The 115,343-nt window shown below is 58.4% G+C and carries 112 protein-coding genes and 1 pseudogene (1 of these 113 running past the window's edge); 68 read left to right on the top strand and 45 right to left on the bottom strand.

Annotation, left to right across the window (positions count from 1 at the left end; all coding sequences use genetic code 11):
- The 8 genes from Q672_RS33360 to coxB form a co-directional block, all read right to left on the bottom strand.
- Positions 1-907, bottom strand: partial view of a hypothetical protein gene (locus tag Q672_RS33360; RefSeq protein ID WP_152521852.1) — the 5' portion only. 233 nt of this gene lie to the left of the window's left edge; only the first 907 of its 1,140 coding nucleotides appear in the window; the start codon lies at positions 905-907; the stop codon falls past the left edge of the window.
- The gene (locus tag Q672_RS33355) at positions 904-2,892 is read right to left on the bottom strand and encodes a caspase family protein (protein ID WP_022986897.1); all 1,989 of its coding nucleotides are present in this window, start codon (positions 2,890-2,892) and stop codon (positions 904-906) included. Before Q672_RS33355 ends, Q672_RS33360 begins: the two co-directional genes overlap by 4 nt.
- Positions 2,892-4,022, bottom strand: a complete 1,131-nt coding sequence (locus tag Q672_RS33350; RefSeq protein ID WP_152521851.1) for an OmpP1/FadL family transporter — start codon at positions 4,020-4,022, stop codon at positions 2,892-2,894. The genes Q672_RS33355 and Q672_RS33350 overlap by 1 nt, the downstream gene beginning before the upstream one ends.
- 63 nt (positions 4,023-4,085) lie before the next feature.
- Positions 4,086-4,676: a hypothetical protein gene (locus Q672_RS33345; protein WP_022986895.1), complete on the bottom strand. Its 591-nt coding sequence runs from the start codon at positions 4,674-4,676 to the stop codon at positions 4,086-4,088.
- Between the two features lie 222 nt (positions 4,677-4,898).
- On the bottom strand, positions 4,899-5,777 hold the full coding sequence (locus Q672_RS33340; RefSeq protein WP_022986894.1) for a cytochrome c oxidase subunit 3: 879 nt from the start codon (positions 5,775-5,777) through the stop codon (positions 4,899-4,901).
- Positions 5,778-5,802: 25 nt separating this feature from the next.
- A complete protein-coding gene (locus Q672_RS33335; protein WP_022986893.1) occupies positions 5,803-6,384 on the bottom strand; it encodes a cytochrome c oxidase assembly protein in 582 nt (193 codons plus the stop codon).
- A gap of 21 nt (positions 6,385-6,405) precedes the next feature.
- Positions 6,406-8,013 carry a cytochrome c oxidase subunit I gene (gene ctaD / locus Q672_RS33330; RefSeq protein WP_022986892.1) on the bottom strand — a complete coding sequence of 536 codons (1,608 nt, stop codon included), beginning with the start codon at positions 8,011-8,013 and terminating at the stop codon, positions 6,406-6,408.
- A 14-nt stretch (positions 8,014-8,027) separates the two neighbouring features.
- Positions 8,028-9,236: a cytochrome c oxidase subunit II gene (gene coxB, locus Q672_RS33325; protein ID WP_022986891.1), complete on the bottom strand. Its 1,209-nt coding sequence runs from the start codon at positions 9,234-9,236 to the stop codon at positions 8,028-8,030.
- 389 nt (positions 9,237-9,625) lie between these two features.
- Here coxB and Q672_RS33320 point away from each other — a divergent pair, with 389 nt between their 5' ends.
- Positions 9,626-9,952 carry a DUF1820 family protein gene (locus tag Q672_RS33320; protein WP_022986890.1) on the top strand — a complete coding sequence of 109 codons (327 nt, stop codon included), beginning with the start codon at positions 9,626-9,628 and terminating at the stop codon, positions 9,950-9,952.
- Positions 9,953-10,279: 327 nt separating this feature from the next.
- Here Q672_RS33320 and Q672_RS33315 read toward each other — a convergent pair whose 3' ends face one another.
- Positions 10,280-10,576, bottom strand: a complete 297-nt coding sequence (locus tag Q672_RS33315; protein WP_022986888.1) for a twin transmembrane helix small protein — start codon at positions 10,574-10,576, stop codon at positions 10,280-10,282.
- A gap of 151 nt (positions 10,577-10,727) precedes the next feature.
- On the opposite strand from Q672_RS33315, the gene Q672_RS33310 reads away from it, so the two are divergent.
- From Q672_RS33310 to Q672_RS33275, 8 genes are all read left to right on the top strand, one after another.
- A complete protein-coding gene (locus Q672_RS33310; protein WP_022986887.1) occupies positions 10,728-11,489 on the top strand; it encodes an SURF1 family protein in 762 nt (253 codons plus the stop codon).
- A 26-nt stretch (positions 11,490-11,515) separates the two neighbouring features.
- Positions 11,516-12,130 (top strand): SCO family protein, encoded by a 615-nt coding sequence (locus tag Q672_RS33305; RefSeq protein WP_022986886.1) that lies wholly within the window; start codon positions 11,516-11,518, stop codon positions 12,128-12,130.
- Between the two features lie 13 nt (positions 12,131-12,143).
- Positions 12,144-13,202 (top strand): COX15/CtaA family protein, encoded by a 1,059-nt coding sequence (locus Q672_RS33300; protein ID WP_022986885.1) that lies wholly within the window; start codon positions 12,144-12,146, stop codon positions 13,200-13,202.
- Complete coding sequence (gene cyoE / locus Q672_RS33295; protein ID WP_022986884.1) at positions 13,199-14,110, top strand: heme o synthase; 912 nt, start codon at positions 13,199-13,201, stop codon at positions 14,108-14,110. The genes Q672_RS33300 and cyoE overlap by 4 nt, the downstream gene beginning before the upstream one ends.
- 216 nt (positions 14,111-14,326) lie before the next feature.
- The gene (locus Q672_RS33290; protein WP_022986883.1) at positions 14,327-14,782 is read left to right on the top strand and encodes an Mpo1 family 2-hydroxy fatty acid dioxygenase; all 456 of its coding nucleotides are present in this window, start codon (positions 14,327-14,329) and stop codon (positions 14,780-14,782) included.
- Between the two features lie 99 nt (positions 14,783-14,881).
- Positions 14,882-15,469 (top strand): LemA family protein, encoded by a 588-nt coding sequence (locus Q672_RS33285; RefSeq protein WP_022986882.1) that lies wholly within the window; start codon positions 14,882-14,884, stop codon positions 15,467-15,469.
- Between the two features lie 17 nt (positions 15,470-15,486).
- Positions 15,487-17,376, top strand: a complete 1,890-nt coding sequence (locus Q672_RS33280; RefSeq protein WP_022986881.1) for a M48 family metallopeptidase — start codon at positions 15,487-15,489, stop codon at positions 17,374-17,376.
- A gap of 125 nt (positions 17,377-17,501) precedes the next feature.
- Entirely contained in the window at positions 17,502-17,867 is a 366-nt protein-coding gene (locus Q672_RS33275) for a hypothetical protein (RefSeq protein ID WP_022986880.1), read from the top strand.
- On the opposite strand, the gene Q672_RS33270 is transcribed toward Q672_RS33275, so the two are convergent.
- Positions 17,868-18,911: a GNAT family N-acetyltransferase gene (locus Q672_RS33270; protein ID WP_022986879.1), complete on the bottom strand. Its 1,044-nt coding sequence runs from the start codon at positions 18,909-18,911 to the stop codon at positions 17,868-17,870.
- Positions 18,912-19,100: 189 nt separating this feature from the next.
- Here Q672_RS33270 and Q672_RS34435 point away from each other — a divergent pair, with 189 nt between their 5' ends.
- Together Q672_RS34435 and Q672_RS33265 are read left to right on the top strand one after the other, a co-directional pair.
- Positions 19,101-19,703, top strand: a complete 603-nt coding sequence (locus Q672_RS34435; RefSeq protein WP_022986878.1) for a cold shock domain-containing protein — start codon at positions 19,101-19,103, stop codon at positions 19,701-19,703.
- Between the two features lie 72 nt (positions 19,704-19,775).
- On the top strand, positions 19,776-21,311 hold the full coding sequence (locus Q672_RS33265; protein WP_022986877.1) for a sodium:solute symporter: 1,536 nt from the start codon (positions 19,776-19,778) through the stop codon (positions 21,309-21,311).
- Here Q672_RS33265 and Q672_RS33260 read toward each other — a convergent pair.
- Positions 21,257-21,883 carry a hypothetical protein gene (locus Q672_RS33260; protein WP_022986876.1) on the bottom strand — a complete coding sequence of 209 codons (627 nt, stop codon included), beginning with the start codon at positions 21,881-21,883 and terminating at the stop codon, positions 21,257-21,259. The two genes, Q672_RS33265 and Q672_RS33260, sit on opposite strands and share 55 nt — an antisense overlap.
- The gene (locus Q672_RS33255; RefSeq protein WP_022986875.1) at positions 21,880-23,190 is read right to left on the bottom strand and encodes a sialidase family protein; all 1,311 of its coding nucleotides are present in this window, start codon (positions 23,188-23,190) and stop codon (positions 21,880-21,882) included. The genes Q672_RS33260 and Q672_RS33255 overlap by 4 nt, the downstream gene beginning before the upstream one ends.
- A 272-nt stretch (positions 23,191-23,462) precedes the next feature.
- Here Q672_RS33255 and Q672_RS33250 point away from each other — a divergent pair, with 272 nt between their 5' ends.
- The 4 genes from Q672_RS33250 (at position 23,463) to Q672_RS33235 (ending at position 26,617) form a co-directional block, all read left to right on the top strand.
- Entirely contained in the window at positions 23,463-24,200 is a 738-nt protein-coding gene (locus tag Q672_RS33250; protein WP_022986874.1) for an START domain-containing protein, read from the top strand.
- 111 nt (positions 24,201-24,311) lie between these two features.
- Positions 24,312-25,055 (top strand): lysophospholipid acyltransferase family protein, encoded by a 744-nt coding sequence (locus tag Q672_RS33245; protein WP_022986873.1) that lies wholly within the window; start codon positions 24,312-24,314, stop codon positions 25,053-25,055.
- A 132-nt stretch (positions 25,056-25,187) separates the two neighbouring features.
- Positions 25,188-26,027, top strand: coding sequence for an SDR family NAD(P)-dependent oxidoreductase (locus Q672_RS33240; protein WP_022986872.1), 840 nt, complete (start codon positions 25,188-25,190; stop codon positions 26,025-26,027).
- Between the two features lie 2 nt (positions 26,028-26,029).
- On the top strand, positions 26,030-26,617 hold the full coding sequence (locus tag Q672_RS33235; protein WP_022986871.1) for a DUF938 domain-containing protein: 588 nt from the start codon (positions 26,030-26,032) through the stop codon (positions 26,615-26,617).
- On the opposite strand, the gene Q672_RS33230 is transcribed toward Q672_RS33235, so the two are convergent.
- Positions 26,607-26,870, bottom strand: a complete 264-nt coding sequence (locus Q672_RS33230) for a DUF1145 domain-containing protein (RefSeq protein WP_022986870.1) — start codon at positions 26,868-26,870, stop codon at positions 26,607-26,609. The genes Q672_RS33235 and Q672_RS33230 overlap by 11 nt on opposite strands.
- Positions 26,871-27,016: 146 nt before the next feature.
- Between Q672_RS33230 and rhlB the strand changes: the two genes are divergently transcribed.
- Positions 27,017-28,255 (top strand): ATP-dependent RNA helicase RhlB, encoded by a 1,239-nt coding sequence (gene rhlB, locus Q672_RS33225; protein ID WP_022986869.1) that lies wholly within the window; start codon positions 27,017-27,019, stop codon positions 28,253-28,255.
- Complete coding sequence (gene glpE / locus Q672_RS33220) at positions 28,248-28,565, top strand: thiosulfate sulfurtransferase GlpE (protein WP_022986868.1); 318 nt, start codon at positions 28,248-28,250, stop codon at positions 28,563-28,565. The genes rhlB and glpE overlap by 8 nt, the downstream gene beginning before the upstream one ends.
- 95 nt (positions 28,566-28,660) lie before the next feature.
- On the opposite strand, the gene Q672_RS33215 is transcribed toward glpE, so the two are convergent.
- The gene (locus Q672_RS33215) at positions 28,661-29,344 is read right to left on the bottom strand and encodes an OmpW/AlkL family protein (RefSeq protein ID WP_031227169.1); all 684 of its coding nucleotides are present in this window, start codon (positions 29,342-29,344) and stop codon (positions 28,661-28,663) included.
- A gap of 445 nt (positions 29,345-29,789) precedes the next feature.
- Between Q672_RS33215 and Q672_RS33210 the strand changes: the two genes are divergently transcribed.
- Positions 29,790-30,800, top strand: coding sequence for a hypothetical protein (locus Q672_RS33210; RefSeq protein ID WP_022986866.1), 1,011 nt, complete (start codon positions 29,790-29,792; stop codon positions 30,798-30,800).
- Positions 30,801-30,957: 157 nt separating this feature from the next.
- Here the strand turns inward: Q672_RS33210 and Q672_RS33205 are convergent, their stop codons facing one another.
- Entirely contained in the window at positions 30,958-32,424 is a 1,467-nt protein-coding gene (locus Q672_RS33205) for a PhoH family protein (RefSeq protein WP_022986865.1), read from the bottom strand.
- Between the two features lie 349 nt (positions 32,425-32,773).
- On the opposite strand from Q672_RS33205, the gene Q672_RS34060 reads away from it, so the two are divergent.
- The 4 genes from Q672_RS34060 (at position 32,774) to Q672_RS33185 (ending at position 36,899) form a co-directional block, all read left to right on the top strand.
- A complete protein-coding gene (locus Q672_RS34060) occupies positions 32,774-33,211 on the top strand; it encodes a methyltransferase family protein (RefSeq protein WP_233552466.1) in 438 nt (145 codons plus the stop codon).
- Between the two features lie 1,148 nt (positions 33,212-34,359).
- Positions 34,360-35,406, top strand: a complete 1,047-nt coding sequence (locus Q672_RS33195; protein WP_022986863.1) for a M14 family zinc carboxypeptidase — start codon at positions 34,360-34,362, stop codon at positions 35,404-35,406.
- A 105-nt stretch (positions 35,407-35,511) separates the two neighbouring features.
- On the top strand, positions 35,512-35,985 hold the full coding sequence (locus Q672_RS33190) for a hypothetical protein (RefSeq protein WP_022986862.1): 474 nt from the start codon (positions 35,512-35,514) through the stop codon (positions 35,983-35,985).
- Between the two features lie 218 nt (positions 35,986-36,203).
- On the top strand, positions 36,204-36,899 hold the full coding sequence (locus Q672_RS33185; RefSeq protein ID WP_022986861.1) for a TorF family putative porin: 696 nt from the start codon (positions 36,204-36,206) through the stop codon (positions 36,897-36,899).
- A 145-nt stretch (positions 36,900-37,044) separates the two neighbouring features.
- On the opposite strand, the gene Q672_RS33180 is transcribed toward Q672_RS33185, so the two are convergent.
- The 5 genes and pseudogenes from Q672_RS33180 to Q672_RS33160 form a co-directional block, all read right to left on the bottom strand.
- Positions 37,045-37,986, bottom strand: coding sequence for an endonuclease/exonuclease/phosphatase family protein (locus Q672_RS33180; RefSeq protein WP_031227164.1), 942 nt, complete (start codon positions 37,984-37,986; stop codon positions 37,045-37,047).
- Positions 37,987-38,138: 152 nt separating this feature from the next.
- Positions 38,139-38,546: a hypothetical protein gene (locus Q672_RS33175; RefSeq protein WP_022986859.1), complete on the bottom strand. Its 408-nt coding sequence runs from the start codon at positions 38,544-38,546 to the stop codon at positions 38,139-38,141.
- A 12-nt stretch (positions 38,547-38,558) separates the two neighbouring features.
- Positions 38,559-39,788, bottom strand: coding sequence for a hypothetical protein (locus Q672_RS33170; RefSeq protein WP_022986858.1), 1,230 nt, complete (start codon positions 39,786-39,788; stop codon positions 38,559-38,561).
- 144 nt (positions 39,789-39,932) lie between these two features.
- Positions 39,933-40,325 (bottom strand): annotated as a pseudogene (locus tag Q672_RS33165) (copper chaperone PCu(A)C); the annotation flags it as partial.
- A complete protein-coding gene (locus Q672_RS33160; RefSeq protein WP_022986856.1) occupies positions 40,306-40,872 on the bottom strand; it encodes an SCO family protein in 567 nt (188 codons plus the stop codon). The pseudogene Q672_RS33165 and the gene Q672_RS33160, both read right to left, overlap by 20 nt.
- Positions 40,873-40,964: 92 nt before the next feature.
- On the opposite strand from Q672_RS33160, the gene miaB reads away from it, so the two are divergent.
- Positions 40,965-42,302, top strand: coding sequence for a tRNA (N6-isopentenyl adenosine(37)-C2)-methylthiotransferase MiaB (gene miaB / locus Q672_RS33155; RefSeq protein WP_022986855.1), 1,338 nt, complete (start codon positions 40,965-40,967; stop codon positions 42,300-42,302).
- An 8-nt stretch (positions 42,303-42,310) separates the two neighbouring features.
- Here the strand turns inward: miaB and Q672_RS33150 are convergent, their stop codons facing one another.
- The 3 genes from Q672_RS33150 to Q672_RS33140 form a co-directional block, all read right to left on the bottom strand.
- Positions 42,311-42,988 (bottom strand): anti-sigma factor, encoded by a 678-nt coding sequence (locus Q672_RS33150; RefSeq protein WP_022986854.1) that lies wholly within the window; start codon positions 42,986-42,988, stop codon positions 42,311-42,313.
- Positions 42,985-43,539 carry an RNA polymerase sigma factor gene (locus Q672_RS33145; protein ID WP_022986853.1) on the bottom strand — a complete coding sequence of 185 codons (555 nt, stop codon included), beginning with the start codon at positions 43,537-43,539 and terminating at the stop codon, positions 42,985-42,987. The genes Q672_RS33150 and Q672_RS33145 overlap by 4 nt, the downstream gene beginning before the upstream one ends.
- 84 nt (positions 43,540-43,623) lie before the next feature.
- Positions 43,624-45,624, bottom strand: coding sequence for a YncE family protein (locus tag Q672_RS33140; RefSeq protein ID WP_022986852.1), 2,001 nt, complete (start codon positions 45,622-45,624; stop codon positions 43,624-43,626).
- A gap of 297 nt (positions 45,625-45,921) precedes the next feature.
- Between Q672_RS33140 and Q672_RS33135 the strand changes: the two genes are divergently transcribed.
- The 5 genes from Q672_RS33135 to Q672_RS33115 are packed head-to-tail and all read left to right on the top strand — an operon-like array spanning position 45,922 to position 51,065.
- A complete protein-coding gene (locus Q672_RS33135; RefSeq protein WP_031227158.1) occupies positions 45,922-46,911 on the top strand; it encodes a PhoH family protein in 990 nt (329 codons plus the stop codon).
- Entirely contained in the window at positions 46,883-47,389 is a 507-nt protein-coding gene (gene ybeY / locus Q672_RS33130) for an rRNA maturation RNase YbeY (protein ID WP_022986850.1), read from the top strand. The genes Q672_RS33135 and ybeY overlap by 29 nt, the downstream gene beginning before the upstream one ends.
- Positions 47,389-48,273 (top strand): HlyC/CorC family transporter, encoded by an 885-nt coding sequence (locus Q672_RS33125; RefSeq protein WP_022986849.1) that lies wholly within the window; start codon positions 47,389-47,391, stop codon positions 48,271-48,273. The genes ybeY and Q672_RS33125 overlap by 1 nt, the downstream gene beginning before the upstream one ends.
- Complete coding sequence (locus tag Q672_RS33120; protein WP_031227156.1) at positions 48,242-49,624, top strand: rhomboid family intramembrane serine protease; 1,383 nt, start codon at positions 48,242-48,244, stop codon at positions 49,622-49,624. The genes Q672_RS33125 and Q672_RS33120 overlap by 32 nt, the downstream gene beginning before the upstream one ends.
- Before the next feature lie 16 nt (positions 49,625-49,640).
- Positions 49,641-51,065 carry a hypothetical protein gene (locus Q672_RS33115; RefSeq protein WP_022986847.1) on the top strand — a complete coding sequence of 475 codons (1,425 nt, stop codon included), beginning with the start codon at positions 49,641-49,643 and terminating at the stop codon, positions 51,063-51,065.
- A 19-nt stretch (positions 51,066-51,084) separates the two neighbouring features.
- Here the strand turns inward: Q672_RS33115 and Q672_RS33110 are convergent, their stop codons facing one another.
- Positions 51,085-52,467: a B-box zinc finger protein gene (locus Q672_RS33110; RefSeq protein ID WP_152521850.1), complete on the bottom strand. Its 1,383-nt coding sequence runs from the start codon at positions 52,465-52,467 to the stop codon at positions 51,085-51,087.
- 158 nt (positions 52,468-52,625) lie between these two features.
- Here Q672_RS33110 and lnt point away from each other — a divergent pair, with 158 nt between their 5' ends.
- The 4 genes from lnt (at position 52,626) to Q672_RS33090 (ending at position 57,297) form a co-directional block, all read left to right on the top strand.
- Positions 52,626-54,104, top strand: coding sequence for an apolipoprotein N-acyltransferase (lnt, locus tag Q672_RS33105; protein WP_022986844.1), 1,479 nt, complete (start codon positions 52,626-52,628; stop codon positions 54,102-54,104).
- Between the two features lie 101 nt (positions 54,105-54,205).
- The gene (locus Q672_RS33100; protein WP_022986843.1) at positions 54,206-55,084 is read left to right on the top strand and encodes an MBL fold metallo-hydrolase; all 879 of its coding nucleotides are present in this window, start codon (positions 54,206-54,208) and stop codon (positions 55,082-55,084) included.
- Between the two features lie 68 nt (positions 55,085-55,152).
- Positions 55,153-55,581 carry a TIGR01244 family sulfur transferase gene (locus tag Q672_RS33095; protein ID WP_022986842.1) on the top strand — a complete coding sequence of 143 codons (429 nt, stop codon included), beginning with the start codon at positions 55,153-55,155 and terminating at the stop codon, positions 55,579-55,581.
- Between the two features lie 3 nt (positions 55,582-55,584).
- The gene (locus Q672_RS33090) at positions 55,585-57,297 is read left to right on the top strand and encodes a SulP family inorganic anion transporter (RefSeq protein ID WP_022986841.1); all 1,713 of its coding nucleotides are present in this window, start codon (positions 55,585-55,587) and stop codon (positions 57,295-57,297) included.
- 59 nt (positions 57,298-57,356) lie between these two features.
- On the opposite strand, the gene Q672_RS33085 is transcribed toward Q672_RS33090, so the two are convergent.
- Positions 57,357-57,971: a YdcF family protein gene (locus Q672_RS33085; RefSeq protein WP_022986840.1), complete on the bottom strand. Its 615-nt coding sequence runs from the start codon at positions 57,969-57,971 to the stop codon at positions 57,357-57,359.
- A 186-nt stretch (positions 57,972-58,157) separates the two neighbouring features.
- Between Q672_RS33085 and leuS the strand changes: the two genes are divergently transcribed.
- The 5 genes from leuS (at position 58,158) to Q672_RS33060 (ending at position 63,990) form a co-directional block, all read left to right on the top strand.
- The gene (leuS, locus tag Q672_RS33080; RefSeq protein WP_022986839.1) at positions 58,158-60,605 is read left to right on the top strand and encodes a leucine--tRNA ligase; all 2,448 of its coding nucleotides are present in this window, start codon (positions 58,158-58,160) and stop codon (positions 60,603-60,605) included.
- Positions 60,606-60,676: 71 nt separating this feature from the next.
- Positions 60,677-61,171, top strand: coding sequence for an LPS-assembly lipoprotein LptE (locus Q672_RS33075; protein ID WP_022986838.1), 495 nt, complete (start codon positions 60,677-60,679; stop codon positions 61,169-61,171).
- Position 61,172: 1 nt separating this feature from the next.
- Positions 61,173-62,174, top strand: a complete 1,002-nt coding sequence (gene holA, locus Q672_RS33070) for a DNA polymerase III subunit delta (RefSeq protein WP_022986837.1) — start codon at positions 61,173-61,175, stop codon at positions 62,172-62,174.
- 149 nt (positions 62,175-62,323) lie between these two features.
- Complete coding sequence (locus Q672_RS33065) at positions 62,324-62,872, top strand: DJ-1 family glyoxalase III (protein WP_022986836.1); 549 nt, start codon at positions 62,324-62,326, stop codon at positions 62,870-62,872.
- Between the two features lie 266 nt (positions 62,873-63,138).
- On the top strand, positions 63,139-63,990 hold the full coding sequence (locus tag Q672_RS33060) for a class I SAM-dependent methyltransferase (RefSeq protein WP_022986835.1): 852 nt from the start codon (positions 63,139-63,141) through the stop codon (positions 63,988-63,990).
- 152 nt (positions 63,991-64,142) lie between these two features.
- Here the strand turns inward: Q672_RS33060 and Q672_RS33055 are convergent, their stop codons facing one another.
- Positions 64,143-65,432: an alpha/beta fold hydrolase gene (locus Q672_RS33055; RefSeq protein WP_022986834.1), complete on the bottom strand. Its 1,290-nt coding sequence runs from the start codon at positions 65,430-65,432 to the stop codon at positions 64,143-64,145.
- A gap of 225 nt (positions 65,433-65,657) precedes the next feature.
- On the opposite strand from Q672_RS33055, the gene Q672_RS33050 reads away from it, so the two are divergent.
- The 23 genes from Q672_RS33050 (at position 65,658) to Q672_RS32945 (ending at position 84,974) form a co-directional block, all read left to right on the top strand.
- Complete coding sequence (locus Q672_RS33050) at positions 65,658-66,914, top strand: glutamate-5-semialdehyde dehydrogenase (protein ID WP_022986833.1); 1,257 nt, start codon at positions 65,658-65,660, stop codon at positions 66,912-66,914.
- A gap of 57 nt (positions 66,915-66,971) precedes the next feature.
- Positions 66,972-67,637 carry a nicotinate-nucleotide adenylyltransferase gene (gene nadD, locus Q672_RS33045; protein WP_022986832.1) on the top strand — a complete coding sequence of 222 codons (666 nt, stop codon included), beginning with the start codon at positions 66,972-66,974 and terminating at the stop codon, positions 67,635-67,637.
- Positions 67,634-67,996 (top strand): ribosome silencing factor, encoded by a 363-nt coding sequence (gene rsfS, locus Q672_RS33040; protein ID WP_022986831.1) that lies wholly within the window; start codon positions 67,634-67,636, stop codon positions 67,994-67,996. Before nadD ends, rsfS begins: the two co-directional genes overlap by 4 nt.
- A 3-nt stretch (positions 67,997-67,999) precedes the next feature.
- On the top strand, positions 68,000-68,470 hold the full coding sequence (rlmH, locus tag Q672_RS33035; RefSeq protein WP_022986830.1) for a 23S rRNA (pseudouridine(1915)-N(3))-methyltransferase RlmH: 471 nt from the start codon (positions 68,000-68,002) through the stop codon (positions 68,468-68,470).
- A 27-nt stretch (positions 68,471-68,497) separates the two neighbouring features.
- Entirely contained in the window at positions 68,498-70,405 is a 1,908-nt protein-coding gene (gene mrdA, locus Q672_RS33030) for a penicillin-binding protein 2 (protein WP_022986829.1), read from the top strand.
- Positions 70,402-71,547: a rod shape-determining protein RodA gene (gene rodA, locus Q672_RS33025; RefSeq protein ID WP_022986828.1), complete on the top strand. Its 1,146-nt coding sequence runs from the start codon at positions 70,402-70,404 to the stop codon at positions 71,545-71,547. Before mrdA ends, rodA begins: the two co-directional genes overlap by 4 nt.
- A 25-nt stretch (positions 71,548-71,572) precedes the next feature.
- Positions 71,573-72,628 carry a lytic murein transglycosylase B gene (mltB, locus tag Q672_RS33020; RefSeq protein WP_022986827.1) on the top strand — a complete coding sequence of 352 codons (1,056 nt, stop codon included), beginning with the start codon at positions 71,573-71,575 and terminating at the stop codon, positions 72,626-72,628.
- A complete protein-coding gene (locus tag Q672_RS33015; RefSeq protein WP_022986826.1) occupies positions 72,625-73,512 on the top strand; it encodes a septal ring lytic transglycosylase RlpA family protein in 888 nt (295 codons plus the stop codon). Before mltB ends, Q672_RS33015 begins: the two co-directional genes overlap by 4 nt.
- Before the next feature lie 152 nt (positions 73,513-73,664).
- Positions 73,665-74,825 (top strand): D-alanyl-D-alanine carboxypeptidase family protein, encoded by a 1,161-nt coding sequence (locus tag Q672_RS33010; RefSeq protein ID WP_022986825.1) that lies wholly within the window; start codon positions 73,665-73,667, stop codon positions 74,823-74,825.
- 8 nt (positions 74,826-74,833) lie between these two features.
- On the top strand, positions 74,834-75,706 hold the full coding sequence (locus Q672_RS33005; protein ID WP_022986824.1) for a D-amino acid aminotransferase: 873 nt from the start codon (positions 74,834-74,836) through the stop codon (positions 75,704-75,706).
- Positions 75,707-75,710: 4 nt separating this feature from the next.
- Positions 75,711-75,980, top strand: coding sequence for a YbeD family protein (locus Q672_RS33000; RefSeq protein WP_022986823.1), 270 nt, complete (start codon positions 75,711-75,713; stop codon positions 75,978-75,980).
- Between the two features lie 216 nt (positions 75,981-76,196).
- Entirely contained in the window at positions 76,197-76,493 is a 297-nt protein-coding gene (locus tag Q672_RS32995; protein ID WP_022986822.1) for a hypothetical protein, read from the top strand.
- Between the two features lie 209 nt (positions 76,494-76,702).
- Positions 76,703-77,371, top strand: a complete 669-nt coding sequence (gene lipB / locus Q672_RS32990) for a lipoyl(octanoyl) transferase LipB (protein ID WP_031227150.1) — start codon at positions 76,703-76,705, stop codon at positions 77,369-77,371.
- Between the two features lie 32 nt (positions 77,372-77,403).
- Positions 77,404-78,384: a lipoyl synthase gene (gene lipA / locus Q672_RS32985; RefSeq protein ID WP_022986820.1), complete on the top strand. Its 981-nt coding sequence runs from the start codon at positions 77,404-77,406 to the stop codon at positions 78,382-78,384.
- A 122-nt stretch (positions 78,385-78,506) separates the two neighbouring features.
- Positions 78,507-80,000 carry a D-alanyl-D-alanine carboxypeptidase/D-alanyl-D-alanine endopeptidase gene (dacB, locus tag Q672_RS32980; protein WP_022986819.1) on the top strand — a complete coding sequence of 498 codons (1,494 nt, stop codon included), beginning with the start codon at positions 78,507-78,509 and terminating at the stop codon, positions 79,998-80,000.
- 56 nt (positions 80,001-80,056) lie between these two features.
- Positions 80,057-80,725, top strand: a complete 669-nt coding sequence (locus Q672_RS32975; protein WP_022986818.1) for a glutathione S-transferase family protein — start codon at positions 80,057-80,059, stop codon at positions 80,723-80,725.
- 129 nt (positions 80,726-80,854) lie between these two features.
- On the top strand, positions 80,855-81,532 hold the full coding sequence (locus Q672_RS32970; protein WP_022986817.1) for a class I SAM-dependent methyltransferase: 678 nt from the start codon (positions 80,855-80,857) through the stop codon (positions 81,530-81,532).
- 112 nt (positions 81,533-81,644) lie between these two features.
- A complete protein-coding gene (locus Q672_RS34265; protein ID WP_022986816.1) occupies positions 81,645-81,821 on the top strand; it encodes a hypothetical protein in 177 nt (58 codons plus the stop codon).
- 118 nt (positions 81,822-81,939) lie between these two features.
- On the top strand, positions 81,940-82,374 hold the full coding sequence (locus Q672_RS32965; protein ID WP_022986815.1) for a copper resistance protein NlpE: 435 nt from the start codon (positions 81,940-81,942) through the stop codon (positions 82,372-82,374).
- Between the two features lie 372 nt (positions 82,375-82,746).
- Complete coding sequence (locus tag Q672_RS32960; RefSeq protein ID WP_022986814.1) at positions 82,747-83,418, top strand: MotA/TolQ/ExbB proton channel family protein; 672 nt, start codon at positions 82,747-82,749, stop codon at positions 83,416-83,418.
- Positions 83,408-83,788, top strand: a complete 381-nt coding sequence (locus Q672_RS32955) for an ExbD/TolR family protein (RefSeq protein WP_022986813.1) — start codon at positions 83,408-83,410, stop codon at positions 83,786-83,788. Before Q672_RS32960 ends, Q672_RS32955 begins: the two co-directional genes overlap by 11 nt.
- Complete coding sequence (locus Q672_RS32950; RefSeq protein WP_022986812.1) at positions 83,785-84,243, top strand: ExbD/TolR family protein; 459 nt, start codon at positions 83,785-83,787, stop codon at positions 84,241-84,243. The genes Q672_RS32955 and Q672_RS32950 overlap by 4 nt, the downstream gene beginning before the upstream one ends.
- The gene (locus Q672_RS32945; protein ID WP_022986811.1) at positions 84,240-84,974 is read left to right on the top strand and encodes an energy transducer TonB; all 735 of its coding nucleotides are present in this window, start codon (positions 84,240-84,242) and stop codon (positions 84,972-84,974) included. The genes Q672_RS32950 and Q672_RS32945 overlap by 4 nt, the downstream gene beginning before the upstream one ends.
- A gap of 335 nt (positions 84,975-85,309) precedes the next feature.
- Here Q672_RS32945 and Q672_RS32940 read toward each other — a convergent pair whose 3' ends face one another.
- The 4 genes from Q672_RS32940 to Q672_RS32925 form a co-directional block, all read right to left on the bottom strand.
- Positions 85,310-85,912 (bottom strand): flavin prenyltransferase UbiX, encoded by a 603-nt coding sequence (locus Q672_RS32940; protein WP_031227148.1) that lies wholly within the window; start codon positions 85,910-85,912, stop codon positions 85,310-85,312.
- Positions 85,909-86,367, bottom strand: a complete 459-nt coding sequence (locus Q672_RS32935; protein ID WP_022986809.1) for a DUF2214 family protein — start codon at positions 86,365-86,367, stop codon at positions 85,909-85,911. The genes Q672_RS32940 and Q672_RS32935 overlap by 4 nt, the downstream gene beginning before the upstream one ends.
- A gap of 32 nt (positions 86,368-86,399) precedes the next feature.
- Positions 86,400-87,752: a UDP-N-acetylmuramate:L-alanyl-gamma-D-glutamyl-meso-diaminopimelate ligase gene (gene mpl, locus Q672_RS32930; RefSeq protein WP_022986808.1), complete on the bottom strand. Its 1,353-nt coding sequence runs from the start codon at positions 87,750-87,752 to the stop codon at positions 86,400-86,402.
- Positions 87,753-87,831: 79 nt separating this feature from the next.
- Positions 87,832-88,641, bottom strand: coding sequence for an AraC family transcriptional regulator (locus tag Q672_RS32925; RefSeq protein WP_022986807.1), 810 nt, complete (start codon positions 88,639-88,641; stop codon positions 87,832-87,834).
- Positions 88,642-88,806: 165 nt separating this feature from the next.
- Here Q672_RS32925 and Q672_RS32920 point away from each other — a divergent pair, with 165 nt between their 5' ends.
- The gene (locus tag Q672_RS32920; RefSeq protein WP_022986806.1) at positions 88,807-89,763 is read left to right on the top strand and encodes an esterase/lipase family protein; all 957 of its coding nucleotides are present in this window, start codon (positions 88,807-88,809) and stop codon (positions 89,761-89,763) included.
- 45 nt (positions 89,764-89,808) lie between these two features.
- Complete coding sequence (locus Q672_RS32915) at positions 89,809-90,852, top strand: lipase secretion chaperone (protein ID WP_022986805.1); 1,044 nt, start codon at positions 89,809-89,811, stop codon at positions 90,850-90,852.
- Positions 90,853-90,963: 111 nt separating this feature from the next.
- On the opposite strand, the gene Q672_RS32910 is transcribed toward Q672_RS32915, so the two are convergent.
- From Q672_RS32910 to urtA, 9 genes are all read right to left on the bottom strand, one after another.
- A complete protein-coding gene (locus tag Q672_RS32910) occupies positions 90,964-91,293 on the bottom strand; it encodes a zinc ribbon domain-containing protein (protein WP_022986804.1) in 330 nt (109 codons plus the stop codon).
- Positions 91,294-91,314: 21 nt separating this feature from the next.
- Positions 91,315-92,544, bottom strand: a complete 1,230-nt coding sequence (gene fmdA, locus Q672_RS32905; protein WP_022986803.1) for a formamidase — start codon at positions 92,542-92,544, stop codon at positions 91,315-91,317.
- Between the two features lie 517 nt (positions 92,545-93,061).
- The gene (locus Q672_RS32900; protein WP_022986802.1) at positions 93,062-94,087 is read right to left on the bottom strand and encodes an AAA family ATPase; all 1,026 of its coding nucleotides are present in this window, start codon (positions 94,085-94,087) and stop codon (positions 93,062-93,064) included.
- Positions 94,087-95,133: an aliphatic amidase gene (locus Q672_RS32895; protein ID WP_022986801.1), complete on the bottom strand. Its 1,047-nt coding sequence runs from the start codon at positions 95,131-95,133 to the stop codon at positions 94,087-94,089. The genes Q672_RS32900 and Q672_RS32895 overlap by 1 nt, the downstream gene beginning before the upstream one ends.
- Positions 95,134-95,172: 39 nt before the next feature.
- Positions 95,173-95,862: an urea ABC transporter ATP-binding subunit UrtE gene (gene urtE / locus Q672_RS32890; protein ID WP_022986800.1), complete on the bottom strand. Its 690-nt coding sequence runs from the start codon at positions 95,860-95,862 to the stop codon at positions 95,173-95,175.
- Between the two features lie 21 nt (positions 95,863-95,883).
- On the bottom strand, positions 95,884-96,633 hold the full coding sequence (urtD, locus tag Q672_RS32885; RefSeq protein ID WP_022986799.1) for an urea ABC transporter ATP-binding protein UrtD: 750 nt from the start codon (positions 96,631-96,633) through the stop codon (positions 95,884-95,886).
- Complete coding sequence (gene urtC / locus Q672_RS32880; protein WP_022986798.1) at positions 96,630-97,772, bottom strand: urea ABC transporter permease subunit UrtC; 1,143 nt, start codon at positions 97,770-97,772, stop codon at positions 96,630-96,632. The genes urtD and urtC overlap by 4 nt, the downstream gene beginning before the upstream one ends.
- A 9-nt stretch (positions 97,773-97,781) precedes the next feature.
- Positions 97,782-98,708: an urea ABC transporter permease subunit UrtB gene (gene urtB / locus Q672_RS32875; protein WP_022986797.1), complete on the bottom strand. Its 927-nt coding sequence runs from the start codon at positions 98,706-98,708 to the stop codon at positions 97,782-97,784.
- Positions 98,709-98,830: 122 nt separating this feature from the next.
- Positions 98,831-100,087 carry an urea ABC transporter substrate-binding protein gene (gene urtA / locus Q672_RS32870; RefSeq protein WP_031227146.1) on the bottom strand — a complete coding sequence of 419 codons (1,257 nt, stop codon included), beginning with the start codon at positions 100,085-100,087 and terminating at the stop codon, positions 98,831-98,833.
- Positions 100,088-100,394: 307 nt separating this feature from the next.
- Between urtA and Q672_RS32865 the strand changes: the two genes are divergently transcribed.
- Both Q672_RS32865 and Q672_RS32860 read left to right on the top strand, forming a co-directional pair.
- Entirely contained in the window at positions 100,395-103,745 is a 3,351-nt protein-coding gene (locus Q672_RS32865; RefSeq protein WP_031227144.1) for a hybrid sensor histidine kinase/response regulator, read from the top strand.
- Positions 103,742-104,635 carry a response regulator transcription factor gene (locus tag Q672_RS32860; RefSeq protein ID WP_022986793.1) on the top strand — a complete coding sequence of 298 codons (894 nt, stop codon included), beginning with the start codon at positions 103,742-103,744 and terminating at the stop codon, positions 104,633-104,635. Before Q672_RS32865 ends, Q672_RS32860 begins: the two co-directional genes overlap by 4 nt.
- 147 nt (positions 104,636-104,782) lie before the next feature.
- Here Q672_RS32860 and Q672_RS32855 read toward each other — a convergent pair whose 3' ends face one another.
- Positions 104,783-105,307 carry a hypothetical protein gene (locus Q672_RS32855; RefSeq protein WP_022986792.1) on the bottom strand — a complete coding sequence of 175 codons (525 nt, stop codon included), beginning with the start codon at positions 105,305-105,307 and terminating at the stop codon, positions 104,783-104,785.
- A gap of 258 nt (positions 105,308-105,565) precedes the next feature.
- Here Q672_RS32855 and Q672_RS32850 point away from each other — a divergent pair, with 258 nt between their 5' ends.
- Entirely contained in the window at positions 105,566-106,828 is a 1,263-nt protein-coding gene (locus Q672_RS32850) for a 6-phosphofructokinase (RefSeq protein ID WP_022986791.1), read from the top strand.
- A 359-nt stretch (positions 106,829-107,187) separates the two neighbouring features.
- Here the strand turns inward: Q672_RS32850 and murI are convergent, their stop codons facing one another.
- The 3 genes from murI to upp all read right to left on the bottom strand — a co-directional run bounded on the left by murI (position 107,188) and on the right by upp (position 110,046).
- Positions 107,188-107,982: a glutamate racemase gene (murI, locus tag Q672_RS32845; protein ID WP_022986790.1), complete on the bottom strand. Its 795-nt coding sequence runs from the start codon at positions 107,980-107,982 to the stop codon at positions 107,188-107,190.
- A 103-nt stretch (positions 107,983-108,085) separates the two neighbouring features.
- Positions 108,086-109,393 carry a uracil-xanthine permease family protein gene (locus Q672_RS32840; protein WP_022986789.1) on the bottom strand — a complete coding sequence of 436 codons (1,308 nt, stop codon included), beginning with the start codon at positions 109,391-109,393 and terminating at the stop codon, positions 108,086-108,088.
- A 26-nt stretch (positions 109,394-109,419) separates the two neighbouring features.
- Positions 109,420-110,046, bottom strand: a complete 627-nt coding sequence (gene upp, locus Q672_RS32835; protein WP_022986788.1) for a uracil phosphoribosyltransferase — start codon at positions 110,044-110,046, stop codon at positions 109,420-109,422.
- A 142-nt stretch (positions 110,047-110,188) separates the two neighbouring features.
- Here upp and Q672_RS32830 point away from each other — a divergent pair, with 142 nt between their 5' ends.
- The 3 genes from Q672_RS32830 to ppa all read left to right on the top strand — a co-directional run bounded on the left by Q672_RS32830 (position 110,189) and on the right by ppa (position 111,419).
- Positions 110,189-110,374, top strand: coding sequence for a hypothetical protein (locus Q672_RS32830; RefSeq protein ID WP_022986787.1), 186 nt, complete (start codon positions 110,189-110,191; stop codon positions 110,372-110,374).
- The gene (locus tag Q672_RS32825) at positions 110,371-110,736 is read left to right on the top strand and encodes a rhodanese-like domain-containing protein (RefSeq protein ID WP_022986786.1); all 366 of its coding nucleotides are present in this window, start codon (positions 110,371-110,373) and stop codon (positions 110,734-110,736) included. Before Q672_RS32830 ends, Q672_RS32825 begins: the two co-directional genes overlap by 4 nt.
- 149 nt (positions 110,737-110,885) lie before the next feature.
- The gene (gene ppa, locus Q672_RS32820; protein WP_022986785.1) at positions 110,886-111,419 is read left to right on the top strand and encodes an inorganic diphosphatase; all 534 of its coding nucleotides are present in this window, start codon (positions 110,886-110,888) and stop codon (positions 111,417-111,419) included.
- Between the two features lie 215 nt (positions 111,420-111,634).
- On the opposite strand, the gene roxB is transcribed toward ppa, so the two are convergent.
- On the bottom strand, positions 111,635-113,695 hold the full coding sequence (roxB, locus tag Q672_RS32815; protein ID WP_022986784.1) for a rubber dioxygenase RoxB: 2,061 nt from the start codon (positions 113,693-113,695) through the stop codon (positions 111,635-111,637).
- A 342-nt stretch (positions 113,696-114,037) separates the two neighbouring features.
- Positions 114,038-115,066: a helix-turn-helix domain-containing protein gene (locus tag Q672_RS32810; protein WP_022986783.1), complete on the bottom strand. Its 1,029-nt coding sequence runs from the start codon at positions 115,064-115,066 to the stop codon at positions 114,038-114,040.
- Between the last annotated feature and the right edge of the window lie 277 nt (positions 115,067-115,343).

The raw sequence follows: 115,343 nt of genomic DNA, 5'->3' as shown, positions 1-115,343 counted from the left end.
AGGTCAGCTCCTCTTGCGGAACGACCTCTGCCTTGTTTGCCGTCACCAACCCATTGGCAGACAAGACCGACACCCGGCCGTCCGCATAAAGATTGAACAGGGACAGATAACCGCTTTGGGTAGTGTCTACCCGCAGTGCAAAGGCATCCCCTTCCAGCAGCTGGTCGACACTGGCACTGGCCCCGGTCTTTTTGATCAGCGACAACAGCAGTGTCTGGCTGCCGGTAAAATGAATCGCCCGAAGAATATCCTGCGGGGCAAGACGAACCTGGTGTTCTCCGGCAGACAGATACCAGCCGCCATGCAACCGTTTGAGGGCGACCCACACCGTCATGGCGTCTTCTTCACCCTTGCCTGTCAGCCCCGCCCACAATTCATTCACCAACTGCGATTCCAGCAAATACGGGTTTCCGTCCAGCACCACCGGCTGGCCGTGAAACGTCTCATTCAGGGTGGCGGTCAATCGCTGCACCGCACTCCGGCTATCGAACTCGAATACTGCGTGCCACCGATCGCCCTTCACTGAATGGTGCGAGCAAACCTGCACAGCACTGTCGATGCGCAAGGTGGTTTCCAGTGTGGCGGTCGACAGAAAAGACGCGCTGGCGTCCTCACCCGCCATGTGCGTGCTGGACACACTCCGGCCGGTCACCCGAACCTGAATACGCTCGGCAATATCGCGCAGCGCCTCGACCTTGGCTTGCTGAAAATTCTCCCCTTCTCCATAGCCCCGGATCCTGAACGCCGCTTCGGTCGTGCCACTCAATGCGTTCAGCTTGCCGGCACAGGGTTCCACTTCCCGCACAGGTGTCGATTGGCCAAACCAGGCCACGGCCTTGCCGCTGGTCAATAACAGGGCCGTAAACACCATCATTGTGACCATTGAGGATAACGAGAACGGCTTCATGGCTGTTCCCCCGAATAGACCGCCAGCAGTCTGTCCTTGTTGCCCACCAGTTGCGGTGTCTGGTCGCTGGGCTTACGGGTTTCGAGAATATGATCTGCCACATTCCAACCCAGATACTGGTGCAGCTCTCCACTGGTGATACGGTTATCGCCATCATCATCGGCAGCACCACGAAGGCCTTTCAGAAAGAAGTAAGTGAACAGACTGTGGCGCCCTTCGTTGAACCAATAGCTGACCTGATTGGGCGAGGTACTGGTAAAGATGGACGCCTCGCTCATGCTGGCCGGGGTGATGCTTCCGGCACTGCGGAGCAAGGCCGGGCTGATATCCTTCTGCAGCAAACCGTCGTTACTGGCGCCGGAAAAGCAGGCATCAAGTACCACCGTGACATTATTACTGGGCAGGGCCGCAAGGCTGTCGTAAAAGTCCTCCAGGGCATAGCCTTCATACGGGAGATCCCGCAAGGTGGTATCCACCGGCACCAGGTAGGCCTTGCCATCCTCGTCCAGTGAGGGCGCCCCATGCCCGGAATAATAGACAAACACCGGTGGGTTCTCCCTGCGCCGGGCGTTTAGCTCAACCCTGCGATACAGCAAACCGTCACGGAAGCCGCGTTCGCGGGTACCAAACAGGCGACGAAAATCCCGGGTAGTCATGTCTTGCTGGAGCTTCACCCCCTCTTCGGGGTAACCCATTGCCTGCACAACATGGTCCGATATCACTCGGGCATCCTGATGAGCAAACCGCACCGCATCGAGATGACGGTAACGCCCATTGCCAATTACCACCCCCACCGCCAGGGATTCGCTACGCAGCCCTTGAGGTATCGCAAGACTGACATTTTCAATCTCACTGGCGCCCAGGGGTGGGGAGTTGGCCAGCAGCTCCCCACCAGATGAATACGCACCAGCAGGTACCATGAGCGCCAGTGATGTATCCTGTTCCGACGTCGCTTGTGCCTCACGCACCGTCAACCCGATCTCGAGCCCATCACCGGGGGCTCGACTGGTGTAAAGGCCAAATTCGACCGGCAGGCTCTCACCGGGGGAAATCGCCGCGATACGACGATGCCGGTCAGCGTCATCGCGCAGGATGGCATCACTTTTCAGGTTCAGTGTCAGGTCCACGTCTCGGGCAGCGCCTCTCCCTGCATTCACCAGCTCGTAGCCGATAATCAGCAGGTTACCTTCACCACGGCGAATGGATGGCGAGCGAACCAGAATCCGGGCGGGTTGATAGGCACGGGCAACAGACTCCAGAACCGATTCGGGTGCCTCAAAGCCATCACTGTCTTTTGCCGTCAGACGAAGCGACAGGGTACCGCCCGACAGACGTTTTCCCGCCTGGTACGCAATGGCTCGCACCACACTGTCGCCAGCACCGACAGTGCCCAGCGGGATCTGCGACGGCAGCGACAAATCGCTATCACTGCGGCGAATTGTCAGCACCACATTATCTGCTGCAGAGCCCCCGTGATTAGTCAGCGTCACCAGCAGTTTTCCGTTTTCGCCACCGTCAACAATGCGATCATTTCCTGCGTCCAGCAGCTCGACCGCTACCCGCAGAGCAGGCGGGTTGATGAACTTGTCCCGCTTCTGCTGTTGCGAGCGGGCGGCGATTTGTGCCGCTTCCTGCTTGGCCAGCAAGGCGTTCATTCTTTGTGCCGGGAAATACGGTTCTGATCGTGAGGCACTTTCGATTTTCCTGCGCGCCATCCCCCTGGGTGTCTCATACCACTCATAACTGACTTCACCGGGAAAGGTGATTCGGCCATCCCCGTCACGCTCGGCAATGGCCTTGCGATACCACTCAATGGCTTCCTCAAAGGCCCCGCGTGACTCAGCCTGATAGCCACGTTGATAAAAACCCAACGCCTCGGATGCCCCAGACCAACCAGACTGGGCAAACAACACCAACAGAAAGCCAATCAGGTATCGGTACACGGCCACGCGGCCCTGCAGGCCAGCCCCCATCGCGATAATCATCAGAAGGCTCGGGAAATCGACAGGCTATGTAACGTCTCATCCTGGTCCTGAACCGCTGCATAGTCCGATTTCAGGATAGTCCGTTGCTCCATGGCGTAATCCACAATCCAGTCCCCCAGATACACGCCCAGCCCTGCTGTCACCGCCTCTACGCCCGAGGAATAAGGACGAAAACGGTCATTGCTACCGTCAAGCAGGGGCGCCGCATCCCCTTCCGCTTCAGAGTCATACCCCCCGGCACGAATAAAGAAAGATTGGTTGGACGGTGTGATGAACTGGAACTCCGCACCGTAGGCAATGCGCTCATGATCCACCGCAATGCGGTTGTCGGAGCGTTCGATGCCGTCCTGTCCCAGATACAACACCTTGCTGTAGGCGATATCATCAAACTGCACTGAACCGGTCGCCGACACCCCCCACCCCGCACCGAGATCAAACGGCCGCTTCACCGCCAATCCCAGACTCAGGACTTGCGGACGGTTTGGCAGATCCTCGAACTCTCCCAGCAACGCGTCCACATCCGTACCCGATCGCCAGGTTGCCCCGGCACGCAACTCGGTCTTTCCCGCCGCATCCATTTTCCACTTTCCCAGCACCCCAAGGGTGTAGCCAAAACCGGTTTCATCGTTTTCATCACAGCTTTCGCAATCGGAATCCGTGCTCTGACTAATCATGTCGATACTGCCACCGACTGCCACATGATCATTCAGATCCACGCCGAAACCGAACTTCAGCTCACTGTATTCGGTGCGGATACGGGTAATATCGCCCTTGTCATCCTTCCCGTAGGAATGAAAGTCATAGGGACGAAAGTAAGCCATACCGAATCCCTTTCCACTGAAACCGAGATACTTCAACTCGCTTTCCGTGTCATAGAGGGCAATGTCTGATCCGCTCGCTGATCCCACATCTTTGCTGCCAACCACAACGGTGCCGTAGTCCAGAGTGACATCCATCCCCGAGAGAAATCCCAGCCCCCCCGGGTTGTACCAGACCGTACTGCTGTCTTCGGCCACCGCGGTAAATGCCCCGCCCATTGCCATGGCCCGGGCCCCCGGCGCGGTATAGAACTCCTCCATTGCCAGCCCCTGCTGCGCGAGCAATAACGTCCCCAAGGTAGTCAATGCCATCTTGTACATGCTGCACCTGCCTTCTCTCAGTGGATGATCCCGTTGGTTCTTGCGTTGTCGTGGTCAGAGGCTCGCGCCATCCCGGTTACGGGCGGCATCCAGACGTTGGCGAGCCTGAGAAGACAGAAATTGCTGATAGAGGACATTCTCATCACGTGCATCCAGTGTTGCCCCCTGCGCAGACACAAGACTGTCAAACAGCGCTCTGCTGCGATCGCCATTCAGAACCCACATGGTGCACAGCTGGGTGTCACCTTCGATCTTGCCGAAGGCCACCGCATCAAGGATGGCGCCATCCAGGCTTTGTTCGGTCAGCTGCTCAGAAACCGCTGTGAAATCGGAGCCCTCAGCGGCACGGCCGCTGCCCGTACCAGTACGGTTCGCCATGGTTTCAACCAGGCTATCCACCGCAACGGAAATCTGCTGGGCCAGCTCCAACCGTGCGTTGGCAGAGGAAGCCTGCTTGCTGATATTCATGTTGCCGTTGAATGCCGTGCAGTCTGTGCCGACAAACTGTGCGTCATTTGGCGGGTTCAATACCCAGTCAGGTAGCGTGATGTCATCAGGAACCGGTGTGACATCGACATTCTTGTTGGCACAGCCTGTCACCAGAACGGCGCAAAACAGGGCAGAGAGAGAGAATGGGCTCTTCATGATCGCTCCAGCAGAAACCTGGTCGGTGACCGTCACCTGACCTCTTGTTTCAGTAAGAGGGACCGAACACCGGTTCTGAACACGCAATCGCGAAAAACAGTTAGCCGGTATTGGTATGAAGATTGAAGCGACCCCGGCCGGGACATGGTGAATGAGCGAAACAAAAGCCCACAAAAAAACCCGCCGAAGCGGGTTTTTTGCGTGAGCCTGTCGTACTGGAAATTACAACCAGTAGACCGTCACGAACAGGAACAGCCATACCACGTCCACAAAGTGCCAGTACCAGGCACCCGCTTCCCAGGCAAAGCAATTATCTTCACTGAAATGCCCCTTGAGTACGCGGATCAGGGTGATGAACAGGAAGATGGTGCCAATGGTCACGTGGGCACCGTGGAAACCGGTCAGCAGGAAGAACAGGCTGCCGTAGATACCAGCGTCCAGAGTCAGGCCCATGTCATAGGCGTGAACGTATTCCAGCGCCTGCAGGCCCAGGAAGATCACCCCCAGGACAACCGTGGCCGCCTGGAACAGAATCAGGGTACCGCGCTTGCCTTCCAGCAGAGCATGGTGGGCGATGGTCAGGGTGACAGAGGACACTAACAGGATCGCCGTATTGATGGCGGGCAGGCCCCAGGCACCCATCGGGGTGGTGGTAGTGCCGTCCGGGGTTTCCGTCAGCGGCCACATGGCCTGGAAGTTCGGCCACAGCAGTTCGTGGGTCATGGCGCCGGAACCTTCACCGGACAACCACGGGATGATCAGCCAACGGGTGTAGAACATGGCGCCAAAGAAGGCGGCAAAGAACATCACCTCGGAGAAGATGAACCACAGCATGCCCTGACGGTAGGAACCGCCCAGCTGATTGCTGTGCAGACCACCAACAGATTCCTTGATGGTATCGCGCCACCACAGGGCCAGAACCACCAGCAGCCAGGCCAGGCCCAGGAAGAACAGGGGCTTGCCACTAAAGCTCGGCGCCATATCTGCCATGGTGCTTTGCTGGATGAAATGTGCGCCGCCCACCGCGGTCATGCACAGACCGATGGACGCAGTCAGCGGCCAGGGGCTGCTTTCCGGTACGTAATACTTGTCAGTAGCCATCAAAATTCTCCTCTACAACCGGCTGTTATCGGTTCACAGCCACGCTGTTGTTTTTACCGGCGACCCGCTCTGTCACGTCAAAGATCGTGTACGACAGAGTGAATTGATTGATGTGACGCGGAATTTCAGGGTCCAGATAGAAGATCATCGGCATGTCCTTGCGCTCGCCTGCCGCCAGAGTCTGCTGATCGAAGCAGAAGCACTGGGTCTTGTGCAGGTACCGCGCAGCCTCCCCCGGGGTTACCGACGGGATGCTCTGGGTCACCATGTCCGAGCCTGTGGGGTTAGTGGCGTAAAAATGCACCAGGGTGATTTCACCCGGGTGGACTTTTACCCGTTTGGTCTCAGAGGTGAATTCACCGCTGATGCCATCCCCTCTCTGGGTAATGAACTCCACTGTCACGGTACGATCAGCTACCACCTTTTCCGGGGCTTGCGTAGCTGCCGTACTGGATGTCTTTCCGTTCAGTCCGGTGATGTCACAGATCACGTTATAAAAAGGCACCATGAGAAAGGCAAAGCCAAACATGGCCACCGCCCAGATCACCAGCTTTTTCAGCGTACGCTTGTTGCGTTCTTCCACGCTGAGAGGCTGATTGTCGCTCATAGTGCCCTCGTTCCGTGTCCGTTACTTGATAACCGGCGGAGTGTCGAAAGTGTGGAACGGCGCCGGCGACGGCACTTCCCATTCCAGACCTTCTGCACCTTCCCAAGGCTTGGCCGGGGCCGGCTCACCCTTCTTCATGGCACAACGAATGGCCACGATCAGGAAGATCACCTGGGACAGACCGAACCAGAAACCACCGATGGAAATCCAGAAGTTGTAGTCCGCAAACTGCAGCGCGTAGTCAGCGTAGCGACGCGGCATACCGGCCAGACCCACGAAGTGCATCGGGAAGAACAGCAGGTTGGCGGAAATCAGGGAGTTCCAGAAATGCAGCTCACCCAGCAGCTTGCTCGGCATCACACCGGACCACTTGGGCAACCAGTAGTAGGCCGCAGCAAAGATGGAGAAGATGGCACCGGTCACCAGTACATAGTGGAAGTGAGCCACAACGAAGTAGGTATCGTGATACTGGAAGTCCACCGGCGTGATCGCCAGCATCAGACCAGAGAGGCCACCACAGGTGAACAGGATCACGAACGCGATCGCCCACTTCATCGGCAGTTCAAAGGTCAGGGAACCGCGCCACATGGTGGCGACCCAGTTGAACACCTTCACACCGGTGGGTACGGAGATCAGCATGGTCATGTACATGAAGAACAGGGTACCGGCCAGCGGCATGCCCACGGTGAACATGTGGTGAGCCCATACCACGAAGGACAGCAGTGCAATGGACGCGGTCGCGTACACCATGGAGGCGTAACCGAACAGCGGCTTGCGGGCAAAGGCCGGAATGATCGCTGACACGATGCCGAAGCTCGGCAGGATCATGATGTACACCTCAGGGTGCCCGAAGAACCAGAACACGTGCTGGAACAGTACCGGGTCACCACCACCAGCAGCATCAAAGAAGCTGGTGCCGAAGTGACGGTCTGTCAGCATCATGGTCACCGCACCGGCCAATACCGGGATAACGGCAATCAGCAGGAAGGCGGTAATCAGCCAGGTCCACACGAACAGCGGCATCTTCATCAGGGTCATGCCCGGGGCACGCATGTTGAAGACAGTTACTACCACGTTGATCGCACCCATGATGGAGGAGATACCCATCATGTGAACGGACAGAATGAACAGGTCGGTAGATGCCGGACCGTACTTGGTCGACAGCGGCGCGTAGAAAGTCCAGCCGAAGTTCGGCGCGCTGGGGTTACCGGCACCAAAGGCGCTCATCAGCACGGCGAAGATCAGGATGCCAAAGGCGAACGGCAGGATCCAGAAGGACCAGTTGTTCATCCGCGGCAGCGCCATATCCGGCGCACCGATCATCAGCGGGATCATCCAGTTGGCCAGGCCAACCGTGGCGGGCATTACCGCACCAAACACCATGACCAGACCGTGCACGGTGGTCATCTGGTTGAAGAATTCCGGATCCACGAACTGCATGCCAGGCTCGAGAAGCTCGGCACGAATAACCATGGCCATGAAACCGCCAACCAGGAACATGGCAAAGCTGAACCACAGGTACAGGGTACCGATATCTTTGTGGTTGGTGCTGAATAGCCAGCGTTTCAGGCCGGTCGGGGCGTGGTGATGATCGTGATGATCATCATGGGTTGCAGCTGCAGTAGACATTGCTATCCCCTCCCTTATTCGTGGTCGTTAACATCGGCGGGCTGAATCAGATCGCCGGTGTCGTTGCCGAAAGCGTTACGCTCATAGGTAACTACCGCCGCTATCTGGCGCGGAGTCAGCTGAGCCTTGAATGCGGGCATGGCAGCACGGCCATTTACCAGCACATCGATATGTTCGTTCAGATATTCGCTCTTGGTGGCGAAATCCGTGCCCGCGAACGGCAGACCAATACCGCCTTCACCGTTGGCACCGTGACACAGGGCACAGGCAGAGGCGTAAACCTGCTCACCTTCTTCCATGGCCTGGTCAAGACCGGAGAACGGCGTCAGGTCAGGGCCGGATGCGGCTTTTTCTTTCTCTTCGGCAATCCAGTCACGGAATTCCGCCTGGGTCACCACTTCCACGGCAATTGGCATGAAGGCGTGGTTCTTGCCACACAATTCAGCACACTGACCGTAGTAGGTGCCTTCCTTGCCTTCCGGCACCAATGCCCAGGTTTCGTTGACGAAGCCGGGGATTGCATCTTTCTTGCCACCGAAGTCCGGCACCCAGAAGGAGTGGATCACGTCGTCAGAAGTCACCAGGAAACGTACTTTCTGACCAGAGGGGATGACCAGCTTATTGTCTACTTCCAGCTGATAGTTGTGGTCCTTCTCGGGAGCTTCCTGACCGACCCGATCCTTGGCCGTGCCATAGGGGAACAGGCCACCGGCGAGAACCGGGTTGTTGTACTGTTCCGGCGGGGTCGCCAGGTTGGAGAAGAAGGACACACCAATATCGTTGTCGTCTTCGTAAGTCAGGTACTCATAGCTCCACTTCCAGCGGTAGCCGGTCACCTTCACCGTCAGCTCGGATTCTGCTGTGTCATCCAGTTTGACCAGCACGCGTGTGGCCGGTACGGCCATGGCGATCAGAATCACGAAGGGAATCACGGTCCACAGGACTTCCAGGAGCACATGCTCGTGAAACGTGGCGGGATTGGGGTTCTTGGCGCGGCGATGGCGGATCATGGAGAACACGATCAGGCCGAACACCAGCAGACCGATAACGGTCACGATCCAGAGAACGGTGGTATGAAGGTCTTGAATTTCCTGGCTGACCGCGGTGACACCGGGTCGCAGATCAAGATTGGAACGTTCGGTCCAGTCGCTGGCGAAGGTCATGCCACTGATCATCAGTGACGTAAGACCGACCGCCGCGCGGTGGAACAGAGTTGACTGCATGCGTTTGCTCCCTGTTTTCCCCAGCGTTGCCTCTATATGGGCACGCTTGTTCTTTGCCGTCACCGGCACCTGGAAAGCGAAGTTTCAGGATTGATACAGCGAGACCCGCCCCACACCAGTCTCCGGACAGCAACAACCAAGGGGGTGGTCGTTTATTGCTATCGCACAGAGCACAAACGTCAGTGAAATCAAAGAGCTAGTACCCAGCCACCCTGATCACACCGACTTGCCATGGGTGCGGCAAAATGTCCCATTGCATTTATGGGCGCCAACTGTAGTCATTCAGGTTATTAAAGTCCAGCCAAATGGTAGGGATTTCAGGCATATGCGCGGTCACTCCCTGTGCTAGACTCCGCGGCCATTTTCCATTAGCGGGTGAGCAGACGATCATGTCGGAAGAGCGGCAAGTGTATCGGGTGATATTCCATAACAACGGCGAAGTTATGGAGGTTTATGCCTCACAGATATATCAAAGTGAGCTGTATGGCTTTATCGAAGTGGAAGCGTTCATGTTCGGGGAGCGTTCAGGCGTCGTTGTGGACCCCGCCCAGGAAAAACTGCAAAGCCTGTTCGCGGATGTGACCCGTTCCTTTATTCCCCTGCATGCCGTGATTCGCATTGATGAAGTGAACACGCCAGGAACAGGAAAGATTACTGACAGCAAGGCCTCAAACATCACCCCTTTTCCCTACCCCCCTGCACCGACAAAAAAATAGGGCGCCGATTGACTCGTACGCCCGAGGGTTGCCTGATATTTCTTGGAGGAGAAAACGTATCGCTTTCAAGTAATAAGAACACGGTTACGGCAACAAGTTCCCCGGCAAGACAAAATTCTTTTGCCGGGAAGTTTTTACGGGCAGCGTCCCTGCCGACTCCGGGTTCGCTACCACTGGGCCTTGCTCCGCACGGGCCACGAGCCGAATAAACACCATCAGAATCAAACGCATCACGAACATGACTGGGCTCCCCAGCTACTGGACTCCATGTTTTTGAGCCTGTTCACCGCGGCGGGTTCACAGCCAAATCCGCTTTTTACGGGGCTTTTACGGTTGCTCGCCAGGAGCCTGGCCAACAGGAGAGGTTGGCGACGGCGCAGCAGACGACTCGATAGGCTGCCCATAGCGAAGCGTCGGATTAACATCGTGTGGTGCAATCCAGCCCATCACCATGCTCAGCAGGATAAACAGGAAAATCACCACCGAAAATCCCACCCGCCACGCCAACGCACGCATGGTCTTGCCGGATTTGCTGTCACCCTGCACCAGCCCCATCAGGGCTCGTCCCAGGGAAAACACCGCCGCCAGCAGCAGTACGATTACAATCAGCTTTACCCACCACATGGAATGACTTGCTCCTTGGGGAACGACACACCTGTACTCCTGTGTCGTCCTATGTAGAATGTGCCGCCATTGTACTGACCGGTCGCGGTGCTGCCCACTAAATATGGTGTAGTCAGCGACATCACTGGCCCTGACTACGGAGCCTCTGATCATGGCAAGCCATCGCAACGGTTCACGCTGGATGACCCTGATTGCCTTCACGTCACTGTTCATGGTGGTCGGGGTATGCTTGCGCCTGAGTTGGTGGCAACTGGAACGGGCGGAAGAAAAACGCCTCTGGTTGGCGCAACAGGCAGAACGATCTGCAATGACGCCGGCGGGCCTCGACGCGCTGTTGAACGATGCCAGCCCTCTCCACCGATCTGCCCGCCTTGAGGGCGTGGTAGATAATGCACATCCGGTATTACTGGATAACCGCACCTTAAACGGCATAGCGGGATACCACCTGCTAAGCCCGATGCAGACCCACTCCGGGCTGTGGGTGCTGATTAACCGGGGCTGGTTACCCAGAGGAGCCAGCCGACAAATTCTGCCAGACATTCCCTCTGTCGAGGGCAACCTGGTGGTTACAGGTACGGTCTACCACACCTCTGGCTCCCCCTTTGTTCTGCAGGAGGAGGAATTGCCGGACAATCAGTGGCCATTACGGGTGCAAAAAGTGGATTTTGGCGCCATTGGCGAAAAACTTGGGGTAGAATTGGCGCCCTTTGAAATCCGGGTCACCCCGGAATTGGCGCTGGGCGGCCTGCCCCCCCTGCCCCGCCACTGGCAAGACGTCACGCCGATGGGCCCCGAACGGCACAAGGCGTATGCCTTGCAGTGGCTCTGCCTGGCCATCGCGGCGCTGGTGATTTTCCTGTTTGCCGCCAGCCGGGCACAACGCAAGCGCCTCACTCAGCAACAGGGCCGTTAAACGCGACCCGGGAAGCAGATCAGACCATGTCACCAAAAACGAAGAACATCGTTACCCTGGTTGCCATCATCAGCCCCTTTATCCTGTTTGCCCTTGCGGGCCGCTACTTGATCGACTTGCGCGAGATGCCAAGGACCAACAAAGGTCAGCTGCTAATTCCCCATATCGATATCGCCGACCTGCAAGTGCGTGATGACCAGGGCAACGACTACACCGGCGATGACATGACCGGTCTGTGGACCATCCTTTACGTCGCAGACGCGAATTGTGATACCCGCTGCAAGAACGCGCTCTATTATCAGGTTCGTCAGGTCAGGCTGACGCTGGGTGAGGATATTGACCGGGTTCGCCGGGTTATCCTGCACACCGCACCAGCGCAGGAAAGCCTGAGCCAATTTATGAATGACAATGTGGAAGGCATGATCTCTGTGCATGCCTCCCCGGACACCGTACGGCAAGCGCTAGCGCCGGTGTATGCACCGGCCGAAAGCCAGCCGGTGGGCGATGTCTTTCTGGTCAGCCCGGACGGCCAGATCTTCATGCGTTACCCCACGCACGAGAACATGGATGCCACCCTGGAAGAGGCGGAGAACATCCGCGTCGATCTCAAACGCACCCTCAAAGGGTCCCTGATCGGTTAATTAGGCTGCAGGTATGCAAACACCGACTTCTTCACAGCGCTGGCTGCGCGGCTTCTGCGTTCTCGCGGTCATTCTGGCCGCGGGCGTAATCACCCTTGGCGCCTGGACCCGGCTGGCAGATGCCGGCCTTGGTTGCCCTGACTGGCCAGGCTGTTACGGCCACCTGGACGTACGTAAGGCCATCGACCACGTCAACACCACCAATGAAGCAGTGCCAGGCAGCCTCCGCGAAGCCCACAAAACGGTACCTGAGATGGTACACCGTTACTTCGCCTCGACCCTGGGACTCATCATCATCATCATTGCGGTGCTCTCCTTCATAAACCGCAAGCGGGAAAAACAACCGCTCAAGCTGCCCCTGTTCCTGGTCGCCCTGGTGATTTTCCAGGGTATTCTGGGCATGTGGACCGTCACCATGGGGCTACAGCCCACCATTGTGATGTTGCACCTGCTGGGAGGCTTTACCACCTTTACCCTGCTGGTGCTGCTGACCGCAAGGGTATTCCGCTGGCCAAACTTCCTGAACGATTGCGATGTGCGGATGCTCAAACCGCTGGCCTCCATCACACTGGCCGCCGTCATTCTGCAAATTGCCTTGGGTGGCTGGACTGCCAGCAACTATGCCGCTGTGGCCTGTACCGAACTGCCGGTGTGCGAAGCAGGCTGGCAAGAGCGTCTGGACTTCGAGGAAGCCTTTATCTTCTGGGGCCATGAGCATGATCAACCGGATTTTGAATACGGCGTCCTCGATAATCACGCGCGTACCACCATTCACGTCATGCACCGCTTTGGCGCTTTACTGGTGACCCTGCTGGTACTGGCGCTGGTTGCCAAAATCCTGCTGCGCGCCCGCAGCACCTTCTTCCGTAACTTCGCCCTGACCATCCTGTCCTTGCTGGTCGTACAGCTCGCCCTCGGCATCAGTAATGTGGTGTTTGCGGTCCCTCTGGACGTGGCCGTTGCCCATAATTTTGTAGCCGTTATTCTGCTCGCATCACTGGTGCTGTTTATCCGCGCCATCAATGTGAAATGCGGCATACGCAATCCGCGACAGGGAGAAGCAAAATCATGAGTGATACCACAACCTGGCGCGACTACCTTGCCCTCACCAAGCCGGGCGTGGTGATGCTGTTGATGGTCACCGCCGTGGCAGGCATGTTCCTGGCGACCGATCCCCCGGGGATGGTGCCGCTGGATATTTTTATTCCGTCCTTTATTGGTCTCACGCTGGCCATGATGTCTTCTGCGGCCATCAACCAGATCATGGACCAGAAAATCGATGCGATCATGACTCGCACCGAAAAGCGGCCTCTGGTCGCCGGCAAGCTCAGTCCGAAAGCCGCCATTACTTTTGCCGTTCTGCTGGCGGCGGCGTCCATGGTCATGTTGTATTTCCTGGTCAATCCACTGACCGCCTGGCTGACCCTGTTTGGTTTCGTCGGTTATGCGTTCATTTACACCTTGTATCTGAAACGGGCGACCCCGCAGAACATCGTGATCGGCGGTATTGCCGGCGCCATCCCGCCGCTGCTGGGGTGGGCTGCCGTGACTGGTGACGTTCACCCTTATGCCTGGCTGTTGGTGCTGATCATCTTCGTGTGGACCCCTCCCCATTTCTGGGCGCTGGCCATCCACCGCAAGGACGAATACGCCAAGGCAGACATCCCCATGTTGCCTGTCACCCACGGCATCCCCTTTACCCGGGAATCCGTTCTGTACTACACCATCCTGCTGTTCATCTGCACCTTGCTGCCCTACCTGACCGGCATGAGTGACCTGATCTACCTGCTTGCCGCGCTGATTCTGGGCCTGGTATTCCTTTACCACGCTGTGCGGCTGCGCTTTTCAGATGACCCGAAACTTCCCATGAAGACGTTCGGCTATTCCATCACCTACCTCTTTGCCCTGTTCACGGCTCTGCTGGTGGATCATTACCTTCCCGTAAAGCCCACTGACGTGGCCATCTGGCTGGGGGCGTAAAAACCAATTGGTAATGGATAATTGATAACTGGCGCGAGCCAGGTTTGAGGTTTTCAGACGCGAGAGGCCGCGTCCAGACTTTGGGCGCGGTCTCATTGCTTTCAGATTCCTGGCCGGCCCTTCCGCGCCATTATCAATTCTCAATTGCCCCCTCTCGTATCCTGGCCACCACATCGCGCTATACTGTCAGCATCGAAAAATTACCGGGAGGCAACCATGGCAACCCGCAGCATGGATGACTGGCTCGACGCCTATGGCGAGAGCCACCAGAACCCCACCAACAAGAAAGTGCATTTTGTCTGCGTGCCGGTGATTTTTTTCACCATCGTCGGTTTTCTCTGGGCGATTCCCGCCCCCCTTTTCACCGGCTTCTGGGCCTGCCTGGCGCTGGTGTTCGTTACCGCCTATTACGCCCGCCTCTCCAAACCTATCGCCCTCGGCATGCTGGTCTTCAGTGTTATCTGCCTGGCCGGGCTTGGCCTGATCGCCTCGACCGGCATCAGCGTCGGGCTGTTTTCTCTGGTGGTCTTTGTACTCGCCTGGATCGGCCAGTTCTGGGGCCACAAGGTGGAAGGCAAGAAACCCTCGTTCTTTGAAGACATCCAGTATCTGATGATCGGACCCGCCTGGATCATGGGCTTCCTGTATCGCAAGTGGGGCATCAAGTACTGATACCCCGCAACGGCTTCGGCGCAGAACCACCTTTCCCCACTGGTACTTTTGCAGTAGTTTAGAACGACAATCATCTCTGCTTGGGGAAGGACCACCCGCATGGGCACTTTGCTTTTCTTTGGCGTGATCGCCGCCGTCGTTATCTACATCATCGCGGTATACAACCGACTGATCGCCCTCAAGAACCGCTTCAAAAACGGTTTTGCCCAGATCGACGTGCAGCTACAACGCCGCCATGATCTGATCCCCAATCTGGTGGAGACTGCCAAAGCCTATATGAGTCATGAGAAAGAGACCCTGACTCAGGTTATCGAGGCGCGCAATCAGGCGGCCAGCGCCAAACAGGCCGCCGCCGCCCACCCCGATGACGCCAGCGCCGTGGCCCAACTCGGCAAAGCAGAATCCATGCTGTCCGGCTCCCTCGCCAACTTCTTCGCCCTCAGTGAGAATTACCCGGACCTGAAAGCCAACGAGACCATGAGCCAGCTCATGGAAGAGCTGACCAGCACCGAAAATCGCATCGGCTTTGCACGGCAGGCCTTCAACGATGCCGTCATGAACTACAACACCTACCGCGAGCAGTTTCCGCAAAACTTTATTGGCGGACTGTTCGGCAGCTTCAAGGAAGCCCAGCTGCTCAAGATCGAGAACGAAGAGGCCCGCAAGGCCGTCAAGGTCGGTTTCTGATCCGCTGAGATTGGGCCATGGATTTCTTCCAACACCAGGAACGTGCCCGGCGTAAAACCGGCTTGCTGGTGCTCTATTTCGTCGTGGCAGTGGTGGCAGTGATCGCCAGTGTGACCGCCGCCATGCTGCTGATCCTGCATTTCTCCGGCGCGGGAGTCTCTCTTCAGGCTCCCTGGGCCCACCCCCTTACGGCCTGGATCGCACTCGGCACCTTTGTGGTCATTGTCGGCGGTTGTCTGGTGAAAACCTGGCAGCTACGCAAGGGCGGCCCCGCCCTCGCCGAGATGATGGGCGCCAAGCCAATCGACGCCACCACCACCGATAACAGCGAGCAGCGTCTGCTTAACGTGGTGGAAGAGATGAGCATCGCTGCCGGCATCCCGGCACCCAGAATCTACGTGCTTGAGCAGGAACCGGCCATCAACGCCTTTGCCGCCGGCTTCCGTCCTTCAGAAGCCATCGTCGCGGTCACTCGGGGCACACTGGACAAACTCTCACGGGACGAGCTGCAAGCGATTATAGGGCATGAATTCAGCCACATTCTCAATGCTGACATCCGCATCAACCTGCGGATGGTGGCAGTGCTTGCCGGCATTCTTGCTGTGGGCAAAGTCGGCGAATATCTGCTTCACAGCCAGCGTCATCAGTCCCGATCGTCCAGACGCAACAACAAGGGCAATCTGGTTATTGTCGGGCTGGCCCTGATGGTCATCGGCTATGTGGGCTTGTTCTTCGGACGCCTGATCAAAGCGGCTATCAGCCGTCAGCGGGAGCTGCTGGCTGATGCGTCTGCCGTGCAATTCACCCGTAACCCCGATGGCTTGGCCGGCGCCCTGATCCAGGTGCGCAACAACGGCGGCTCCTATCTTGCCAACGCCCATGCGGAAGACATGAGCCATATGTGCTTTGTGCTACCTGTCAAAATGCACCTGCAACGCTGGCTCTCCACGCACCCACCGGTGGATGAGCGCCTCACCGCTCTCGGTGAGGGCTGGGTTGCGCGAGCCAGGGCCCGGGCCAGACAATCCGGCGACCCGTCACCCAACCCGCCGTCAGCGCCACAGGCTGCCAATGTGGACGGTTCTCTGGGCTTCGCCCCGGGCGCCAGCCCTGCCCGGGTCTCCAGTCAGGTAGGGACCGTGAAAGACGCCGACATTGATTGGGCACAGACCACGCTGGCGCAACTGCCAGAGGAAATTCGCCAGTCCCTGCGCCAGCCGCAAGGTGCCCGCAGGGCATTGCTGGCCCTGATTCTGGCCAGCAATCGCAACGACACGGCCCACCAGCTTCGTCAGGCAGGGTTGGCGGACGATCAGCCTGCCCTTGAGACGCTGGCAGAAGCGCTTCGCCCCCTGGGGGCTACCCTCCGCCTGCCGGTCATTGATCTGGCCTTGCCCGCACTGAAGAACGAACCCCGTGCCGCCCGCGAACAGCTACTTGCTGAACTGGAGTCTCTCGCCAAAGCGGACAACACCTTCAGCTTGTTTGAATGGGCGTTGCTGGGGCTGGCAAGGCAACAACTTGGCGAGCGGGCGGGGCGCAACCGGCACACCCGCTTTCATCGCTATGGCGCGGTAGCGGCAGAACTGCAGCTTCTCTTTTCCCTGCTGGTGTGGGCCAGTGGCGCCACACAAGACACGGGCACAGCATTGTTCAGCCGCTATACCCAGGGACTCCTTCCTGCCGGGCGCACCTTGCTCCCGTTGACCCATTGCAGCAGCGACAAGCTGTTTCAAGCCGTCGACCGCCTGACGGATCTGTCCCCCTTGCTCAAGGGGCCCATCATCGACAGCGCCGTTGACCTGGCTATGGACGATGGCGAATTGAAAACCCGGGAACGGGAGACGCTGCGAGCTCTTTCTTCTTTACTGGAATGCCCCCTTCCACCCTGCTTTGCCGACCATTGATCGCTTTGCGAGTGTGAATCTGCTTCAAAAATAGGAAAAGGCTTACACTGGCTTACGCAAATTGCCTATTTTTTAGCACGTTTGTCCATGCAGAATCATGGCATTGTAGGGAGAGGTTGAAAGACATGGAATTCAACAAAGTCAGCACTCGCAATGCTTGGGCCGCGGTCGAAAATATTACGTCTCAAGTCCGCAGTGGCACATTAAACCCCGCACTGACGCAATGGGTGCGAGGACACGGTTTTGACCCCGACACCACCGTTTTTTCCGGCGTGTGCCTGTTTGATGACGGCATCTACACTGGCACCCTCATTGACTGTGAAGAACGAGTCTGGGAGTTTTTTGCCGATCTAAAGGACGAAACCGCCAGTGAGCTGGACGACGTTACCGCAGAGCTTGGCCCCAAATCACCGGATCACCCCGACGCAGACCTCTGCGACAGGGTAACCATGGCAATTGTGTACCACCGTGAAGAATCAATCGCCGCCTAGTCAGCGCGCATCTCGCCGATAAGGCAGCAGCGAACGCGCCTCTTCCCTGTAGCGCCGCACGTGTTCAGCCTCCTCCCGACAAAAATCGGCAATCGCTCGCTGAAAGGCGGGCTCACGCAGGTGATGCAGCGACCAGGTGATCACCGGTTCGAAACCGCGCAGGATCTTGTGTTCTCCCTGCACCCCGGGGTCGAACTCGGCCAGTCCGGACGCAATGGCATGCTCAATGCCCTGGTAGTAACAAAGCTCGAAGTGCAGCCCGTCACACTCTTCCAGGCAGCCCCAGTAACGACCGTAAAGACAGTCACCATCCTGAAAATACAACGCCGCCGCCAATGGCTGCTCACCACGTCGTGCCAACACCAACATCAGCTGATCCGCCATGGCCTCACGAATCGCCGCAAAGAATGCTTCATCCAGATAGGGGAGCTGCCCACGTTTCAGGTAGGTGCTGGCATAGCACTGGTAGTAGAAGGCCCAATCCTGATCGCTAATTTGCCCGCCCTGTAAACGTGTGACAGCGATGCCCTGCTCAGCAATGCGGCGCCTTTCCTTGCGCAGGTTCTTGCGCTTTCGCGACTGAAACCGGCTCAAAAAGTCCTCGAAGTCCTGATAATCACGGTTGAACCAGCGAAAGTGGCAGGCCTGGCGGGAGACAAGGGGTAATGCCGACAGCTGCTCTCGACACGCCCTGTCAGGAAACAGCACATGCCAGCCACTGGCGCCCTGCTGGGCCATTTGCTCGCTAACCGCCTCCCAAATCTGGTCTGCATTCAGGGTCCCACGCCAACGGGGTCCCACCACAGGCGTAAAAGGAATCGCCGTCACCAACTTCGGATAGTACGCCAGCCCATGGCGCTGATAGGCGTCTGCCCAGCTGTAATCGAAGACATACTCGCCACGGGAATCATTGCGGGCGTAGAGGGGCAACCAGCCTTGATTCAGCGTTTGATGACTGGGGCCCCAGCCGCGCTGGGGGCTCACCGCCCCGCCACTTTCCAGTGCCGCAACAAAAGCGGGCTTGAGAAAAGGATAATCAGTCAATGTGACTCCACATGAGTTTCCTTGCCGGCTTGGGTACAATGCGCCAGTTGCACGGTCGTACAGAGCGCAGACAAGGCCAAACCGGGCCCGGTACCGCGCCGCCCTGCTTCACCGCCTCCTTTTAATCCGGCGGTTTTCGACACTTTCATCATTGTGAATGCATTTTTTCAACAAGGTAATGTCTAGTCCATGAATGTTTCCAAACCCCTGACCGCATTTTATATCGCTGCGGCACTGTTACTGGCCATCCCCGGCGCCTGGCTGCTTTTCGCCCCGGAAATGGCTGTTGTCACTATCCACGAGAATCTGGCGTTTGTGCAGGTCTCCAACATTCACAGCCAACAAACCGGGCTGGGCCTGCTGCTGGCCGCGGCGGTCAATCTGGCCTGCCTGCTGGGCGGCCCGCAGCGGGTTCCGCTGCATGTGGCAGTGTTTTTCTACCTGGCAGGTCTGGTCGCCAGCCACGGCAACGCGGTCTTCGCCGACCAATGGTGGCTGTGGATCCCCGCCCTGGTCTATCTGCTGCCGCTGATTCCTTTTGCAAAGCTGGTGCCCGCAAAATTGCCACTGCCAACGGGCGGAAGCGGCCAGCAACGCGGTGAGGTGAAGTGGTTCAACCCCAACAAGGGCTTCGGTTTCATCCTGACCGACAAGGGTGAGGAGCTGTTTGTGCACTTCAAGGCCGTTCAGAATGGTGGCCGACGCAGCCTGCGGACCGGCACCCGGGTTCGCTTCGACACGCGCATGTCCGACCGTGGCGAACAGGCCGATAACGTTTATATCGAGCAGTAACCCCGAACGCATTTCGGGGCACGCAACACAACATGGTTGCCGCCCCGGATTGCCTGACCCGGAATAACAACAATGACACTGGCAATCGCAGACTGGATTGTCCTGGCCGGTTATCTGTGTATCGTGCTGGGCATTGGCATTTACTTCTCTCGCCGTAACACCTCTACCGAAGAATACTTTGTCGGCGGCCGTCGCTTTCGAGGCTGGGTGATCGGCCTGTCGCTGGTGGGCACCTCCATCAGCTCGATCACCTTTCTGGCCTACCCCGCCGACGCCTTTAAAACTGACTGGCTACGCTATCTTCCCAATCTGGCATTGCTGCCTGCGATCCTGGTGGCGGCCTTTGTATTTCTGCCGTTTTTCCGCCGCGGCAACATGACCAGCGCCTACGAATTTCTGGAAATGCGCTACGGACCCTCGGTACGGGTCTACGGGGCGGTAGCGTTTCTGGTAGCCCAGGTGGTTCGCCTGGCCATGATCCTGTGGTTGCTTTCCCTGCTGATTCAGCAAGTCACGGGCTTGTCGCCCACCACAGCCATTGTGCTCGGCGGGCTCTTTGTGGGGCTATACACGGTGATTGGCGGTATCGATGCGGTGATCTGGACCGATGTGCTGCAAACCGTGGTACTGCTGTTGGGCGGGATACTCTGCTTGTGGGTGATTCTGGAGGCACTGCCCGGCGGTCTGGGCCAGATCGTCGATCAAGCAGGGGCGGCCGGCAAGTTTGCGTTGGCCCCCTGGGAGAACGGCGCTCCCGGCGAGACCTCCTGGTCACTCTCGCTGAGCGAAAAAACGGCCACCATGATGCTGCTGATCGGCCTCACCAACTGGCTCACCGAATACTCCAGCAATCAGAACACGGTGCAGCGATACTGCGCCTCACAATCCACCCAGGAAGCCCGTCGCGGCCTGTGGGTGTATCTGTTCACCGCCCTGCCAATCTGGGCCTTTTACATGTTTCTGGGTACCGCGCTCTGGGTGTTCTTTGAGACGTTCCCGGATGTTCAGGCCAGCGCCATTCTGAATGGCGAGGCCCGTGCCGAAACCCTGATGCCACATTTCATCACTGGCTACCTGCCTGCCGGCGTGGCCGGCCTGGTGATCGCTGCCGCTCTGGCAGCTGCCATGAGTTCTCTGGATTCCAGTATTAATTCGGTGACAACGGTGAGCGTGGTCGACCTCTACCGCCGACATCTGCGTCCGGACAAAGACGACCGCCACTACCTGAAAGCGGCCTGGACCATTGCCGTCGCGGTGACGGCCCTGATGATCGCAGGTGCGCTGTGGCTAAATGGGACTGACACCAAGACCCTGCAGGACACCTCGACCATTCTGGTCTCGCTGCTGGGCGGCGGGATGCTGGGGCTGTATCTTCTTGGTTTCTTTAGTCAGCGCGGCGATGCGCGAGCGGCCTGGTGTGGGATTGCCTGCACGCTGGTCTTTACCGGCTGGACCGTGCTGACCAACAAGGGAATGTTGCCGGAGGCGCTAAGCGCCCCCTTTGACCTCTACTACACCGGGTTGATTGGCAATGTACTGATGTTTGTCGTCGGTTATCTGGCTGCATCACTGTGGTCTGCCAGAGTCGCGTCAGCACGATCCTCCTGACACTCGCCACGGGACCGCAGCAGCCGGTCCCGTACCAGCCAACCCGCCGCCCAACACACCAGCCAGGGATCAAGCAGGTAATCCCACAGGTTGTCACTGACCAGTAGATCCGCCCGGAAAGCCAACTGCGCGGCCACCAGGATCAGACAAGAGGCGTAAGCACGGGTCACCCAACCTACCAGCCCCACCAATAGCAGCCCAGTGCTCAAGGCAAAGTCGCCAAACCCCATGGCATACGGATCCGCATAGCTGGAACCCATGCTTGTGGGATAAAACCACAACGCCAGCAACACCAGCATCACACAGGCGCTTCGCAACTGCCCCACCGGTAACCAGTAATAGCCGGTGATACGATGTTTGATCGCCAGTATCGCCAACAAGCCGCTAGCGATACTGAACCCGGACAGGTAGCTGTTCAGCCATGCAGCCGGGCCCCAGGGGTAAGGCAATAACGCCCAGACGAAGACCAGAACCGCAAGAATAATGCGAGGCTTGAACTCCAGCATAGACGCACTAATACGCAGCTGTACCGCTACCAGCACCAGCGCCGTAATTAACAAATCAATGGTCATTGCGGTGCTCCTTCGTTCGGCGCGGGGACAACGGACTGGCCGGTGCCTGCGACACCCGCCGGCAACCAGGCATGACGAATGGCGCTCTTGTTCCAGGTATAAAGCACGTGCAAGTCACCATTGCTTGCCCGGATCATATAGGGATAGTCGTACTGGAAACGGCAGCCATGTCGCTCATCACATTTATTGGCCTTGACCCTTTCCAGCAACACCTCGGGATTTTCCGGCGCATTCCCCGTCTGCAACTCAGCCCGAATCAACGCCTCGTACTGCCCTGTTGTCAACGCCTCATCACGCCACTGTTCACGATCATGCAGAGTCCAGGCCACTTGCCATGTGGTGCCGCCATCCCGGGTTTCACGAATGCACAGGTCATCGCGCTCTTCCCGGTTACAGTTGGCTACCAGCAGCCAATGATTCCTGCCCAGTACCACCCCCCCTACCGCCGCACTGGGGTTTTCCAGACTAGAGTAAGCCAGCGGGGTCCACTGCCAGCCGCCATCATCACTATCAGACTGATACAGGTAACCATTGTTGGGCTCGTTTTCATTTCTCAGAAAGGAAACCGAGTGGTCATGAGCGTCCACCAGCACTAATGGCTGGATCGCCTTGCGACCGTGGCCAATACGGGCACGGCCCAAAATTCGGCTATTGGCGTCAATCCGGAGGATTTCACCGTATTTGCCAATCATTTCGTGATACACCGGCAATCCGATGGTTCCATCGGCATACTTTAAAGGGGGGGTTTTGACCAAGGTACTGATATTCAGGAAGGGAGTAGTAACCAGCGCCTTGTCAAACGACCAGGTTTCACCCTGATTGTCGGATTCCAGCACCACGATACGGCTGGCCGCCCAACCTCCGAAACTGACCGCAACCACAAAAAGGCGCATACGGCCGTCTTTATCCAGAACCGGGACGGCATTCCCCAGCTTGCGTACGTGACGATTCCAGCCAGACGCAATCTGCTCCCGGGTCACCACCACGGCTTCGTCAGTCCACTTGGCAGTAGAAGGATCAAAAAGGGCACTGTGAATCGCCACATCTGCCGCACCTTCACGGGTACCGGCAAACCAGAAGGCCCTCAGTCGGCCATCCGGCAACTCCACCATAGCCGGGGCGTGGACCATCCGGGTATCCGCATCAGAAGCAAACTGCCCTGTCCAGCCACCACCATAGTCAGCATTGTTGGTGCTGGCATCAGGTACCAAAGGGGGCGTCGGGTGCCAGATATGAGACGGAGAAGCTGCGTAGTAACCCGCCACAAGAGCCATACCCACCAAAAGATGAAAAGCACGTTTCAACATAAAAAATGATCGTTGTATCCGTTATCGGCGGGCCTATTCTCCATGAATCGCACGCCAGTGCCAGCGTCTGATACTTCAAACGCAATGAGACTGGCCAGTATGTATCCTTGTCAGAAAATTGCCTGCCATTGACCTCGCGAACCCTGCCGACCGTCCGAAGTTGTGAACTCGCCCACTGCCTTTTGATCACAATGTGTTCACAGCAAGAGGGCGATGTCATAATGATGACAGACACTATTCCAAGAACAGCACCAAGGACTTTACTTTCTGCAATGGAACGTTTTGCAATTGCCTGGTTGGCATTATTGCTGGCCCTCTCGTGCCTGCCCGCCCACGCTGAAGACAACCATGACTGGAAACTGGTGAGCGAACGTAACGGTATTCAGGTGTATATGAAGCATCGTGACGAATCACGCCTGAAAACCTTTCGGGGCACCACTCGCTTCACCCTCAAGGACGAATATGCACTGGTGGCGTTGATGAACGACTACGCCGCCTACCCGAAATGGCTGCACTTCATTGACAGTGCTGAAGAGTTTGACCGGCAAGGCCCGCTGGACCGTAGCCTGCGGTTTACCACCCAGCTCCCCTGGCCGCTGGCCGATCGCGAGGCCGTGCTGCGTGCCAAGGTGCACCAGACCCTCAATGACGAGGAAGAGTCGGTGATGATCGAATTGATCAATCGCCCGGATGCCCTCCCCCCCAATAATGACTACATCCGCTTCCCGGAAATGTGGGGCAAACTGGGCTTTACCCGTATTGGCAATGACGAAGTGGAAATGATCTACGAGATCATTCTCGATCCAGGAGGGTATATTCCCGCCTGGATTGCCAACATTCTGCTGCGTGACGCACCGTATTTCACCCTTGAACGGTTGCGACGCATCGTCATGAAGCCGGAATACCAGAACCGCTACTATGACTATCTGGATCTGCGCGGCCCGGGAAGACCTCAGTCTGCGGCCCCGCTGACGCCACAGGAAAGCACGCCAGTCAAAACAACGCTGTAAAGGCCGAAAGGGAGATAATGAAAACGTAACAAAGTGATTATCACCCTGTCATTTTCGGTCACACCTCCCTTAACATGGGTACCTATCCGTCCTTCTGGAGCGTACCCATCCATGACACGGCTGTTCTATTTTCTTTATAGCTGGCTGATCTTTGTACCGCTGATGGCAGCGACCACTCTGGTCTGCGGAGCGATCTGTCTGGCCCTGGTGCCCTTTTTGTCTGCCGACCGTGTTGCCCGCTACAGTGCGGTCCCCTGGGCTCGCCTTTGCCTGTTGTACAGCGGCGTGCGGGTAGACCAGTTTGGCCACCACAATCTGCAGCCAGGCCAGAGTTACGTCATCGTGGCCAACCACCTGAGTCAGTTCGATATCTTTGTTCTCTACGGCTATTTGGGCGTGGACTTTCGGTGGGTAATGAAACATGAACTGCGCAAGGTGCCCGTGATCGGTATCTGCTGCGAAAAGCTGGGGCACATTTTTATCAACCGAAGCGACCGGGACGCCGCCATCGCCAGTCTCAACGAGGCACGGGTACGGCTGAGTCATGGCGCCAGTGTGCTGTTTTTTCCTGAAGGCACCCGCAGTCGTGACGGGCAGCTCAAACCCTTCAAGAAAGGCGCCTTCAAAATGGCACAAGAGCTGCAACTGCCGATATTGCCTGTCACCCTGACCGGCACCTTTGATATTCTGCCGCCCGGCACTGCACGACTGCAGCCTGGCCACCAGGCCACATTGACGCTGCATGCTCCACAGCCCATACCCCGCAACGAGGAAGACGTCGATCGGTTGATGAAGACCTGTCATGCGCTCATTGCACAGCCCCTTACCCATGCGTGCCCACAAGCGCTGGTATAGCTACAGCGACCGCCATAACCGGCGGTGATGCCATACCGGGCCGATCCTGTCGGACAGGATTGGCCCATTCGGCAGTGACAAAGTGTCTACACTCGGTGCCCATCGACCACGGGACTTGAACACGGAGTCATCATGAAGAATTTTAAAGACAAGGTTGCCGTTATCACCGGTGCCGGTTCCGGTATCGGCCGTGCACTGGCCAAGGAACTGGCCGCCAGCGGAGCCAAACTCGCCCTTTCCGATATCAACGAAGCTGGCCTGAAGCAGACCGCCAAGGATCTCGGCCTGGCCGAAGACCGCCTGCTGACCAAGGTGCTGGACGTGGCAGACCGCCAGGCGTTCTATGACTTCGCCGACGATGTGGTAAACCATTTCGGTTACGCCAACATGATCTTCAACAACGCCGGTGTTGCCCTGGGTGCCACCGTGGAAGACATGAGCTACGACGATTTCGAGTGGCTGATGAACATCAATTTCTGGGGCGTGGTGTATGGCACCAAGGCGTTCCTGCCGTACCTGAAGCAATCCGGCGAGGGGCACATTATCAATGTGTCTTCCATCTTTGGTCTGGTCGGCATTCCCACCCAGTCAGCCTATAACGCTGCCAAATTTGCGGTACGTGGCTTCACCGAATCGCTGCGCATCGAACTGGAAATGGAAGGTAGCCCGGTGTCCTGTACCTCCATCCACCCCGGTGGCATCAAAACCAACATCGCCAAGGCCGCGCGCATGAGCGAGGGCGTGGAACGCATTACCGGTGCCAACAAGGAACAGTCCATTCAGGATTTCGAGAAACTGTTCCGCACCACCCCGGAAGAAGCCGCCAGCACCATTCTCAAAGGGGTGCGTGGCAACAAGCGCCGGGTCCTGATCGGTTCCGATGCGGTGGCAGTGGACACCATGCAGCGCCTGCTGCCGACCAGCTACCAGAAGCTGATCGCCATGGGCCAAAAGTACATGAGCAAGAAGTAACCGTGTCCGAGCGCCCTTTTTCCCAGGCCTGCGAAAACAACAAGGGGCCGATCCTGGCCGTGCTGCAACAGCACTGCCAGGCACCGGGGGCGCTGCTGGAAATCGGTTCGGGCACCGGGCAGCATGCTGCCTGGCTGTCCGCCCAGCTTCCTCACCTGCAGTGGCAAGCATCTGATGTGGCAGACAACCTGCCAGGCATCCGCCTTTGGCAGCAAGAGCCAGCCAACCGCTCCCTGCCCGCTCTTGAACTGGACGTGTCCGGCGACTGGCCTGCTGGTCCCTACCGCTATCTCTTTACCGCCAACACCTTCCATATCATGAGTGCAGAACAGGTATCTCGCTGTATCGAGCACGGGTGCGAGAGACTGGAAACGGGCGGAGCCTTTCTGGTCTATGGCCCGTTCAATTACGACGGTCGCTATACCAGTGAATCCAATGCCCGTTTCGACGCGTGGCTAAAGGCAGCCGGTAGCCACCGCGGGATCCGGGATCAGGAATGGGTAGTTGAGGCCTTTTCACGCCATGGCGCTACGCTGCGGGCAGACCACGCCATGCCCGCCAACAACCGGATACTGGTTTTTACACGCTAGCCTGGCGGGCACGGCGCATGCGAGGCTTGAGGTAGAGCACCCCGAAGATCATGATCATCACCCCGTCACGCCAGTGAAACAGCCCTCGGCGACGGATCCAGACCCCAAACCCCACCAGCTCCAGGGCATGTAAAAAGGCCACCACCGCCCCCGCGCTCAGTAACAAACGGTCGAACGGTACCGGTAAATCCGCGAAAATGGCTAACAATACCGCCAACCAAAACACTACAATGACCCCGCGAAACATGTTCATGCTCAAGATCCTCTGACAGCGCTGGCTATTTTTTCTACAATAGGTGGTTTAGAGGATCGGGGCCGGTCTGCTGGCCGGAACCTTGGACCTGCCCGACAAGCAGCAGGTTCTACAACAAACCACTCGCATTCAGACTGAGCGAATACATGCAAAAAGACAAGGCAACCGCCTGGACCCTGGATCAGTTCCCGGTCCCCGAAAAAGACGGCGAACGCCGCTTTCACGATTTTGATCTGGACCTGCGCCTGATGCGCGGGATTGCCGATCTTGGCTTCCAGTATTGCACCCCCATTCAGGCCGAGGTGCTGGAACACACCCTGGCCGGCGCCGACGCCATTGGTCGCGCCCAGACAGGCACCGGTAAAACCGCCGCCTTCCTGCTGACCGTCATCAACGATCTGCTCAAGCACCCGCTGGAAGTGAAACGCTACGCCGGTGAGCCCCGCGCATTGATCGTCGCCCCTACCCGCGAACTGGCGATGCAAATCGAAAAGGACGCCAAAGGGCTGGCGAAGTACACCGACCTGCAGGTCATGAGCGTGGTCGGCGGCATGAACTTCAACCGCCAACAGGAACGCCTGCAAAGCCGGGAAATCGATATTCTGGTTGCCACACCCGGGCGCTTGCTGGATTTTGCCAAACGCCGTGACCTGTGGCTCGACCGGGTGGAATTTTTGGTTCTGGACGAAGCCGACCGCATGCTCGACATGGGCTTTATTCCAGACGTGAAGCGTATTGTCAGCATGACGCCACGCACCAAATACCGCCAAACCCAGCTGTTCTCGGCCACCTTCAACGACGATGTGATGAATCTGGCCCGTCGCTGGACCCAGGACGCCGAAGTGGTAGAAATCGAGCCGGCACAGGTCACCACTGAGCGTGTTGAGCAGAAGGTCTATATCACCAACACCGACGACAAGTTCAAGCTGCTGTACAACCTGATTACCGGCATGAACATGGACAAGGTGATCGTGTTTGCCAACCGTCGGGATATTACCCGCCGCATCAACGACCGCCTGCACAAGAAAGGCCTCAAGGTTTCGATGATCTCTGGCGATGTGCCCCAGAACCAGCGCATGAAGACACTGGAGCGCTTCCGCTCCGGCGACCTGCAGGTGCTGATTGCCACCGACGTGGCCGGGCGAGGCATCCACATCGACGGCGTGTCCCACGTGGTGAACTACAACCTGCCGGAAGACCCGGAAGACTACGTACATCGTATCGGCCGTACAGGTCGCGCAGGCGCCAGTGGCATGTCCATCAGCTTCGCCTGTGAAGACGATGCCTTCCTGCTGCCCGAACTGGAAAATGCCATCAGCATGAAGCTGGAATGCGAATACCCTCCAGCAGACTTGCTGCAGGAACGAGAGGAAAACCATGCCTGAACGGATCAGCCCTGCGGAAGGCAAGGCCCGCTTTGATGACGGCAATGCCCTGTTCGTGGACATCCGCGATCCCGCCAGCTTCGCCGCCGGGCACCTGCGCGGGGCTATCCACCTGAGCAATGCCAACGTGGATCAGTTCCTGGCTGACACCGGCCGGGAGCGTCCCCTGGTGATCTACTGCTACCACGGCAACAGCAGCCAGGGCGCCGCTGACTGGCTGGCCGAACAAGGTTTTCAGGCCGTGAGTCTGGATGGCGGCTACGACATCTTTCGCCAGCAATTTCCAGAGACTCTCGAGGAAACCGCCTGATTGACGTGGGTGGCAAGCTCCCCGCCTGCAGGGCAATCTGACCTGAAACCAGATCGCCCTGCTCGGCAGTCCCCTGCCTCTGTCACAGTAACGAATCAGAAGCGGTAGCCCAAGCCGACCATGTACACCCATGGATCGATTTCCACATCGATCTTGTCTACCCGGGCATCATTGACGTACAACCGAGCCTCGGTATCGATATCGATATTCCAGACGCTCACGTTGAACAGCCAGTTATCATTGATCGCCACATCCGCCCCGACTTCCCAGGCAAAGCCCACGGAATTACTGAGCTTGACGTCGGCATCACCGCCACCCAGCAACGGACTGACAACCGCATCATCAATAGAGTCATCAAAAAAGAGCGTGTAGTTGATACCCGCCCCGAGATACGCCCTTACCGGGCCAACCGACGGCGCGTAATACTGGGCAAGCAAGGTCGGAGGTAAATGACTGGTTTCACCAATCACGACACCGCTGCCACCGGTATCCAGAATAATGTCATGGGTAAATGGCGTCGCACCTACCAGCTCTACCCCAATGGCGTCGGTCACCATATAGGCAAAAGTCAGCCCCAACTGGGTATCGTCGTCCACGTCCACGCCCAACCCGCCCACGACGGGCAAGGCAGAATCGAACGTCTCACTACTGACATCGGGATCAACCTGAATTGCCCCAAAACGTACAATGAAATCCCCTGCTTCATGAGCCAATGCGGGTCCTGCCGCCATCAAGGCGACCAGAGCCATCGCGTTTTTTCCCTGTCCTCGCAGCTTCATATTTTTCCCCTTTCGTTAGCACTATTCTGCTGTGGCGCCTGCATCCCACTCTCACTGAGGCTGGACATCATTGAACGCCACAAGCAGCCAATGGGCATTGCGCTACGTCAATATGGCAAGCGAAAACAGCCGCAATCCCCTGCCCCCGGTGCCGCAACCACTGCTGGACGTAACTGGTCTGCAAGCCAACGGGGACGTCCCCAGAATAGGCAGAGAAAACCAATGCATGCTTATGCGTATCGACAAAATGAAGCGAATGGAGGATCAACGGTTCTTGAACGAAAATCACCCAATCTGACACATTCGCACTAGCGCCCTGATTTCACGTCAACCCAGTTACATACACATCCAGCGTGATAGCGCAGTATAGGAAGCCATCATTGCGACCACCCTGCGCCCCACGCTGACTCGCAGGCCGCACACCAATAACAAAGAGATATTCATCATGGCTTCAAGCTCTCTGATCAACGCATTGCGTGACGCCCACAAGACTCACCTGACCCAACAACTGCAGGCTCCCGAACACTGGCAGGCGATGATAAGCCAAGCCAGCGCCCTGCTTACCGATGTGCCGCTGGGAAAGCTGGTTGACGCCGACAGCCTCTGCCAGGTGGTGGATGCCTGGCTGCAAGACGCCCTGAGCGCCCAGGGACTTCAGCAAGTCGTCACCGATGTTACCCTGGCCGTCTGGGACGCTGCCGAACGCGATGATGCCACCCTGGGCGAGCTGCTGCGCGAAGAACACTTTGAAGCCATTCTCGAACAGGCTCTGCAACTGCAAACCTTGCGAGAAAAAGCCGTACATGCCGCAATGAACCATCCTCTGGTCAGTGAGATGGTGAGCGAGATGCTGTACACCGGCATCAAGAACTTTCTACTGGAAGAAAATGCCCTGGCCAAGCTGCCAGGCGTCAGCAGTGTGATGAAGATGGGCCGCAAGAGTGTGGTCGGCAAGGCTATGGGCGGCATGGAAGAATCCATCCGTACCTATCTTCAAAAAAATATTCGCGTCACCCTGAAAACCGGCGAGCAGTGGCTGAATAAACAACTCACCAACGAGCGCATCGAACAACTTGCCCGAGACGGTTACCGTCGGGTCGCCCCACTAAAGCCCGCTGACTACCTGGCCCTGGTTCCCAAGGCCACCATTGGCGACGTCATTGAGCAAGGCTGCCTCATCGGTGACGAAAGCGCCCGGCTGGATTACACCCGTCGCCTGGTCGGTGTCGGTATTCGGGCCGCCGTGGATTCTCTGAGCCAGATGCCCCTCAAGACCCTGCTGGAAAACATGCAGATCACTGAACAACGGGTCCACGCCATCACCACACCCGCGCTCGCCAAAGGTGCCACTGTATTGGTAGAACAAGGCGTTCTGGAGCCGTTCGTGGAATGGGTGGTGGAGGATTTTTATGGGTCGGAGGCGTGCAAAAAAGTTGTTGAGGCAGTTAACAGTTAATAGTTAATAGTGAACAGTTAACAGCGACGCGCATTGGCATTGCTGTGCGCTGAGAGTACAGAGGCCGCGCCCAAGGTCTGGGCGCGGCCTCTTTCATTGGTGAAAAAAAAATTTACCGCGAGTATTTCGCTGTTAACTGTTCACTATTAACTGTTAACTAGAGGAACGACTCCGCATATTCCGCCAACAACGATCTCGGCACGCCATTCAACTGCACCGACCCGCCATGGACAAAACGCTTGAAGCGTTCGGTCATGTAGGTGAGTCCGGAGCTGGTGGGCGAGAGGTAAGGGGTGTCGATCTGGGCCAGGTTGCCCAGGCACACCACTTTGGATCCTTCGCCTGCCCGGGTGATGATGGCTTTCATCTGATGAGGGGTCAGGTTCTGGCTTTCGTCGATCAGGATCAGGGACTTCTGAAAGCTTCGGCCACGGATGTAATTCATCGCCTTGAACTGGATATTCGCGCGCTCTTTCACGTACTGAATGCTGCCCGTGGGATTCTCATCGTTCAGGTGCAGGGCTTCGATGTTATCGTTGATCGCCCCCAGCCAGGGATCCATCTTCTCTTCTTCGGTGCCTGGCAGAAAACCATGATCTTCAGCCAACGGTGGTGTGGAGCGGGTGGCGATAATCTTGTTGAAGCGCTTTTGCTCCACCGTCATTTCAATGGCCGCTGCCAGCGCCAGAATCGTTTTCCCCGAGCCCGCCGCCCCCGTCAGATTGACCAGATGCACATCCGGGTCGAGCAATAATTGCAGCGCAATGGCTTGCTGGATGTTCATGGGCTTCAGTCCCCATGCCTCCTGCTCCAGCATGCTGTCTGCCTTGTAATGCTTCAGGGTCACCACCCCGTTTTCGATATGCATGACCCGGCCGACAAAGCCTTGCTCATCAATGATGTACTGGTTGGGATAGACCTCTTCCCCCAGAATCTCGCTCACCAGCAAGCCGTGGGAGAGATAATGCAGGGTATCCGGTCCGTCCTGCTCGGTTTCCACCTGGGTGACCTGGTCCCAGAACGAGCCGGGCACCTCAAAATAGCCCCGGGTCAGTTGCTTGATATCCGTGACCAGCTGATCGTTGTGGTAGTCCTCGGACTCGATTCCACAGGCCCTCGCCTTGAGGCGCATGTTGATGTCCTTGGTCACCAGGATAAAGCGTTCATCCGGGGCCTGGGCCTTCATGGCGACCACATCGTTGATGATGCGGTTATCGTTCAGATGATCCGGCAGGGGGGCCTTGATGTCCTCCAGGCTCGACATGAGTACCGTGAGGGTGCCCTGGGTTGAGTTATCCGGGCCGCGCGGAATGGGAATCCCGGCCTCCACCTGTTCCGGCGTGGCGTGACCGAGCACCTTGTCGATTTGGCGAATAGCCGCCCGGCAATCGGCGGCGGTATGCGACTTACCGCTTTTCAGCTTATCCAGTTCTTCCAGCACCGTCATGGGGATCACCACGCGGTGCTCTTCAAAGTTCAACAGGGAGTTGGGGTCGTGGATCAGGACGTTGGTATCGATGACGTAGGTTTTTTTCTGTTCTTGCTCGATGGTGCTGTCGTTCTGGCTGGCGCTCGCGTAGTGGCTGGTGGAAAGGGTGTGGAGTCTGGCCGCGCGCTCTTCCATGCGTATCCCCTGTGCCGTTAAACGGTACGGTTGCGTTGGTTTGGCGGCATTCGGTGAGCGTCAGGTCTGAAATTGCGAGAGTGACGCCTGCCCCCTGCCGCCCTGGTTTTAAGCCTTTTGGCGGTTCAGTTGCATTCAGCTGTTAACAGCTTTTGATCGCGATCACTCCCGCAGAGGCGGGAATGGAATTACCATAACCCAGCTTTTCGAAAGGGATCAATAGCCCTCCTTGAAAACTTTTGCCTTTTCTTTTTCCGTTCTGTCCATTTCATCTGTCCGCTAAACTGGTGAACATCAAACATCGCATAAACGGTAAATCAATCTTATGTCTCTGGATCACCCTCAGGTAATGATGCCCCCGCCAGCGCTGTATCTCGGCGGCCTGTTAATGGGCTATGGCATCGACAGGGCAATTCATTTCCCGGCTGTCCAATTCCCCGGCAGCGTATGGCTGACCAGCCTGCTTGCTGTATTCGGGCTGTTACTGGTAGTACTCGCAGCCCTCCAGTTACGACGGGCGAGGACAACCCTCATGCCTCACCGCGCGGCAAGCACACTGCTGACAACGGGCGTTTTCGCAATGAGCCGTAACCCGATCTATCTTGGCTTCAGCCTGCTGGCCATCGCCGCCGCGCTTAGCCAACACAGTACAGGCATGCTTTTGATGCAGCTCCCGGTGCTTTGGGTCATACATTCACACGTGATTGCCGCAGAAGAAGCGTTTCATGAACAGCAGTTTGGTGAGGCCTGGCAACAGTACCGTAACCGCACTCGACGCTGGCTCTAACCTGAATTCGTTCACAACCCGGTCCCTGCTTGAGCCACAGTGGCGGCTCAAGCTTGCCGTTTTGCAATCGCATGTGACGAGATCCGAAATGGCCAGGCACCAACGTGCTGGCGCGTGTATCAGGCGGCAACCAACCCACGCGGCGATAGAGCTCGGCAACCAGCTCTGAGCAGAACCAACCGCGCCGGTCCGGCTTCCGCTGGAAGGCGGTCAAAACATCAATGGCATTACAGAGCAGGTAATTCTTGTAAGGACGATGCAGCAATCGCCTGACCAAACGCTGCAGCAGCCTGTCCTGACGGTCAGAAAGATCAGGCCCAAGGCGACGGCGCACGGCAACGGATCCGGGATAATCCGCCAACTTGCTGGAAAGGAATACCAGTGACACCCCCGCGACAGGTTTCCCCAGTCGAATATCTACCGACTCCCCCAACGTGGTGGACTCCAGCACCAGAGGTTCGCTGCATTCCGGCAGTCGCACCACCATGCCAATGTGGCTCCAGGGGCTTCGGGTAAACAACCGAATAACCTCACTGGTCACCCCGCGTCCGGAGAACAGCAGTATATCGCCGGTCCGTAAGGTAAAAGCAGAATCCAGAGTGGATGCCATCGCAGACGTTCCCAGGTTTCTGATCGTTCCCGTTGAGAGCACGCTATGCCTGCCGAATGACAGATCGCTGACAGGATGGTCACGGTTTGGTGAAGGCGCTTCCCGTTTTCTCTGCATCCAGCTTTAGGAGCCTGCCTGCAAACCCTCCAGGTGACAGCGAGGCAAAGGTGTCAGAAGGGAGTTTCGAGTAACGAGCTGCGAACCACTAAAAGATGACTACCGGTTTTGCCTCTCGAAACTCATCCCTCGCCTGGCCTCGGCTCGCTATGCAAGCATAGTTATTCGCTTCGTAACGCCCTTCGGGACCGCCCTGCGTGCGTTATCCCGCTGCACGACTCTCCTGCGGAGTGCTCGGGTTAGTTTTAGGCGCAGAACTCAACGATAACGAAGGCATTTCCGTTCTTCTAAAAAACCCCTGAACGATTTTGCGTTTTCCATTCCAACCGAGCTTAAGCTCGTAGCGTGCCGCCATCGTCACATTTCTGTTACCTCCTTGCGGTAACCTTTTCGACACTTTTCGCTCCAGCCCACCCCGCCTATGGAAGAACGACTCTACCTGCTGCAACGCCATCTGCCGGAACTGCTCGAGCTGGAATCCCTGATCCGGCATGGCAAACGGCATTTGCGGGTCAGTACCGTTCATGACGTACCCATGGGAAAGATCAGCCTGCCCATCAAGGTTATCGAGATGGGATCCACCGCTCCCCGGGCTCCGGTGATTGGTTTTTTCGGTGGCGTTCATGGCGTCGAACGGATTGGCAGCCAGGTTCTGATGTCCTGGCTGCACAGCCTTATCCATCGCTTGCAGTGGGATGATCAGCTCCATCGGCGACTTGAGCAGGTGCGGCTGGTATTCATGCCAATGATCAACCCCGGGGGTATCTGGAACCGCACCCGCAGCAATCCCAATGGGGTTGATCTGATGCGCAACGCCCCGGTGGATGCCATGGGCAAGGTACCGTTTCTGGTAGGTGGGCATCGCATTTCCCGCCATCTTCCCTGGTACAGAGGCAAGAGTGGCGATCCCATGGAACCAGAAGCCCAGGCTGTAGCCAGGGTAGTGCAGGAAAAGTTGTTTCCCGCGCCTTTCTCCATGAGCATTGATTGCCACAGCGGCTTTGGGCGCCGGGACAGAATATGGTGCTGCTATGCCCGTAGCCACAGGCCCATTCCACACATTGGCGAGGTCTACCGGCTTAAACAAACCCTGGAGGGCACCTACCCTCATCATCACCCCTACCTGATTGAACCTCAGTCTGTTAACTACACCACCCATGGCGACCTGTGGGACTACCTCTACGATGACGCTCAAGAGAAAGCACCAGCGCATACCTTTCTGCCCTTTACGCTGGAAATGGGCTCCTGGCTTTGGGTGCGCAAGAATCCCCGGCAAATGCTCGATTTCTTTGGCTACTTCAACCCGGTGATCTCCCACCGTCATCATCGGGTACTACGCCAACACCTGCCGTTGTTTGAGTTCCTCACCGCCATGACAGCCAATGCTGGCAACTGGCTCCCCTCAGCCAGTGAACGCAAAACGCTGGCACATCAGGCGATACAGCACTGGTTCCATCACCAGGCATGAGGCTTCGTGAAGCTGGCCCTGCATTTGCATTAATTCGGTGCACACAGTTGGGTCATTCGGCTCACTGGCTTACACTTGCCCAAACCCGATTCAGGAAATTTAGGTATGAAACGATTCGCTCCGGCTCTGGTGCTGGTCCTTGCAGGCTGCCAGAACTTTGGTTATCAGGCCCCCTACGGTGACGACACAGCCCAGATCACCTTTACCAGTAACGATACCGCGGCCCAACCGGCTATCTGTGTCCCGGGCAAGGGCTTCCAGTCCACCGAGTACTCTATCGCCCAGAAACCCATGGGCGGAGACGCGCTCAACGACTTGCTTGAGACCATGAAAAAGAGCACGGAAGTGACCACCACTCTGGCCCCTTCCAGCCAGACTCGGGTCGGTATCATCTACAACCAGAAGCATCCCAACAGCACCCAGCGCGACCGCTGCCGGGTCGCGCTGCAATTTGAGGCCGTTGCTGGCGAGCACTATCAAGCAGTGTTCAATTACAGCCAGGCACAGTGCGGACTGTCCATTACCGATAGCCAGGGCCAGTCGGCCGATGCCGTCCGGGTTGACTGGGAATGCCCATAAGCAACATACCAACTTGGTGCACCGCACAATAACGGTGCACCAATACCTCTATTGCAGCCTCTTTACACCCCTTCCTCCTCCCCAACAAAACAGCAACCCTCTGTTTTAAAAAAGAAAACAAAAACTGGCACGCTCTCTGCAATAGCTTATGCGAGCCTGATAGGCGGTGCGCCACTAGCGCACACTTGAACAATTAAGACTTGTTAAGAGGGTTGCACATGAAGAACGTATTTGGTCTGAAGAAAACGGTTATCGCCTCTGCGGTTGCAGCTGCCAGCGTAATGGCGCCTGCCATTGCTGCTGCAGAAATCAGCGGTAGCCTGGGCATTGCCAGCATGTACCTGTGGCGTGGTCAGGACGTGTCTGCTGGTACTGCAAACGTTTCCGGCAGCCTGGATTTCACCACCGACGTAGGTCTGTACGCAGGTACCTGGGTATCTTCTGCAGGGACTTCTGTTAATTCCGAAGGCACCACTTCTACTGAAACTGACTTCTACGCCGGTTTTGGTGGCGAAGCGGGCGGTCTCAGCTACGACCTGTCCTACTGGACCTATGTTTACCCGGAAGATGATGTAGGCGCAGGTGAACTGGCTGAAGTCATTGCAAGTGTTGGCATGGCAGGCTTTAGCCTGACCGGTTATGTCAGCGCCAACAACCTGAGCGATTCCGACGAGGAAAACTTCGGCGATGACCTCTACCTGACCCTGGGCTACGAGTACGACAAGTTTGGCGTACTGGTCGGCACCTGGGATCTGGACGCTGACGATGCTAACTACACCCACGTAGATCTCAGCTACTCCCCGATCGAAAACCTGACCTTCACTGTGTCCAAAGTCGTCGACAGCGACGAGTTTGCGGCAGTGACCGATGATCAGGATCCGCTGTTCGTGGTTGGCTACAGCTTCCCGCTGTAATCACACTGCACGAATCTGGGGCGGCATACATACGCCGCCCAATGTTTCAACGCCGCGGGGCTCTCCCTGGTCCTCGCAAACACGCAAGCAACCCCGCGGCGTCTTTTTACTCAGGCACAGCCCTGCACCACAATGACTCCTCTGATCACCGCCCTTCGGAAAAGTAAACCACCAGCACATCATGATCCGACACCGGTGAAACCCCTTTTGACCCATACAGTTTTTGGTATCGCCCCGCATTCCCGCGGCTCACGGCGACCCTTTCCACACTGTCTTCGAGCGAAACGGAAATCCAGATGTGATCCAACGCCTGTGGTCGACAACGATATCGATAGCTAAAGCGTTCATTCTCAGGCAGTCGATCCCAGACGTTAACCAGCTTTGCGGACCGGAAACGGTTGTAGCTATCGGAAAACCGGCCTTTGCCCCAACTACTGTTAAAGTCGCCAGCCACTATCACGCGACGCTCTCTGTTTTCACGAACCCAATGCGCCAACCGCGAAGACTGCTGCCGGCGCTTCTGGTAAACACGAGCGGATCCCAGATTTCTGGCACTACGCATATGCACTGCAACCAGGTCCAGCGCCAGGGGTTTGGCCAACGCAATGTGCAGCGGTGGCCGGGAGTAAAGCGGGCCCCTTTGAAACTGCTCGTTCGCATACAGTGCGGCAACCGAATCGACTTGAATCGGCTCGCGGTACAACAGCCCGACATCCATCCCGGAAGGGTCATTGCCTTCGATGAGGACAGAAAAATAACGTAAACCTTTCGCCCGCAAACGCTGTGCCAGGGAATCCAGCAACGCCTTGTTCTCTACTTCTTGCAGCACCAGAGCATGCGGGGCCTTCAAGTCCTCGGCGATAAATTCCGAAATCGAATCCAGCCGATCTTCAACCAAAGCGACTGGCAAGGCATCGTCCAGATCCGATTCACGAGTCGCATCACGAAGACGCCACAAATTCAGGCTTGCCAGTGCCCACTGCCCCTGATCAGCTTCGGGCACACCTCGTGGAGCGTCCAGATCCCCACAAGCCGCGGCGGCAGGTAAATGGCCTACTAGCAAAAGTGCTGCAATCAGCTTTTTCATTCGGGCAGTCTACGTGCCAATAGGCATCGGCAACAGAGGAGATACTCTCGTTTAAAAGTACGAAATAGGCGATCGGGACGACACAGAAACGGCGTCGGTTGGAGAAAAAAGGGGCTGCGCCCTCTGATCGCGGAGGGCGCAAGAAGCAACAATCAGGGTCGGAAAACCACCTTCAGGTCAGACGTCACATCCGCCTCGTCCATGTAGCCGATAAACTTTCGGTCCGACCCCACCAACAGCGTCATCTCCCTGTCACTGGAGACTTCCCGGGGAGGCATGCCACGACCAGTGAAAATCATGCGCGCCCAGTAGCTTTTCATCTGCTCTACCGACTTCCCCATGACTTGCTGGTAGAACACCTCTCGCTGGCTGGCGGCCACAGGCAAATCCAGCGGTTTCACAGATATCTCACCAACACGATTGAGTTGACCGTTGAAAATTTGACGCACTTCATTGCGCGTCAACCCTCCCAGATCACTGTTTTTGGAAACCACCACTACGATGCCGGCCTGAGCAAAACCAGTGAGGAGCAGAAACGACACAACTAAAATACTTTTCATTTTTTCCACTCCCTAGAAAACCAGATCCATGCTCAGACGCACCACACTGGCATGATCGTTTTTCAACGCACCGCCATCCGTCACCACAAAAAATCCATTGGTGCTTACGTCTTCGTCCGAAAAGTCGTAGTAGTAGCTGTACTCCCCCTTAAGAGAGATGGAATCGGTCAAGGAATAACGAAGTCCTGCGGTCCAGCTTTTCTGACGCTCCGCCAACCCATTGTTAAGTGCCTGCGGCAGCTGTTCGTCGAGCTCATCCGGGTACACTGCGGCCCAGGTCACGAGCGGCATCCATTTGCCCAGATACTTGCCCACGGAAACATAACCGCTCTCGCTGCTGGGATACCAGTTACTGAAACTCAGACGTGCCACTTCCGATGCAAAAAACCAGCTGCCGTTGTCATATTGCAAACCCAGACCGGCAAAGTAGGTATAAACATCATCCAGTGTCAGACCGAGCAACGGTGCAGGCGGCACAAGTGCATCAAGATCGTCCTGGGGAACCGTCACTGAGGCGCCGGAATAAGAAGCGCGGACACTCCAATCCTGCCACCGGCTCGTCAGGTTAATCCCGCTAAGATCGTCTGCCTGGAAGTTGGCGTTGCCAGTTCGAGGTCCGCCATCCACGGTACTGGACCCCCAGAACACTGCCAGCCTGTGGGACAGCCCACCGGTATTGAACGACCAGGCGGTTTCAATCCCTTCCATGGTCTTGATCGGCGCGAGCTGATAAACCTCGGCGGGAGGAGTTACCCAAGGATAGGCATACCCCACATCCACATACTGAGAGTGCATGTAAAACGGCGCCACAATCCGGCCAGCCTTGATGGCCACCGTATCTGTCAGGTCGTAATCCAGATAGCCCCATTGAATCTCGGCGTCAAAATCGTCTTCGCCAGAAGCGAACAGTTGAACCACTGCCTCCGCACGATCATTGATACGCGCATTGAACTGAATCCCCGCCCGGGTCAGGGCATCGTGGCTCCAGTCACCATCTGCACCATCAATATGGCTTGCCTCGCCAGTGGTGGTGTCGGCATTTGCCTGACTCATGCCCGCAGAAATGAAACCATTGATGCGAATGCGTTCGTCCACGGACGATCCAAATTGCTGGCTCTCCAGTTGGCTCAGACGACGCTCGTATTGTTGTAATTGTTGTTCAATATCAGGGTCAGGCGTTTCCGCCTGCACACCGACACTCACCATTGGCGCCGCCAACGCGGCAAACACGATGCGTTTCATGACTCTCCCATGCCTTGACTAATCCATAGGGATTAAACGTAGCTACGACGAAAGCATGGCATTATCCCCGATTGTCACACAGCTTCAATGGTCCGATGGGGCCGCTTTGCGCACAGGAAACGCTTCGCAGTCGGTGGATACCTCCATATCAAAGCAGATCTGCACCGTTTCACCCTCACCCGGGACCCGCTTGAGATCCATGAACATCAAATGCTTGCCTCCCGGCGCCAAGGTGACCGTCTCTCCCGGCGCCACCGTCAAACGGTGCAGGTGACGCATGGCACGGGTGCCATCCTCCCGGGTCACCGTTTCATGCAACATCACGTGCCCGGCAAAATCACTGGTAATGCCCACCACGGTTCTTGGCTGAGCCCCCGCATTGGTAATGGTCAGGTACCCCGCCATGGACGAGGCAACCGGTGGCGCTGCACGCAACCAGGCATCCTTGACTTCAAGTGTTTCGATTTCGCCAGCATGGCCCTGCCCCGCCAACACCAGCAAACCGCCAAGCAGACCCTTAAAGAAGGCTTTTCGCATCGTTTATCACCTCATCAATCTTGAAATCCGCCGGATACAGCTTGCGCACCCGCGCCTGATCGTCCAGCAGATAGATATAGTCACTATGGGTAAACAGGTAATCCTGTTCTTCCTGCCCCTTGATGAAGACCACCCCGTATTGCTCCGCGACCTGCCGAATCTGCTCCAGGCTACCGGTCAGGCCAATCATGTCAGCCTTGAACCAGGGCAGGTATTGCTTCAGGTGCTCGGCTGTATCTCGCTCCGGATCAAAGGTAATGAAAACAGGCTGGAAGCCTTCTGCCTCAGCGGCCTCATCCAGTTGCCGATAGACCTGCGCCACCCGGGCCAGTACCGCCGGGCAAATATCCGGGCAATGGGTATAACCGAAGAACAGGACCGAGACCTGGCCCTTCAGGTCCGCGTGGGTATAGGGCTGCCCGTCCTGGTCAGTCAGCGTAAACTCACCCCCCAGGCGATTATTTACAGGCAGGTCGCTTTCCGGCTTGTCACACCCGGCCAGCAATACCAGTAACAGCATCGGCAGGATGTACGGCAGTTTTCGCATGATCGCTCCGGTTGATATAATCCGCGCCCATTTTGACGCTATTCGACGGTGAGGCAACCCAAAAGGGTGGCCACCATAGATGGAGGTGCCCCTTGGCACGCAAGCTTTTCATCCAGACCCACGGTTGCCAGATGAACGAGTATGATTCCACCCGCATGGTGGATCTGCTCGAATCCAGCCACGGCCTTGAGCAGACCGACAACCCTGATGAAGCGGATGTTCTGCTACTGAACACCTGCTCGATCCGGGAAAAAGCCCAGGAAAAGGTCTTCCATCAGCTTGGCCGCTGGAAAAAGCTCAAGGAAGCCAGACCCGACATGATTATCGGCGTCGGCGGCTGCGTGGCCAGTCAGGAAGGCGACGCCATCCGTGACCGGGCCCCCTATGTGGACGTGGTCTTCGGCCCCCAGACCCTGCACCGCCTGCCCGGGCTGATCACCCAGGCCGCCAGCACCCGCGAACTGGCCATCGATGTGACCTTTCCGGAGATCGAAAAGTTCGACAACCTGCCCGAGCCCAGTGTCGATGGCCCGACCGCGTTTGTGTCCATCATGGAGGGCTGCTCCAAGTACTGCACCTTCTGTGTGGTGCCGTACACGCGGGGAGAAGAAGTCAGTCGCCCGGTACAGCCGGTACTGGCGGAAATCGAACACCTGGCAGAAATGGGCGTTCGCGAGGTCAACCTGCTGGGGCAGAACGTGAATGCCTACCGCGGCCAGGGCGCCAACGGCGAGGTACTGGATCTGGCCGACCTGATCCTGCTAATCCGTGACATCGATGGCATCGACCGCATTCGCTATACCACCAGCCACCCGGTGGAATTCTCGGATGCCCTGATTCAGGTCTACGCCGAAGTCCCCGAGCTGGTCAGCCACCTGCACCTGCCCGTGCAATCCGGTTCTGACCGCATTCTCGCCATGATGAAGCGCAACCATATGGTGCTGGAATACAAGAGCAAATTGCGCAAGCTCAAGCGGATTCGCCCGGATATCTCGTTTAGCTCCGATTTCATCATTGGCTTCCCCGGTGAAACCGACCGCGACTTCGAAGACACCATGAACCTGATCCACGAGATCGGTTTCGATATGTCCTTCAGCTTTGTCTACAGTGCCCGCCCCGGCACCCCGGCAGCCGACCTGCCAGATGACGTGCCCATGGAGGTCAAGAAACAGCGGCTGGCGATTCTTCAGCAACGCATCAACCAGAATGCCCAGGATATCTCCCGCAAGATGGTGGGCAGCACCCAGCGCATTCTGGTCGACGGCTTCTCCAAGAAGGACCCCGGCCAGCTCAAGGGCCGCACCGAGAACAACCGGGTAGTGAACTTCCGCTGCGACGACACGGACCTGATTGGCAAGTTCGTGGACGTCACCATCGCCGAAGCCTACAGCAACTCCCTGCTCGGTACGGACCCACGCAACCCGGGGTAATAGCCACGTTACAAAGCCACCGCACGGCCGATAAACAACACCGGTCCGGTTGGACGATCCCCCGGCGAACCGCCGGGGGGTTCCAGGGTCAGCTCAAACAGCTGCCCGCTTTTCACCTCTCCCACCTGCGATGCAGGAATCACTACCGGCTGGCCCCGCTCCACCAGCCCCAGCGATCGCGGCCCCCTGGCCGGATCTTGGAGGGTCCAGAACTGGACACTGTGCTGACGGGGATACGCCACCTCCTGCAGAGGAATCAGTTGCAGGTCACCTGACGCGGAGACCGTGACTCGCCAACCCGGCGCAGCAGCCTCTCCCGGCGCCTGCAAGATCACCGTGTAGACCGGTGCTGGCTGACGCAAGGGCCCCAACAGCAAGGCCACCACGACCAGCAGGCTTGCACTCACCGTGCGCCACACAACAGGACTCTGCCACACCCACTGCCAACGGGAGGGTGCCACACCTGCCTGACGGGCAATCCGGCGCCACAACCTTGAAGGCAACGGGGCCGGTTCAAGCAGCTCTGCTGCCCCAAGCCAGTGTTCCTGCCAGTGACCGGCCAGCCGCGACGCTTCCTCATCTTGCGCCAGCCAGGCATCTATCTCCTGGCGGCGTTGCGGGTCATGCAATCCCAGCACATGCTCGGCAATCAGTAGCTGCCGTTCCTGCGGATCATCAGGAATCATAGTCGCAAACACTCCTGTAACCCTTTTAATCCAGATCGAATACGGCTCTTGATGGTCCCCAGCGGCACCGCAAGAGAATCCGCTATCTGCTCATAGGACAGCCCCATGTAGTAAGCCATCAGGATGGGGCGACGACGCTCCAATCGCAGTGTTTTGAGACATTCGATCATCACCTTGCGATCATTGTCTGCCAGCGAGCACTGTTCGGGAGACAATCCCGGATCCGGCCAGCTTTCATCTGGCAGATGACCGACTTCGTAGCGCGATGACCGCCGTTGCTGGTTTAGCAAACGGTAGCGGAGTAATCCGTATAACCAGGCGCGTGCACTGCCCCGCTCATGGCGAAAACGGTGAGCGTTTTCCCAGACCTGTACAAAGGTGTCCTGCAAGGCATCGTCGGCGCAAGCTGACTCACCGGTAAAGCGCCGCGCAAACGCCAGCATGCGCGGCGCCTCATTGAGATAAAGTTGGTGAAAGGCCTGCCGATCGCCACCAGCGCATGCCTGCATCAGGGCATTACCGGCCTCAAGATCTGCGGAGATATCATCCATGAAACGGTTTCCCGAAAGGGTAACGAAGCCCTGATACTCCACCACCCCACGAGAAGACCGTGTCAAGACAGGCTGTGCTTACCGTTACTCCGGGCTGCGCCCAAGATCATCGCTGATCAGTGACACGGATTCCGGAGCGGACTGCATCCAGGTCAGTGACGGCGCCACATCGCCGCCAGCGGAGGACAGAATGTTGTCGAAACGCAGCACCATGCCCTGGGACTTCTCCGCCACATAAAGATGCTCACCGTCGAAGGCAATATCCACAGGGTTGCCCAGCTGGGTGGCACCAACCGCATTATTATCACCGTCATCAATGCGCACCGACACCTCCGTGAGCCCATCGGCACCAGACGCATTGCCAAGCACGTACAACTTGCCATCGGTAGGGTTTGCGCCACTGCCGACATCAGAAAGAATCAGCTGATCGGTTTCTGCCACATGCACGATACCGTGAAGATTTGTGGGGGCGGCAAAGGCCACCCCGCCCTCTGCCGGAATGATGACCCTGTCAGCTCCCGCACTGCCACGGCGAGTGCTGTACTCGTCGAAGACCGCCACCGAACCATCGGTGAGCGCAACATACAGCCGGTCTTCATCGGGGTCATAATCCAGATCCCAGGGAGCCACACTCAAGGAAGTACTGAATAGAGGGGCTACATCGCCACCGGCCTGAGCACCATAGACCCGCACCGCCGGGTCACCATTATCAGTCACCAGCACCCAGCCCTGCTGGTCCGCTACATCAAATCCTTTGGGTGATGACAATCCGGTGTTGGCGCCCTCAATCAGCCGATCGCGGCTGGCAGCAAACATTTCACCATCACGGCCCGTGGCCAGACGGTTGATCACCGCCAAGCCGGTGTCATAGGTGATGTAGGCGTCGCCCATTTGATTGAACCCCAGGCTTTCGCGATCCAGTCCCGTGGTAAAGCCACGCTGCATGGCGCCCAGATCGACGTCCAGCACCACGACATCCGGGTCCGAGGGTGACGCTGGCGCATTACTGGTCACCGCAACGCCTGTGAAGCCCGTGCCGCTTTCATCAATGTCAGAAAGGTCTGCCAGCACCGGCTGGTTGACCACCAGCACCAGAGACTCCGGTTTGGTGCTGTCGACGACATTATCCGGCGCCACATCACCCGAATTACCGGAGACCACATTGTTGTAGACCAGCACCGCATCATTGGATTTTTCCGCGATGTACGCCTTGTCGCCATCCAGCACCAGGTCCACCGGGTTACCCATCATCGTGGCCGGGCCAAACAGGGACCGGGAGGGGGTTACCGTGCCATTAGCCGTGGAAGCATTACCAATCACATACAAGCGCCCGTCATCAGCGACTGCAGCGTCACCCACATCCGTAATCACCAACGTGTCGGTGTCCGCCTGGTAGGCAATACCGTGGATATTAGAGACCGTACCGGCCGTATCCGGGGTCAGGGTACGTGACGGGGTCGCCATGAACCCGCCAGCCACATAATCGTCCACGACCACCACCGTGCCATTGGTCATGGCCAGAAACAGCCGATCAGATGGCTCGTCGTATACCAGATCCCAGGCGTTGCCCGCCAAGGGAGTACTGGCCAGCGGAACCGCGTTTTCACCGGCGGCAGTACCAAAGACTTCTATACTGTTGCCACCCAGATTGGCCGCCATGACCAACCCTGCTTCATGGGCAATCGCAATCCCCTTGAGTGTCATAGACCCCGCGGCAGGCAGGGAGCGATCCAGAGTCGAGACCGCAGAGGCATTCTCACTGCGCTCCACCACCTTGTGCAGCGCTTGCAGACGGCTCGGGGCGCCACCACTGTCGTTGGCGGCATAGAGGTTCCCCAACAGGTCCAGCGCAATGCCTTCATTGGCATCGGCGTTAAATGTCTGGATCACATTCAGGCGGCCATCCAGCAGATCCACCTGTCCGGCATTGCTGCTGCCGTTATGCATCATCAGCAGTTGATTGCCCGGCTGCTCGCCCGGGAGGGTAATCCGTCCCCGGTCGTTATCGTCACTCCCACAGGCTGCCAGCGCTACCGCCATGGCCAGCGGTGAAAGCCACAAAAAACCTTTGCCGTTCGCATTCATGCGTTGTCTCCTTGATGGATATCAATTCCGGCCCACAGCCGGTTGGTGAGGACGCGAGGTCCTGCTGCTGATACCCGCAGACAACGCCAACGGATGTAACATTGAGTAAGGCTTTGATGGCTTACGGTAAAGCCCTGCGTCTTGGAGCCTCCTGCCGGTTGTTCGAGATTCCCCCCGGCGGGCTTGCTGACGGTCAATACACGCGCTAGCCTGCACCGCGAATTTCGCTTCCCCGCAGCCTGGCTTCGGGGTATTCTGGAAGCCACCGCAACAGCCCGAAGGGCCACCTTTTCCATCTTGGACACACCACTCGCTTCACAGCACATCAGCCTCGAACCGAACGATTCCCGTCGCCTGGCCAGTCTCTGCGGCCATTTGGACGAGCACATCAAGCAGATTGCCAACCGCCTGCACGTGGATATTCATAACCGCGGCAACCAGTTTCATCTGGCCGGCGAGCCGGATCTGGTGGAAGCAGCCCGGGCCATCCTCAACGAGCTGTACGACCAGACCCGTGACGGCACCGAGCTGACCCCGGAAATGGTGCATTTGCACCTGCAGCAATCCAACGTGGCTGACAAGGCCGACAACACCGTCGCCTTTCCCACCGACGAGGTGGTAATTCGTACCCGTCGGGTGCGTATCAAACCCCGCGGCGAACACCAGCGCGAATACGTCAAGAAGGTTCGCCAGCACGACATCAACTTCGGCATTGGCCCGGCCGGCACCGGCAAGACCTGGCTGGCCGTAGCCTGTGCCGTCGACGCCCTGGAAAGAGCCGAAGTCCAGCGTATTCTGCTGGTGCGCCCGGCGGTGGAAGCGGGCGAAAAGCTGGGTTTCCTGCCCGGCGACCTGGCCGAAAAAATCGATCCCTACCTGCGTCCCCTTTACGACGCCCTTTATGAAATGCTGGGCTTCGAAAAAGTGGCCAAGCTGATGGAGCGCATGGTGATCGAGGTCGCTCCGCTGGCCTACATGCGCGGCCGCACCCTGAACAACAGCTTTGTGATTCTGGACGAAGCCCAGAACACCACCCCGGAACAGATGAAGATGTTTCTCACCCGCATTGGTTTCGGCACCCGTGCCGTGATCACCGGTGACGTTACCCAGATTGACCTGCCCCGCCATCAACGCTCCGGGCTGATCAATACCCTGGAAGTCCTGGAAGAGGTGAAAGGTATCGGCATCACCCGATTCGACAGCAAGGATGTGGTTCGCCATCCGCTGGTTCAACGCATTGTAGAGGCCTACGACCGTCATGAACGGGATACCGACCCCGACCGTTGAGATCCAGTGGGCCACCGACGCTCCGGATGCCCCCGACGAAAACCACCTGTGCGAATGGGTGCGCAATGCCAGCCGCGCCGCAGGCGGTGTGGTTGGCGATATTACCTTGCGGATTGTCGATGAGAGTGAAATTCGCGAGCTGAATCGCGACTACCGCGACAAGGACAAGCCCACCAATGTGCTCTCCTTCCCGTTTGAAATGCCGGAAGGATTACCACAGGATGCCATTGACCCTCTGCTTGGCGACATCATCATTTGTGATGCCGTGGTTCGCCGTGAGGCCGACGAGCAGGGCAAAACCCTGGATGCCCACTGGGCTCACATGGTCACCCATGGTGTTCTGCACCTGCTGGGCTATGACCACATTGATGACGATGATGCTGTCGTCATGGAAAACCTGGAAGTTCAAGCGCTTGGCGAACTGGGCTATTCCGATCCCTACGCCGGGCCCGACCATAACACGGAGCAAACCCCCTGATGTCAGACGATTACTCGGATAACGGTACCGGCCGAAGTTGGCTGGAGCGTGTCGGCCAGTTTTTCTCTTCCACTCCAGGAGACCGGAGCGAATTACTGGATCTGATGCGCTCCATGCGCGACAGCGACGTTATCGACGGGGACACCCTCGGCATCATAGAAGGGGCTATTTGTGTGGCCGACATGCAGGTGCGGGAAATCATGATCCCCCGCTCCCAGATGGTCAGTATCAAGGCCAGCTCCGACCCTCGGGATTTTTTGCCAACGATCATCGACTGCGCCCATTCCCGCTTCCCGGTACTGGGCGATGATCCGGACGAAGTGATTGGCATTCTGCTGGCCAAGGATTTGTTACCGTTGATCCTGGAACCGGCCCGTATGGACCGTTTTGCCATCAAGGATCACATCCGCTCGGCTATGGTAGTACCCGAGTCCAAGCGACTGGATTCCCTGCTGCGGGAATTCCGTATCAGCCGCAATCACATGGCCATCGTCGTCAATGAGTACGGTGGCGTGGCCGGGCTGGTCACCATCGAGGATGTATTGGAACAAATCGTCGGCGAAATCGAAGACGAGCACGATATCGAAGAAGACGATTATCTGATCAAGGATCTGGATAACGAGGAATATACCGTCAAGGCGCTGACGCCCATCGACGACTTCAACGAACACTTCAACTGCGAGTTCAGCGATGAAGAGTTCGACACCATCGGGGGACTGGTGATGCAGAAGTTCGGGCGCCTGCCGGGGCGGGATGAAAGTGTCGAGCTGAACGGCTATCAGTTCACCGTACTCAGCGCCGACGGCAGAACAATAAGATTATTGCGGGTCACTCCGCCGGGGGAACAACAGGATGACAACATCGCCAGCGAGGCCGAAAGCTGACACCACCCTCTGGCAGCGTTTGCCCTGGGTCATCCTGACACTGGCGCTCTGTCTGCTGGCGGGCGCCCTGTTCAATAGCGGGCAAGGCAAACAGCCCGCGCTGGAGTGGTACGCGCAAAGCGGACTGCAACAGCTGGAGTGGGACAACTATCTTTCCTGGCTACGCTTCAACGGCCAGGGCGAGCAAGCCCGCCGACTGGAACAACAGCTCAGCCAGAGTGACCGCCACGCCTACGCGGCTGCCCTTTTTGCTCACGATTTTGTTGCCGATAGTGATGCCCGCGCCCGGGATTTCTGGACTGTCTCGCAAAGAGAGCAGTGGAAAACCTTGCGATCGCAAGTCCCCGCACAACTGGCCAGCAGCCCCCTGTATCGCTGGGGGCTGACCGATCAGGCCCCGCGACCGGCCCACTTTTTCACCGCTCCGCTCACCGGCGCCCCGCTCTGGTTGACGCTGCTGGCACTGGCACTACTGGTGCCTCTGGCCGCCCCGCTGGAACAGCGCATCGGTCATGGCAAAACCTTGCTGGTCTGGATTGCCGGCTGCCTGCTTGCCGGTGGCGGCTATCTGCTACTGGCACAACCTGGCCAACTGCCGTTGCATGGTGCTGCTCCCGCCCTGCTGGGGTTATTCGGCGCAGCCATCGCCAGCCAGAAAGCCGCCTTGTCGCTCACGTTGCCCGGTGACAACGGCAAACAATTGACACTGCCCGCCGTCACATTGTGGGCCCTCCCGGCCGCCCTGCTAGGCGCTCTTTCCCTGCAAGCCGACCCTCTGCTTCCTACCCTGTGCGCGGGTATTCTCGCGCTGGCTGGCGGTGCACTGCTGGTTCAGATACTGCTGCCTCGCGAATCCTTTGGGGCCTCCAGCACCGAGGTGACGCCGGTGCTCACCCCGACACAACAACAGGAATTAACCCGGGGGTGGGAAGCCCTCGCCCGGCTTGACGGCGAGGCAGCCGCCAACGCGTTCGGAAACATTCTGGAGAGCGAGCCGCAGCAGTTTGATGCGCTCACCGGGCAATTCACCGCACTGCAACTGGCTCAAGAGGAACTTGCCTGGCAGCACCTGGCCAACACCCTGTTCAGCCACCCCGCTGATGCCCCCGGACAGGCAACCCAGGTCAGCCAATGCTGGAAACAGTTCCGCCAACGCAGTCACACACCCATCGAGACCCAGGCAGGCTGGCAGCTGGTCAAAACCCTGACCCGGGCCGCAGAGTTCCAGCAGGCAGAAGCGCTGGTGGAGCAACTGGATGATCATGAGTCCCGCAAGAGCGCAGTCAGAACCCTGCGCCAGGCGCTGGAAAAGGAAGGACTCTCCCACCGTGCCAAGGCGCTGACCCGCTGACGATAAAGGAATACCCATGTTGAAAAGAATCACAGCCTTCGGCCTGCTGGTAGCAGGTATCAGCGGGTGTAACAGCGCCGACATTCCCCGCAATAATCTACCTGACCGCTACTATCAACCTGCTCCCACCCTCAGTGAGACAACCACGCCCCTCCCGGTCATCAGCATTCGTTATCCCGCAGGGATCGAACCGCAACACCGCGACGCTATCGCCACCCTGTATGCCGACCATACGCCCTACATGGCCAGGATGGCGGATCAGAAAGAACAAAAAATGGTGGCCAAATTCAAACGCCAACTGGACGTCAACCCCAAGGCCTTACAACAGAGTCTGGAAAAAACCAGTTTTTATGCGCTGTACCTGTATCAGGCAATGCAGGACCAGCTTGGCGACAATGCGCACATCGTTCTGGAGCCCACGGTACTGACGCTAGATAGCAACGGCAAACTCAGCCAGGAACGTCCCTACCCCGGGCTGCCCGCAGACATCTGCATGAACTTCCTCAGTTACGTGGATCCGTATTTTCATCCCGGCACCTGGTCCGGTTTACCCGCCACCTACGGCAAGGGCATCGCCCCCATCGTTAGCCTGCGCATGGACCAGGCCACTTTGGCTGACAGTAATGGCCTCTATGCGGCCACTACACGGCTGATGAATGGCACCCAGTCCGTTCAGGCAGACACTCTCGATTGCGACGGTGTGAGTGCCGATGTGTTCTCCTTGCTCAACCGAAGCCAGCACTGGTCGCAAGACAGCAAAACCCATTACAGCACCGTGGTACCACAGCAATATCCCTACTTCATTCTCAAGATGGATAACTTCGACGAGCGCTTCCCCGCTGCGGATTATCTGAAAGTCTTCGCACTGGACAGTCAGCGTTTGCTCTCTGAGCTACCGTCTTCAGGCAGCCTCATTGGTGCAGCACGGTATGGCCAGTTTATCGCAGGCTTCGATCCACCCCTGGCGCAACGCTGGCAACAGCACTCACTCGCTCCGGGTGATGATCAGGCCCTCGCCGATATCGAATCATTCCGCCTGGCACTGGCCGACTTTGCCGTGGCCAAAAGCCAGGTCCACTTTGATCTGTATCTGGCCACCGATGACTTTCCCGTCAATCAGGCCAAGATTATGGAAGAGGCAAAAATCCTGCGTAACGCCAATCTGCTGACCGGCCTGAAAATCGCAAAAACCGCCTTTATTACCGACCCGCTGAAACTGCTCAACGCGGCCAACGTGAGTGCAGACGAACTGGCCTCCAGCAAAGCCAACCTATACCTGCTCAGTGGTTACAAGGAAACCGCCGTGGCGGCAGCCGGAGTCTCCATACCGGTATCGGCCACCCTGAACGGCAAACCCACCAGCGTCTCGGCAACCTCCATGGAAAGCCTGATTTCACAGCTACAACAACGTTATCGGGACAACCACCCGACAACACAGTGAATCATAGGGGCCCACATCGCTACGCCCCCCAGGCCGCTCTGTACTCCGCCACCTGCTGCCGCAACCGGGCGTCGCGGCAGTGGCTTTCCACGAAGCGCAGGTACTGCTCCGCCTTGCCAGCGAGCCCGAACTTTTCGGCCAGCGTCCGGGCCAATAGTAAGTAGGCATTCCCCAACTCGGAAAACTCCGGGTGGCGCTCGTGCATTTCCTTGAGCAGGTTGACCACCAGTTTGGGATCAAGGTCATACAGCCCCCGCGCCAACACCCATCGCAAGCCAGGATCGCCCGGCAACCACTGCGGCTGACGTTGCTGCTGTTCGGCGATCAGTTGCCGGGCAGCGGACCAGTTCTCCGCGCTCACCAGCGCATCCAGATAGGGCTCGGCATTGGCCCGACGCTCATCCTCACGCCCCAGCACCTGCAACAACCGATCCAGACGCTGCCAGTCGGCCACGGTGGCCTTTTTGGTTTTCACGATCTTGGCAGTGCTGAGCAATACCTTGTCGTAACGCCCCGCGCATAGCTGTACGTTTTGGCGTCGAGCGGCCAGTGGGGTGGTCACTCTCGCGCTCCCGGTATTGATGCCCCACAACCGCCCATGGCGGCCCAGCATTTCGCCGCACAGGGCCGCCAACGATAACCACCAGACAGCCGCGAGCACACCGCCCAGGCTCTGTACAAGCGGGCTTGGCATAACGTCTACCGCCACCAGTAACACAGCCGCCACCAGCAGCCCGCCGACAGAGGCCAGCCCCGCTGCCACGGCGTAGTCACGGGGCACACTCACCAGATAGGTGGGCGCCGCCGCATAAGAGCCTGGCTCAGCCCCCTGCACCTGGATCGCCAACCACAAGGCTGGCACCAGCAACAACAACAGAGCCCCAACCACCAACCCCACCGGGACAGAGAAAAACAGCATCAGTGCCCCGGCCAACAGCAGGACCAACAACGCCGGGGCCGCTTGCAACAAGGCCCCTTTCCAACCCAGCCCTGAGGACAACGCGTCCCAGCCAGGGACAGCCACCACCGCCCGCCCACGGCGCGGATGGGTCCGGGCAGCCATGATCGCCTGCCCGAACCCGAATGCCGGCACGCCGCCCAGCAAGGTCAAGGCGAGCAGCTCAGGCACCGGCGGAATCAAGGCGGCCACCAGCCCCCAGACCAGCAACACAGGCAACAGCACTGGAGTGAAGGGCAACCGCAGGCAACGCTCCAGTTGTTGCCAGAGCGGGCCACCGCCCGACTGCCCGGTGGCCTCCACATCCTGGTTACACAGAAGGCAGCGGGCTTCTACCAGATTGTCTTCCCGGCCATCCACACACTGCTGACATAGAAACAGACCATCATGACGACAAAACCAGAGCGCCTCCGTGGCCGGATGGTACTTGCATGGCTGATTCACTATGATGCCCCCAAAGCCGCCACAGCCCTTTCAGGCCTGGGCCAGTTGAAAGTTCAACTGCCCCCCGGCGGTTGAACGTTATTATGTCCGCTACTTTATTCAATCCATTGCACAGACTCTACCGTTGGCCGCCAGGCGGCTATAAAACAAGGATACCCATGCGTGACCGTCTGCTGGCCCTGATTGCCGGCCTGCTATTTCCGCTTGCCTTTGCGCCCTACGACCTCTGGCCGCTGCTGCTGGTCAGCATCGGGGCCAGCTTCTGGAGCCTGCGTCACGCCCCCAGCGCCCGTGAAGCCATGCTGCGTGGATGGCTCTACGGACTGGGCCTGTTCGGTTTCGGAGTAAGCTGGGTGCATGTCTCCATGCACGACTACGGCTACATGCCCCTGTGGATGGCAATCCCCTTTACCGCTGTCTTCGCCGCCTTCCTGGCACTCTTCAATAGTCTGGCCTTCTACGCCAGCTGGCGTCTGGGACGCTCCGCACTGGCGTTTGCTGGCTGCTGGCTGCTGATCGACTGGTTCCGTGGCTGGTTCCTGACCGGCTTTCCCTGGCTCTATGCCGGCTATGCCCTGATCGACACTCCCTTTTCCCCACTGGCGCCTTTGGGCGGGGTCTGGTTACTGACGCTAAGCGCGGTCCTGCTGAGTGCCGCCACAGCGGAATGCGCACAGGCCGGGCGACCACGATGGACGGCGACCGCTTCCATCCTGGTTATTCTGGTGCTGACAACCGTTTCCCATGCGCTGTCGTTTACCCGGCCCGCCGGTCCCAACCAAAAAGTGGCACTGGTACAAGGCAATATCCCGCAGGATCTGAAATGGCAGCTCTCCATGCGCGAGCGCACCCGCGAGATCTACCAGGATCTCACTGCTGGCATCCCGGCGGGACATCTGGTGATCTGGCCGGAATCTGCACTCACCGAGTTCTACCAAACCCTTACTGACTTCGTGGAACAGGAAGGACAGCTGCTGGCCGACCGAAACAGTGGTTTTATCACCGGGATTCCCTGGCGCACGCTGGGGGATACCGGAGTGACCTACCACAACAGCATTGCCTCCATCCCGCTCACAGATGACGCGGGTCAGGAACGGGTCTACCACAAACAAAAACTGGTGCCCTTTGGCGAATATGTCCCTATGCAGTCGCTGATTCGTGGCCTGATCCCGTTCTTCGATTTACCCATGTCGGGCTTTACCGCAGGCAGCCCGGAGCAGCCCAATCTAAGCGCCTTGGGCCACACCATCGCCCCGTTTATCTGCTATGAAATTCTCTACCCTGAACTGGTGGCGCAGCGCAGTCATGGCGCCGATGCGCTGATCACCATCAGCAACGACGCCTGGTTCGGCACCTCTGCCGGCCCCCTCCAGCATTTTCAGATGGCTCGCATGCGCGCACTGGAGACCGGCCGCTGGCTGTTACGCGGCACCAACAACGGAGTCACCGCGGTGATTGACCATCACGGCAAGGTCGTGGATGAGCTGCCCCAGTTCACCCGCGATGTGCTCTACAGCCACTACCAACCGCGAACGGGAGTAACCCCGTTCATGGCCACCGGTGTATGGCCATGGCTGTTGGTATCCGGGCTGCTGATCCTGGCTGGCTGGGCACTGAGAATGAAAAGCCCCACCTGATATCTCTTTATGGAATAAGCTTATAACCATATTTGACATCCGGCCCGCAGTCGCCTGAAAATAGGGCATCCGATCTTGTCCCGACGACCTACGGAGATCCCATGTCCCGGCCCGATGTCACAGCCTTTTTCGATCAGGACACCCATACCGTCAGCTATGTGGTGGCCGACCCTGAAACCCGCCACTGCGCCATTGTGGATTCGGTGCTGGATTACGCTGCCAACGCCGGCCGCACCTCCTGTAGCGGCGCCCAGCACATTGTCGATTTTGTACGTGAGCAATCCTTGACCGTGGAATGGCTGCTGGAAACCCATGTCCATGCCGACCATCTCTCCGCTGCACCCTGGCTACAGCAGCAATTGGGCGGCAAGCTGGCCATTGGGGAACACATCCGCACGGTGCAGGACACCTTCGGCAAGACCTTTAACGCCGGCAGTGACTTCGCCCGGGACGGCAGTCAGTTCGATCACCTGTTCCAGGATGGGGAGACCTATCGGGTCGGCAATCTCCAGGCCAGGGCCCTGCACACGCCCGGCCACACCCCCGCCTGCATGAGCCATGTCATCGGCGATGCGGTGTTCGTGGGCGACACCCTGTTCATGCCCGATTACGGTACCGCCCGTTGTGACTTCCCTGGCGGTGATGCCCGTACCCTGTATCGCTCTATCCAGACGCTAATGGCCCTGCCCGACGCCACCCGCATGTTTCTGTGCCACGACTACCTGCCCGACGACCGCGACCATTTCATTTGGGAGACCACCGTGGGCGAACAGCGCCTGCACAACATTCATGTCCACGACGGCATCAGCGAGACCGAGTTCGTGACCATGCGTGAAACCCGCGATGCCACCCTGGACATGCCGCGACTGATTCTGCCCTCGGTACAGGTCAACATGCGGGCAGGCCATCTACCGCCGGCAGAAGACAACGGCGTGCAGTACCTCAAAATTCCATTGAACCTGTTTGCCGCCCAAGGATGAGATCGGCGCCACAACTGCGTAAGCTGATCGCCTCCGACAACCAACGGCAACGCTATCAAGGGAAACCTATGACCGATTTCAAGAAGCTGACCGACACCCTTTTTGTCTCCGCCCAGCTGCGCCCGGAAGACATGCAAGCCGTCGCCGATGCCGGCTTCCGCACGGTGCTCAACAATCGCCCGGACGGGGAAGGTGAAGACCAGCCCAGCAGCGCCGAAATGGCCGCCGCCGCGGAAGCGGCAGGGTTGGAGTACGCCCACCAGCCGGTGGTCGGCAGCAACATCGCCGAAACAGACATTGATGGCTTCGACGCCATCGTCTCACTGGCCGACACGCCGGTACTGGCGTTCTGCCGCACAGGCACCCGCTGCACCACCCTGTGGGCACTGAGTCAGGCCGCTGAGCAGGATAACCAGAGCATCCTCACCACCGCGGGCCAGGCCGGCTATGACCTGAGCAAACTGGCCGACCGCCTCGACCAGCGCCGGGGCCAGTAATCCATGCCGCGAGCCCTCCGACTGCTGCGCTGGCTACCGGCCAGCGACTGGCTGGCTCGCTACAGCAAGGACGATGCGACGGGGGATGCCATTGCCGCCCTGATCGTCACCCTGCTGCTGGTGCCCCAGGGCCTGGCGTATGCCCTGCTGGCTGGCATGCCCCCGGAAACCGGGTTGTATGCCAGCATGCTGCCTCTGATCGTCTACGGACTGTTTGGCACCAGCCGGGCACTCTCGGTAGGCCCCGCCGCCCTCACCTCCCTGATTACCGCCTCTGCCGCAGGGGCCATCGCCGCAGGCGACCCGGAACGCTTCCTACACGCTGCCATCGGCATGGCCTTGCTCTCCGGCCTGATCCTGGTCGTCATGGCGGCCCTGCGCATGGGCTGGCTGACCAACCTGCTTAGCCACCCGGTCATTCTCGGCTTTGTCAGCGGCTGCGCCATCGTGATTGCCGCCAGCCAGCTCCGTCATCTGCTCGGCATTGATGCCCATGGCGAGAACCTGATCCAGCTGGGGTTCAACCTGTTCTCCCACCTTAACAAGACCCACTGGCTCACGGTCGCCATCGCGACGCTTGCCATCATCTGCCTGGTGCTCCCCAAAAAACTGGCCGGGGCTCTCAAACGCGCCTCTCTGCCCCACTGGCTCGCCGCTTTTCTGAGCAAGTCCGGACCGGTTCTCGCAATGCTGGTGACGACGGTGCTTTGCCTGTTGCTACAGCTGGACCAGCAGGGGCTTGCCGTGGTCGGCACCATCCCCGGTGGACTGCCACAACCGGCACTGCCCCGGCTCAGCCAGGACGAATGGCAGCAGGTGCTGATGCCCGCCCTGCTGCTGGCGCTGATCGGTTTTGTGGAATCCATCTCCCTGGCCCAGGCCCTGGCCGCCAAACGCCGCGAACGCATCAATGCCAACCGGGAGCTGCTGGGCCTGGGGCTGGCCAATATGGCCAGTGGCGTATCTGGCAGCTTTGCGGTGACGGGCAGCTTTTCACGCACCACCGTCAGCTTTGACGCAGGTGCCCGCACCCCGATGACCGGCCTGCTGGCCGGGCTTGCCATGGGCGGCGTTGCCCTGTGGTTTACCGGCGGGTTTACCCACGTTCCACAAGCCACCCTCGCCGCCATCATCGTCATGAGCGTCATTTCGCTAATTGAATGGCGGGAGCTGAAACACCTGTGGGAATTCAGCCGCCCGGACTGCCTGGCCATGGCGGCCACCCTGGCCGGGGTGCTGTTGATCAATGTCCAAACCGGTTTGCTGATCGGCGTGGTGCTGTCACTGGGCCTGTTTCTGTGGCGTACCAGCCAGCCCCACGTGGCAGAAGTCGGGCTGGTCCCCGGCACCCATCACTTTCGCAATATTGATCGCCACGACGTGGAGCGTCAGGCACACCTTCTCTCCATTCGCGTGGATGAATCTCTCTGGTTTGGTAACGCCCGCTCGCTGGAAGACCTGCTCTACGATCGCACCATGGCCAGGCCAGAGGTGCGCCATCTGGTGCTGATGTGCTCCGCAATCAATCATCTGGATGCCAGCGCCGTGGTAAGCCTGCAAAGCCTGAATGCCCGGCTGGACGCCGCCGGGGTGCAGCTGCATCTCTCGGAAGTCAAAGGCCCGGTCATGGACCTGCTGAAAAAAACCGGGCTGGAAAGCGAGCTGAGCGGCCAGATATTCCTGAGCCACTACCTGGCCGTAGAGGCTCTGGGCTAGCGAATCTTCACCGCCACGCCCCACTCCGGACCTGAAACCCTGTTGGCCAATTGCGCTCTTCAGAGATACCGCAAGTGGTACCACACCAACGCCAACCATTCGTACCAGATTTCCGGCACCATGGAGAGAGCCCCGGCAGACGGTCGCCAGGCCTGCTTTGGCAAGCGCTTTTGCCAGGCGGCCTGGGCCAACACCCCCTGACTCTGGAAACACAGCAGGGCACGGGGAAGGTGGGTACGGTCGCTCACCAGGATAATTTCATCCACCCCCCTGGCCGCCAGCAACTCGGCACTGTTGACCGCGTTTTGCCAGGTATTGCGACTTTGACCTTCCTCAATCACCTCGAGGGCAGGCCAGCGCCGGCGTACCTGTTCCGCCATCAACGCGGCTTCCGTGGGCTCCCCATCCGCCTGCGGAGCCTGGTTAATGCCACCGCTCACCAACAATGGCAGCCCATGCTCGTTGGCCAGACTCGCCGCCAGCTGCAATCGACGCAGGCCCCGTGTGGTGAGGGAGAACTGGCCGTTCTGGCGTCGGCGCCCCGCCCCCACCACCACCACGGCTTGAGGAGAAATGCCAGTGTTGCGACGCGGCAGCGGTGGCAACAGCCCCCTCACCACCGCAGGCAGGGTCGCGCCCACCAGCACCATCAACGCCAGCCAGGTCAGCCCCATGCCAGCCATCCACGTCCGGGGCCTGAGAGGAATGCCAAATGACACTCAGACCATTGAGAAATCCACGCCAAGCTCATGTATCCTATGTCTCCTTTGCCGGCAACCTCTGGATAGTGTGGCCCTGTTGGCCAGCCAAAGGTTCCGACCCCGTACACCCGTTGTTTTTTTGATCAGTAAAGAGACCCGATGGACGCACAGTATCGCCCCGATCAGATCGAAGCCCAAGCCCAGCAGTACTGGGAGGATAACCAAAGCTTCAAGGTCACCGAAGAGGCCGGCAAGGAAAAGTTCTATTGCCTGAGCATGTTCCCCTACCCTTCCGGTCGTCTGCACATGGGCCATGTGCGCAACTACAGCATCGGCGATGTGATCAGTCGCTACCAGCGCATGCAGGGCAAAAACGTGCTGCAACCCATGGGTTGGGATGCCTTCGGCCTGCCTGCCGAAAATGCGGCCATCAAGAACAAGGTGGCCCCGGCCAAGTGGACCTTCGAAAACATCGATTACATGAAGGGCCAGCTAAAGCGTCTGGGTTTCGGTTACGACTGGGACCGCGAACTGGCCACCTGCACGCCAGAATATTATCGCTGGGAACAATGGTTCTTCACCAAGCTGTACGAAAAAGGTCTTGTGTACCGCAAGCAGTCCACCGTGAACTGGTGCCCCCACGACATGACGGTGCTGGCCAACGAACAGGTGATCGAAGGTTGCTGCTGGCGCTGTGACACCCCGGTGGAGCAGAAGAACATCCCTCAGTGGTTCATCAAGATCACCGATTACGCAGACGAACTGCTCAACGATCTGGACCAGCTGGATGGCTGGCCCGAGCAGGTCAAGACCATGCAGCGCAACTGGATCGGTCGCTCGGAAGGGGTCGAACTTGAATTCGCCATCGACGGTGAAGACCCGCTGCGCGTCTACACCACCCGTCCGGACACCCTGATGGGAGTGAGCTACGTAGCCGTGGCCGCCGGTCACCCACTGGCGCAGAAAGCTGCCGCCAGCCGTGCTGACGTAGCCGCCTTTGTGGAAGAGTGCCAGCACACCAAGGTGGCCGAAGCCGACATGGCCACCATGGAAAAGAAAGGCATCGCCACCGGCCTCACCGCAACTCATCCGATTAGCGGAGAGCCCGTGCCGGTATGGATCGCCAACTTTGTCCTGATGGGCTACGGCACCGGCGCGGTGATGGCTGTGCCAGCTCATGACCAGCGCGACTTTGAATTTGCACAGAAGTATGACCTGCCCATCACCCAAGTGATTGAGCCTGCCAATGGTGAAGCCATCGACCTGGCTGAAGCCGCCTTTACCGAAAAAGGCCAGCTGGTGAACTCCGGTGAATTCTCCGGCAAGACCTCCGCCGAAGCCTTCGACGCCATCGCGGCCTGGCTGAGCGAGCGCAACCTGGGCGAGAAGAAAGTGAACTACCGCCTGCGCGACTGGGGCGTCTCCCGTCAGCGTTACTGGGGCGCTCCCATCCCCATGGTAGAAACCGAAGACGGTGAACTGCACCCCACCCCCGCCGACCAGCTGCCGGTGGTACTGCCCACCGATGTGGAAATGGATGGGGTGAACAGCCCGATCAAGGCCGACCCGGAATGGGCCAAGACGACATTCAATGGCCAGCCAGCCCTGCGCGAAACCGACACCTTCGATACCTTCATGGAATCCAGCTGGTACTACGCCCGCTACTGCTCACCGCAGAGCGATCAGGCCATGCTGGACCCCGCCGCCGCCAACTATTGGCTGCCGGTAGACCAGTACATTGGCGGTATCGAACACGCGATCCTGCACCTGCTGTATTCGCGCTTCTTCCACAAGCTGCTGCGTGATACCGGCCTGGTGGACTCCGACGAGCCGTTCAAGCAACTGCTGTGTCAGGGCATGGTGCTGAAAGACGGCGCCAAGATGTCCAAGTCCAAAGGTAACACCGTGGACCCGCAGGAGATGATCGAACAGTACGGTGCTGACACCGTACGTCTGTTCATCATGTTTGCCGCACCGCCGGAGCAATCACTGGAATGGAATGATTCCGGCGTCGAGGGCGCGTCCCGTTTCATCAAGCGCCTTTGGCGACAAGTGGCCGACCACGTGGAAGCCGGTCTGCCCGCTGCGCTGGATCTTGGCGCCCTGGACGACAACGCCAAGGCGCTGCGTCGCAAGACCCACGAAACCATCCAGAAGGTCAGCGATGACTTCGGTCGCCGCCACACCTTCAACACTGCCATCGCCGCCGTCATGGAACTGATCAATGAAGTCAGCCGTTTCGACGGTCTTGGCGAGTCAGACCGCGCGGTGAAACACGAGGCACTGGAAGCGGCCGTGCTGCTGCTTGCCCCCATTATACCCCACGCAGCCCACGCCCTGTGGCAGGCCCTTGGGCATGATGAGACCGTACTCACCGCCGGCTGGCCCACCGTGGACGAAAGCGCCCTGGTGAAAGACAGCATCGAGCTGGTAGTACAGGTGAACGGCAAAGTGCGCGCCAAACTGAATGTGCCGGCCACTGCCGATAAGGAAGCCGTCGAAGCCCTGGCGAAAGATGAGCCCAACGTGCAGAAATTCACTGAAGGCAAAACCATTCGCAAGGTTATCGTCGTCCCCGGCAAACTGGTTAACATCGTCGCCAACTGAATCGCAGGGCGGATATCGGTGTTTGCCGCGCTCCGCCCCTGTGTCGCTGGTCTGTGTGAATGGAGAGCTCCATGAAGGCGTCTGCCGGTATCACCGCCCTGATTCTTTCCCTGCTGCTGACAGCCTGTGGCTGGCAGCTGCGCGGTACCACCAGTAAACCCAATCTGGAAACCCTTGCGGTGTCGGGTGCCAGCACCGAGTTACGCTATACGCTGGAAGACGAGCTGGAAAACCAGGACGTCCTGGTGCACGGCGAATCTCCCTACCTTCTGGTCATTGATGATGAGGACTGGATGCGGCGCACCTCTGCCGTGGATGCGCAGGGTCGACAGGCCGAAATCGAACTGCGCTACACCCTCTATTGGCATATTGAGGACCGCAAGACCGGCGCCCTGCTGACGACCCCCAAACGAGTCATGGCGCTGCGCACGCTGCCCTGGTATCCGGAGAACGCCACTGCATCCTCCGACGAAGAAAGCATGGTGCGCGACGATCTCTACGAAGACATGAGCTATCGCCTGATCAACCAGATTGCTACCGCATCCCAGCGCTGGGAGCCCTACTGATATGCGCCTGCGTCCGGAGCAACTTGGCAAGCATCTGTCCTCCGGGCTGATGCCGGTCTATCTGGTCGCCGGCGACGAACCCCTGCAGCAACAGGAGCTGCTGGACGACCTGCGCCGTGCCGCACGCGATCAGGGTTATGACGAGCGCCATCGCTTTTCCGCCGACACTGGCATCGACTGGAATGCAGTGCTCAATGAAGCACAGAGCATGAGCTTGTTCGGCGGGCGCCGAATTCTCGAGCTGGTGCTTGGAGAAAAGCGGCCCGACAAAAACGGCAGCCAGATCCTGCGCGATCTGTTCGCCAACCCGTCTCCTGACACTCTGATACTGATTCGCTGCTCCAAACTGGATCGTCGCAAAGACATGAAAAGCGCCTGGGTCACGGCCCTGGACGAGATTGGCGCCATCATTGAAGTGTGGCCGGTGGAAGGCAATCAACTGCGTAACTGGTTACAGGACCGGCTCGCCAGCCGCGGGCTGCACGCTGGCGATGACGCCCTCGCCCTGCTGATCGAACGGAGCGAAGGCAACCTGCTGGCCGCCGCCCAGGAAGTGGACAAACTTGCCCTGCTGGTCGACAACGGCCAGGTATCCCCTGAGCATGTTCAACAGGCGGTCGGCGATTCCAGCCGTTACTCCCCCTTTGACCTCACCGAAGCCACCGCCCAGGGCGATGCCCACCGGGTACTGCATATCATCCAGACCCTGCGAGCAGAAGGCGTCGAACCACCGGTATTACTGTGGGCCCTGAGCCGTGACATTCGCATCCTTGACGGCATGCTCGGCGGCGGGCCACCACCGCGCCTGCCCCCACAGCGAGCCCGCGCCATGCAGGCCCAGGCCAACCGTCTTAACCCGCAGCAACTGCGGGCCGCCCAGGCGAGCGCGATCCGCGCCGATCAGTGCGTCAAAGGCATGGCCAAAGGCGACCCCTGGCAACATGTCACCAACCTTGCCCTGCGCCTGGCTGGCCAGCCCCTGCCCAGAAGCCTGGAACGGTAACCTCCCCTGTAATGTGGAGGTTGTTTATTGGCCCCAACTCGACGATCTGAAAATCCTTTTTCGTCTCTGGGAAAGCCCGTGAACCTTTTCGCCCCTCCTGATCCAATTGCGTGTAGCCTGTAGCGTGTAGTCACTACAGGAGTCAGATTATGCCCACCGCCCTGATCCCTATCGCCGACGGCAGTGAAGATATCGAAACCGTCACCCTGATCGATGTACTGCGCCGGGCGGACATTGAGGTCACCGTCGCCAGTGTCACCGGCAAACCCGGCATCGTGGCAGCACGGGGCACCCGCATCGAGGCAGACGCCCTGATTGATGATCTGGTGGACACACCATACGACTTGATCGTGCTTCCCGGTGGCATGCCTGGCGCCGATGCGCTGGGGAGCAACGAGAAGCTCATCGCCAAACTAAAGCATCAGAAAGCCAGTCGCCGTTTTTATGGCGCCATCTGCGCCGCCCCCGCGGTGGCGCTGGCACCCCACGGCCTGCTGGATGATGTGGAGGCCACAGGCCATCCGTTCTTTACCGATGCCCTGCCCAACAAGCAACGGCTAGAGGAACGTGTAGTACAGGATGGGCACTGCCTCACCAGCCGCGGCCCCGGCACCGCACTGGAATTCGCCCTTGCCCTGGTCGACGCGCTGTGCGGCCGGGAAAAGCGCGACGAGGTCGCCACCCCCATGGTGATATAAAGAGCGGCTGACAGCGCCCCTCGCTACCGTCACACCGTACCCTGAAGGGGCTTGCCTGCAAGCGATGCTGCGTAGGGCCGCGCTCTGCGCCAGCTGGCTGGCTCCCACAACAGCGACGCAGCCAGCCTGTAGGCGACCGAGCCTCAGCAAAGCCGCCCCTGCAAGCAACGAGACACTTGCGAACCCATATTTGGCTCAAACTGCCATCACCCAATGGCAGAATTCTGCTAGCCTGTCAGTCCACGATCAACAGCAGCAGAACAACAATGAGCGAACCTCGCGACACATCCTCGATCAGCTTTACTGCACTCTATACCGGCCACGTCTGGACCCGCGACGGCATCTCCGCTCCGTTCTTCCGCACCCGCGGCGGCGCGTTTCTCTACGGTGCCCTTGCCCCGTTCGAATTTGTCGGCCGTCACATTGTCGGCGGCAATATCCGTACCTTTCTACTGCAACGGCATCATCTGATTGACCATCGCCTGCACCAGTTGATCGAAGCCGGTGTAACGCAGGTCGTGGAAATCGCCTGTGGGCTGTCGCCTCGGGGGCACCGCTTCTGCCAGCAGTATCCGCAGCTCACCTATCTGGAAACCGACCTGCCTGACATGGCACATCGCAAACAGCAACTGCTGCAGGAACATGAGGTACTCAGCGATCGCCACCGGGTAATGCCCATCAATATTTTTGCCGAAGACGGCGAGCTGAGCCTGACCCATGTGCTCAGCCAGCTGGATCAGAGCAAACCGGTAGTGGTCATTACGGAGGGGCTGGTGAACTACTTCCCGCTACCAGTCATCTCAGAGTTCTGGGCCAAACTGGCGACCGCATTGTCCGCCTTTCCCCAGGGCACTTACCTCACCGACAACTATCCGCTGTATCGGGGCATGCCCTTCTACCGCACCCTGAAAGTGCTGGGCAACCTGCTTGGCGCAGTATCGCGCAGCCAGGTCGGCTTCCACTTTCACGCCGACGACGAAGCCATTGCCCACTTCAAGGCACAGGGTTTCGACAACCTGTTGATTCACAATCCGGCAGACCATTACGGCCAGTTACCGATCCCGGTCACGAGAGGCAATCCGATGGTGCGGATTCTGGAAGCGGTTAAGAGCAGTTAACAGTGAACAATGAATAGTGAACAGCGCACGGGAAGGCTTTTCACTTAACCTTAACCAAAGAGGCCGCACCCGATTTTCGGACGCGGCCTTTTGTGTTGGACCTTTCTTTTGTCTTTAGCTGTTAACTATTCACTGTTAACTGCCTTCCGAGCTTATCCGTAAATCCGGTGCACCTTGTCTTCACTTTTGGGGCGCAAAAAATACTGGCTGTCCTTGAGTAGCTCGGTGAACCGTTCGGCAAGGGCGATGTTGCCGTGTTTGAACAGGCAACGCAGATAGCCTTCACCGTCGTAATCGAACACCAGCAAATCCAGCTTGAGTTCGGGACTTTCCAGATACAGGGTGCAATCGCGGGCATGGTCTGCCAGGGAAAAACCCGGCTCATCCAGCTTGATCAGACAACCGAAAAAGTTGATGTCCACCACCTTCACCGGTTTGTTGAAGCGAAAGCGGTCACCGACCCGGGATTCGCTGGTGACATGGCCACGGGTGTTGCAGGGAATCAGGCGCTCGGCACGGCGGCGGTCAAGCTGTTTGGACTCCCCTTTTCGGAAATAACGGGTCCCTTCCACATTCTCGATGGACTCGCCACGCAGAAAGGTGGAAAAAAGATCCAGTGAGACTTCACGCTTTTCCAGCTGGGGCAAATGGTCTGCACCCTTGATCAACACGAATTGCGCATTGGGGCACTTCTCGGCAAATGATGCGTTCTCCCAGGGCAGGGTAAAACTGTCGTATTCACCAGTGGTGACCAGGGTTTCGCATTGCGGGTAACCCAGCAGACCTTCAACAGACAACAGACGGCTGCCATTAATCACATAGCGTTCCTGCTCGTTCTCGGACAACTTTTTCATTTGCCGGTAAAACAGCTTTCGCGCCGTAGGCGTGATGCCGGTTTCCTTGATCCGGTTATAGTTCACCAGATACAGCACCACCGCCTGACTGAACTCATCCATGCGGCCCTCACCCAGCACCCGCTTGGATTCATCGACCAGCATGCGCCAGCTCTTGCGAGGACGGGTCACGATACCGGCGACAATCAACTTGCCGGTTTCTTCCGGATACTTGTAGGCAAAGGTGCTGGCAATGGCTGAGCCCAGCGACAGCCCCATGAGATGCACTTTCTGCAGGCCAGACAGGCGGGTGAACTCAAACAACAAATCCGCCAGGTCTTCCATGCTCAGATCGGGGGCGATCTGGGTGTTATTTCCCAGCGAGGGCAGATCCACCAGAATCACCGGGAAATCTTCGTAAATACGCTCTACACAGTATTTGTAGGAGGTGAAATTCTGAAAGGCACCCCCAACTACCAGCAACGGCGGTTTGTGGGCATTGGCCGGGCTTGAGAAAGCAAGGTAATCAATCCGCCAGTCACCTGCCCATAGCTCAATGGGGTCGGCCTTGATCGCTGAACGGGTGTACTCCTGATACTGGATGGCCATGGTCTCTGGCTCCGTTCTGTTGTTCTTGTTGTAAGGCGCCTTGTGGCAGGCACGCAAGTTTTATTGGTTTTGGCTGCTGCGATTTTGGCACAATCGTGCCAGAAAACAGGAGGTTAGCCCGACAAACGCAGCAAAGGCCTTTAATTCTTCATTATTTGGGTGCAAGCGTAAAGCGCCAGTTATCGCTATAATGGTGGCCTTCATTTGAATCACATTTGTAACCCTATGGATATCCAGCAATACATGCAGCGACTGGGCGAGCAGGCTCGCCTGGCTTCCCGGTCAATGGCCCGGGCCAGTTCCGGCGACAAGAACAAGGCATTGGCGGCCATCGCCAGCGCCCTGCGCAACCACCGCAGTGCGATTCTGCAGGCCAATCAGCAGGATCTGGATAACGGTCGCAATAACGGCCTGGATGCCGCGCTGCTTGATCGCCTGGAACTGACCCCGGATCGCTTTGACGGCATGGTAGAAGGGCTTGAACAGATCATCAGCCTTGCGGATCCGGTCGGGGTGATCACGGATCTGGCTTATCGCCCCTCGGGTATTCAGGTTGGCAAGATGCGGGTACCACTCGGTGTCATCGGTATCATCTACGAGTCTCGCCCCAACGTGACCATCGATGCTGCCGCCCTGTGCCTGAAATCCGGCAATGCAGCCATTCTTCGCGGCGGCTCAGAGGCCATCAATGCCAATCAGGCCATTGCCGAGTGCCTGCGCATCGGTCTGCGTGAGGCCGGCCTGCCGGATACCGCCGTCCAGGTGGTGGAGACCACCGATCGGGCGGCCGTTGGCGAGCTGATTACTCACCCTGAATATGTGGATGTGATTGTTCCCCGCGGCGGCAAGGGCCTGATCGAGCGGATCAGCAACGAGGCCCGGGTACCGGTCATCAAGCACCTGGATGGCAATTGCCACACCTATATTGATGATCAGGCCGATATCGCCAAAGCCATTGAGGTGGCCTACAACGCCAAGACTCAGCGCTACGGCACCTGCAATACTACCGAGACCCTGCTGGTAGCCAATGCCATTGCCCAGCAAGTGTTGCCGCAGCTGGCCGCCCGCTATCAGGATGCCGGCGTGGAACTGCGCGGCTGCGAGCTGGCCCGCAGCATTGTGGATGGCATGAGCGAGGCCACCGAAACCGACTGGGGCGAGGAATACCTGGCACCGGTGCTGGCGGTGAAAATTGTTCGGGATCTGGATGAAGCCATTGATCATATCAATCGCTACAGCTCCGGCCATACCGAGGCGATTATCACCGAAAACTATACCCGGGCCCGTCAATTTTTGACCGAGGTGGACTCCAGCTCGGTGATGGTGAACGCCTCCACCCGTTTTGCCGACGGTTTCGAGTACGGACTGGGCGCCGAAATTGGCATCTCCACCGACAAGATCCACGCCCGTGGGCCGGTCGGACTGGAAGGACTCACCAGCCAAAAATGGGTAGTGCTGGGTGATGGCCACATCCGTCAATAATGCTCACGCACTCTACGCACCCCCCTCGCACGCGACCAGCGTGCTGTGGGTAGCGTGATGCGTAACAGCGCCCCTCTTGTCTTGTTCGGCGGCACCTTCGATCCTGTCCATCGCGCCCATATCAGCGCAGCACGGGCGGTGTCAAAGGTGCTGGGGGATGCCCCTGTGCACCTGCTCCCCAATGCAGTCCCACCCCACCGCCCGCAACCGACAGCCGATGCCGAACAACGACTCGCCATGTTGCGGCTGGCCTGTCACGAGCATCCCAGCCTGATCGTCGATGACTGGGAACTGCGCCAGCAAGGTCCCAGCTACAGCCTCAAGACCCTGCAGCACTTCCGCCAGCAACACCCTGAGGCCCCGCTGGTATTCATGATCGGCGCGGACAGTTTTGCCAGCCTCCACCACTGGCACCGCTGGCAGGACTACGCCACGCTGTGTCACCTGGCCGTGGTGCCTCGCCCGGACAGCAAACTGGCCAGTGGCGAGGTGCTTGCAGCCTTTCCGGAAAGTGATGCCTATGGGCTTTGTGGACAGCCTGCCGGGTTACGGCTGATGCTTAAACGCCCCTTTCTGGACGTCTCTGCCACCGCGATCAGGGAAGCACTGGCACGCAAGGGCGATTGCCCGGCACTGGATCCTGCAGTAAGCGCCCATATTCGCGGCCATCATCTGTATAATGTCCCGACAACAACCCATTCAACCGATCACGAGGCCCCATGAGCGCTGACACCCCGCTGCTGCCACAGGTAATTGACGCCCTGGAAGAACTGAAAGCGCAGAACATCACCGAGCTGGACGTCCGCGACGTGACCAGCATGGCCGATTACATGGTGATCGCCAGCGGCACCTCCAACCGTCATGTCAAAGCCCTGGCGGACAATGTGGTCGAGGCTGCCAAGAAGGCTGAACACCCCCCCATCGGCACCGAAGGCGAAGACACCGGAGAGTGGATCCTGGTGGATCTGGGCGATGTGATCGTTCACTTGATGCTGCCGGCTACCCGCGAGTTCTACGACCTGGAACGACTGTGGCGCAACCCGGACCACCATCCCAACCGCGACCAGCAGACTGACGCCTGATCCATGCGCATCTTTCTCCTGGCTGTCGGCACGCGTATGCCAGGCTGGGTCAATGACGGCTTCGCCGAGTACCAAAAGCGCTTACCGCCGGACATGCGGCTTGAGCTGGAAGAAATCCCCATGCCCAAACGGGCCAAGGGTGACACTGCCAGCCTGGTACGCAGCGAGGCCGACGCCATTCGCAAACGCCTGGAGAAGTATCCAGGCGCGAAAACCGTGGCGCTGGAAGTGCGTGGCCGGGCGCTGGATACCCATGCTCTCAGCCACAAGCTGGGCGAATTGAAGGACATCGGCCAGGATCTGGTCATTCTGGTGGGTGGCCCGGACGGACTCTGCCCGGAGCTCTCAGCCCAGATGCAGGAACGCTGGAGCCTGTCCAACCTGACCCTCCCGCATCCCCTGGTGAGAGTATTACTGGCTGAACAACTGTATCGGGGGTGGACGTTGCTGACTGGCCACCCCTATCATCGCTGATCGTTTTACGCTCACCCGACGCCTTTTATGCGCAAACCGCTTACCCTGAAAGATCATCACCACGAACAGCGCATCTTCAGTGTGCGGCTGGTGGTGAGCGTTTTTCTGGTGCTACTGCTGACCGGCGTGTTGCTGGCGCGCATGTTCTGGCTGCAAATCATCGAGCACAGCCGCTACACCACCCTGAGCGACAACAACCGCGTGCAAACCCGGGCGATCTCGCCTCCGCGCGGCCTGATCACCGACCGTGACGGTGTCATCCTTGCCGATAACCGGCCCGACTTCTCACTGGAAGTGGTTATTGAGCAGGCGGGAGATCTGGAAGCCCTGCTGGCCGAGTTGGGCAAACTGGTGGAGCTGGATGCCGGTGACCTGGAGCGCTTTGACAAGCGCCGCACCGCTGCCCGCCGTCCCTGGGAACCGGTCCCTGTCCGTGGCCGACTCACAGAGGAAGAAATTGCCCGTCTGGCCGTCAACCAGTTTCGCCTGCCCGGCGTGCGCATCTCAGCCGACCCCATCCGTCACTACCCCCACGGCATTCTGTTCTCCCATGTCCTTGGCTACGTGAATCGCATCAATGCCCAGGATCTGGACGCCATGACCCTGGAGCAACAACGCAACTACGCTGGTACCCACTTCTACGGGCGTACCGGGATCGAACGTTTTTATGAAGATCGCCTGCATGGTGAAGTTGGCTACCGCCAGGTGGAAACCAATGCCCGGGGCAGAATTCTGCGGGTGCTGGAAGAGCAACCTCCGGTCCCCGGCAAAGACTTGCGCCTGCGGCTTTCCATGCGCGTGCAGAAGGCTGCCTATGAAGCCCTGGGAGAGCGCCGTGGCGCGGTGGTGGCCATCGACCCCCGCGACGGCAGTGTGCTTGCGTTTGTCAGCCGCCCCGGCTTTAACCCCAATCTGTTCGTGACCGGCATCAGCCACAATGATTATTCCGCCTACCGCAACGATCACGACAACCCCCTGTTCAACCGTGCCCTGCAGGGCCGTTACCCGCCGGGCTCGACAGTCAAACCCATGCTCGGCATTGCCGGGCTCGATGCCGGGGTAACCAACTGGCAACGCTCGATCTTCGACCCTGGCTACTACCAGCTGGAAAACGACCCACACCGCTACCGTGACTGGAAGCGCTGGGGACACGGCCGTGTCGACCTGCATCTGGCGGTGGTGCAATCCTGCGATACCTATTTCTATGACATGGGCTTCAAGCTCGGCATTGATCGCATGCATCGCTACATGAACCTGTTTTCCCTGGGGCAGCACACCGGCATTGACCTGTTCAATGAATCCACCGGCATCATGCCGTCGAAACAATGGAAAAAAGCCGCCCGCGGCCGCCCGTGGTTCCATGGCGATACCATCAATACCAGTATCGGACAGGGCTTCATGCTCGCCACTCCGCTACAGCTGGCCACCGCCACCGCGATTACCGCCAATCACGGCAAACAGGTAATTCCCACCCTGGGCGGCGAGCGCCAGCCGGTAGAACGGGACACCATTGTTCTGAACGACGAAAGTAATTGGCAAAAGATGACTGACGCCATGGTGGACGTCACCGGGGCCCGCGGCACCGCCCGTATCATGGCCGTAGACGCCAAATACCGCATGGCAGCAAAATCCGGCACCGCCCAGGTGTTCTCCGTGGGGCAGGACGAAACCTACAACGAAGACGAGCTGGCAGAACGGATGCTGGACCATGCGTTAATGGTGTCCTATGCCCCCGCCGACAAGCCCGCGATTGCGGTAGCCGTATTGGTCGAGAATGGTCGCCATGGCGGCTCCACCGCCGGGCCGGTCGCTCGCCAGGTGATGGATGCGTGGTTACTGAATGAGCAGGGCGAACTGGATGTGCCAGAAGTGTTTGGCGACAGTGCCAGTGCACCAGAGCCCACCCTGACCGACAACAGCGGAGACACCCCGTGAGCCAGCGCGAATTTATCCGCCAGATGCCAGGCCATGCCCCAGGCAGCTTGTCTCCGGGACTGGCAGAAAGGCTGCATCTGGACGCCCCGTTGCTGGCCAGCCTGCTCCTGCTGATGCTCGGCGGCCTGACCGTACTCTACAGCGCCGGCGGGGAAAGCATGGAGCTGGTCGTTCGTCAGTGTATTCGCTTTGGAGCCGGGCTCACCGCCATGTTCGTGCTGGCACAGATCCCCCCCCGCAGCTACCGGTTCTGGGCCCCAGTCATCTACTCTGTCGGCCTGATATTGCTGATTCTTGTGCTGGTCATGGGGACCGAAGCCAAGGGCGCGCAACGCTGGCTGAGCATTCCCGGCGCGGGTCGCTTTCAGCCGTCTGAGGTCATGAAACTGGCGGTTCCGGCCATGGTCGCCTGGTATTTCAGTGAACGCACCCTACCCCCGCGGCTCAGCGATGTGTTGGCCGCCTTGTTACTGCTGGGTCTCCCCGCCATGTTGATCGGACTACAGCCGGATCTGGGTACCGCGATTCTGATTGCCGCCAGCGGGCTGGTCGTGCTGTTTATGGCCGGTCTGTCCTGGCGTCTCATTGCCGTTGCAGTGTTGCTGGTCGTGACCGCCGCCCCGGTCATGTATTTCTTCGTGATGCACGATTATCAGCGTAATCGGGTAGACACTTTTTTGAATCCCGAAGCCGATCCCCGGGGAACTGGATGGAACATTATCCAGTCCAAGACTGCCATCGGCTCAGGTGGACTGGACGGCAAGGGTTGGCTCGACGGCACCCAGTCACGGCTGGATTTCCTGCCGGAATCCTCCACCGACTTCATTCTTGCGGTGCTGAGTGAAGAATTCGGACTCATGGGTGTCTGCCTGCTGCTGGGCATGTACCTGATTATTGTCGGGCGCGGTTTTTTCATCAGTTGGCAGGCACAGGAAACCTTTTCCCGACTGCTGGCTTCCAGCCTGATCATGACGTTCTTTATCTATGTGTTCGTCAACATCGGCATGGTGACCGGGCTCATGCCCGTAGTAGGGGTTCCGCTGCCCCTGATCAGTTACGGTGGCACCTCGATCGTGACGCTGCTGGCCAGTTTCGGCATGCTCATGTCGGTACACACGCACCGCCGGCTTATTGGATACTGAATACAGACAACAAGGAGAAGCGACGTTGCGTCGACTTTACCCAGGTATTTTCGCTGGCCTGCTCGGCCTGTCTTCCCTCGCCCAGGCCGAAAAACCGGCTCTGGAACACGTCTGCCCTGCAAGCAGTGACTACGCCAACCGCGAGCTGGCCGCCCCAATGATTCAGGCGCTGGTCAAACAAGGGCTCGACGAAGACCGTATCCGCGCCTTGCTGGACAGCGCCAAATGCCAGCCCAAAATTCTGGAATCCATCGCCCGACCCGCGGAAAAGACTCATACCTGGGCAACCTACCAGAAGATTTTCCTGCAGGAGAGTCGTGTCCAGAAAGGCGTGGAATTCGCCCACACCCACGCAGATGCGCTTGCACGCGCCGAGAAAACCTACGGTGTCCCGCCGGAAATCATTCTTGCCATTATTGGCGTGGAAACCCGCTACGGCCAGCATATGGGCACGTACCGGGTGGTCGATGCGCTGGCTACACTGGGGTTCGACTATCCGCCACGGGCCACCTTCTTCCGCAAGCAGCTACAGGCCCTGTTCGAACTGGAACAACGTGCGCATATTGATGCCGACAGCATCACAGGCTCCTACGCGGGCGCCATGGGCTTTGGGCAATTCATCCCCACCAGCTATCAGGCCTATGCCGTTGACTTCGACAACGACGGCGTCATCGACCTGGTCAATAACCCGGTAGACGCCATCGGCTCGGTGGCCAATTACTTCAGCGAGCACAAATGGAAACCGGGGCAGCCAGTGGCCGCCCGCGCGCACCTTTCGGGCAATGGCTACGAAGCGCTGGCCAAAAAAGGCTATAAACCTTCCTTCACCCTTGCCGAGGCGCGCCAGGCCGGCGTTACCCCGGTGAGCTGCGATGGCCGCTTTGCCAGCGAATACTGTTTTGACCTCCCGGACAGCACCCGCGTTGCCCTGCTCGACTTGCAAGGCACTGACGGTGCCGAATTCTGGCTGGCCACCGACAACTTCTACACCATTACCCGTTACAACCACAGTCGCCTGTATGCCATGGCCGTGTTACAACTGTCCCGACAACTGGCAGAGGCACTGGAGAGCGGACAATGAAAAGGCTGGCCACCGTTACCCTGGCAAGCGTCTTTCTGGGCGCCTGTGTCACCGCCCCCGCACCGGACAGCGACAAGGAGTCCCCCGCTGTTAACCAGGGGGCGCCGGGCTCCGACCGGTACAGCCTGCAGCAAGACACCGCTCCCCACGCACCCCGTGACATTTCCGGCGTGCAGGAGCCTGTGCCGAAACACGAGCCCCTGAGCCGCTACGGCAACCCGGAAACCTACAGTGTCTGGGGCAAAACTTACCGGGTCCTGCCTAGCGCAGACGGCTACGTGGAAGAAGGCAAGGCCTCCTGGTATGGTCAAAAATTCCACGGCCATCGCACCTCCAGCGGTGAAGCCTTCGACATGTACCAGTTCACGGCGGCCCATCGCAGCCTGCCGCTGCCGACCTACGTTCGGGTCACCAATCTGGACAATGGCAAGAGCCTGGTGGTCCGGGTCAATGATCGCGGTCCCTTCCACTCGGAACGTATCATCGATTTGTCCTGGGCTGCCGCAGTACGCCTGGGGATCGATCAGGCGGGCACCGGCCGGGTGCGCGTGGAAGCCATCAACCCCGCCAGCAGCTCTCCCCAGGGCAATACTGTTCCCACTGCTGTACGAGCGGCAGTAGACAGTCCGCCGCCAGCACCGGCCACGGCGGCGGCAACCGGTGGCGGCCTGTACCTTCAAGCCGGAGCCTTTCAGGACCGCAGTAGCGCAGAGCGCCTGCAACAGGCACTGCAGGTGCAGCTCGGTCTGGCCACGGAAATCCGCCAGCAGGCCAGCCTGTATCGAGTGTGGATCGGCCCCTACGGTGATGACAGCCAGCGCCAACAGGCCAGGCAACAAGTCGCTGATGCCGGTTTTGACCGTCCCATGCCGGTGAGTTACTGAGACACGGTACAAATTACCGCTGGCAACGCCTAGAATGCAGCCATTGCACGCCATCGGGTTTTTTCCTGTTACTGCGTCAGGAAAGTACAGGCAGCCCCGACCCCAATAACCCCTGAACTCTCAGGCAGACAAGGAACCACAGGCAGATAATCATGCGCCCCCAGTCGTTTCGTTTTTTCTTTTTCGTCGTCCTTACCTTTGTGGGCACCACCCTGTCCTTGCAGGCGAGCGCCAGCATGGTCCCACGAGCCCCACAAATTGATGCCCGCGGCTACTTGCTGATGGACGCCGCCAGCGGCCACATCATCGTCGAGCACAACGCGGAACAGCGCCTGCCCCCCGCCAGCCTGACCAAGATGATGACCGCCTATATCGCCGAAGCCGAGCTGCAGAAGGGCAACCTGTCCGAAGACGACATGGCCCCGATCAGCGTCAAGGCCTGGAAAATGGGCGGTTCACGGATGTTCGTTAAGGAGGGAACCCGCGTCAGCGTTGGCGAGCTGCTCAAGGGCATCATCATCCAGTCAGGTAATGATGCCAGCGTGGCCATGGCGGAATATATCGCCGGCTCCGAAGACGCCTTTGCCGACCTGATGAACCAGCACGCACGTCGCCTGGGCATGAACCAGAGCCACTTCATGAACGCCACCGGCTGGCCGGCGGAGAACCACTTCACTACCGCCCGCGACATGGCCATTCTTGCCCGCGCCATCGTGCGTGATTTCCCCGAGCACTACGATATTTATGCCGAGAAGGAATTCACCTACAACGGCATCACCCAGCAGAACCGCAATCTGTTGCTGTGGCGGGATGAGAGCGTGGATGGCCTGAAAACCGGCCATACTGAAGAAGCTGGCTACTGCCTGGTCTCTTCCGCCAAAAAAGACGGCATGCGTCTGATCGCTGTGGTGATGGGCACCGATTCCGAAGGGGCCCGCGCACGGGAATCCCAGAAACTGCTGACCTACGGCTTCCGCTTCTTCGAAACCTACAAGGCCTACAGCGCTGGCGACATCCTGGACACTGCCGAACTGTGGATGGGTGACAAGGATCAGGTCCGTCTGGGGCTTGCCGAAGACCTGGTGCTGACCATCCCCCGCGAAAGCCATGAAAACCTCAAGGCTGAAGTCACCGTGAATCCCCAGCTGCAGGCCCCCATCAACCAAGGGGAAAAGTACGGTACCGTGACCGTTCGGATGAATAACGAGCTTCTGGTAGAAAAACCCCTGGTGGCGCTGGAAAGTGTCGAAGAGGCGGGTCTCTTTACCCGGTTATGGCACCACATCCTGCTGTTCTTCAAGGGCCTGTTCTAGGAACCGGTATGACGCAGGTCTACCTGAACGGCAATTTCATGGCCCCCGACCAGGCGCGCATCTCGCCCCTGGATCGGGGGTTTCTGTTTGCCGACGGGGTCTATGAAGTGATCCCCGCCTACAATGGCGTCCTGTTTCGCTTCGACGAACACCTGCAGCGCCTGGAACGTTCGCTGGCAGAAATCGGCATTCACAATCCCCATGATCCGGCGCAGTGGCGCTCGCTGTGTGATTCTTTGGTGGCACACAACGGCGGTGGCAATCTGTCGGTCTACCTGCAGATTACCCGTGGCGCCGCCCAAAAGCGTGACCATGCGTTTCCCGTTCCACCGGTGACCCCCACGGTTTTCATGATGACCAGCCCGGTGGCGGTACCCGCCGCAGACAGCCCCGACACTGCGCAGGGGTCACTGGCCATCACCCTCGATGACATCCGCTGGGCCCGCTGTGACATCAAGTCCATCTCGCTGTTGCCCAACAGCCTGCTACGGCAGCAAGCGGTGGAGGCTGGTGCCGCCGAAGCCATCCTGCTTCGTGATGGCTTTGTCACTGAAGGCTCTGCCAGCAATGTGTTCATCGTGCGCAACGGCACCATTTTCACGCCCCCCAAGTGCCATGCCATTCTGGGCGGTATCACCCGCGATCTGGTGGTGGAGCTGTGCGTCGCCGAGGGGCTGCCGGTTGCAGAACAGGAAATCAGTGAGAGCCAACTGCGGCAAGCGGAAGAAATCTGGGTCACCAGTTCCACCCGGGAGATCGTTCCCATCATCCAGCTGAACAACAGTCCGGTAGGCAGCGGCCAGCCTGGCCCGGTGTGGAAGACTGTTGCCCGGCACTACGTGAATTTTAAACGCCGCCTGTGCGGCCTGGACCAGGAGTAGCCCCATGGCCATTCAGGAACACCTCTGGGAATTCCCCCATGCCATGCAACTGAAAGTGATGGGCGCCGCTGACGCCCCGCTGGAGCAGGCGCTGATCGAGATTCTCTCTACCCATCTGGACGACTTTGATGCGGCCAGCCATCTGACCAGCAAGCCGAGCAGCAAGGGGACCTTTGTCTCGTTTACTGCCCAGGTCACCATGCGTAACCGTGAACAGGTGGAAGCCATCTATACGGCGCTGAACGCCTGCCCTCATGTTAAAATGACCATCTAGCCACGCCCCAGTGATGCAGCGCCCGGTCCACGGGCGCCACCAAGAGGCCATACCACGTCCCCCTCTTCGCTGATGTGCACAGTGTCACATATCCTGATTACACATCGTTACCGCGCGAAACAGCCTGACACCCAACCCCCACCAAGCATGTCTATCACTGGCACTGCCGTGCCCGTAGTGTCGATCCCATAACAACAACCACAGGGATTCGACGTCATGAAATTGCTGACACTTACGGGATTGCTCAGCTCTTTGGTGATTATTCTGGCCTTCCAGAACAGCCCGGCACCGACCGAGGGCCATCGCCACGCCGGCATGCCTGCTCCCGCGGATATCATCCCTGCCATGCCGCGCAGCCCACACATACTGCAGCGCGCAAATAGCCTACCGGTACACTTCGACGCCTTTGAAACCATTAATCTGCATGATGATGACGGCATCGAGTTCGGCATTAGCGTCCAGGAACTGAATTTACATCTGGTAAACCAGAAAACAGGGAATCGCCTGATCTGATCGAACAGAACACAGACAGCAAAAGTATCTGGTTAACTGTTGTTACCCCGAATGGGGTCTGCCCTTAAGCCCGGCTTTGCCGGGCTTTTCTTTGCATGCGGCTTGGCCGTCACCGCCCCAGTCAGCCTGTGCGGCCTTTGCCGCCAGGGATGCCCAGATTGCCTTCATTCTGTTGGCGCCACACTATGAGCTGGCCGTATAATCGCGCCATGAACGCCCTCATCCGCTATTTCCCCACTGTTGACTATTCTCCCTGCTGGCAGGCCATGCGTGCGCTAACAGACCACCGTGGCGACGACACTGAAGATGAACTCTGGGTGCTGGAACACCCCCCGGTCTTTACCCTTGGCCAGGCAGGCAAGCCCGAACATGTGCTGAACCCGGGCGATATCCCTGTGGTGAACTCTGACCGTGGAGGCCAGGTGACCTATCACGGGCCAGGGCAGACCGTGATCTACCTGATGCTGGACATCAAACGTATCGGCCTCGGTAGCCGAGGCCTGGTCACCGCCATTGAGGACAGCATCATCGAATTTCTCAATGACCAGGGCATTAATGCCGCCAGCCGTGATGACGCCCCCGGGGTATACGTGAACGGCGCCAAGATTGCCTCGCTGGGGCTGCGCATCCGCCGTGGCGCCACCTATCACGGACTCGCCATCAATCGCGATATGGATTTGTCGCCCTGGCAGCGCATCAACCCCTGCGGCCATGTGGGACAGCCCATGACCACGCTGCGTGCACTGGGAGTGACCCTGGAACGCGAGGAAACGGAGCAACAATTGGTGACCGTATTAGCCAAACGTCTTGGCCTTACGCCACGGACAGCACCCCTTCCGGACTGGTACAATAGCCCTTCCACTCTTTCTGCTGGCTGACACCCTCGGCCACACACGGTGACGGACACTTCATGAGCGAGCAGGCACAAGCCAAACGCAAGGTTCAGATTGGTGACAAGCTGCGTGGTGCGGACAAGGTTCGTACCATCCCCATGGTCAACGAAGAAACCGGCTATCAGCGAAAGCCCGACTGGATTCGCGTACGAGTCCCGGCCAATGGCGAGATTCAGCGCATCAAGAGTCTGCTGCGCAAGCAGAAACTGCACACTGTCTGCGAAGAAGCTGCCTGCCCCAACCTGCCCGAATGTTTTGGCGGTGGCACCGCCACCTTCATGATCATGGGCGACATCTGTACTCGCCGCTGCGCCTTCTGTGACGTCGGATTCGGTCGCCCCAACGCCCTCGACCCGGAAGAGCCCCTGCATCTGGCTGAGTCCGTGGAGAATCTGAATCTCAGCTATGTGGTCATTACCTCGGTGGACCGCGATGACCTTGCCGACGGTGGCGCCGAGCATTTCGCCGAATGCATCCGTCAGGTACGCAGCCGTACACCGAATACGCGTATCGAGATTCTGACCCCGGATTTCCGCCCCTGCCTGGACACCGCGGTGGACATTCTGGTGGAAACCGCCCCGGACGTGTTTAACCACAATATCGAAACCGTTCCCGAGCTGTACAAGCACATTCGCCCAGGCGCCCGTTATCAGCATTCACTGGACCTGCTGAAGCAGTACAAGGCTCGCCGGCCGGATGTCAGCACCAAAAGCGGCATCATGGTCGGGCTGGGTGAAACCTTCGAGCAGGTGATCAGCACCATCCGCGACCTGCGCGCGCACGACGTGGACATGATCACCATCGGCCAGTACCTGCAACCAAGCAAACACCACGCCCCGGTGGAACGCTACGTGCACCCGGATGAATTCCGCGAATATGCACAGGTAGCCGAAGAACTGGGGTTCACTTCCGTGGCATCAGGCCCGATGGTACGCAGCTCCTACCACGCGGACCTGCAGCACCAGGGCGTGGATGTGGGCCTGCACAAACCCGCATAAGCCAACCTCGCACCGGGAGAGGAATTTACAATTCCTCTCCCTTCGGCCCACTGACCGCCAGCGCGGTTTACGCTAACCTCTAGTCACATTCTCATCCCCTCTCACTGCCGGGACCCTTTTCTATGTTGCCTGTATTCGCCCGGGGAGCGCTCCGCCCTCGCGTGTTGCTGACATTCCTGTTCTTTCTCCTCCCTCCCCTTTCCCTGGCGAGTCCGCCGGTACCTGTGCTGCAGCCTGTGCTAGCTGCTGCCGATAAACTGAAGTTGGACCATAACAGTCTCAGCATGGCGGCCATTCCTCTGAATGGCCCCGGTGAGTCTCAATATCTGAATGCCAATGAAGCCTTCAATCCCGGATCCATCATGAAGGTCATTACCACTTTTGCAGCACTGGAACTACTCGGCCCCACCTACCAATGGCATAGCCGAATCTATACCGACGGCGTCATCGAAGAGGACACGTTAAAGGGCAACCTTTATTTTGTAGGCAGTGGCGATCCCAAACTCACCGAAGAGCGCCTGTGGCTTTTGTTACGGGAACTGCGCGCCATGGGAATTGCTCACATTCAGGGCGACCTGGTGCTGGATGGCAGTGTCTTCAACCTGCCCAACGGCATCGCCGATTTTGATGACGACGGCGGCAATCCCAACGCCCCGTTTCTGGTCAAGCCCAGCGGCCTGCTGACCAATCTTAACGTGGTCCGCATTCGATCACGGGCCGACGACCGCGGCATTCACAGCTGGATGGAGCCATCCCTTTTCGGGGTCAAACTGGACAACCACATGGTTCCGCGCAAATACGGCCATTGCCCGCGCCGCTACCAGTTCGAATACACCCCCAGTCAGACTGAAGATGGGCTGACCGCCATTACGCTCACCGGAGTGCTACCCAATGGCTGCTCCACCGCCAGCTATCTGGCCTTGATGGAGCAGGCTGACTACACCGGCGCCCTGCTGGTCAGCCTGTGGCAACAGCTTGGTGGCACGCTAACCGGTCAGATCCGAGAAGGCCTGCATCCGCGAGACAACACCACCGAATTACTCGCCACCACGTCATCCCGGGATCTGGTCACCATGGTTCGCGACATCAACAAGTGGAGCAATAACGTGATGGTCCGCCAGGTCTACCTGACGCTAGGTGCAGAAAACCGCCAGCCAACAGATGCCGACGACCTGGCTGCCGCCGACCGCACCATCCGTGAGTGGCTGGCACGTAAAGGGGTCGATGACTCCGCCATGATCTTTGAAAACGGCTCGGGCTTGTCCCGCAAGGAAAGAATTACCGCCCGACAGATGGCGTCGCTGCTTCAGCACGCGTGGGAAAGCCGCTTTTCCGCCGAACTGATTGCATCACTCCCCCTTGTCGCCATGGACGGCACCATGCGACGCAGGCTGGGCCATGCCGACATGGCAGGTATGGGGCATATCAAAACCGGGTCACTGAAAAATGTCCGATCGATTGCCGGCTTTACCCGTGACGAAAACAATACCACCTGGGCTGTAGTTGCCATGATCAATGATAACCGGGCCTGGGGAGCGGAAGCGGTACTGGATGAATTGATTGAACAGGTACACTTGGCCGCCCGGCAACAAGACGTGCGTACCGCAGGGCAATAGTCCCGTCCGCCGAGCTAGACGAGTGCCCAAGTCGCACCCTTCATCAGGAGAACATCATGATTACCGTGCACCATCTGGAAAACTCCCGCTCCTTGCGCATCGTCTGGATGCTGGAGGAACTGGGCATCGACTACCAGATAAAACACTACAAACGCGACAGCAAAACCATGCTGGCGCCCGCTGAACTGAAAGCGATCCACCCGCTGGGCAAGTCGCCGGCGATTACCGATGGTGAAACCACAATTGTCGAGTCCGGCGCGATTATTGAGTACCTGGCCCGCCGCTATGGCGGCGAAGCATGGCAACCCCCGGCCGACGACTCACGCTGGCTTGAAGAGCGTTATTGGCTGCACTACGCCGAAGGCTCATTGATGCCCCTGCTGGTGATGAAACTGATTTTCGGCCGTATACCGCAGTCGCCCATGCCGTTTTTCGCCAAGCCCATCGCCCGGGGCATCAGCGGCAAGGTCATCGGCAGCTTTATCGATCCGCAATTGGACACCCATCTCGCGCAAATCGAGCAACATCTGTCCGCCAATACCTGGTTCACCGGGGATACCCCTGGCTGTGCGGATATCATGATGAGCTTTCCGCTGCAGGCGGCCAGCGCCCGTGCCAATCTTGACCATTACCCTGGCATCCGCCGTTTCCTGGAGCAGATGGAGCAACGGCCGGCCTACCAGCGTGCCGTTGACAAAGCGGGTCCACTGAGCCCCATGCGCTGACAGCGGTAAGCTCTCTCCCTTGCATGCCAGGGACCCAGATGCAAAAACCGGCGCCCCGCCGCCATGCGTTCAAGAGCGTGCAGTACCACCAACCTCCAAACAGCCCGCAGGCCAGCGATGGACAGGAGAATGACGGAAAAGGGTAATGAGCAGGCCATACTGGAGAGCTGGCAACGCAATGCCACCCCCTGGACCAACTTGATCCGACATCAGTCGATCTCAAGCCGCTGCATTACCAATCCTGCCATAGTGGAAACCATCGCCGCCCTGCAACCAAAGCGTGTACTGGATGTTGGCTGCGGCGAAGGGTGGTTGTGTCGTGCCCTCTGCCAACACGGCATTCATTCCACGGGGATTGATGCTATCGATACGCTGGTCGAGGCGGCCCGGCAACAGCACCCTCCCGGGGAGTACCTTCAGCTACCCTATGGAGACATCCCGGGCCCCCTGGCCGGCCGCCATTTTGATGCCGTGGTCTGCAACTTTTCCTTGTTTGGCGATCAATCAGTCAGTGACCTGATCCCCACCCTGGGCTCGCTACTGGCACCACAGGGGCATCTGCTTATTCAGACCCTGCACCCCGCCATGTCCCATCAGGGGGACTACAGGGAAGGCTGGCGCAGCAACAATTGGCAGGGGCTGAAAGGCAACGTTGACACGCCGTTCCCATGGTATTTTCGATCATTTTCAGGTTGGCTATCGCTGATACAGTCACACGGATTCCGTGTGACTGTCCGCGAACCTCTTTGCCCCGATACTCATCAGCCTCTGTCGTTAATACTAACGGCCAGAAAACAGGAGCTCTGATGGCCAAATGGCTCCTGCTACAGGATGCTTACACCTGTTAACAAAGTGACGATAGAGTTCATGAAGGCCTGGGCATAACGTTGGTGCACGATATGCTCACAGGTCATCTCTCATGATTCTGCTCTATTTCCTGCTGGTGTTTGCCACCGTTCTGGCCCTGTCACACTGCCTTTACGTGCTCAAGCAAGCGCATCATGATCCGTTGCCGCAAGAGCCCCTCCCTCCGCGCGGGTTGCCCCGTACCGAATTTAGCCTGCACCTGATTTCCCGGCATAATCTTCCCTCGTGACCGATACGCACACCGCAAACATTGCAATAAATTCATAAAATCCCCTTAAATCCAGAACCGATCCGCAGCGTTATCCTCTAAACCCCTGACAGAAGGGAATCGAGAAGGAGACAATGCCATGCAATCCCGTTCTATTATTCTTGGTCTGGGCGCGGCAGTGCTGCTGAGCGCCTGTCAAAGCCAACCGGAACAACCGGTGAATCCCACCGCCCAACAAATTACCTATAGCGGCATGCTCCCCTGTGCCGATTGTTCCGGCATCCGAACCACCCTGACCCTGTACCGGGACCAGTTCGACAACCCCACCCGTTTTCAGCTCCGGGAGGAGTACATGAATGGTTCCAACGTCGCGACCAGCGCGATCGAGCGCGGTGACTGGGAACAAACCATCCGGCTGCAAGACAACAAACAGCTGGAGGTGTACACCATCAACCCCGGCGACCCGGACAGCGATCGCCAGTTTCTTCGTGATGCCGTCAATGCGGTCGAGCTGTTGGACGAGAATGGCGAGCTCATTGAAAGCAATCTGAACTACAGGCTGCTGCGCAAATAAGCCCTCGGGCACACACAGGGCGAAGGCGACACGTCTTCGCCTGAAGCTGCGGCTGGTCATACTCACACCGGCCCGTTCAGGCCCCCCCCTCCCCCTCAATCGTCTGAAACAGCACACGCCCCTTATTCCCCCCTCCCCCTGCACTTCAGGCTGTAAATAGGAATGACTTGCATTAACGCACCCTCAACCCTATCATTGCGACCCGGAATTGAAGCTGATTCGTTGATTCTTGCGTGCCATACCACACTCGCGGGCCTGTCTGACATATCATTGTCACTGACCGCACGGAGAATATGGCCCGCCTTTTTATCGTATTAACAGGGGCTCGCTGGTCTTAGTGGTCTTTCACCCGCCCCCAAGCAGGAGTTTTCCATGCCTCCCATTTCTCTGCACTTGCCCGAATGGTTTGTCAGCGGCGGCGCCACCATGTGGGTGCTGGCATTCCTGTCAGTGGTCGCCCTGGCCACTCTGATTTCCAAGATTCTGCAGTTCGCCCGCGTTCGTCCGGGCAATACCCGCCAGGCTGACCAGCTGCTGGACGCTCTGCGCCAAGGCAAGCCACCCGCCAAGCCGGGCAAGCTGACCAGCCCCATCGATCGGGTTCTGTGGCAGTGCTGGAACAACCGAAATCTGGAAGAAGCGGCCTGGCAGGAAGAAAGTCTGCGCCTGGCGCGCACCGCGCTGGATGACCTGCGCGGCGGCCTGCGGGTACTGGAAGTGATCAGTGCGATCGCCCCGCTGCTGGGTCTTCTGGGCACCGTCTTCGGCATGATCGGCGCCTTCCAGGCGCTGGAAACGGCAGGTTCCCAGGTAGACCCCTCCATCCTCTCCGGCGGCATCTGGGAAGCGCTGCTGACCACCGCCGCTGGCCTGACCGTGGCAATTCCGACTTTGGCAGCCTTCCACTGGGCAGATCGTAGCATCGAGCAGTGTCGCGAAAAGCTGCAAGATCGCCTTTCGCGCCTCAAAGTGGTGCGCAATATCCACGCAGAATCCGAGCCGGTAGAAGAAGATCGCGACCCGGCGGTATCGCATGCATATTGAGCCGGAACGCCATCGGGCCCCCTTTATCAGCCTGACACCGCTGATTGATGTGGTCTTTATCTTGCTTGTGTTCTTTATGCTGGCCACCCGGTTCGGGCAGTTCAATGATCTGCCCGTAAACGTGCAGCCGGCGGACGGCACCAACAAGCCTGATGAACAATGGCTGGTCGTGCAGGTGGAAACCGACGGCAATCTGACCCTGAACGGAGTCAGCTTCACCCCCGACGCCATTGCCGACCGACTGGACCCACAGAAAAACAAGGTGTGGGTAACTGTGAGCCCGGATGCCAACCTGCAGCAAGCGCTCACGGCCGTTGATGCCATCAAGGCCGCCGGTGTGAAAGACGTCCAACTGGAGTTGTTACCATGATGATCATGGAAACCTCTTCCCGGCGCCCGCCGCTGGAGCCGGTATTGCCGCTGATCAATGTGGTTTTCCTGCTGTTGATTTTCTTCATGTTGGCAGGGCAACTGGCCAAGCGTCCGACTGTCTCGGTGGAAACGCCCGTCAGCCAGAGCGCCAATGGGCAGGAAGCTCGCGACAAATTGATGCTGATTCTCAAGCCGGATGGCCAATGGTTTGCCGAGAACGCTGACGAGCCTCTGGACCATACCGCCCTGGTTGCCCTGTTGGGTGACAATCCGGAAGAATCTGAAGTGCGGCTGATGGCCGATGCCGGCATTACCATGGCGGCTCTGCGTGAGCGCCTGGAAACCCTGCAGGAGTTGGGAGTGGAGCAGGTACGTCTGGTAACCCAAAGTGATCCCGCGGCAAAAAGCATGGAAGCACCGGCCCTGACCTCCAGCAGTGAGGTTCCTAAATGAACGCTCGCACACTGCTTTCCTGGTCCTTGTCCATTCTGGTACATGCCAGTGTTATCGTTACTGTCGGCGCACTGACACTGGCAGGCGGGCGCCCGGCCAAGCCCGGCGTCACTGAAATTGCCATCAACCTCTCGGCGCCGCCGGCGCCCGTGCCAGCTGCCGCGCCCGTGCAGCCGAAACAGGTTGCACCAGCGCCGAAACCCAAGCCCAAACCGAAGCCCAAACCCAAGGCAAAGCCCAAGCCGAAACCGAAGCCCGTGGCCAAGCCGGAACCCAAACCACAACCTGTCGCCGAGCCTGAACCGCAAATCGCCAAGACCAGCGAAGAGGAAGCAGAAAAAGTCAGCGAACAGGCGGCCTCCCAGAATCAGCCGGTTGGCGCAAAAGGGATCGCTGGCGACCCTGGCAAGGGGGTCCACCGTTCAGGCGACACGGATAATCTGCTCAACCGTTATCTGGCCAAGGTGCGTAACACCATTGATTACAACAAGCAGTACCCGCACCGCGCCAAGATGCGTCGTCAGCAGGGCACGGTGAAAATTTCGTTCGTGATTAATGCCAGCGGCCGCGCCGAACAGGTGGAGATCGTGGAAAGCTCCGGTAGCCGGATTCTGGATCGCGCCACCACCGAACTGGTCGCTCGTCTGCGTTTTGATGCGCCGCCGAAGGACCTCAAGAACATTCCAGTCAAAGTCATTGCACCAGTGGATTACAGCCTCAGCAATAGCTAGGGGCCAACCCCCGTTGCCTGATCACGGACGTGGTGGGTAGATTGATTGCAGAGGCATTCCGTCGTTCTCTGGCTTTGTTGATCCGTTGAGCTGGTTGCGTTTCTGGAATCCTCACCTCGCTGGGTCGGTTCCCCATGCAAGCATGGTTATTCGCTTCGCTCCCCCTTCGGAGCCGCCCTGCGTGCGTTACGCCGCTGCAATGCGTCCTGTCGGCTGCTTGTATTATTTATTGACGCCGAACTCCACGATCTGGAGAGCGTTTCCGTTCTTCTAATAAAATCAGGGAATTATTTTGTGTTTCCCATTCCCATTGAGCCTGGCTCGTAGCTGATTATTCACTCCCCCCAACGCTTCAGGAGGCTTTGCTCGATACCCAGGTGGTCCAGTAGCCTGGCGACCATAAAGTCCACCAGGTCTGAAACGCTTTCCGGTTGGTGATAAAAACCGGGGGCGGCGGGCATGATGGTCACCCCCAGCCGCGACAGCTTGAGCATGTTTTCCAGATGAATCGCGGAGAAAGGCGTCTCCCTTGGGACAAGGATCAGCTTGCGCCCTTCCTTGATTGCCACATCGGCTGCCCGTTCAATCAGATTGTCGCTGGCACCACTGGCAATGGCAGAAAGCGTTCCAGTGGAACAGGGGCACACCACCATGGCAGCGGGCGCACCGCTACCCGAGGCCACAGGTGCCGTCCACTGCTCCAGGCCACACACTACCAGCCGGCCTTTATCGGTACCTGCCCATTTCCGAAGCGCTGCTTCGGTCTTGCCGGTTCCGGCAGGTAGGGCCAGCTCGGTTTCCATCCCGATCACCACCTTCGCGGCCTTGGACAGAATCACAAAAACCTCGCAGTCCGCCAGCAACAGGCACTGCATCAAACGAAGTCCATAAGGCGCGCCAGACGCCCCCGTGAATGCAAGAGTGACACGCTGACTCATGAGCCCATCCCAACGCCACGGGCCATCAAGGCACCCAGAATGGGCATCAATGTGACCAGGTGAATTTCCGCCACCAGTACACCTCGCAGATTTTTCTGCAGTCTTGGATCAATCTCTGGCACATGCCCGGCTTTCACCTGTTTGCGCCATCCCATGAAGACCTTGGTGGGGTACAGACTCAACAAGGCAATCAGCACAAACACCGTCACCTTGCCATGAAACCAGGGGTTGGCCATGTAGAAATCCAGGCCTTTCTCGGTCCAGCCAGCCCGGGCCAAACCACTGATAAGCACGAACAACGCCGACAGTCCGTAGCCAATATCCAGCCACAACAGGGTTCTGACGTTGCGCTCATTGATACCGGTGCGCCACAGCAGTAACTCGCCGTACAGACATCCGAACAACATCAGAATGCTGAGGTAGTGCACCGACGCCCACAACACGGACCAGAACATCACGCTCTCCTGTCTTGATGATCGCTACAGGCTCAGTCTGCCAACGCATCCAGCAGCTTCTGGTGAATGCCACCAAAGCCTCCGTTACTCATGACCACCACACTCAGGCTCTTCCCCTTGTGCGTGGCAACCCGGGTAATGATATCGTCCAGCGAATCACTGACGGATGAAGGCACCGGCGCCTCCGCCAATACAGATTCCAGCGACCAATCCAATCCCGGCGGCTGGTACCAGATTACCTCATCGGCACAGCCAGTGCTGGCCGCCAATGCGGACTTGTGGCTACCCATTCGCATGGTATTGGAGCGCGGTTCAATCACGGCCAGAATCTTGCCCTCACCGACCTTGCGGCGCAGGCCGTCCAGGGTGGTTGCGATCGCTGTCGGGTGATGGGCAAAGTCATCGTATACCTTCACACCGCTCACCTCGCCGCGCAATTCCATACGCCGCTTCACGCCCACAAACTCGCAAAGCGCCGCCGCGCCATCGGCCAGGGTTACTCCCACGTGGCGGGCAGCCAACAGGGCCGCCATACCGTTATTCACGCTATGCCTGCCAGTTTGCTCCCAGTTGACCCTGGCGACTGGTTCACCATTTTCCAGCACGGTAAAAACAGACCCATCTTCGCTGTCCAGGCGGTATCCCAGCGCTTGCTCTTCTCCAAAACGCTCGACCTCGCTCCAGCACCCTCTTTCCAGCGTCTCTTCGAGAGCCGCTTCGCCATGGGGAAGAATCAACCGGCCACTGGACGGCACAGTGCGAATCAGGTGATGAAACTGGGTCTGGATAGCCGCCAGATCGGCAAAGATATCGGCGTGATCAAATTCAAGATTGTTGAGGATCACAGTACGTGGGCGGTAATGCACAAACTTGCTACGTTTGTCGAAAAATGCAGTGTCGTATTCATCCGCCTCCACCACAAAGAACGGCGTCTCTCCGAGGCGGGCCGAGACACCAAAATTGCCCGGCACCCCACCGATCAGATAGCCGGGCTTGAGCCCGGCATACTCCAGAATCCAGGCCAGCATGGAGCTGGTGGTGGTCTTTCCATGAGTCCCCGACACTGCCAGTACCCAGCGCCCTGGCAAGACAACTTCTTCCAGTAGTTGCGCCCCGGAGGTATACGCCAGGCCCTTATCAAGCACCGCTTCTACAGCCGGATTGCCACGGCTCAGGGCATTGCCAATCACCACCAGATCCGGAGCGGGATCCAGTTGAGCCGGGTCATAGCCCTGAATCAATTCAATCCCCGCCGCTTCCAACTGATCGCTCATAGGGGGATAAACATTCTGGTCACTGCCGGTGACACGATGCCCCTGGGCCTTGGCCAGCTGGGCCAGAGAACCCATGAAGGTACCGCAGATGCCGAGAATATGAATATGCATGAACAAAACTGCCTGTTGGTCAGAACGTGCCGGGGCGAACCCGGCATCGGGAATGGTTGACGTTATTCTACATAAAGCGCTATTCAGGTTCGCTGCCCACCAGAATGCGGATCTGCCTGGAGCGCCGTAATACCGTAGACGGGCTCATGCCCAGCATGTTCCTGAATACATTGGTGAGATGGGAAGAATCCGAAAACCCAGCCGCCAGTGCGGCCTCCGTCAAACTACTGCCCATGGCCATCATGGTCGATGTCACAAACAGACGATGCCAGAGCCGATAGCGACGAATCGGAATCCCCGTGGCGTCCTTGAACAAACGTTGCAGGCGATCACCTGACAGCCCAACGGTCTGCGCCAGGGCATCATTGGAAAGGTTATCCGTGGGGTCTTGGCGGATCCGCTCGATCACCACACGTACCCGTTCGTCAAACTCGAAGCCCAATACAACGTCACTCTCCGCCGGGAACAAGACCCCTTGCAAAGCCGTGTATGCCTGGTTGGCCAGCGCCTCTGTCTCAAACAAACCAACCAGTAATTTTCGCGCCTCTTCCATTGGCTCTACAGGCAAGTAAAGGCCGGAAGGGTCACGATGCATACGGCTCTGATGAAAACGCAAATCACGGCCCAGGGGATCCAGAAAACAACAGGCGATACGCCCCTCACCCGCCTCGGCGGAAAAGGTCAAACCCGCAGGCACCAGCGCACACCCCGCGGTGACTGTCTGCGCACCCACGGTAAACGGAATCGCGTCATCGAGGCCGACCAGTAACGTGTGAGCCCCCTGGGTGAGCGCCGATAGCGGCCCGATAAAGCCCAGATAGAGCGTGCGCTGCGGCCATAAGTAGAGCGTCGCACTCGGCGACAAGACTGGCCCATGATCCGTTGTCATTGTTGTTTTTCTCTCTTTTGCCCGGTTTGCGAGCCGCATCACAGATGACAAATCGATGCCCGAATTCTTACAAGTTTAGTACCACTGAACCCGCCTATAGTCCAATCGTCGACAAAAAACCGCAGTCAGGCGCCGACTGCATAAAAGAACAAACAGGAGAACACCATGTCGATCACGCTACGCGGGCTCTGCGCGGCCCTGATACTGTGCGCAACAACGTCCCAGGCCCACGCCTGGTGGTGGTTTGGCAAAGACAAAAGCTACGCCGACACCCGATACCCCATCGTACTGGTAGGCGGCATCATTGCCTTCGATGACATCGCAGGCATCGATTACTTCTACGGTATTGCCGATGATATGCGCGACTACGGCGCCGAGGTCTACGAAAGCAATGTCAGCGCCCTGCAAAGCAACGAATACCGGGGTGAAGAGCTGATCGTCCAGATCGAGAACTATCTGGCGGTCACCGGCGCGGAAAAAGTCAATCTGATCGCTCATTCCCAGGGCTCGCCCACCTCCCGCTATGTGGCCGCCGTCCGCCCTGACCTGATTGCATCCGTGACCTCAGTACACGGTGAAAACCGGGGTACCGCCGTCGCGGATGTGATCCGCGGTGTCGTACCGGAAGGCAGCATCACCGAAGGCCTGGCCAACAGCATCGGTAATGCCTTTGGCGCGCTTTGGGAAAGCCTGTCGGGCGGCCCCAATCCGGGGGACCAATCCACCCGTGATGTCCTGGCAGCGTCCACCACCGAAGGCCTTGCTGCATTCAACCAGCGTTACCCACAGGCCATGCCAACCTCAGCCTGTGGCACCAGCGGCCAGCACACGGTAAATGGCGTGCGCTACTGGTCCTGGGGGGGTGACGGTGTGCACACCAACCTGTTCGACCCGTTTGATTCCCTGTTGGTCACCGTGACCCAGTTTGCCTTCAGCAATGGCGAAGCCCATGACGGCGTACTGCCGCTGTGTGGCATGTATCTGGGCAAACCCATTCGCCACAACTACAACCACAACCACGCTGACGCCATTCGCCAGCTGTTTGGTCTGATGGGCTGGGAAACCGATCCCAAGACCCTGTACCGCAACCATGCCAACCGCCTGAAAAACGCAGGCCTGTAAGCCCCCCACGGCGGGGCTCTGCCCCGCCGTTGACCGGAGCGCATCATGAAACGACACCTGGCATTGCTTACCACAGTGCTGATACTGGCCTGTGGCGTCTTTATTGCCCTCAAACGCCTGCCCGTGCCTGATGTGCTTTACGCGGGCAACACGAGCCGGGCACACACCGCCGTTGCGCATGAGGCACCGACATACTCCGCGTCGGCAAACACACAACCTGGAACCGACCCGGCGCCACTGGCTGCACGACTGACCGAACAATTGACCAAACAATTGAAAAACACCTCCCTGTCTGACACCACCGTGCCCGCCACCCTCACGATCAACAAGGCCGGGCGACTGGTGGTCGACAGCAACAGCAAGGCCGTGATGGATTACTTTCTGTCTCTCAGTGGGGAAATGCCCGACGCCCGGATTCGTGACCTCATGCAGCAATGGGCGACAGGCAACGCTGGCGAGGCTGCCGCAGACGATTTGCTCGCCCTGTATGACCGCTATCAGCGCTATCGGCAGCAATTTGCCAGCGGTGAGTATGCCGCCACCGGCAGCGGCACTATCCGCGATCAGCTGGCCCTGCGACAACAACTGCGCGATGACACCTTTGGCGCAGACGATGCGGCTGCCCTGTTTGCCGACGAAGACCGTTACGACCGCTTCAGTCTTCAGCGCCATGACATTCTGGCTTCGTCCATGGACGACCGGGAAAAAACCCGAGCCCTGAGCACGCTTCGACAGTCGCTCCCGGCGCATCTGGCGCAACAGCTCGAACAACAAACCAACCTGCAGACCCTGCAACAGGATGAGCAGCAACTTCGCGATGCTGGCGCCAACGACGCCGATCTGTTTGCCCTCCATCAGCAGCGCTTCGGTGATGCTGCAGCCTTGCGCCTGCAGGCACTGGACCAACAGCGACAAGACTGGCAACAGCGGCTGGACGACTACCATGGGCAGCGTCAGGTGATTCAGTCATCTGGCTTGTCCCGGCAGGATCAGGAACAGCAACTGGCGCAACTACGCAATGCCATGTTCAGCGAGACGGAACAACAACGGGTCGCGGCACTGGAACGCATCCAGTCCGCCTCACACTAGCGAATCTCCAAATCTTGTGGGGCAGCGTGAACAATCGGTAGACCGCATAAAAAAACGGGCAACATCCAGTTGCCCGCAAGGGAAGGTTTACTGCCGATAAACCCGATACTTCTAGTGACTGATCATCCAGGGCCGGGCGGACGGGAACATCTTGTTGCCCTCTGCCGTGTAGAACAGCTTGGACTTGCGCTTGTGATGACAGCAGCCCTGCTCTTTCTCCGATGCCTGATTGCCGTGACGCGGTTCATGTGCGGCCTTTTCATTACGCGCCATGGCATCGCGTTTTTCCGGGGCCATGTCCAGCAACTCCGGCGCCACCATGATGACCCTTGCAGACAGCGCGCCACAGCTGGGGCAAGGGGCACACTCGCCTGAGGCCTGCATGGGCACCAGATCGTGAAACAAACCGTGTTCGGCACACTTGTAGTCATACAACGGCATGATCAGCTCCTTTCTATCCGTTTACTTGTCTTTGGACAGCGGCACGTCGGTACTGCCTGCCACGCTGTGTTGCGGTCCATCCATCCCCGGCTTGATATCGAAGTCGAAGATGTCCGTAGGCAACCAGAGTGTTGCACACGCATTGGGGACATCCACTACCCCACTGATATGCCCTTGTACGGGGGCGCATCCCAGTAATGCATAAGCCTGGGCTCCGGTGTAACCGAATTTTTTCAGGTACTCGATGGCGTTCAGACAGGCCTGACGATAGGCCACATGCACATCCAGATAATGCTGCTTGCCTTCCTCATCCACGGAAATACCTTCGAAGATCAGGTAGTCGTCATACTTCGGCGCCATGGGGCTGGGCTTGAAGATCGGGTTCTTGATGCCGTACTTCTCCATGCCGCCCTTGATGATGTTGACGCGCAGGTGAATCCAGCCGGCCATTTCGATAGCACCGCAGAACGTAATTTCACCATCGCCCTGACTGAAGTGCAGATCCCCCACGGACAGACCGGCGTCTTTCACGTAGACCGGGAAGTACACCTGGGAGCCACGGGACAGATCCTTGATGTCACAGTTACCGCCGTGCTCGCGAGGCGGCACTGTACGGGCACCTTCTGCAGCAGCCTTGGCCTTGGCATCACCGCTCAACTTGCCCATGTGGGCGGTGTCCGCGTAGGGCAGGTTGGCCAGCCCCGGCACGCGATCGGGCTCGGTGTCGTAGAGTTCTTTCTCACGGGTGTTCCACTCGTCAAGCATTTCCTTGGACGGCAGACAGCCGATCAGGCCCGGGTGAATCAGGCCGGCGAATTCCACATTGGGAATATGGCGGGACTTGGTGAACATGCCGTTGAAGTCCCAGATGGATTTCTGCGCTTCCGGGAAGTGTTCCGTCAGGAAACCGCCGCCATTCTGCTTGGAGAAGAAACCATTGAAACCCCACTGACTCTCGTCAAAGGTGCCGATATCCAGAATATCCACCACCAGCAGATCGCCGGGCTCTGCGCCTTCTACACCGACCGGGCCGGTAAGAAAGTGCACCTGGGTCAGGTCCACATCACGCACATCATCGGCGCAATCATCATTCTTGATCTGGCCGCCGGTCCAGTCGTGGCATTCCAGAATAAAGTCGTCACCGGGCTTCACCATTTTTGCCATGGGGATGTCCGGGTGCCAGCGGTTATGAATATTCTCGTTCTCGTAAGGGGATTGGTTCAGGTCAATCTTGATGATCGTTTCAGCCATGGTGTGCTCTCCTCCGGTTTGACACGGGGATTGCCAACCAGAAAAGGCAATCCCGTCGTTCCGGAATCACTATCGGCAAATCCTGTCATGACCACCATTCGCCCATGTCCCACTTGGGGTACGTCATTTGACGTATTGATGGCCGCTACACGCCCTACGCAACACGCCCCCGCCTTGCAAGCGGGTCATGTTTTCAAGAACCCAACAGGCCCGCCGGGTAAACCAGACGGGCCTGTTGGCGTCATTACACTTAACTCCGCTTTCCTCTACTTGCGCAGGCTTCTCCCTGTAGGAACCCATGCTTGCAGGGCAATCCGAGCCTTGGCGAGGTAAGGATTTCAAAGACGGGTTCGAGAAACAAATTACGAGAATCCAGAATCGGTGACAGGTTCAAGATCAGTATCCTTGCCTTGCGGAACTCCAGACTCGACTCGTTTTATCTCGCTATCGCTCGAATCGCCCTGCAAGCCTGGACTCCTACAAAGGTTATGCCCTCACTGTTTTCCAGCGCCCCTGCCTACACCGGGATCACGATCAGCGAACCGTCTTCCATTCTGGCTTCAAAGGTATCGGCCTGGGGGTAATCCAGCATCACTCTGGCCAGTGGTGGGGAGAGTTCGTTGCGGATGCGTCGACCCATCTCGCGAGCACCAAAGCGCGTGTCGGTTGGGCGGCAGAGGTGACGTCGGGCGCCGTCACCGAGGCTCAGAACCACTTTCCGCCGATCAAGCTGCCGCTTGAGCCTGTCCAGCTCAATATCCAGCAGCTGACTGACCAGGTCCCGGTCAAGCGTATTAAAGGTGAGGATACGGTCGATACGATTCAGGAATTCCGGATCAAACTGGCGGTGCAGGGCCTGATCCACCAGATCCGGAATGCGCTGCCGGCTACGGTCTGGCTGCCACCAGCGGCGTGGATGCAAGGCCGCAATCTGGCTGGCCCCTGCATTACTGGTCATGAAGATCAGGCTGTTACGAAAATCGATGTCACGATTGCCGGCGGTTAATCGCAAGCGCCCCCGCTCCAGCACATTCAGTAGCGTGCGCACCACTTCAGGGCTGGCCTTCTCCAGTTCGTCGAATAACACAATCCCGGGCTTGCTGAAGCTGCCACGAATCGCTTCTTCATCGAACAGGTTTTGGCCTTCCTTGCTGCCCACATAACCCGGCGGTGCGCCGGTCAGTGACGCGGCATAGTGCTCCTGGGCAAGGGTACTCATATCGATACGGCATAGCGCATCGGCACTACCATGAATGGCCTGGGCCAACAGGCGAACGGTTTCTGTCTTGCCGACCCCGGTGGGGCCGACAAACAACTGTACTGACAGGGGGCGGTCTTCCGCACCGATATCCGCCTTGATGACCTGCAGCATGTCTGCCATGGCGTCCAACACCTGGGGCTGACCCACAATGTGCTTGCGCAAATGGGCCATGACCTCAGCAGGCTCGAACACGAAACGGTTCATTCGCCCAGAGCCGGTAGCCCAGCGCTGCCGGGCCACCTCCTCCTGGTGTGCTTCCAGCTTGTCGTTGATGAAAGGCATCAGCCCCCCGCGCTTTTCTCTTTGCCATCCACCGGTAGTTCGCCCACCGGACACTCGGCAACACCTACCGTGCTGCGGGTCATGGCTTCCACATTTTCCCGCGCCTTCTGCGCATCCATCACCCAGGTGCGATAGAAATCAAACGGGCAATCTGCCACCCCCTTGTCGCCATCACCTGACGCATGCATGCCGGTGTAGCCGCGGTGCAGCAGCTTGAACAAATGATTCTGGGATTGATCATTGGCGCGGGCATCACGGATCTGGCTCACGGACAGCTGCGCATACTGCACGCCCATATCCTCTTCGCCGCATTCACCCAGGGTGCGGCCATCGAAACCAATCAGTGCCGAGTGACCAAAGTAGGAATACACACCATCAAAGCCTGTGGCATTCGCAACTGCCACATAACAGTTGTTGGCCCAGGCCATGGATTTGGCCATCATCACCTGCTGTTCCTTGGCCGGGTACATATAGCCCTGACAACGCACGATCAACTCGGCCCCTTTCATGGCACAGTCACGCCAGATTTCCGGGTAGTTGCCGTCGTCGCAGATAATCAGGCTGATCTTCAGGCCCTTGGGCCCTTCCGTCACATAGGTGGTATCACCCGGATACCACCCTTCAATGGGGCACCAGGGAATACATTTGCGGTATTTCTGGACGATTTCCCCTTCGTTATTGATCAACACCAGGGTGTTGTAAGGCGCCTTGTGCGGGTGTTCCTCGTGACGTTCCCCGGTCAGGGAGAACACCCCCCAGGTATTGGCTTCCCGGCAGGCCGCGGAAAAGATCGCCGTTTCATCACCGGGTACCGTGGCAGCGGTCTCCATCATTTCGTCCGGGTCATACATGATGCCCATGGTGCTGTATTCGGGAAACACCACCAGATCCATGCCCGGCAGGCCCTGCTTCATGCCCTTGATCATGTCGGCAATCTTGCGGGCGTTATCCAATACCTCCGCCTTGTTATGAAGACGCGGCATCTTGTAGTTCACTACCGCTACGCCAACGGTATCGTTACTGCTGGAAATATCCCCGTGTCGCATGACTCTCTCCTGGAAAATGGGTTCAAAAAACGGGCGGGGTTACACCGCCAGATACGCAGCAATTTTTTCCTGGTTCACGTCGTCGCCACTTTCTTCATGAACGATCTTGCCTTTCTCGATCACCAGAATGCGGTCGGCCACATCCATCACAAAACTCAGCACCTGCTCGGACACCACAATGGACAGGCCACGTTCGTCACGGATACGTTTCAGGGTTTTCGCCATGTCCTTGATGATGGAAGGCTGAATCCCTTCAGTGGGTTCATCCAGCAACAGCACCTTGGGCCGGGTTGCCAGCGCCCGGGCAATGGCCAACTGTTGCTGCTGACCGCCGGACAGGTTACCGCCGCGACGGTTCTGCATTTCTTTCAGTACCGGAAACAGTTCATACAGATCTTCCGGCACTTTCTTTTCACCCACCGCCGCCAGCCCGGTTTCAATGTTTTCTTTCACCGTCAGGGTCGGGAAGATCATTCGCCCCTGGGGCACAAAACCGAGCCCGGCTTTCACCCGCTGAAAACTTTTCAGTCCGGTCAGATCCTGGCCATCAAGTTGCGCGGTGCCACCACGCATTTTTTCCATTCCGATCAGGGATTTCATCAGCGTGGTCTTGCCCATGCCGTTGCGCCCTACCACCGCCACGATTTCGTTCTCGGCGATGTTCAGGTTCATGTCGCTGATGATGGTGCTTTGGCCGTAAGCCACCTGCAGATTCGATACATTCAACATAGTCAGTACCTCGCCTCAGCGTCAGTGTCCCAGATAAACTTCGATGACTTTTGGATCCTGCTTGACGTGATCAATGGAGCCTTCGGACAACACCTTGCCCTGATGCATCACCGTCACCCGGTCGGCAATATCACCGACAAACTGCATGTCGTGCTCGATCACCAGCACGGTGTGGTTCTCGGTAATCACCCGCAGCAGCTCGGCGGTTTTTTTCCGCTCCGCCACAGACATGCCCGCCACTGGCTCATCCAGCATCAACAGATCCGGCTTCTGGATCAGCAGCATGCCGATCTCCAACCACTGCTTCTGGCCATGGCTAAGCAGAGCGGCTTCCTGATGCAACATGTCGGTGAGGAAGATGGTTTCTGCCACTTCCTCCACCGCTTCAATTACCGCAGCATCTCGCTTGAAGGCCAGCGCACCGATCACCGACCGTCCGGCGGGGTAGGACACTTCCAGGTTTTCAAACACAGTGAGATCTTCATAGATGGACGGGTTCTGGAATTTGCGCCCGACCCCGGCGCGAACAATGTTGTGCTCGCTCATCTTGGTCAGCTCTTTCCCCTGGAACTTGATGGAGCCGTCCGTGGCCTTGGTCTTGCCGCAGATCAGATCCAGCACCGTGGTCTTGCCCGCCCCATTAGGGCCGATGATTACGCGAATTTCCTTTGGCTCCAGGTACAGGGACAGATCATTCACGGCCTTGAAGCCATCGAAAGACACCGTCAACCCTTCTACCGCAAGAATGAAATCTTGTTTACTCGGGCTCATTTGGCTTCCTCCACAGGCAGGGTTTGTGCTTCAGCATTGCCACGGCGCAGCATGGCCGGCAGTTTGCTTTCCAGCGGCATCACATAGCGGCGATAGAGACCGGCAAGACCATCCGGGAAGGCCAGTACCACAGCGATAAACAGCACGCCCAGGCCGTACAGCCACAGTTCCGGGAAAGACTCAGAGAAGAAGGTCTTGGCGGCATTCACAATCAGTGCACCGTAGATGGCACCCAGCAGGGAGTTGCGGCCACCCACCGCGCACAGGATCACCATTTCGATGGACGGCACGATGCCCACGAACGACGGAGACATGAAACCCACCTGCAGGGTGAACATGGCACCACCGACACCGGCAAACATGGCCGCCAGACAGAACACAAAGATCTTGAAGGACGCCACGTCATAACCGGAGAATCGCACCCGGTCTTCCTGGTCACGCATGGCCAGCAGAATGCGGCCAAGCTTGCTGCGCATCACCCAGGCACCCACGATCAGGCAGACAAACAGCATGCCCACACACACGAAGTAGAGCAGTGTCTTGGCTTCATCCGTGCGGATATCCCAGCCCATCAGGGTACGCAGATCGGTAATCCCGTTGACTCCGCCAGTGAAGCCCTGCTGACCGATGATCAGAATGGTCAGGATGGCGGCAATGGCCTGGGTGATGATGGCGAAGTACACGCCACCCACACGGCGCTTGAACATGGCCACCGCAATGATGAAGGCCAGCAAGGCGGGTACCGCCAGCACCGCAATCAGGGTGAAGGAAAAGCTGTGGAAGGGTTCCCAGAACCACGGCAGCGCGGTGAGCTGGTTCCAGTCCATGAAGTCAGGAATCCCCGGGGTGGACTGAATGGCGGTGTTCTCCGGGCTGGACGCTTCCAGCTTGAGGAACATGGCCATGCAGTAACCGCCCAGGCCGAAGAAGATCCCCTGCCCCAGGCTGAGAATGCCACTGCGGCCCCAGCACAACACCAGTCCCATGGCCGCGAAGGCATAGGTCAGGTACTTGCCGACCATGTTGAGGCGGAAAGAATCCAGTGCCAGCGGGAAGACCACTACCAGCAGCAGCGCCAGCAGCACATAGTAGATGCCCTCGCGGGACTTCAACCATTCGATGAACAGATTTGCTTTCATGGCAGCCTCCTAGCGACGCACTTTCAGGGCGAACAGACCTTGCGGGCGCAGCATCAGAATGCCGACCACAAACAGCAGGGTCAGAACCTTGGCCATGGAACCACTCAGGAAGAACTCCATGGTGGACTGGGCCTGGGAAATGGTGAAGGCAGAAGCAATGGTGCCAAGCAGACTCTGGGCGCCACCGAACACCACCACCAGGAAGGTATCGACGATATACAGCTGACCAGAGGTCGGGCCGGTGGAACCAATCATGGTAAAGGCGCTACCCGCCACACCGGCGATGCCGCAACCCAACGCGAAGGTGACCCGGTCAACCCGGCCACTGTCGATACCCACAGCTTCGGCCATGGGACGGTTCTGCACCACGGCGCGCACCTGACGGCCCCAACCGGAACGGAACATCAGCAGGTAAACGGCGAAGGCGATCAGCAACGACAGCACCATCACAAACAATCCGTTGATGGGGATCTCCACCAGATCCGTGACAGCAATGGAGCCCATCATCCAGTCCGGCAGGCTAACCCCCACTTCACGGGCGCCGAACACACTGCGGTAGGTCTGTTGAAGAATCAGACTCAGGCCCCAGGTGGCCAGCAAGGTATCCAGGGGGCGATGATAGAGATGCCGTATCATCAACCATTCCACCAATGCCCCCAGTGCAAAGGTGACGACAAAGGCCAATATCATGGCCACAAAGAAATAACCCCCGTATAAACCGGGCATAACACTTTCAAACACCTGGGCAGTCAGATACGTGGTGTAGGCACCCAGAATCATGAACTCACCATGGGCCATGTTGATCACGCCCATTTGCCCAAAAATAATGGCCAGCCCCAGCGCCATCAGCACAAAGATGGAAAACAGCGACAGGCCGGCAAATCCCTGCATGGCGAAGATCGAGGTCAACTCCGTCATGGTGTAGTCAGCGAACATGGCAGGTACTCCCGAACAGTGATTGGCGTACTGTGATTAGGTAAAGCGGCAAGACAAAAAAACAGGTCAGGAAAGGAAAGGCCGACGCCCGATCAAACTTGGGCGCCGGTTAACGCAAGTGCTTACTGGTAACCTTCCGGGAACGGATCCGGCTCCATCAGGTCTTCCGTTTCGTAGATCACTTTGTACTGACCATCAGTCTGGGCCTGGCCGATTCGTGCCTTGGACCACAGGTGATGGTTCTCGTGAATGCGCACATAACCTTCAGGCGCAGTGGTCAGCTCGATGCCGGGAGAAGCGGCCTGCACTTTTTCGATATCGAAAGAGCCGGCTTTTTCCACCGCAGCTTTCCACAGCCAGGGGCCGAGGTAAGCCGCCTGGGTCACGTCACCAATCACGATGTCATCGCCCCAGCGTTCCTTGAACGCTTTCACGAAGGCTTCGTTGTTGGAGTTGGTCAGGCTCTGGAAGTACTTCATGGAGGCGTAGGCACCTTCCACGTTTTCACCGCCAATACCCAGGATTTCATCTTCGGTTACCGAGATGGTCATCAGCAGCGGCTTCTCTTTGGTGAGATCGACACCGGCGGCTTTCATCTGCTTGTAGAAGGCCACGTTGGAACCGCCCACCACAGAAGCAAAGATCACATCAGGCTTCTTCAACTTGATCTTGTTGATCACGGAGTTGAACTGGGTGTGACCCAGTGGGTAGTACTCTTCACCCACCACTTTCAGGCCCAGCTTGTCGATGTGCTTGCGGGCAATCTTGTTGGAGGTACGCGGCCAGATATAGTCAGAGCCGAGCAGGTAGAAAGTCTTGGCACCCTTCTCTTTGGCCAACCAGTCGATGCTTGCCAGAATCTGCTGAGTCGCCTCCTGACCGGTGTAGATCACGTTGGGTGACTGTTCCAGACCTTCGTAGAACGTCGGGTAATACAGCATGCCGTTGTATTGCTCGAACACCGGCAGTACCGCTTTACGGGAAGCGGAAGTCCAGCAACCGAACACGGCGGCCACCTTGTCGTTCACCAGCAGCTTGCGGGATTTCTCAGCGAAGGTAGGCCAGTCACTGGCGCCATCTTCCTGGATATATTCGATCTGGCGACCGAGTACACCCCCGGAGGCGTTGATCTGTTCGATGGCCAGCTTCTCGGCCTGCACAGAACCGGTCTCACTGATCGCCATGGTGCCGGTGATGGAGTGCAGGATACCTACCTTCACCGTGTCGTCGGTCACCGCCAGCCCGGTGGTATTGGCAGCGTCCGCCAGTGCGGAATTGGACAAGGCAAACAGCGCAGGTAACGCCATCAGCCCCCCCAGCAGGTGACGGCGCGTCCAGGACGACCGTTGGTTAGCAGAACGGGTTTTGCTCAATTTCATTGGTGTACCCCTCATCAGCGAATGTCACGGGAAGCACGTCGTTTCCCTCGCCAACGAGTATGGAAATCTGCCCCCCTGCCTCCCATTCGGAGATTGCGCCATCGAGGTACGTCATTTGACGCATACCGGGGCCACCCAAAGCCACCTATGCTCAGGCGCGAAGTAAATAAACGGGCATGGAATATGCATCAATTCAGAGCATTGCCAGATGCCCCGTTTTCCGGGGGCTGCGCAGGCCATGATGGCCTGCTTGCACATGTACACGGCGTCCGCGACAGGGATTTCCGCTGCCGAACCGGGTCCCCCTATGGCCATTGAACAGCGCATATTTCGCGTACGCCGAAGCTACAACCAGTGGGTGGCAAACCAGACCCTGGAAGACTTTGCCCTGCGTTTTACCGGCAAGGGCGCCCGGCGCTGGTCTGCCGGCCGGGTGGCCGGCACCGCCATTGGCGCAGTGACCTTTCTGGCGCTGGAAGCCATTGGCGGCGCCATGACGCTCAACTACGGCTTCATCAACGCCATGGCGGCCTGCGTGGCGGTGATGGCGGTGATCTTTTTGCTTGGCCTGCCGGTGAGTTACTACGCCGCCCGCTACGGGGTGGATATCGATCTGCTGACTCGCGGCGCGGGCTTCGGCTACCTGGGCTCCACGCTCACCTCACTGATCTACGCCTCGTTCACCTTTATCTTCTTTGCCCTGGAGGCGGCCATCATGGCCATGGCACTGGAGATCCTGTTTGGCATTCCCCTCACGATCGGGTACCTGATCAGCTCTCTGGTGGCGATTCCACTGGTCATCCATGGCATCACCACCCTCACCCGCTTCCAGTTATGGACCCAGCCCCTGTGGGTGCTGCTGCAACTGCTGCCGTTCGTGTTCATTCTGTTTCAGGACCCCTCAACCTTACCGCGCTGGACCGCCTTTGAAGGGCTTAACAACGATGGCGGCCATTTCAACCTGATCATGTTCGGGGCCGGCGCCACGGTGCTGTTTTCACTGGTAGCCCAGATTGGCGAGCAGGTGGATTTTCTTCGCTTCATGCCCGAATCGCGCAAGGGCAACCGGGCGCGCTGGTGGCTGGCGCTGCTGTGCGGCGGGCCAGGCTGGACGGTGATTGGCGGCCTTAAGGTATTGGCCGGCTCCTTTCTGGCCGTGCTCGCCTTTTACCATGGCCTGCCGCTGGAACAAGCCCAGGAACCCATGCACATGTACCTGGTGGCTTTCAGTCATGTGACCACCAACCCCACCTTTCTGCTGGCGCTGGCCGGAATTTTCGTCATCCTTTCCCAGCTCAAGATCAACGTCACCAATGCCTACGCCGGCTCCATTGCCTGGTCCAATTTTTTCTCGCGGCTAACCCACAGTCACCCGGGCCGGGTGGTCTGGCTGGTCTTCAATGTCGTGATTGCCCTGGTGCTGATGGAAATCGGTATCTATCGAGCCTTTGAATCCATCCTTGGCAGTTATGCGCTGGTGGCCGTGGGCTGGATGGGAGCGCTGGTCGCGGATCTGGTCATCAACAAGCCGCTGGGGCTCAGCCCCAAACACATCGAATTCAAACGGGCCTACCTCTATGACCTCAACCCGGTGGGTTTTGGCTCCATGCTCATTGCCACCGGGATCGGCCTGACCGCCAAGACCGGCCTGTGGGGCGCCACACCGGAGGCCCTTGCGTCCTTCATTGCCCTGGCCAGCACCTTCGTTACCACCCCCCTGCTGGCGCTCCTTACCCGCAGCCGCTATTACATTGCCCGCACCCCGGATTCCACCCGGGAGCTGGAGGGCCACGCCTGCTGTATCTGCGAGCACACCTTTGATCGTGAAGACATGGCCTTCTGCCCGGCCTATAACGGGCCGATCTGCTCCCTGTGCTGTTCGCTGGATGCCCGCTGCAACGACAGCTGCAAAACCAACGCACGTTTTTCCGAACAAATGATGGAATGGCTCGGCGGCCTGTTACCGGACACCATGATTCGACCACTGCGGTCACGCATGGGCCACTTCCTCGGTCTGCTGGTTGCCATCACACTGATCATGAGCGGCCTGCTGTCACTGGTGTATTACCAGATTCCGGTCAGCGATCCCCACGTTCAAGCGCTGATGGCTGACACGCTGATCAAGGTGTTTGCCATTCTCATCATCATCAGCGGCGTGGTGGCCTGGCTGTTCGTGCTGGCCCACGAAAGCCGGGTGGTGGCCCAGGAGGAAAGCCGTCGACAAACACGCATGCTGATGGAAGAAATCAAGGCCCACGAAAAGACTGACCGGGAGCTGCAAAAAGCCAAAGAGCTTGCTGAGGCCGCCAACCAGGCCAAGAGCCGCTATCTCACCGGTCTCAGCCATGAGCTGCGCTCGCCATTGAATGCAGCCTTCGGTTACGCACAATTGCTGGAACAGGACCCCACCATCCCGGACAACCGCCGCGATGCCATCGGCGCTATTCGTCGCAGTACCGAGCACCTGTCAGATCTGATCGAAGGCTTGCTGGAAATTTCCAAGATTGAAGCCGGTCGGCTGGAACTGTATCGCAATCAGGTTTGCGTCCCGGAACTGATCGACGAGCTGGTCACCATGTTCCAGTTACAGGCGGCCGAAAAAGGTATCGGCTTCGAATTCCGCAGCAAGACCCCGATCCCCGGCTGGGTTACCACCGATGAAAAACGGCTACGGCAGATTCTTATCAATCTGCTTTCCAATGCCATCAAGTTTACCCGCGAGGGACAGGTCACCCTGACCTTCCGCTATCGCAACCAGGTGGCCGAGTTCTCCATTGCCGATACCGGCGTGGGCATCGACGAGGAAGACTTGCAGCGGATTTTCCGCCCCTTCGAGCGCGTGCGAAAGCCCGGTATTCCCAGTGTTCACGGCACCGGCCTGGGACTGACGATCACCAAACTACTGGCCGATATCATGGGCGGCGACATTCAGGTCAGCAGTACACCCGGGCAAGGCAGTGAATTCCGCCTCTCTGTGATGCTGTCACGCCTCAATGGCCCGGATCCCGTCCACCAGGAGCGCAGCCCGGTGATCGGCTATACCGGTGAGCGAAAGAGCCTGCTGATTATCGATGACGACCCTTCTCACCGCGGCCTGATCAGCGATCTGCTGACGCCACTGGGCTTTGTGCTCAATGAAGCACCGGACGGGGAAACCGGCATGCAACTGGCGCGACATATCAACCCGGATCTGATCCTGATGGATATCTCCATGCCGGGCATGAGCGGCTGGGAAACCGCCCAGCATATTCGCCGCCAGGGCTACCGCGGGCCCATCGTGATGCTGTCGGGCAACGCCCGCGAAAACCAGCCAGACATCCCGGAAGGGCTGCACAATGATTACCTCACCAAGCCGTTCAAGTTGAACGCGCTGGTGGATTGCCTGGCCCGGCAACTGGGCCTGACCTGGCTACACCAAAACAGCGCCCCGCAGAAACGCATTCCTGTTACCGAAGAACCGGTGATCCTGCTCGACCAGACACTACGCGATGAGCTACTGGCACTGGCCGAGATTGGCCACCTCAGCGCCCTGCGCGAGCGCCTGGACGAAGCCAAAGCCAAGGGACAACTGCCCACCGCCCTGGCCGGCGATCTGGATTCCCGATTGACCCTGTTTGATTTTCAGGCGGTGATCCGCCTGCTGGAGACTGCCGCATGAACGCCGCCCAACAACGCAAAGACCTGATTCTGGTCGTCGACGACTCCCCTGATTCCCTTGGCATGATTCATCACGCACTGGATCAGGCGGGGCTGACCGCCCTGGTCGCACTGGAGGGCCAGCAGGCCCTGGGCATCGCCGAGAAGATGACACCGGACCTGATTCTGATGGATGCCATCATGCCGAACCTGGACGGTTTCGAAACCTGCCGCCGGCTGAAACAGCACCCTTCCCTGTCATCCGTCCCGGTGATTTTCATGACCGGGCTGACCGAAAGCGAAGATGTGGTTCGCGGCCTGGAAGCCGGTGGCGTCGACTACGTGACCAAACCGGTGCGCCCCGACGAATTGATTGCCCGGATCCGCGTCCACCTGAACAACGCCCGCATGACCCAAAGCGCCCACACCACATTGGACCGCCTGGGCCAGACCAGCTTCTCTACCACCCCGGCAGGCGAATGGCGCTGGGCAACACCACAAGTGGAACAGCTGCTGGACAAGACCGGCGTTCCCCGCGAACAGCTGGCCGAGGCGATTCAACGGTGGATGAGCCACCAACCGGAACGTGGACAACAACTCAACCAGCTGCCGGGCAACCTGCAGGTGCGTTATCTCGGCCAGGCCGAAAACCACGAACGCCTTTTCCGTTTGCTGCACCATGACAGTGATGCCGAACTGGAGATGCTGAAAACCGCCTTGCACGTGACGCAACGCGAAGCCCAGGTGCTGGCCTGGATCGCCCACGGCAAAACCAACCGGGAAATTGCCCAGATCCTGGAACTGAGTCCTCGTACGGTAAACAAGCATCTGGAACAGATCTTTCGCAAGCTGGGCGTGGAGAATCGCACCGCTGCTGCCGCCATGGTGATCCAGCTGCTGACGCGGTATTGAGGACAGCGGCAAGCTTCAAGCTGCAACACGAGAGCCGGTTTCGCCACACCTTGAACGCTTTCCCCGCGAACCACAGCGCCATGATCGTGGGTACAGCATCGTCGATCCGGTAGCGTAAAGCCGCGCCTTGTAGCTTGCGGCGATTTCCTACCCCCCCGGGGCCATTACCGCAGGTAACAGCACCGCCACGCTGCCATAGCTGGCCACCAGCAAGGCCATGGCAATGCCCAACCCCAGGAAAGGCCCCACATTCAGGGCACGATGAAAAATGAATGCCTGGGCGGCCAATTGCCAGCTCACCAGCAGCAGAATAAACACCTGCACCCAGTCAGCGCCGGGTCCGAACAACCAGCCACTGAACAACAACGGCAGATTGGCCAGCGACAACACCACATCCACCCCCACCAGAGAGGTCGCCGTCTGCAGCCAGCGCCCACCGAGCCCCTTGAAGGCCAGCATCATGAAAGTGCCACCCAGCAAAACGGTCAACGCAATCCACTGGCTACCCAGCAGCAATGACGCAGGCAAGCCCTGCTGCAACAGACCAACCAGTAACTGCAGGCCGGACCACAGCAACAGCACCAGCGCAAACACAGACTGGGAATAGGGTGTGTGTTCCGGGCTGGCCCGAAAGATGGCTAACCGCCAGAACAAGGTAATGAGTGCATTCATGGGGCGCTATTCTTCCAGAGCGGGGGAAAAACAGCTACCAGCTATGAGCGACGAGCCATCAGAAAAAGCTAAAAGCGCAAGGTGCAGATCCTTCCGTGTCCTATGCTCGCGGGCACAGCGAATCAGATTGATGGCTTGCTATCCCGCGTTTCGTAGCTCGTAGCTCATGGCTCGAAGCTGCTTCGTCCGACAACATCGGGTGTGTTTCCGCCCTGCCTTCGCTAGAATGCCCACAAATCGAACCAAGGGGTCTGTCACATGGCGCGTAAAAACGCTTTCTACGCTCAGTCTGGCGGTGTTACCGCCGTCATCAATGCCTCCGCTGCCGGCGTGATCGAAGCCGCCCGTGAGAACAAAGATGTCATCGGCAAGGTTTACGCCGGCCGCAACGGCATTATCGGTGCCCTCACCGAAGAACTGATCGACACCAGCAAAGAAAGCAAAAGTGCCATTGACGCGCTCAAGTACACCCCCGGTGGCGCGTTTGGCTCCTGTCGCTACAAACTGAAAGACCTGAAAACCTCCCAGCGCGAATACGAGCGACTGATCGAGGTCTTCAAGGCGCACAATATCGGCTATTTCTTTTACAACGGTGGCGGCGATTCCGCTGACACCTGCCTGAAGGTCTCCCAGCTGTCAGAAAAAATGGGCTACCCGATCCAGGCCATCCACGTCCCCAAGACCGTGGACAACGACCTGCCTTTCACCGACGTGTCTCCGGGCTTTGGCTCCGTCGCCAAATACACCGCCGTGAGCTGCCGTGAAGCCGCCCTGGACGTGGCCAGCATGTGCGCCACCTCCACCAAGGTGTTCGTCATGGAAGTGATGGGCCGTCACGCAGGCTGGATCGCCGCCGCCGCGGGCCTGGCCAAGGAAGAGAACGACGATGCTCCGCATCTGATCCTGTTCCCCGAAATCGCCTTCGACAAGGCAGCCTTCATGAAGAAGGTACAGGCCACCGTTGAAAAAGTGGGCTACTGCGTCATCGTGGTCTCCGAAGGTGCCCGTTATGAAGACGGCACCTTCCTGGCTGACGCTGGCACCACCGACGCCTTCGGCCACAAACAACTGGGTGGCGTCGCGCCGGTCATTGCGCAGATGGTGAAAGCAGAGCTGGGTTATAAATACCACTGGGCGGTGAGTGACTACCTGCAGCGGGCGGCCCGCCATATCGGTTCTGCCACCGACATGGAGCAAGCCTACGCGGTCGGCCGTGCTGCGGTGGAATTTGCTGTCGCCGGCAAGAACGCGGTGATGCCCACCATTGAGCGCAAGAAGACCAAGAAATACAGCTGGACCATCGGTGAGGCCCCGCTGAAGAAAGTCGCCAACGTGGAAAAGCCCATGCCGCGCAAGTTCATCAGCAAAGATGGTTTCGGCATCACCCCGTCAGCGCGCGAGTACCTGGCCCCGCTGATCGGTGGCGAATCCTACCCTCCTTACAAGAATGGTTTGCCCCAGTTCGCCAAGCTCAAGCTGGCACCGGTGGCGAAGAAGTTGAACGACGTCTTCGACGTATAAATGCCCTCGAAGCTATCAAAAAAAGCCCCGCACCGCGGGGCTTTTTTTGCCCTGGGGCCGTTAGCCCCCCTCTGGAAAAGGCAATACGCCAAACCAGTTCAATCCTGTGACGCCGTAGGTCCGGCGCCCCCCCACGACAGGCTTGCCACTAAACGCAGAACGTAAACCTATCCGCAAGTGCGTTGCTCGCCACGCGTTCACCAGCCAGGAAAAAATTACCCCGAGTTCAAAGAGGAAAACAAGGTTTAACGCTCAGTGTGTTCGGTAGTAAAAATTGTATTTTAAGGAGTTGGGTAGTCGCCGCAGCGAACAAACGCCTGCAGGACGGCCCGAAGGGTAAAAGTAGCGAATAACCAACGCTACCAAGGGAAGGGATAAATCATTCCACCCGGACCCCACAGCGTATCAAGCTGTGTTCTGAAGCGAGTCTCGTCGCCTGTTGAAACAAACCCTGCCCGCCCTTCCCTCCCGCCTGCCGTCAGCAAGCCGTGCAGCTCCAACCGCCGTGCAACTTCCCGGGCCACGGCCTGCTGGGTGCTGATGATGGTCACATCCGGCCCCGCCACGGCGGCGATCTGCTCGGCCAGAAAATGGTAATGAGTACAACCCAGCACAAGGGTATCTGCCTTCTCCGCCAGCAACGGGGAGACGTATTCCCGCAGCAGATCACGCGTCTCGGCGCCATCAAAATCCAGCGCTTCGACCTGATGAACCAGACGCGGGCAGGGCTGCACCAGCAACTTCACATTGCTGCTGAAACGTGCGGCCAGGTTTTCAAAGGAATGGGTTTGCAGGGTTCTCGGTGTGGCAAGCACACCCACCACACCACTTCGCGTGTTTTCAACCGCAGGCTTCACACCCGGCTCCACGCCAATGATCGGCACCGAAAAGCTGTCGCGCAATTGAGTGATCGCCGCGGTGGTGGCGGTATTACAGGCCACCACAACCGCCCTTGCGCCACATTTCAGCAACAGCTCCGTGATCGCATGCATACGTTCACGGATAAAGTCATCGCTCTTGTCTCCGTAAGGCGCATGACAGGAATCTGCTACATAAAGAATATCTTCCGCTGGCAAACGCTCACGCACAGCCCGGGCAACCGACAGGCCGCCAATGCCGGAGTCGAAAATACCGATGGGGGAAGACAGGTTCATCAAGCGATTGGCTCAATCTTGCCGTTGAGTAAGGGCGATTGTACTGCAAGGCACACCCGCTCGCAGAGCCCGCGTCTGCTTTTTTCACGCCAGCGAGCCCATTTCATGGCTGTTTCTTTTCCCGGGCATGATCCAGCAGATCGTCGACAAAGGCCTGCTCTTGGTGCAGGTCATCCGCCTGCTCCGGTGCCGCCGGCAACACCTGATTCAGGATAACCGCTACCAAACCACACAGGCTGATCCCCTGCAGGGTAAAGTCGCCATTACCCATGACCATACCGCCAATTCCAAAGATCAGGGTCACCGCCACGATCACCAGATTGCGCTGAGCGTGCAGATCGACCTGCGCCTTGATCAGCGTATTCATGCCCACACTGGCGATGGAGCCGAACATCAGAATCAGGATGCCCCCCATCACTGGTGTCGGAATGCTCTGCAACACCAAACCGAACTTGCCGATAAAGGCCAGAGTAATGGCAAAGATGGCTGTCCAGGTCATCACCACCGGATTAAACACCCGGGTCAGCATCACAGCACCCGTCACTTCGGAATAGGTCGTATTGGGTGGCCCACCAAACAGTGCCGCCGCCATGCTGGCGACACCGTCCCCTGTAAGGGTGCGGTGCAAACCGGGCTTGCGAATATAGTCCTTGCCGGTGACATTGCTGATTGCCAACACATCCCCCACATGCTCAATCGCCGGGGCCAGCGCCACCGGCACCATGAACAGAATCGCCGGCCAGTAGAAGGTGGGAGCAATAAAGGTGGGCACCGCCAGCCAGCTGGCCTGACCCACCGCAGAGAAATCCACCATTCCCATGAACAGGGCGGTCAGATAACCGGTCAGCACACCGCACAGAATAGGCAGCAGCCGGAACAACCCGTGCCCCAGCGTGGCCACCAGCATCGTGGTAAGCAGGGAGATCATGGCCACCAGCAATGCTTCACCGTAGGGAAACAACGCTGTCTCGCCATTTCCGGACAGGCCCATAGCGAAATTCACCGCGGTGGGCGCCAGGCTCAGACCAATCACCATGATGATTGGCCCCGTGACAACCGGGGGCATCAGCTTGTGCAGAAACCCCGGGCCACGCCACTTCACCAGCGCTCCCAGAATCACATACACCACCGCCGTACACAGCAGCGCGCCCATAGTTGCCGGTACGCCCCACTGCTCTACCCCATGGGAGATTGGCGCGACAAACACAAACGATGAAGCCAGAAACACCGGAATGGAACGCCGGGTAATCCACTGAAACAGCAGCGTCCCCAAGCCTGCGGTGAACAGCGCCACGCTGGGATCGAGTCCGGTCAACAGCGGCATCAGCACCATTGCGCCAAACGCCACAAACAGCATTTGCGCTCCGATCAGGATGATTTTCCAGTTCCAGAAACCGCCCGCCTGGCTCATGCCTTTCTCCCATTCACGTCCGACTGTTACCGCGTGCCAAAGATCTTGTCACCGGCATCACCAAGCCCGGGCACGATATAGCCTGCGTCATTCAGTCCCTGATCCACCGACGCGGTATAGATATCCACATCCGGGTGGGCCGCCGTGACCTTCTCGATACCTTCTGGCGCTGCCACCAGCACCAACGCACGAATCTGTTTGCAACCGGCTTTCTTGAGCATGTCGATGCACGCCACCAGAGAACCGCCGGTCGCCAGCATGGGGTCGATCACCAGCGCCAGCCGCTCATCAATGTCATGGGCGAGCTTCTCGAAATACGCCACCGGTTCCAGGGTTTCCTCATCCCGATACACCCCCACCACACTGACCTTGGCACTGGGAATCAATTCCAGCACTCCGTCGAGCATGCCAATGCCGGCACGCAGAATCGGCACTACCGTGACCTTCTTTCCCTTGATTCGCTGGGCCGGTGCCGGGCCCATCCAGGTATCCACCTTGTAGTCTTCCAGCTCGAGATCGCTGGTCGCCTCATAGGTCAGCAGGCTGCCCACCTCCGCGGTGAGCTGGCGAAAACTGCGCGTGCTCAGGCTCTGCTGACGGAGCAAACCCAGCTTGTGCTTGACGAGGGGGTGGCGAATTTCGTGTAGGGACATGGGCGTTGGCTCCAGAAAAAACGGTCTGCGCGTATTGTGCGGGTTACAGCACAAATGTCACTGGTGTACATGCTGTCCACCGGGGTATCGCACCCGGTTTGTCGGTGCTAATGTCAAAGAAAAGAAAAATCAGGACCAGACCGTGAACAAGACCCTTGCCGAAATGCAGCGAAAAGAGTTTGTTTATGAGTGTGCCAGCCGCGCGCTGGCCGCCAGTTTCTCCAACCCGGCCGCCAAACCGTCCATCGCCAGTATGGTTCGCGACGCCGACAAGCTCTGGGAGGAACTGCAGGAATGGGAAACCCTTCGACAGGAGTCACAACTATGAAGTCACTGATCCAGATCCTTGTTATCACCTGCGCGCTGCTCGCCGGCCCCCTGTGGGCCGCAGACAGCATCAGCATCAGTGAGCTGAAACAGGCGATGCAAAGCGGCAACACCCCGATCATCATCGACGTTCGCGATGAGGACGAATACCTGGCCGGACACATTCCTGGTGCTATTCTGGTGCCAGCAAAGAACGTTGAGCACCATCTGGATATGCTTGAGAAGTACCAGAAGGAAGAGATCGTGCTGTACTGCCAGTCCGGCCGACGCGCCAGTGCGGCCGCCACCACACTGGAAAACGCCGGGTTCAAGCATGTGAAGCTTCTGGATGGTAATTTCCCGGGCTGGCAAGCCAGCAAATAAGCCCTTTTTCTTACTCCGGTGCCCTCTACTGGCACCGGAATAAGCATATTCCCATTCCTTCCTCCGCTACGACCTTCGGCCATTAGCCGCGAGCCCTCGCCGTTGCTATAATCCGCGCCCACCACCAACCCTGTTGAGAAGGACAGACCATGGATTTTGCTAAGGTTCCCGCCGGTAAAGAGATTCCGGAAGACATTTACGTGGCCATCGAGATCCCGGCCAACGCTGACCCGATCAAGTACGAGATCGATAAAGACAGCAACGCCGTATTCGTCGACCGTTTCATGGCAACTCCCATGTTCTACCCGGCCAACTACGGCTACATCCCCAACACCCTGTCCGAAGATGGTGACCCGCTGGACGTGCTGGTTGTCACCCCTTACCCGGTGGTTCCCGGTTCCGTAATCCGCTGCCGCCCGGTTGGCATCCTGAACATGACCGACGAAGCCGGTAAGGATGCCAAGCTGGTTGCCGTACCGCACACCAAGCTGACCAAGCTGTACGACAACGTGAAAGACATCAACGATCTGCCCGAGCTGCTGCTGGCCCAGATCAAACACTTCTTCGAGAACTACAAGGATCTCGAAGCAGGCAAATGGGTGAAAGTTGACGGCTGGGACGGCGTTGACGCCGCCAAGGCCGAGATCCTGAAGTCTGTTGAAGCTTACGAAAGCAGCAAGTAAGACTCACAGATCGGCACGCGTTTGCCGTTAACGCGTTGCCCAGGACTGGCATTGCGCCGGTCACGAGAGGCCGCCCCCAGCGATGGGGGCGGCCTCTCTGCGTTGCATCACAGGGAATCCGACGGTCAGGGCAAGACCGCCTCCCAATCCGGGTTTCACACTAAACGCAAAAAGGGCAGCCAACGCTGCCCTTGGGTTGACCACCTGCAACGCCCCTACAGGGTTTTCAGGTACTCCACGATGGCCCGGCGTTCGTGATCTGTCAGCACGGCATTGAACTCGTGACCCTCGTTGCCCTTGCCGTGCATGTGAGTGTTGAAGATCTTGCGGTCTTCCATCTGGTCACGGGTCAGCGTGGGCGGATTGAGGATGTTCCAGCTCAGGACCAGATTGGAATACAAACGAGACATGATCTGCTCGAACAGCGGGTCTTTCTCTTCGTCATTGGGATCACAGTTCAGATACGGCGTAACCGCAGGATTCCACCAGGTCCGATGCTCGCACTTCACAGTCTCGTATTTCCAGCCAAGTCGCTGCTGGTCGTAAGCGCGATCCAGATCCGTGTCATAGCCCATCACTACCCGGCCCTTCTGGTCCCAGCGCGCCGGAGCAGATTGGCGCCGCCACAGCGGTTGTCGGGCAGCGGGATCCAGAATTTCCCAGACGTTGGGGACCGAACCGTTGTGGAAGTACGGGGCAGAGGCCCAAACGCCGTAAAGAGGCGGAGCCAGATAACCAGGCTCACGGTCACCGCGAAGACGCTCCTGATTTTGCGGTCCACAATCCTGGCTGGTGCCACGGGTTGCAGGATAGCCGAAGAAATTTTTGGCCCCGGCTAGCTGGACAGCCTCATTGTTGGTTTCCAGGCGTACCGGATCGGTCCCGATAATATCCATGGGCACAATGTAGCCCGCCATGCCTTCCAGCTCCGGCGTGGCCAGGAAATCAGGATCGTCCGCATACCGCTTGGCGTAGGCACCATGACAACCGGCACAGGAACCGTTGCCTTGCGGACGGGGAATGGCGTTGTTACGTTCCGGCGCCCACATGTCCAGGGTATGGAACAGCTCTGCCCCTTCCCGTGCCAGTGCGTCATCGACCGGATAGGGATACTCCGGTGATTTGAGCCCTTCGATCCAGGTATTCACCGCCGGTCCGTGGGCGCGCATCCAGTCCTGCCCCCGTTCACTGACCGGTCCGCCCATCGCACCAAACAACCCGAAGAAGGGGGTGTAGAACACCATGTCCACACGACCGGCATCCATGGGAAATACCCCATCAACAAATTTCACCGGACGATGCCCCATGTTCCACCAGGCTGGCGTGTCCATGTCTGCCGTGGAACCGGAATTCATCACGCCAATGACTTCCGCTGGCGTCAATGGCTCCTCATCCGGAAACAGGAATGCCAGATTAATGTCACTGGCATTGTTGGTACCACGGCTGCGGTTAAGGTTGGCAAAGGTGGCCATCGACGCCGGGTAGCCCAGCGGCAACATGTCGCGGAGCAACAAATCCAGATCGGCAAGACTGCTGCCACCGCCGTAGATCACGCCTGGCCCCGTTCCCTCGCGGGAACCTGCCACGCCGCTGTGGCAAGCATGGCAGGTCACCCCGATACGGCCACTCCATGACCCATCCGGGTTGCGCAGCTGGGTAAACATCTCCGGCAACTTGCCGGAACCGCCATCAGTACGGTTGGGGTCTTCACCGGGCAAAGGGTAGGGATTGGGGCTGTCGCCAAAGCCCGAACCATAACGCTCGGCAACCAACTGATCGAAATTATCCGGGCGGAACGCAAAGCCTCCCCAGATCCGCCATACCTGGTTAAATTGTTGAGCGCTGAACGTGGACATGCCGTAACCCGCTTCGGGTAGAGTCGGATCCTGCCCTGCGAACAAGGCAGCAACGTTCGGACCGCCGGTGTCCATTAACCCCTCACCGTGATAGAAACGTTGACGTAAGCCGCCACAAGTCGTGGGGTGCCCCTCCTCCTTCACCAGCTCAGGATTGAGGTGACATTCTTTCCAGTAGGCATTGAAGTGCACCGCGCGGCCATCACTGATACCGGGCTGCACCAGAGTGCGCGGATCTTCCGGCATGAGGGTGTTATCCGGTTTGCCGTAACAGAAATCCCACTGGGCAGAGCCTCCGTGCTTACTGTCGAGCAACGCATCCGACGCAGCACAGGCTGGGGCGACCAACGCCAGGAGAAAAACCGGAAGAAAGAAACGAAACAGGAGAAATGAGGGCGCCCCCTCGGCTTGCTGCAGCATGGCTGATCCTCCAGGTGCGTGATCGCACCAGCATGGGATGGCTAGGTGGAGGAAAAGGGGCGCAATGCGTGTACCCGAGTGCCCGAGTTCGGCCCACTTCTCTTCCTTTGTTATTTCGTGACCCCCAGGTCACGGCAAAGGAAGCTACAAAAGCGGCCAAAATGAGTCAAATATATAAATATGTCTCACTGTTAACTTCTTTGCTTACGGAAAATATTGCACTCAGTTAAATAATACCTTTACTTTCAAAAAGCTAAATAGAAATCCCCTCTCATTGAAGCCTACCTGAAAACCTGCCTCAGCCGACATACGGTATGCAGCAAGACTCACAGTCAGGCCGTCTCACCCACCGTCTCGGTACCCCTTCGGGGTCACCCCACTCCAGCGCTTGAACGCCTTGGAGAAGTTGGCCACATCGCTGTAGCCCAGCGTGTAAGCCACCTCACTGATACTGAGATCAGGCTTTTCCAGCAACCGTTGCGCCTGCCGATAACGCTCTTCATCCTGCAACTGACGATAGCTGAGCCCGGCCTGCTGCAAATGCCGCTTCAGGGTTCGGGCAGAGACCGCCAACCGGTCCGCCATGGCTTCCAGTGAGGGCAGCGGTGCCGGGTGGTCCTGCAAGGCGGTGCGAATCCGCTCTGCGGTCACCCCTTCCTCTTCTGTGCGCCATTGACGAAATTGCATCTCACACTGCTCTCGGGCAATGGCAGCCACTTGAGGGTCAGCCAACCGCGGCCGCGCCGCCAACGCTGACAACGGGAAAATCAGCGCATCGCTGGACTGCTCGAATAACACCGGCACGCCCACGTCCTTTTTCAACGCAGACAGCCACTCCGGGGCAGCACCTTGCCGATGGATCAGTGTCCCCTCCGGCAAGGTCTCCAGCAGCTGCTCGACCATAAACACGAGCCCAACCAGCATGGCCTCAATAATGAAGTCATGAGCAATCCCCAACGAGCGGGTACTGCGCAATTGCAGGTGGGCAAAGTCCCCTTTTCGGGCCTGATGAATTTCCAGAAAAGGGGCCCGCAAGCCGAGAAAACGGCAGGCGGCATCCAGTGCATCCTGGGCGCTGGCGCTGGACAGCGCCAACAGGCCCACAGGCCCATGCAGGGTAATACTCATGGCCCGGGCATAGCGAAACCCCAAACCGCGCTCCCCCACCATTTCCACGCCACGCTCCGCCACCGTCTGGGCCAGCGACATGGATACCCGCCGGTCTACCGCCAGCAACTCATCCCGGCTGACCCCCAACCCCGCCAGCAAGGCGGGGGCATCAAGGTCCAGCGAGACCAACAGGTCATAGAGCAACACCACATAAATGCCAGGAACACCGGCATTTCCCCAAGGACGGCCCGAACTCACCATTTGTTGGCCCTCCGCGACAAGACCATTAACTGCATGACATCGCATAGTAGCTCAGGAGCCTCTAAATGACTCCTTGTGTGCTCAGTCTTTCAGGCCGGCTCGCAATCTAGGCGCATTTTTGAAGGCATGCTGGTTGCCTGTCGAGAAAATGCAACAACGAGTGCGGGCCGGCCTGGAAGACCCGGAGGGCGCGACCTGAAGCGCACATCTGCTGCGCCTTGCCTCTCGAAAAGGACACCACCCTGACCATCGAGACAAGACACAACAGCTGCACGCT

The organism is Alcanivorax sp. P2S70 (assembly GCF_000475295.1).
Taxonomy (GTDB): Bacteria; Pseudomonadota; Gammaproteobacteria; order Pseudomonadales; family Alcanivoracaceae; genus Alcanivorax; species Alcanivorax profundi.
This window is presented reverse-complemented; position numbering and strand designations above follow the sequence as displayed.

Coding starts and splice junctions, on each gene's coding strand:
- Q672_RS33355 (WP_022986897.1), bottom strand. CDS start 2,892: ATGATTATCGCGATGGGGGCTGGCCTGCAGGGCCGCGTGGCCGTGTAC.
- Q672_RS33350 (WP_152521851.1), bottom strand. CDS start 4,022: ATGGCATTGACTACCTTGGGGACGTTATTGCTCGCGCAGCAGGGGCTG.
- Q672_RS33345 (WP_022986895.1), bottom strand. CDS start 4,676: ATGAAGAGCCCATTCTCTCTCTCTGCCCTGTTTTGCGCCGTTCTGGTG.
- Q672_RS33340 (WP_022986894.1), bottom strand. CDS start 5,777: ATGGCTACTGACAAGTATTACGTACCGGAAAGCAGCCCCTGGCCGCTG.
- Q672_RS33335 (WP_022986893.1), bottom strand. CDS start 6,384: ATGAGCGACAATCAGCCTCTCAGCGTGGAAGAACGCAACAAGCGTACG.
- ctaD (WP_022986892.1), bottom strand. CDS start 8,013: ATGTCTACTGCAGCTGCAACCCATGATGATCATCACGATCATCACCAC.
- coxB (WP_022986891.1), bottom strand. CDS start 9,236: ATGCAGTCAACTCTGTTCCACCGCGCGGCGGTCGGTCTTACGTCACTG.
- Q672_RS33320 (WP_022986890.1), top strand. CDS start 9,626: ATGTCGGAAGAGCGGCAAGTGTATCGGGTGATATTCCATAACAACGGC.
- Q672_RS33315 (WP_022986888.1), bottom strand. CDS start 10,576: ATGTGGTGGGTAAAGCTGATTGTAATCGTACTGCTGCTGGCGGCGGTG.
- Q672_RS33310 (WP_022986887.1), top strand. CDS start 10,728: ATGGCAAGCCATCGCAACGGTTCACGCTGGATGACCCTGATTGCCTTC.
- Q672_RS33305 (WP_022986886.1), top strand. CDS start 11,516: ATGTCACCAAAAACGAAGAACATCGTTACCCTGGTTGCCATCATCAGC.
- Q672_RS33300 (WP_022986885.1), top strand. CDS start 12,144: ATGCAAACACCGACTTCTTCACAGCGCTGGCTGCGCGGCTTCTGCGTT.
- cyoE (WP_022986884.1), top strand. CDS start 13,199: ATGAGTGATACCACAACCTGGCGCGACTACCTTGCCCTCACCAAGCCG.
- Q672_RS33290 (WP_022986883.1), top strand. CDS start 14,327: ATGGCAACCCGCAGCATGGATGACTGGCTCGACGCCTATGGCGAGAGC.
- Q672_RS33285 (WP_022986882.1), top strand. CDS start 14,882: ATGGGCACTTTGCTTTTCTTTGGCGTGATCGCCGCCGTCGTTATCTAC.
- Q672_RS33280 (WP_022986881.1), top strand. CDS start 15,487: ATGGATTTCTTCCAACACCAGGAACGTGCCCGGCGTAAAACCGGCTTG.
- Q672_RS33275 (WP_022986880.1), top strand. CDS start 17,502: ATGGAATTCAACAAAGTCAGCACTCGCAATGCTTGGGCCGCGGTCGAA.
- Q672_RS34435 (WP_022986878.1), top strand. CDS start 19,101: ATGAATGTTTCCAAACCCCTGACCGCATTTTATATCGCTGCGGCACTG.
- Q672_RS33265 (WP_022986877.1), top strand. CDS start 19,776: ATGACACTGGCAATCGCAGACTGGATTGTCCTGGCCGGTTATCTGTGT.
- Q672_RS33260 (WP_022986876.1), bottom strand. CDS start 21,883: ATGACCATTGATTTGTTAATTACGGCGCTGGTGCTGGTAGCGGTACAG.
- Q672_RS33255 (WP_022986875.1), bottom strand. CDS start 23,190: ATGTTGAAACGTGCTTTTCATCTTTTGGTGGGTATGGCTCTTGTGGCG.
- Q672_RS33250 (WP_022986874.1), top strand. CDS start 23,463: ATGGAACGTTTTGCAATTGCCTGGTTGGCATTATTGCTGGCCCTCTCG.
- Q672_RS33245 (WP_022986873.1), top strand. CDS start 24,312: ATGACACGGCTGTTCTATTTTCTTTATAGCTGGCTGATCTTTGTACCG.
- Q672_RS33240 (WP_022986872.1), top strand. CDS start 25,188: ATGAAGAATTTTAAAGACAAGGTTGCCGTTATCACCGGTGCCGGTTCC.
- Q672_RS33230 (WP_022986870.1), bottom strand. CDS start 26,870: ATGAACATGTTTCGCGGGGTCATTGTAGTGTTTTGGTTGGCGGTATTG.
- rhlB (WP_022986869.1), top strand. CDS start 27,017: ATGCAAAAAGACAAGGCAACCGCCTGGACCCTGGATCAGTTCCCGGTC.
- glpE (WP_022986868.1), top strand. CDS start 28,248: ATGCCTGAACGGATCAGCCCTGCGGAAGGCAAGGCCCGCTTTGATGAC.
- Q672_RS33215 (WP_031227169.1), bottom strand. CDS start 29,344: ATGAAGCTGCGAGGACAGGGAAAAAACGCGATGGCTCTGGTCGCCTTG.
- Q672_RS33210 (WP_022986866.1), top strand. CDS start 29,790: ATGGCTTCAAGCTCTCTGATCAACGCATTGCGTGACGCCCACAAGACT.
- Q672_RS33205 (WP_022986865.1), bottom strand. CDS start 32,424: ATGGAAGAGCGCGCGGCCAGACTCCACACCCTTTCCACCAGCCACTAC.
- Q672_RS34060 (WP_233552466.1), top strand. CDS start 32,774: ATGATGCCCCCGCCAGCGCTGTATCTCGGCGGCCTGTTAATGGGCTAT.
- Q672_RS33195 (WP_022986863.1), top strand. CDS start 34,360: ATGGAAGAACGACTCTACCTGCTGCAACGCCATCTGCCGGAACTGCTC.
- Q672_RS33190 (WP_022986862.1), top strand. CDS start 35,512: ATGAAACGATTCGCTCCGGCTCTGGTGCTGGTCCTTGCAGGCTGCCAG.
- Q672_RS33185 (WP_022986861.1), top strand. CDS start 36,204: ATGAAGAACGTATTTGGTCTGAAGAAAACGGTTATCGCCTCTGCGGTT.
- Q672_RS33180 (WP_031227164.1), bottom strand. CDS start 37,986: ATGAAAAAGCTGATTGCAGCACTTTTGCTAGTAGGCCATTTACCTGCC.
- Q672_RS33175 (WP_022986859.1), bottom strand. CDS start 38,546: ATGAAAAGTATTTTAGTTGTGTCGTTTCTGCTCCTCACTGGTTTTGCT.
- Q672_RS33170 (WP_022986858.1), bottom strand. CDS start 39,788: ATGAAACGCATCGTGTTTGCCGCGTTGGCGGCGCCAATGGTGAGTGTC.
- Q672_RS33160 (WP_022986856.1), bottom strand. CDS start 40,872: ATGCGAAAACTGCCGTACATCCTGCCGATGCTGTTACTGGTATTGCTG.
- Q672_RS33150 (WP_022986854.1), bottom strand. CDS start 42,988: ATGATTCCTGATGATCCGCAGGAACGGCAGCTACTGATTGCCGAGCAT.
- Q672_RS33145 (WP_022986853.1), bottom strand. CDS start 43,539: ATGGATGATATCTCCGCAGATCTTGAGGCCGGTAATGCCCTGATGCAG.
- Q672_RS33140 (WP_022986852.1), bottom strand. CDS start 45,624: ATGAATGCGAACGGCAAAGGTTTTTTGTGGCTTTCACCGCTGGCCATG.
- ybeY (WP_022986850.1), top strand. CDS start 46,883: ATGAACGGGATACCGACCCCGACCGTTGAGATCCAGTGGGCCACCGAC.
- Q672_RS33125 (WP_022986849.1), top strand. CDS start 47,389: ATGTCAGACGATTACTCGGATAACGGTACCGGCCGAAGTTGGCTGGAG.
- Q672_RS33120 (WP_031227156.1), top strand. CDS start 48,242: ATGACAACATCGCCAGCGAGGCCGAAAGCTGACACCACCCTCTGGCAG.
- Q672_RS33115 (WP_022986847.1), top strand. CDS start 49,641: ATGTTGAAAAGAATCACAGCCTTCGGCCTGCTGGTAGCAGGTATCAGC.
- lnt (WP_022986844.1), top strand. CDS start 52,626: ATGCGTGACCGTCTGCTGGCCCTGATTGCCGGCCTGCTATTTCCGCTT.
- Q672_RS33100 (WP_022986843.1), top strand. CDS start 54,206: ATGTCCCGGCCCGATGTCACAGCCTTTTTCGATCAGGACACCCATACC.
- Q672_RS33095 (WP_022986842.1), top strand. CDS start 55,153: ATGACCGATTTCAAGAAGCTGACCGACACCCTTTTTGTCTCCGCCCAG.
- Q672_RS33090 (WP_022986841.1), top strand. CDS start 55,585: ATGCCGCGAGCCCTCCGACTGCTGCGCTGGCTACCGGCCAGCGACTGG.
- Q672_RS33085 (WP_022986840.1), bottom strand. CDS start 57,971: ATGGGGCTGACCTGGCTGGCGTTGATGGTGCTGGTGGGCGCGACCCTG.
- leuS (WP_022986839.1), top strand. CDS start 58,158: ATGGACGCACAGTATCGCCCCGATCAGATCGAAGCCCAAGCCCAGCAG.
- Q672_RS33075 (WP_022986838.1), top strand. CDS start 60,677: ATGAAGGCGTCTGCCGGTATCACCGCCCTGATTCTTTCCCTGCTGCTG.
- holA (WP_022986837.1), top strand. CDS start 61,173: ATGCGCCTGCGTCCGGAGCAACTTGGCAAGCATCTGTCCTCCGGGCTG.
- Q672_RS33065 (WP_022986836.1), top strand. CDS start 62,324: ATGCCCACCGCCCTGATCCCTATCGCCGACGGCAGTGAAGATATCGAA.
- Q672_RS33060 (WP_022986835.1), top strand. CDS start 63,139: ATGAGCGAACCTCGCGACACATCCTCGATCAGCTTTACTGCACTCTAT.
- Q672_RS33055 (WP_022986834.1), bottom strand. CDS start 65,432: ATGGCCATCCAGTATCAGGAGTACACCCGTTCAGCGATCAAGGCCGAC.
- Q672_RS33050 (WP_022986833.1), top strand. CDS start 65,658: ATGGATATCCAGCAATACATGCAGCGACTGGGCGAGCAGGCTCGCCTG.
- nadD (WP_022986832.1), top strand. CDS start 66,972: ATGCGTAACAGCGCCCCTCTTGTCTTGTTCGGCGGCACCTTCGATCCT.
- rsfS (WP_022986831.1), top strand. CDS start 67,634: ATGAGCGCTGACACCCCGCTGCTGCCACAGGTAATTGACGCCCTGGAA.
- rlmH (WP_022986830.1), top strand. CDS start 68,000: ATGCGCATCTTTCTCCTGGCTGTCGGCACGCGTATGCCAGGCTGGGTC.
- mrdA (WP_022986829.1), top strand. CDS start 68,498: ATGCGCAAACCGCTTACCCTGAAAGATCATCACCACGAACAGCGCATC.
- Q672_RS33015 (WP_022986826.1), top strand. CDS start 72,625: ATGAAAAGGCTGGCCACCGTTACCCTGGCAAGCGTCTTTCTGGGCGCC.
- Q672_RS33010 (WP_022986825.1), top strand. CDS start 73,665: ATGCGCCCCCAGTCGTTTCGTTTTTTCTTTTTCGTCGTCCTTACCTTT.
- Q672_RS33005 (WP_022986824.1), top strand. CDS start 74,834: ATGACGCAGGTCTACCTGAACGGCAATTTCATGGCCCCCGACCAGGCG.
- Q672_RS33000 (WP_022986823.1), top strand. CDS start 75,711: ATGGCCATTCAGGAACACCTCTGGGAATTCCCCCATGCCATGCAACTG.
- Q672_RS32995 (WP_022986822.1), top strand. CDS start 76,197: ATGAAATTGCTGACACTTACGGGATTGCTCAGCTCTTTGGTGATTATT.
- lipB (WP_031227150.1), top strand. CDS start 76,703: ATGAACGCCCTCATCCGCTATTTCCCCACTGTTGACTATTCTCCCTGC.
- lipA (WP_022986820.1), top strand. CDS start 77,404: ATGAGCGAGCAGGCACAAGCCAAACGCAAGGTTCAGATTGGTGACAAG.
- dacB (WP_022986819.1), top strand. CDS start 78,507: ATGTTGCCTGTATTCGCCCGGGGAGCGCTCCGCCCTCGCGTGTTGCTG.
- Q672_RS32975 (WP_022986818.1), top strand. CDS start 80,057: ATGATTACCGTGCACCATCTGGAAAACTCCCGCTCCTTGCGCATCGTC.
- Q672_RS32970 (WP_022986817.1), top strand. CDS start 80,855: ATGACGGAAAAGGGTAATGAGCAGGCCATACTGGAGAGCTGGCAACGC.
- Q672_RS34265 (WP_022986816.1), top strand. CDS start 81,645: ATGATTCTGCTCTATTTCCTGCTGGTGTTTGCCACCGTTCTGGCCCTG.
- Q672_RS32965 (WP_022986815.1), top strand. CDS start 81,940: ATGCAATCCCGTTCTATTATTCTTGGTCTGGGCGCGGCAGTGCTGCTG.
- Q672_RS32960 (WP_022986814.1), top strand. CDS start 82,747: ATGCCTCCCATTTCTCTGCACTTGCCCGAATGGTTTGTCAGCGGCGGC.
- Q672_RS32955 (WP_022986813.1), top strand. CDS start 83,408: ATGCATATTGAGCCGGAACGCCATCGGGCCCCCTTTATCAGCCTGACA.
- Q672_RS32950 (WP_022986812.1), top strand. CDS start 83,785: ATGATGATCATGGAAACCTCTTCCCGGCGCCCGCCGCTGGAGCCGGTA.
- Q672_RS32945 (WP_022986811.1), top strand. CDS start 84,240: ATGAACGCTCGCACACTGCTTTCCTGGTCCTTGTCCATTCTGGTACAT.
- Q672_RS32940 (WP_031227148.1), bottom strand. CDS start 85,912: ATGAGTCAGCGTGTCACTCTTGCATTCACGGGGGCGTCTGGCGCGCCT.
- Q672_RS32935 (WP_022986809.1), bottom strand. CDS start 86,367: ATGTTCTGGTCCGTGTTGTGGGCGTCGGTGCACTACCTCAGCATTCTG.
- mpl (WP_022986808.1), bottom strand. CDS start 87,752: ATGCATATTCATATTCTCGGCATCTGCGGTACCTTCATGGGTTCTCTG.
- Q672_RS32925 (WP_022986807.1), bottom strand. CDS start 88,641: ATGACAACGGATCATGGGCCAGTCTTGTCGCCGAGTGCGACGCTCTAC.
- Q672_RS32920 (WP_022986806.1), top strand. CDS start 88,807: ATGTCGATCACGCTACGCGGGCTCTGCGCGGCCCTGATACTGTGCGCA.
- Q672_RS32915 (WP_022986805.1), top strand. CDS start 89,809: ATGAAACGACACCTGGCATTGCTTACCACAGTGCTGATACTGGCCTGT.
- Q672_RS32910 (WP_022986804.1), bottom strand. CDS start 91,293: ATGCCGTTGTATGACTACAAGTGTGCCGAACACGGTTTGTTTCACGAT.
- fmdA (WP_022986803.1), bottom strand. CDS start 92,544: ATGGCTGAAACGATCATCAAGATTGACCTGAACCAATCCCCTTACGAG.
- Q672_RS32900 (WP_022986802.1), bottom strand. CDS start 94,087: ATGCCTTTCATCAACGACAAGCTGGAAGCACACCAGGAGGAGGTGGCC.
- Q672_RS32895 (WP_022986801.1), bottom strand. CDS start 95,133: ATGCGACACGGGGATATTTCCAGCAGTAACGATACCGTTGGCGTAGCG.
- urtE (WP_022986800.1), bottom strand. CDS start 95,862: ATGTTGAATGTATCGAATCTGCAGGTGGCTTACGGCCAAAGCACCATC.
- urtD (WP_022986799.1), bottom strand. CDS start 96,633: ATGAGCCCGAGTAAACAAGATTTCATTCTTGCGGTAGAAGGGTTGACG.
- urtC (WP_022986798.1), bottom strand. CDS start 97,772: ATGAAAGCAAATCTGTTCATCGAATGGTTGAAGTCCCGCGAGGGCATC.
- urtB (WP_022986797.1), bottom strand. CDS start 98,708: ATGTTCGCTGACTACACCATGACGGAGTTGACCTCGATCTTCGCCATG.
- urtA (WP_031227146.1), bottom strand. CDS start 100,087: ATGAAATTGAGCAAAACCCGTTCTGCTAACCAACGGTCGTCCTGGACG.
- Q672_RS32865 (WP_031227144.1), top strand. CDS start 100,395: ATGGCCATTGAACAGCGCATATTTCGCGTACGCCGAAGCTACAACCAG.
- Q672_RS32860 (WP_022986793.1), top strand. CDS start 103,742: ATGAACGCCGCCCAACAACGCAAAGACCTGATTCTGGTCGTCGACGAC.
- Q672_RS32855 (WP_022986792.1), bottom strand. CDS start 105,307: ATGAATGCACTCATTACCTTGTTCTGGCGGTTAGCCATCTTTCGGGCC.
- Q672_RS32850 (WP_022986791.1), top strand. CDS start 105,566: ATGGCGCGTAAAAACGCTTTCTACGCTCAGTCTGGCGGTGTTACCGCC.
- murI (WP_022986790.1), bottom strand. CDS start 107,982: ATGAACCTGTCTTCCCCCATCGGTATTTTCGACTCCGGCATTGGCGGC.
- Q672_RS32840 (WP_022986789.1), bottom strand. CDS start 109,393: ATGAGCCAGGCGGGCGGTTTCTGGAACTGGAAAATCATCCTGATCGGA.
- upp (WP_022986788.1), bottom strand. CDS start 110,046: ATGTCCCTACACGAAATTCGCCACCCCCTCGTCAAGCACAAGCTGGGT.
- Q672_RS32825 (WP_022986786.1), top strand. CDS start 110,371: ATGAAGTCACTGATCCAGATCCTTGTTATCACCTGCGCGCTGCTCGCC.
- ppa (WP_022986785.1), top strand. CDS start 110,886: ATGGATTTTGCTAAGGTTCCCGCCGGTAAAGAGATTCCGGAAGACATT.
- roxB (WP_022986784.1), bottom strand. CDS start 113,695: ATGCTGCAGCAAGCCGAGGGGGCGCCCTCATTTCTCCTGTTTCGTTTC.
- Q672_RS32810 (WP_022986783.1), bottom strand. CDS start 115,066: ATGGTGAGTTCGGGCCGTCCTTGGGGAAATGCCGGTGTTCCTGGCATT.